We start from the raw sequence: 115,343 nt of genomic DNA, 5'->3' as shown, positions 1-115,343 counted from the left end.
GTATAGATGTGATGCCCAAAACTGAAAAATAAGACTCGGATAATTCTTGGGTTTTGGGATCGTTTCTGGCATCATCTGCGGCAATAGTACGTTCCTCTTCTAAAGCCTGGAAATAAGCAGGAAAATCTGTTTTTAAAAGCGAGTTACCAAAGGTATGCTCCTTAGTCTTGACATCATATAAATTAATGCATTCAATTTTTGAACGTTCTTTATTATATAACCATACCCCCACTCGCTCTACTAATAGCGTCTGAGCAGCAGTTTCTGTGATTTCCCTCAACACGGCATTGAGATTACCTTGCTGAAATGTCTTGCTTCTTGCCAGTTGCACCAACGCCTGGCTTTGTTTTCGCCGACTATTTTCTCTGATTCGTAAAGCCTCTTGGGCCTGGTTGTGCTCTGTAATATCTCTAGCTGACACCACCTGCATTAGTTGCCCTCAAGAAGAACTAATTTGGACTTGCAGTTCTACGGAAAAAGTAAAACTGTCTTTGTATAACTACAATTACTTGATAAGGTTTTTCATAACCGGAAAGTATAATTTTTCTAATCAAATTTTATAATTCTGGCTAATTAGTTATAAGCTAGATTTTGCTTATTACTTCTGTTACTTCATACTATTAATTTTTGCCAGGGGATAATTAACATTTGAAGTAATTTCACTATTAAGTAATTCTACTATCAAGTAGTATAAGTAGTATAGTATTTTTAATTTGAAACTGGGGATTGCTAAAGATTTTTCCCAATACCCAATCCCCAGTACAATTTCTTGCTGAGTACTGACTAGCAAAATACCCTTGATTCTCCTAGAGAAAGATACCTAATGGCTCAAATTCTGCCAAACTTAAGGTAACGGCAAGCTTTTGCGGAGGTGGAGCGATGACAAATAGCGATGTAAGAATTGTTTCCCTGATTCCCGGTGGAACAGAGATTTTAGCGACACTAGGATTGGTTGATGCTATTGTGGGGCGATCGCACGAATGTGATTACCCTCCAGAAATCCTCAATCGCCCCATTTGTACCCAAGCACGTTTAAACAGTGATGCCTCCAGCAGCCAAATTCACGACGAAGTGAACAATTTATTGCAATCTGCTCTTAGTATTTATGAAATCAAAACAGATGTTTTAGAGCAATTGCAGCCTACCCATATTCTCACTCAAGACCAGTGCGATGTTTGTGCTGTTAGCTTACACGATGTTGAAAATGCAGTTGCTACACTGATTGACAGTAAACCTCAGATTATTTCTTTACAACCCAATATTCTTTCGGATGTTTGGGCTGACATTGAGCGAGTCGGCAATATTTTTGGTGTAGACTCGGTAAAAGTCTTAGAAAATTTAGAAGCTCGCGTCAAAATTTGTCAGCAAAAAATCCAAGGACTTTCTTTAGATGAACTGCTTACTGTCGCCTGTATCGAGTGGACTGATCCTTTGATGGTCGCCGCTAATTGGATTCCTGAATTAGTTAACTTAGCAGGAGGACAGTCTCTATTTTGCGCTACAGGTCAGCCTTCTCCGATCTTGCCGTGGGAAACACTATTAACAACTAATCCCGATGTAATTGTTTTTATGCCTTGTGGCTTTGATTTAAATCGTACTCGCAAAGAAGCCAATTTATTAACTCAACGTCCAGAGTGGGAAAAACTACACGCTACCGCAGTTGGTAGAGTTTACATTACTGATGGCAATTCTTACTTTAATCGTCCAGGGCCGCGACTGGTAGATTCTCTAGAAATTTTGGCAGAAATTTTGCATCCAGAAATTTTTCAATACGGCTACAAAGGAACTGCTTGGGAACTTTTGTAAATAAGAATTCAAAACTCAGGAGCGGAGTCGGAGACGCTCCGCCTCCGGTGAGGATTCAGTATTAATTCGAGTCCGATGGTTACTGACCTGGTTAAAGGGTCGAATTACTAAGTGATACTAGTTAAAAACTTTACCGAGTTCCAATACCTGACGAAGAATAATTCTGATTCCTGGATTCTGGATTCTGAATTCTTCTCTAAGGTGTTTGTTCAGAATCTGCTGATGGTTCATTGTTAAATAACAGCAGGCGTGCAGCAAGAATGGCAAATCCTACAGCCGCGATCGCTTTTAACACACGTGTAGGTAGTAATTCGGCTACTGCACCCCCTGCTAACGATCCCAACAGACTTGTCAACAGCAATGCGCCTGCTGCACCGAAAAATACTGCACGTGGAGAATTAGAACGTCCTGAAAGTGCGATCGCCGCTAGCTGACTTTTGTCACCCAATTCTGATAAAAAAACCGTAATAAAGCTCAGTCCTAAAAGATGCCAATCCATATTATTTATGCGTGAGTGAGAGAAATTAATGATTAATGACTAATGACTAGTAAATACATCCCAAAATAGCATTAGGGAAATTACCAACAGCATCACGCCGGCTGATTTTTCTACGGTTTTTGGGCTGAGTCGGCTGGCTATCCAACTACCTAAAAGCACACCTAATAAGCTGGTGGTTATTAGCGCCGCCGCAGATCCGATAAATACTACCCACGGCGAATGAGATTGTGCGCTCATTAACAGAGTGGATAGCTGAGTCTTATCTCCAATTTCTGCTAGAAAAATGGTTACAAAAGTCGTACCAAAAACTACTAGCGCTGATTGCTGCTTTTGAGGACTATCGGCAATTACAGGCTGAACTGACAAAGCGATCGCAGGAGTTAAGTTAAAATTATTGCTGTCTTCCAGTTCTAGCTCGATCTCAGTGTGAGATATGGCAGAAATCTCCAAAGGTGCAGAATCAAGTTTCACAAGCAGTAGTTTTGGTTGCTAGGGTGTTTTCATATTTCTATCATTTTCTCATATTTTTGTCATAAATTGCAATCTCACACAAAAAAAGGAGGGTTGCATATCAAAGGCCAACAGCTTGGTCGAAGCGTAGTATTTCTAAACTGCGATCGCCATAAACTCCTTCTATTTGCTGGCGACAGCAGTCAATAGCAAAATCGTTGACTTCTTCTGGTTCAACCCCATACATATCTTGAAATACTTCTGATTCTACACGGCAGAAGCGCGGACGATTGGGGTAGATGCGACATTCTCGCGTGGTATGGTCGAAATTAACGCACCATCCCCCTTCGCCTACCATGCTGAGGTAGAGTTCTAGTTCTGGTGGTGAGAGATACTCTTCCAAGTCTGGACGCTCTGCTGGATCGAGATTACAGCAGGCTCCACATTGCTTTACACATTGCCAAGTTGACATTTTGGATTAGGGAGTGCGGAACGGGGGAGCAGGGGAGGCAGGGGAAAGAACTATTGATTCTTGAGCCATGCCCAATGCCCAATCCCCCTATTTTACGTTTTTATATCTTTTCTTATAATTTTGTTAAGTAAATTAAATCTAACAGTCCATAGCCATATATGATCGATTTCGGGTTTTCTAATTTAAGTTATTGAATTTTTTAAGACTATTGGGAGGAGAAAAGGAAAAATGTTTGACGCTGTATCTGACTTGTTTAATGCTTTTACCAGTATCAATTGGGAAGTTATTTTCCAATTGTTGTCCGTGGCGCTCATCGTGATTGCTGGCCCAGCAGTAATCTTTGTGCTGGCATTTCGCAACGGCAACCTATAAGAGTGCTGAGTGCTGACTAAGGAGTTAACAGTTAAGAGTGAGAAGTTAATTTAAGAATTCATAACTCATAACTCATAACTCAGCACTCAGTACTGATAACGCCTGAAGGGCAGCTTGGATAATACTGTCATACTGTGGCTGAGAGATATCAACTTCTTTGGCATTTTGACGATTAGTGCCCAGTAAACCGATTATATGTCCTGGCTGTATGGCTAAGACTTTGCCTTCAGAATTTCTAATTCTTAATTCTGCTTTAATACCATTTTTATAGAAACCACAAGTATATTGTCGCTGGTTACACTCAAAGGTGGTGCTTGACTGGATAGGTGGCGAAGCAAAAAATTGTTGAATCTCAATTGGCAATCTGACACCTATTAACTCTAATTCGATGCTGGTGTTACCGTTAAAGTAATTTTCTCGCAGTTTGTAAGCGACATCCACACGCGGTGGTAAGCGGAAGTAGTCGCCCCAACGCCAAGCGATCGCTTTAATTCTATACTCCTGATTATCAATAGTTTGCGCAATTGTCAGTTTAATGTGACCTTTCCCGACAATTTTTTGCTCAACTACTTGAACATTAGGTGTCCAAAAAACTGGATCGGGGTTGTCCATACCGCAAGGGTGGAGAGCATTAAGCTGTTGATAAAGCTGCTGATTAATGTGATTGAGGTTGACTTCAGCATCAATTTTGAGCAGAGGCTTGAGATGTTGTGGTTCAAGACACTGGTTAGCAAAATCAATTAAACGCGATCGCAACATCTTTAAATTCTCTGCTGGTAAAGAGAATCCCCCGGCTGCTTTGTGTCCGCCAAATTTGCCTAGTAAATCGTGACAATATTCCAAAGCTTCAAATACATGGAACTCTGGAATTGAGCGTGCAGAACCGCGTATATGTCCCTCATCCTCATAAGTACCGATGAACACCGGAACACCGTAGCGTTCTACCAAGCGGGAGGCGACAATGCCAATAACGCCATGATGCCAATTGGGTTGAACAACAATTAATACACGATCTTGCTGTAGAGATGCAACGAATTCTGTTTCTACATAAGCGATCGCTTCTTGTTCAATTTGTTGACACATCTCTTGGCGAGAGGCGTTGACTTGTTCGCATTGCATTGCTCTTTCCAGCGCCACCCCCATATCATCTGTAGTCAGCAATTCAATCACAGTCTGGGGATTACCAATCCGGCCAATAGCATTAATTCGCGGCCCCAAGCGAAACCCAATATCTTCAGGCTTTAAAGATTTTGGATTGGCAATTTTCTTCTCTGCTCCTCTGCTCCCCTGCTCCCCTGCTCCCCTTGCTCCCTCATCTCCCCTGGCTTGCACGCCGCCTACCTGAATCAACGCCTGTACCCCAGCTAAGTTGGATTTGGGTAAATGCTGTAAACCACGTTTCACCCAACGGCGATTTACACCAGTTAAGGGGGCTAAATCTGCGATCGTTCCCAACGTAAACAGTGCTAGCATCGGCTGGATCAAGCCCTTAGTCTCCCCTAGCTGTTGTGCAAGAGAAACTGCCAAAATGTAAGCAACACCAACACCAGCAACACCCCGATAAGGTGAAGATTCAGCTATTAGTTTGGGGTTGAGGATAGCGTTAGCTGGTGGTAATTTTTGGGGGATATCATGATGATCGGTGATAATAACTGAAAGACCAAGTTCTCTAGCTCTAGTGACTGGTTCAAACGCAGAGATACCATTATCTACAGTGAGAATTAATCCCACACCTTCGCTGTGGAATTCTTCAACTATACGTTTATTGATACCGTAACCTTCGTGCATCCGACTGGGAATAGCATAATCTACTTGTGCGCCTAAAGTGCGGAGACTACGCAAAAGTAGAGCAGTGCTGGTCATACCATCAGCATCATAATCACCACAAATAGCAATTTTTGTTTGAGAAGCGATCGCATTTTGCAACAACTCCAAACTAATCGCCAAATCTGGGAAATCTTCTAACGGCGAAGGCAAAACTAAAGACTCTGGATTTAAAAATGCTTGTACCTGTTCTGGTGTTTCCATGCCCCGATTAATCAACAACTGGCTGACAATGGGTGAAATAGTTGTCAAAGCTGCCAAATTTTGGGCTAATTCTGGTTTTTGCGGGTAAATTTGCCAGCGCTGATCGGGTAAGCGTCGGTGAGGTTTTGATAGTTCAGATACAGGTCGTTCTAGCACAATACAAGTTAGGAATAGAGACGTGATTAATCGCGTCTGTACAAGAGTTAGGAGTAGAGATGCGATTAATCGCGTCTGTTTTTAATTCAAAGTTGTTTTTTAACTCATAACTCATAACTCATAACATTATTTGCTATCTAAAACACGTTGATTCTACCATCATCCATAATATATAACGAGCGATCGCCCGGAGAGCGCCAAGTCGGACGGAGTTCTAGCCGCAATGTGCCAAAGTTAAGTTTAGAGACAATTGCTTGTAGTGATAAACCCTTTTCGCTCCAAAATATCAAAGATGTATTTGGTTCTGTACCCTCTATTTCTTCTAAACTTAATTTCTGCCCTGGACTTAGGGATATTGCATCAGTCCCAGAGGGTTTTTGGATTTTAATTAGGTTAGGTGTGTTATTTACAACTTCAACTCGGATGTGTTGCCCAGGTGTAAACTGAATTGGGTGCGACCCACACTTAGAGGCACAAGTTCGAGCTAAAGTAGCAGTAGGATTATTGATTGATGCCACTATAATCGTAGCTACAACTAAAGCAAATGACAGAGGCTTAAACATAATACACAGTATAAATACTAAATACAAATATTACTTTAATTTAGTACTATTAAGCCTCAGCATATTTTCCAGAATTAAAACTTTGATGTGTTTTAGGTCAGCAAAAATTTGATAGCATCTACGCGACTCCGTTTTGGCGATCGCAATAAAATTATTTGTATATTTGTAGGGGTGCAAGGTCTTGCACCCCTACGATAAGATGTTTTTTAACTGGAATTCCCTAACCGAAGCGTCCACTGATATAATCCTCAGCTTCTTTGGTTTGAGGAGAACTGAACATTTGCGCGGTAGGATTAAACTCAACTAATTTGCCGCGACGTTTGCCTTGCTCGTCAATTTCTGTATTGAAGAAAGCCGTGAAATCTGCGACTCTAGAAGCTTGCTGCATATTGTGAGTCACCATGATGATGGTGTATTGCTCCTTGAGTTCCAAGCACAGTTCTTCTACTTGGCGGCTAGAAATTGGGTCGAGAGCAGAACATGGTTCATCCATCAATAATACATCTGGCTTCATTGCGATCGCTCTTGCTATGCAAAGTCGTTGTTGTTGTCCGCCAGATAATGCAGTACCCTTTTCTTTGAGTTTGTCTTTAACTTCATCCCAGATAGCAGCGCGTCTGAGGGAATCTTCCACCAATTCATCAATGTTACCTTTGTAACCGTTAGCCCGCGGCCCAAAGGAAATATTTTCGTATATTGACTTGGGAAAAGGATTTGGTCTTTGAAAAACCATTCCCACTTGGCGGCGCAATTTTACAGAATTGATCTTAGGATCGTAAATGTTGCGATCGCGATAATTCAGTCTACCCTCTACCTTAGCTCCAGGTATTAAATCATTCATGCGATTGAAGCAACGCAATAAGGTACTTTTACCACATCCTGAAGGGCCAATAAAAGCAATAATTTGTTTTTCAGGAATCTTTAGATAGACATCTAAAAGTGCCAGAAATCCTCCATAGTAGACCTTCACACCTTCAACATTGAACACACCATTATCTTGGTCGATTGTGGCAGTATCTGATTTACTTCTACTATTGCTATAAGTCATTTTGCGTATTTCCTAATATCTGTGAAAGTATCCAATTAGATATTTAATTATCTAACGTATTGAAAAGCGTTGTCGGATATAAATTGCTACACCATTTAAAACTAAAATCAAGAGTAACAACGCAATAATTGTCGCTGCGGCTGCATCAGCAAAACCCGGTTCAGGACGAGTAATGTAACTGTAAATTTGAATGGGTAATGCCATAAATCTCTGGAACAAACCAGGGTTAAAGGTAAGAAAACCCACAGCACCGACAACAATTAGAGATGCTGCATCACCAATCGCACGGGATACAGAAATAATCACTCCAGTCAGAATACCGGGAATAGCATAAGGTAAAACGTGACTGCTGATAGTTCGCCATTTGGTGACACCTAAGCCATAGGAAGCATTTCTCAAGGAATCTGGGACGGCGCGAATTGCTTCTCTAGCTGTCACAATAATTACTGGCAAAGACAACAAAGATAAAGTCAATGCACCAGAAATCAAAGCAGGGCCAAACCTAAGCAAATAATTGAAAACTCCTAAACCCAGTAATCCGTAGACAATAGAAGGTACACCCGCCAGATTACTGATATTAATCTCAATAATCGCTGTCCACCAAGCTTTCGGTGCATACTCTTCTAGATATAAAGCTGCTCCCACACCAATAGGAACAGTAACCAAAATCACAATAGTTCCCAAAAGAACACTGCTGATAATTGCAGGACGGATACCACCTTGGTCAGGAAAACGAGAAGGAGTTTCTGTAAGAAAACCAGGTGTTAAAAATCTGCCTAATCCGTCTTTAAAAATATCAAAAAGTAGCAATGCTAGGATAAATAAACCAATCAGTAATCCTAATAAAAAAATTACTTCAAATACTTTTCCTAATGTCTCCCTACTTTCAACATTATCGGTAAATTCTGGTGTAGAATCTAGAGGATTATTTGGTTTATAACTTGTAGCCATACTTATTAATTAATCGTATTTTTCTTTAAAGCGATTTGCAATCCAGTAACTAACAATATTCAAAGCTAGGGTAATTAAAAACAAAACAGCGCCTACAGCATATAATGTCTTGAAATTGAGACTACCACGCGGACTATCTCCACCAGAAATTTGTGCCATATAAGCTGTCATTGTTTCTATTGATTCCGCAAAATTAACAGTCAGCTTTGGCTGTAATCCGGCGGCGATGAGGACAGTCATTGTTTCACCCACAGCGCGAGAAATACCCAATATAATTGAGGCGATGATTCCAGAAAGTGCGGCTGGTAAAACTACTTTAAAAATGGTTTCTAGTTTAGTAATACCTATAGCATAAGATCCTTCTCGCAAAGAGCCTGGAACTGCTCGAATAGCATCTAAACTGATGGAGCCAACAGTAGGAGTAATCATTACCCCCATCATTAATCCTGCACTCAAGGCATTGAATATTTCCAGAGGAATAATATACCGTAGTAATGGTGTGACGAATAACAGCGCAAAGTAACCATATACTACTGTAGGTATTCCCGCTAAAAGCTCCACTGCTGGACGTAAAACTGCTGCCACTTTTGGTTGAGCATACTCACTTAAATAAATAGCAGAAGATAACCCCAAAGGAATAGCAACTGCCATTGCAATAGCTGTCGTTAAAAAAGTGCCATTAATTAACGGCCAAACGCCAAAATGTCTATCTGCAAATAGAGGTGTCCATTTAGTATCAAGAAAGAATTCAGCAAAGGAAACTTCTTGGAAAAAACCGAATGTCTCCTGAAAGATAATTACGACAATACCAAAGGTAGTCAGAACTGAGACTAAAGCACAAGCAAATAAAACTACTGCAACAATCTTTTCAGATATATCTTCAGAGGGATTTTTATCCAGTGACTGTCTAGATAATAGAGAAGGATCTTTTTGAGAATTGATATTTTGCATAAACAGTTAAGTTTTAACTCTACTCAGACTACAATAACTGAGATTTTATTTAAATAAAGTTTGTGATTGGTTCACCTGGTTTTGCTTTTTTAAATTTTGTCCCAGTTTCACCAGTAGCAAACTTTTGTTTGACTTTGACGTAAGCTTCATCTGGTAATGCCACATAACCAACACTATCTACCCACTTCCAAGAATTTTCTAGATAAAAATCTACAAATTCTTTGACTGCTGGCTTAGTATCTAAGGATTTTTTACTGACATATATAAACAGAGGACGAGACAAAGGTGTGTAGATATTTTTGATGACATTATCTACAGGAACTGGTTTTTCACATTTTCCTGTAGGACTTTCTACAGCAACTAAATTGAGTTTTTCTTGGTTTTGAATGTAGTAAGATATCCCGACATAACCCAAGGCTGATACATCACCTGACACACCTTGTACTAGGAGGTTTTGATTGTGACTCGGAGTGTAATCTGTACGGCCATTCTTGGCTTTCCCAGTAACAGCTTGAGTCATATAATCAAATGTTCCAGTATCAGAAGCTGGAGCATACAACTTCAGCTTTTCGTTGGGGAATTTGGGATTAACTTGATTCCAAGTCAAGATTTTACCATCTGATTTAGCACCCCAAATCTTGCCAAGTTCCTTAATAGTTAGACATTTGGCGAAGTTATTTTGACGGTTAGCAATCACGGCGATGCCGTCTAAAGCTATAGGCAACTCGACAAATTCAATATTCTTACTTTTACATTTTTTGATTTCTTCATCTCTAATAGTACGAGAAGCACCAGCAATATCAATATCGCCATTACAAAATTTACTGAAACCACCACCTGTACCACTTGAGGCAACACTAACCTTAGCCTCAGGCTTACCTCTGCCGTATTCTTCTGCAACTGCTAATGAAACAGGAAACCCTACAGCAGCACCATCAAGACTCACCTGACTTTTCAATTCTTGTCCACTGTTACATGCAGTGATACTGCTAGCACTAAGCATTAAAGATATTAGGAAAAAGCTATTCTGAAATCGGCTACGAAAGCTCATAAATTATCCATTGATATAAAGTGACTGAGAATTCTTTCTACTTGACTATTTGTCAACTGTAGAGAATGCAACATGAAAAAAACAGATATCATGCTTTGCTCGCAGCTTGAACTTTGTCAAAAATTGCTCCATCTCCAAAAAACTTGTTTTGGATAATATCCCAACCACCTAAATCTTGAGATGTGAATAAAGTTTTAATTGGTGGATGTTGTGATGCTACTTCTTGGCTAACGGTAGGGTTAACAGGACGATATTGTAATTTTGCGAATTCCTGTTGAGCTTCTGTGGAGTAAAGAAAATCAACAAATGCTTGTGCAACTTCTCTTGTACTGTGTTTATCGACGTTTTTATCAACTACCGCTACAGGATTATCAATGGAAATATTGACTTGGGGTACAATATAAGGCAACTTTGTCCCATTTTTACCCGCCAAAATTACCTCATTTTCATAGTTGATTAAGACATCTCCCTGACCTTTTTGGAAGAATAAATTGCTAGCTTCACGAGCATCTTTCGTTAGAATTGGGGTATTTTTATAAACTTTGGTGACGTAATCTAGCGCTGTTGCTTCATCACCACCTGTTAGAGTCACCGAACCCCAGAAAGCCAAGAATTCCCAGATAGCAATACCAGAAGTTTTTGGGTTAGCCGCAATCACTTTTACGCCATCTTTTGCCAAGTCTGCCCAATTCTGAATGCCTTTCGGATTGCCTTCGCGAGTTACGATCGCAGCAACCGATCTACTAACAATACCACTTCTCGGTGCTTTGGTTTCCCAACCTGATTTAATCAAACCTGCTTGTTGAATTTTGTTGACATCTAGGGGAAGTGCCAAATGTACTATGTCTGCTTCTTGCGAACCGTTAATGACAGCAGCAGTTTGAGCGCCAGAACCACCATAACTTTGCTCAAATGTAACGTTTTGATTGTGTTCTTGCTTCCACTTTTCGACAAATTTGGGAATTATCTGGTCATGAGCGGCTTTGGTGACAGAGAAAGATACAAGTTTTAGCTTAACATCATTTTTGCTAGCTGAACTGCTTCCAGAACAGGAAGCAACTGCTATACTCAAAAAAATACTTGTTAAAAACAGACTCAGAAAGCTTTGTACACTGCGTCCATTCAACCAACTTTTAATTGCGTGTTGATACCGGAGTTGTATAGTCTGCAAAGCTTTCATGACAGAAGCCTGTATCCCTTCACTTAGAAATTTACTTAACTGTGTCGGTTGTTGCGACTTGCTCATTAGAATCACCCCTAAATCTACGGTATTTCTACATGCATACCGTGATTAGGAGAATTATAGGATATATAGAATAATATTTATCATCTGGATTAATTTTTTTTTACTTAGTGAACAAGTAACGATCAAAAGTAACAAATAAATCTGATTTACCAAGGCATTTCAAAAAACGGGTTTTTCTGTTGGAAAGCGAAACAATCCGGCTGCATACATAATATTTGCGAAAAAATATGTGATTAATAATACAAAACAGTAGTAGAAACTCGATTTTCTTTAGCCAGTAAAGCTGTTTTTAAAATAAAGTAGCCGCACCATAGCATCTTGAGTATCATATTTAGCGATCGCCTTCATTAAGACTATCAATTATCTGTATATAAATGTCTAATTCTCAAAGGCATCAATACTTACAATAATTCCCTAAATTCTTCACGAGTTATTTGGCAATCGCGTATTATTTGTGCTAGCAAACCACGACCAATTGTTTCACCTGAATGTACGGGAACTACTGTCCTACGCCCATCGCTATGTATCATAATATAATGATTGCCACGAATAGCCACTTCAAAACCGACTTTGCTAAGGGCTGCAATAACTTCATGTCCTGTGACGCTTGGGAATTGACTCATATCTCAACTGCGACTCGCTGAATACCAACAAAGTACAGTGAATCCTGCTCTTCTTCTTCAAATTCTAAACAAAGTTCAATCGCTTCTTTAATACGCTCCATTAACTTATTTAAAGTTTGGGCTTGCGTATGACAACCAGGAAGATTTGGGACGGAAGCAACAAAGTAGCCATCTGCATCTTGTTCGAGAATTACATTAAATTCTCGCTTCATCGTTCTTATTTTCTGAATTTATACTATATTAATTATTCTCTCATTATTGAAAGAGCGATCGCCCCTGTTGTGAGAATATATAATCAGGCAATAAGGTTTAAACACTCACCAACTGAGTCAGGCGTTTCAGTATACGTAGCACGTCGTACAACTCATTTCCAGGGTTACGCATCAAAAAACCCTTTGATAAAGCATAACGTGGTGGATTTGCTTGCACTAATTTGACGAAAATGAACTCGCTTCCCGTAGCAATCATACCAAAACTAGGTTTATCATTATCTCGATTTCCTAACAGATAAGCAAGAATTTGTGCGAGTCCTTGTTCGACTGAAAACGAAGCTCTTTTAGACTCAATAATCATTAGCCAAAATTGCTCTTTTAAAACTAAGGTATCTATTCTACCTTTGATAATTACATCTTCATCTGGCACAGCAATATCTATAGATTCTTCTGATTTTACATAATACGGAGCTAGATAAAAATCCCCAATAAAAAGCAATGGGTTTACAACTGCCATTCTGACTACATCTTCCAGTAAAGGTGGGTAATTAAGAAGATTAAAATAACCCGTTTTTACCTTATCTAAAAGTTGTTTATCTAAATCATTGATTTCTGGTAAATCTTCTTGCCATTCACGGAAGAATGAGCCATCCAAAACTAACTCAATACCAAAGTTGTCAATTAAATAGCGTAAGTCGATGACCTTTGCTTGGATTGTTTGCGTCATATATTTTGGAGAGTGGAAAAAGGGCTTACACAAAATACCTTTAAAACTCTGATTTCTCCGTGCCCTCGGCGCTTCTGCGGTAGCCTGCGGCAAGCCGTTCGCGTAGCGTCTCGTAGAGAAGCGTCTACGTTATTCCATAATAATTAATTGTTAATTACAAATTATTTTCACCTACTCATTAGTTGCTGCTTCCAGCCAAACTTCCACATCATCTGCTAGCAACTTTTGTGCTGCATCCATCATTGAGGTTGCAATATCTTTGAGGTCTTCGCGATTGTTCAAGTAAGTTTTCAACGCTTCCATTGGGTCGATACTGCTACTTGCACTCAATTCAGGAATGCGGGGGCGAGCTAATTGACTCACTAATTCTGCTTGAATGGTGTAGGTGTGAGCGGGACTTAAAGCAGTATGTAGAGAGGGACTGTCAATTAAATCCATCTGTTCAGAGCGGAGTTTGTAAATTAGCCGCACTACAGCATCTTGAATATCATACTTGGCGATCGCTTTCATTAACACCGCTTGCGGCTCATCTGCTTTCGAGACATCCACCTCAATGGTGCGGAAAGTCCGAACTGTTAAGGGACAAAATTCCCATTGAGCACTTCCCCGCTCCAGTTCCAGCATCACATAACCTTTGTCTTCTTTTTCTTCACTAAAATCTACCCGCTCAATACTGCCTGGATAAATTACCGGCGGGTTGTTGGATTTATTCAGATTTTGGTGGCGGTGGACGTGTCCCAATGCTACATAATCAAAACAAGGTCGCGTCAGCAAAGATAGGGGCAGAGTAAAGCCTTTACCCACCGCCAAAAAGCGTTCTGCACCCAAGCTAGCATTGTCAGACATCAAGTGAGCTAAAAGGATAGTAGGCACATCGGGGTCAAGACGGCGAACTTCCCCTTCTAAAACAACTCGCAGACGTTCCGTTAATAGTTGGTTGACTTCCGCCAAAGACAAACCTTCAGTCTCTTGGCGAGTCATCAAAGTCGAACGAGTCAGCCAAGGCAGGGTAATTACTTGCACTTTGCCATTACGGGTTTCGATGCAGTGCGTAGTTAATGTATCACCAACAACAAACCCTGGCACTCCCAAAGTGCGGTAAATATTTAAACTCGCCCCTCCCTGTCCTTGGGAATGTTGGTCGTGGTTGCCTACCAACAGCACTGTTGGAATATTGGCATCCATCAGACGGCGAAATTGGCTGGCAAAAGCTTGTTGTACATAAGGCGGTGGTGTAGCATCCGGGAAAGCATCGCCACCAAATATCACCATATCAACAGCATCTGTCAACGCTCGGTCAATACATATAGACAATGTATTGACAAAATCCTCCAACCGTGTATTCAATCCCGTTGCCGGATTAATTCGTCCGTGGGAAAAGCCGCTTCCCATGTGAATATCGGAGAGATGGAGGATTTTAATCATATTTGTCCTTTGTTCTTAGTCATTTGCCCTTTGTCTAATACTAATGACAAATACAACTCTTGGAGAGGCTGCACTTCTCTACGAGACGCTGCGCGTAGCTTGCTTCCCCGGAGGGGTACGGCTACGCTCTGTTACCACGCCAACGGCTTCTCTACGAGACGCTACGCGTTCGCAGTAGTTGAATCTCGACTTACTTCGACTACGCTCAGTACAAGTCGCTCAATTACCGCTCAGCGATGCACTGAGCGCAGTCGTTGTGTCGAAACTCAGTACAAGTGACAAATGACAAATGACCAATGACTAAATATGAATTCCGCATTCTGTTTTATCACTTCCCCGCCAGCGTCCGGCGCGTTCGTCTTCGCCTTCGCCTACTTTGGTGGTGATGGGTTGGTCGCCGATGCTGGGATAACCTTGGTCGTGGAGGGGGTTGTAGATGACTCCATGTTCAGCCACATAAACCCAACTATCTTGACGTGTCCAAGTAGCAATGGGATTTACTTTCAGCCGACCTTTAGCATCAAATTCAAATATGGGCATATTCGCACGGGTTACTGCTTGGTCACGGCGGCGTCCGGTAATCCAAGCGACGCTGTTGAGTTCGTCTAAACCCCGTAGTAGTGGTTCAATTTTTGTAATGTGGTGGAATTTGGCAATATCCGTGTCCCAAAGTTTGTCGCCGTATTTGGCTTCAAAGGCTTCGCGGGTGTCTACGTCTGGAGTTGTGAAAGTTTGCAAATCCAGATTATAGATTTGTTTGGCTTTGGCAACTAATTCTAGGCTTTCAGGGAAGTGGTGCAAAGTGTCGAGAAAGATCACAGGAACGGGATGCTTCAGTTCGCTGTAAAGAATATGGGTAATTATCATGTCATCCACGTTAAAGGCGCTTGTTTGCACCAGTCCCGTTGGGATATTCTCTATAGACCATGCCAGTATTTCTTTGGGAGTGGCAGTTTCAAATTGTTCATTTAATTTGTCTAAGTCAAAAGCGATCGCTTGGTTTCTAGATGCCGTGGAGACTGTCATGATAATCTTCTATTCAAATATTTCTACCTTGATTAAGATCGATCTTACTGCATTAAGACGCGTATTCCGCTCGGAGATAAGGTAATTATTTTGTGTGGAAATTACTACATTTTGAGAATGGAGAATGAAGAGCAAGCACAAGAAAAATAACCATATTTTATACTTAGCAACAATTAATACATAAATCAAAGTGAGAGGTTTATTAAGAAAATTTACGATAATTTAAGTTTTACAGGATTTTTATAGATATTTATACTGATTTTGATATGGTTAAGGAACTATTAATAAAAAGGATTTTACTTAAATGAACAACGCAAAATTCAGCAATCCATTAGGCCAGTCTATAATTATGGGCGCTTTAATGATGTTAACCAGCGTTGGGGTTATTACAATAATGAACTTTTTCTAAGATCAAGATTTCTCATTTTAGCAATAAGACTTCATATAGTCCCGCTCAAAGCTGAGTGGGACTTTTACTTTTTTCATCTAAATCAATCCGTGTATATTAATTTTCGGCTGTGACTTTCGGCAAAGAATAATTCTGAAGCCGTGTTATTACGCAGTTTTGCAGTCAGAGAATTTAGAATAGGGATGCGATCGCTATTTCCTTTACCCTAGTGCCCGACTGGCGCTTTCACTCCTGCACCGCCTTTACCTAGAAATAGCAACAGAGGTAATGAGCAAAGAAACCCTATCCCTACTACTCGAAAGCAATCTGCGTAAGATAAAACCGCAGCTTGAATATCTACTATTTGACTCAATAAAGCTAGTGCTTGTTGTTGCGCTGTTGTCGCATCCATGCCTTGGCTTTGGAGTGCCCCGTTGAGCGCATCAAGGCGCTGACTGGTTTCTGAGTCATAAGGACTAAGTTTTGCTAATAAGATGGCTCGATGAAAAGCTTCTCGCCGATCAAGCAAAGTGGTGAGTAGAGCAATGCCAATGCTACCACCCAATTGTCGGGTGAGGTTGTAGAAACCAGAGCCGGCAGAAATATCCTGTTTGGGTAGCGGGCCTAAAACTGCCAAACTCAAAGGGAGAAACATCAACACAGTAAAAGCCCCACGCCATACCAATGGCCAAAATAAATCATCTATGCCAGTTTGTGGGGTAATTGCTGCTAGTTGAAACATGACTCCAGACGAGCCGACAGCACCCATTGCAATTAAAAATCGGGCATCAATCTTACTAGACAGTTTGCCTAATAAAACCATAACGATCGCAGACGCTAAAGCACCAGGCGCTAACAATAGTCCTGTCTGCGTTGCCGTAAAGTGCAGCACACTCTGAGCAAATATCGGCACAGCAAAGAGCGTGCCATAAAGCCCCATACCCACCACTGCTGAGAGAACGCTTCCCGCAGCTAAAGAACGGTGGCGCAAAACTCTCAAATCTACAGCAGGGTGATCTGTTTTCACTTCTTGCCAAATAAACAACCCCAAGCCGATAATACTGGCGATCGCTAATGTGGTGATGAAACTGGAGGAAAACCAGTCCTCTTTCTCTCCTTCCTCTAACAAAGTTTGCATACACCCAATAGCGATAACTAAAAACCCAATCCCGAACCAATCGACGGCTTGGCTTTGTGTCTCACTTTTGTCTTTGTCTTTGGGCAAAAATACCACTGACATCGCCACTGCAACGATCCCGAAGGGAATATTAACAAAGAAAATCCACCGCCAGCCCAAACCATCTACCAAAAATCCCCCTAAAGTCGGGCCGATGGCTGGGCCAGCAATTACACCTACTCCAAAAACTGCCTGTGCTAAACCTTGTTCAGCAGGTGGAAATGTCTCGAATAAAATCGCTTGGGCTTTAGCTAGCAACCCTCCACCACACAAACCTTGAAGAATTCGAGAAAAAACTAGCATCGGCAGATTAAATGCCAAACCGCATAAAACCGAGGCCAGGGTAAAGCCAATCAACGAGAAGATAAAGTAGGTTTTGCGTCCAAAGTAATCTCCCAGCCATGCAGATAAGGGAATTAAGACGACATTTGCGATCGCATATCCAGTTACCACCCAGCCAACTTCACTAACAGTTGCACCCAAACTAGCCTGTATATCTGTCAGGGCAACGTTAACAATACTAGTATCAATTACTTCTAGTATTGCACCGAGGGAAGCCGTAAAAGCGATCGCCCACTTCAATGGCCCGTGGACATAACCAAATTGGTCAAAACTAGAACCTTTAATGTTGATAGCCATTATTTAGCACAAATAATATTTGGGAGATGTCAAGGAATGCCAAAGCTAAAATTAAGTATTGTATATATACGCTACGGTAGCGTATCATATTAAAACGGTCAAGAGAGTTTTTCCTGAAAAGCGGCAGAAATACCTATGCTAAAGATGGATAGTCATTGCTGCTGTTTTAGTGCATGAGAATTGGGTTATGAGGCTTATTTTCTTTCTCAGAAGCTATGTTCTATGCCCAAAAGTAGAAGCCAATGTCCAAAAAGATATTGCTTGGGGATGATATTTTATGAGTAAGCAAATCAACAGCACCTCTGGACGCCCACGCAGCATCCACGCCGACCAAGCGATTCTGCAAGCAACTTTGGATCTGCTTGCAGAGGTAGGATATGAAAGCATGAGTATAGAAGCGATCGCTTCTCGTGCTGGAGTTGGTAAAACAACCATCTATCGGCGTTATACTTCCAAAGAAGAACTAGTTGCAGACGCGATAGAAAGTCTCAGAGATGATTTAGCGATCCCCGATACCGACAGCTTTTGGGGAGATATGGATATCCTGATTAAGAATGCCGCCAAAAAAATAGATAGTCCCCTTGGTCGTCAGACACTTGCGCTGATTGTTAGTACAGCGTCTAGCAATCCTCAATTTGCCGAGGTGTATTGGACAAAATATACCAAACTCAGACGTGAAGCCTTTTCTAAAATACTTGAGCGTGCCAAGTCCAGAGGCGAAATTCACAAGGATGCAGACGTAGACTTAATTATCGACCTTGTAAGCGGTTCACTATATTATGCACTGATCTTCAAACCCACAACCGAGCCAGTAGAAGCATACATGCGCCGCACCATGAACCTTCTGCTCAAAGGCATTGAGAGTGGAACATAGGGTATGGGGAGATGAGGGAAACGGAATAACCAATGACAAATGACAAATGACAACTTGTTAGCAAAATAACTTTCCATCATAGGTCATAAATGAGATGATGGAAAAATTAGAGAAAAAGGTGAACAATTGTTATTTTTCTCCTTCCGCTTCTGGTTTCAGAATGGCATCACAGTATTCAATGAGGGTTGTCAAGCGATCGCTAATCGTTTGAAGTCTCGTTTGTACAGTAGATGCTTGCCGCGCTCCTTGGAAAAACATCACATCTATTTCCAACAGGCGCAATTGCTTGCTCATCTCCGTTTGATAAGACTGCACTCGCCAGTTTTCATCAGCCAAAGGCACAATCTGTTGCCCGAAAAATTGCTGCAACGTGGCTACACGCTGCCGCAGTTCTGGCGCAACGATTTGGGTAATTGTGGCATCGGAGCGTAATTGCTCTAATAAAGTTACGAATGCCAGATATTTCTCACGGTTTAAAGACATCCAGTGCTAGTTAAGATAGTATTAATGTCAAGTAATTTTTCTTCTACAATAAACTTTCTTAAACACTTATCAGCACTAAAAGCCTCAAATCTCGATTTGGGGCTTTGTTTGCCATCAATGGATTTTCTTTCTTTAACGATCCTTGAAACTCAAACTGGATGACTACCAAACGCTCCTGCGTAGCTAAGGCTATGCTATTGCAATTGGAGAAATCCTTACACTGCTTTTTTCACCCGTCTTTGGGCAACGGCATCTTTTCAGGGCGATGCTGCTAGTTTTATTTATCATTCACTTATCTACCGATCCTCTCTAAACCCAAATTGTATGAGCAGTATAGCGATAAATTCATCAGTTGACCTTGCCATTCCCGAATGGTTAAAAAAATGTTTGAAGGAGTCATCAACAATTAGCGGTGCAGCGGAAGATGACCGAAGGCATAATGATGCCGTCTTAATTGGTCGGGCATTTGAATTTGCTTACAAACTGCATGAAGGCCAATACCGCAAATCGGGAGAACCATACATCGCCCATCCCATTGCTGTGGCTGAATTGCTGCGTGATTTGGGAGGCAGTGCTGCTATGATAGCAGCTGGATTTCTCCATGATGTCGTTGAAGATACAGAAGTTACAAGTCAAGAAATAGAAGAACGCTTTGGCCCAGAAGTGCGGCAATTGGTTGAAGGCGTCACCAAGCTTTCTAAGATCAATTTCACCAGCAAAACCGAAAGCCAAGCCGAAAACTTCCGGCGGATGTTTTTGGCAATGGCGCAAGATATTCGGGTAATTGTGGTGAAATTGGCAGATCGTTTGCATAATATGCGAACTTTACAATACATGTCAGAAGCCAGCCGCCGCCGCAGTGCCCAGGAAACGCGAGATATATTCGCACCTTTAGCCAATCGCTTGGGAATTTGGCGAATTAAATGGGAACTGGAAGATTTGGCTTTTAAGTATTTGGAACCAGAAGCTTTTCGCCAAATGCAAGAGCATGTTTCCGAAAAACGGACGGCGCGAGAAGAGAAGTTGGCCAAAGCTACAGATATTTTGCGAGAACGTTTGCAGCAAGCCGGAATCCGCTTTCAGGATATTAGCGGTCGCCCCAAGCACCTTTATAGCATTTACCAAAAAATGCACCGCCAGCAAAAGGAATTTCATGAAATTTACGATTTGGCGGCGCTGCGAATAATTGTTCAAACCAATGAAGAATGTTATCGGGCGTTGGCGGTGGTTCATGATGCTTTTCGCCCAATTCCTGGCAGATTTAAGGACTATATTGGACTACCAAAGCCTAACCGTTACCAGTCGTTGCATACTGGGGTGATTGGATTAACTGGCCGTCCTTTAGAAGTGCAAATTCGGACAATCGAAATGCATCATATCGCCGAGTATGGGATTGCCGCCCATTGGAAGTACAAAGAAACAGGAGGTTCTAGTATTAGCCATTTGACAGCGACAGATGACAAGTTTACTTGGCTGCGGCAACTGCTGGAATGGCAAACTGATCTCAAGGATGCACAAGAATATCTTGATAGCGTCAAAGATAATCTATTTGAAGATGATGTCTATGTCTTCACCCCTAAGGGGGATGTTGTTCCTTTAAGCCCCGGTTCTACCACGGTGGATTTTGCTTATCGGATTCATACGGAAGTGGGAAACCATTGTTCAGGGGCGCGGGTGAATGGGCGAATGGTATCTCTTTCAACACGGCTACATAATGGCGATATTGTAGAAGTTCTCACCCAAAAGAACTGCCATCCGAGTCTGGATTGGTTGAACTTTGTGAGAAGTTCGGCGGCGAAATATCGCATAAAACAATGGTACAAGCGATCGCGCCGGGAAGAAAATGTCGCCCGTGGACGAGAATTGTTAGAAAAGGAACTTGGTAAAACTGGTTTTGATAGTTTGCTAAAGTCGGATGCGATGCATATTGTCGCCGAAAAGTGTAACTACCACAGTGTGGAAGATTTACTCGCTGGTTTGGGTTATGGAGAAATTACGTTGAACCTAGTGCTAAATCGCTGGCGAGAAGTAGCGAAGGGACAACAACCAGTTGCCACTGTGTCGCTATTTATCCCCAAAGAACCAGCGACATCAAAAGCTTTACGAGATGCACCTCCAACTACCTCACGTTCCACTGATTCGCCAATTTTTGGGGTGGAAGGTTTGGTATATTATTTAGCTGGCTGTTGTACCCCGATTCCTGGCGAACCAATTATTGGTGTGGTAACGCGAGGTAGGGGGATTTCAATTCATCGCCAAGGCTGCCATAATCTGGAAACTGTGGAGTATGAGCGCTTAGTACCAGTTAGGTGGAACCCAGCCGCCGAAAATAGTGGTCGTCCGCACACTTACCCTGTGGATGTTCAAATTGAAGCTCTTGACCGCGTAGGAGTACTAAAAGATATTTTGTCACGGTTGAGTGACCAAGGAATCAATGTCCGCCATGCTCAGGTGAAAACCTCTGTTGGTCAACCTGCATTGATCGACTTAGGAATAGATATACGCGATCGCTCTCAACTAGAGCAAGTCTTTGTCCAAATTAAGAAAATGACTGACATTTTGAATATCCGCCGCGTTGGTCAAATTGACGAGTAGGTAATTGGTAGGTGCGTTAACGCAGTGTAACGCACCAGTTTAAGTTGCAATTTTACTCTCAAGTTTTAAATTTTGAGTTGTAGCAAAGCGGTAATCAACCATAGGTCGAACGCTTTAATATGCAGTTAGTGCGATCGCTGATTCTATGCTAGTAGAAAGGATTAAATGACTGACCTGCATAGCAAGAAAAGCGCAATGCAGGAATGGGGTTACGTTATGAATGCAAAAGCTGGTAGTAGCCATTCGCTAGGACGAAATCTGTTTCTTTCTGCCCTGGCTGCGACAAAGCCATCTCAAGCGGATGGAGCCATTGACACCTGGGAGGGTAATGTTCTGCCTCATGGCTCGATTGAAGAACTTGCTCCTCAACTTTGGCATATCACAGGTATTCTGCCCGGAGTTGCGCCGCCACGAGAGATGGTGCTATATCGCCTACCCGATTCCACGCTGCTAATTCACAGTGCGATCGCCCTGAACGAGACAGAAATGCAGAAGCTTGAAGCGTTAGGAAATCCCCATATTTTGATTGTGCCCAATCGCATTCACCGACTTGATGCAGCAGTGTATAAGCAACGTTATCCACAACTCACGATCGTTTGCCCGGCAGCGGCAAGACCTTATGTTGAAGAGGTTGTATCAGTTGATGGCACGGCTGAAGAAGTTCTACCAGCTTATGGAATCGAGTGTCACAGACCCGCTGGTATCTACGAGCAAGAACTGGTCTATGAACTATCGTTGCTCACCGGAAAAGCGCTTGTTTTTACTGACATTCTTTTCAACCTAACTCAATCTTATCTGCAACAGAATATTCCTGAACGAAGTTCCATGTTTGGATGGCTTGGAGGCAGTGATTTCTTTGGGATCACTCGATTTGGGCGATGGTTTTTCCTATCTGATCGCCATGCCTACCAACAGTGGTTAAGATCGTTAGCAGACAACATTCCTAACCTATGCGTAATTTGTGTGGCACATGGTAGCCCAATTACCAAGAATTGTGCTGAACGATTGCGAAATGCAGCTGATCGCCTTCGATGATGAGAAATGCAAAATTGCTCAAATGATTTGCTCGTGTCCAATGCTTTCAGTGTCGTCTTTTGGGCAACGTGAAATGAGCCACTACATCACATCTAAAAGTCTTGCGACTCCTCTAACTTTTCTCCACAACACTTACAAACTTCTGGCTAGTAGCCTATAACGAAGTGTAGGCGTAACCCGTCGTAGCAATCGCTTCTAATGGCAAAATTACTGTAAATGTAGACCCTTTTCCTAGCTGTGAATCTACTTTAATTTCACCATCCATTAACTGAACCAATCGAGAGACTATTGCTAAACCTAATCCTGTACCATCAGAACTTTGCACTTGGGGAACAGTTACTTCCCGAAAATAGGGATTGAAGATTTGTGCTTGAGCATCTGGAGAAATACCAATACCACTATCAGTAACAGAAATAGCCCACTGCTGTTGAGATACCGTCCAGCACTCCAAATGAATTGAACCAGATTCTGTGTAGCGAATTGCGTTACTCAGCAGATTTGTCAGAATTTGCTGAAGCCGAAGCGGATCTGTGTTAACTTGACTTGGGGCGCGTTCGCATTCAACAACCAAGGATAATTCTTTAGCACGCGCTAATGGTTCAATCATCTCTAAAACAAAGTTGATTAAACTACGCACATCGGTTAAAGTAGGCTGCAATTTCATCTGTCCGGCATCATAGCGCGAAATTTCCAAAGTATCATTAATTAACCGGACAAGAAGTCTACCACTCTTAAGAACTCGCTCAATACTTTCAAGATTTGCATAGGTGTCTTTGAGTTCTGGTTGTTGACGCTGCTGGCGCAGAAATAAGTCTGCGTAACCGATGATTGAGGTCAGGGGCGTTTTCAGTTCATGAGCCAAATGAGAGATACTATCTTTATTAGCGCGAACCAAGCGAGTTAGCTCTTGGTTAGTCAAGCGCAACTGACTTTGGAGTTGTTTAAGCTCTTGTAATCGTCCTTGAGTATAGCTGTTAAAGCAACGTGCGATCGCTTCATCGATTACTGTATCAATCAGGCGAACAGCCCTTAGCACCTCTTGTGCAGATCCTTGTAATAAATCTTCTTCTAAAAAGGAAAAAATCACAAACCGGAGTAAACGATACTCTCGCGCAATTTCCGCTGGTTCAAATCCCTGTTCGGCCCGAAGTGTGCCGTGTTCTAAACTTGCATCTACTACTGTCTGCAAATCGCTCGTTTCAGATTCAGAAAGTACTGTTGCTAATGCTTTCAAAACACGGGGTAAGCTATCCCGTACAGCTTTGAAAGTAAGTTCATTAGTAGCTTCAATTTGTTGATCCTGATAAACCGCTTCTACCCATTGAGCGAGAATGGCATCACTTTTTGCAATTAGAGTCTGACTAAAATCCATCTTTTGCCTAACCAAACACAGCGAAGCCTGTTCCAGTAGAGGTAGATTAGTACGTTTAATGTCAAGTTCGCACCTGACAGAAGATAGAGTTTAGTGAAAAGACAGCTTCTTACGGAACTAATTACTTTAGCTTATATCACTATAAATTCAATAGCGATGTTTAACCAAGTAGATTGTGGTTACAGACATAGAATGACATCTCAACATCATTAAAATTGTGAGTGTATTTATATAAAATCTTTTGCAGAGACGTGATTAATCGCTTCTCTTAGTTTTTATGGACATCCCAAAACGATTTTCACTTTTATTGGTTAGATATTCTGAGGCTCTATAAGCGATCTAGCGGCTAAATTGGGCACATTATAAAATTATAAAAGTTTGATAAAGTATGTCAAAACTTGTGGTTAGCCAATATCACACAGAAGTAGAAAAAATTATCCAGTATGGCGGTTCACGTAAAGAAACATCGATTCGGGTTGCATTTCAAAACATATCGCTTTGCAGATTACAAAGAACAAATGATTGATTTACTACAAAGAGTCTGTACCATCAGTGTGGAAACAATGCAGATTATTCAACAGATTGAGTTGTAATCGATTCGTTCAAATAATTACCCTCACTTTGACGACTTTAGCAACCTCTCAGCAATGTTGTAGGTTGTTTTTGACAAAGTATATTTTAGTCGATATATTTTAATACTAAAAGTTCCTCCCACCCATGTACCATATAACTCGGTAATGATGGATGATTAATATTGATTAGTATGTTTATTTGTTCCGATCACCATGCAACAGGTATTTCCCGGAGAGGTATTCGCCAACACTGCGGATTTTGATACTGGTATTCGCCAACTGTTACCGCGATACGATGAGATGTTGGAGGTAATTGTCCGTTTTCTACCTTCCACAAGTCGGCGCATTTTAGAATTAGGTTGTGGTACAGGCGAACTTAGTCTCAAGATACTCAATCGCTTTCCAGATGCCCAAATAATTGCCTTAGATTACTCACCTCGAATGCTGCAATTTGCCCAAGAGAAAATCACAGCAGCTGGATATCAACAACGCTGGACTGGTATACAAGCAGATTTTGGCAATTGGGCAAATAATCCAGAGAAGTTGGATATTGGTAGCGAATTTGATGCTTGTGTCTCATCTTTGGCAATTCACCATCTCCATGATGAGATGAAGTTGAAGTTATTTGAGCGAATTGCTGCTAACCTCTCTCAAGACGGCTGTTTTTGGAATGCAGATCCTACTTTACCAGAATCACCAGCCTTAGCAGAAGTTTACAAGGCGGCACGAGACGAATGGGCAGTTGAACAAGGAATTAATTTGACAGAGATTCGTGCTAAACGTGCCACCAGCACTACTGAAGGTTACTCTAGTCAAGACCAGCTAGCTAGCTTAGATAGTCATTTACAAATGTTGAGCAAAGCTGGATTTAAGACAGTTGCAGTACCTTGGAAATATTATGGCCTGGCGGTGTTTGGTGGCTGTGTGTGAAAATTTGCGGTTTTGGATGCCTATATTTGAGATTCCCCTATCTCCAATGGGTATTTATCGCATTAACAGCTTGATAGTAACAAAACAGCAATAAATAATATCATTTCTGTTGATAAGAACTAATATATAAACTCATTAGGTCTGTAAAGGAGGTCTTGTTAACTCACACAAGGGTTTTGCCTGAAACTTGCCGTAATTAAGCTGGCTTCGTGTTTTTATACAATATTTCCATATCAGAAGTACCTATGAGGGTACCATCAATCCTGTACAGACCTATCCGAAAATACAGAGTAGAAAATTTATTTCAGAAAAAACCAGGGACAGGCGATTTGGATTCGTTTTTCTGCTCCTTTCTCCAGTGGAGTTAAAGCCACTGTTTGCCATCACTTAGTTTCAAAAGGAGAATATCTTGGATGGCTCGAAATAAAAAGAAATCAGCCGGGTTTAAGTATGAGCATCCACTTGTCTCTAGATGCCCTATTTGTTGTATTATCCCGCCCCACATGCTGGAAAATGTCGTGGTGAACGGCAATCCTGAGCAGCGGAGTTGGGCTTTTCATACATTAAATGTTTCAGCACAGCTTCGCGGACGCAGAGATGTTATAGGTACTATCTCCTTTGCACCTTCACCAGGTGAGAAGCGCCGCACCATCTACGATGCCAAAAATGGGCAGCAACTACCTGGCACATTGGTGCGTGCTGAAGGAGACCCACCAAGCAGTGATCCCGCAATAAATGAAGCCTACGATGCTGCTGGTGCTACTTATGACTTATTTCATGAAATATTTGATCGCAATTCCATTGACGACAAAGGACTACGTTTAGACTCCACCGTGCATTATGGCGTTAAATATGACAACGCCTTTTGGAACGGCGACCAAATGGTTTATGGTGATGGCGACGGAGAAATGTTTCAGCGCTTCACGAAATCAATTGATGTGATTGGGCATGAGTTAGCTCATGGGATAACTCAATATGAAGCAGGTTTGCAGTATTATGGCGAACCAGGGGCACTAAATGAATCGTTTTCTGATGTCTTTGGTTCCTTGGTGAAACAAAAGACCAAAAATCAGACTGCACAAGAAGCAGACTGGCTGATTGGTGAAGGTCTTTTAGTCCCGACTGTCAAAGGTGTTGCCCTCCGCTCAATGAAAGCACCAGGAACAGCTTATGACGATCCTGTACTGGGTAAAGATCCCCAACCGGGTCATGTAAAAGATAAATATACAGGTGTTGAAGATAATGCTGGGGTACATATCAACTCAGGAATCCCTAACCATGCCTTTTACCTAGCGGCTGTTGAGATTGGTGGCTATGCCTGGGAAAAAGCTGGCAAAATATGGTATGTAGGTTTACGCGATCGCTTGCGTGCCAAAGCAGATTTTAAAAAAGCTGCCAACGTCACCATTCAAGTTGCTGGCGAACTCTACGGTAATGATAGTAATGAGCAAAAAGCTGTGCGAAATGCTTGGCAAAAGGTAGGAGTTATCTAGGAGTTAGGAGTGATAAGTGAGGAGTTAGGAATAAATAAATGTTTAACATCTTCCACTGCCTCATTCAGTACTCAGGGCTGATTAATCTGTTGTTGTTGTTAAACTGGGAGGTGAGAACTATTATCTCCCAGTCTTAGTATGTATTCCAACTAAATAACACAACGGAGAGCAAAAAAATGCGGGTATCATTTGAACGCACGGGCGGCTTTGCTGGGATTACCAAGAAAACAACCGTTGATACAGATACTCTCCCGCCACATGAAGCTGCCACACTTCCCCAGCTAGTGGAAGTTGCTGATTTATTTAGGCTACCGGAACGAATTACTTCGCCAAATCCTCAGAGCGATCGCTTTCAGTATAAGTTAACAGTAGAAGATAACGGCAAGCAGCATACAGTGACTGTCAGTGAGTCAGCATTGCCAGGAACCTTAAGACCCCTGATTGAATGGCTACAGAATATAGCACAGAAAAGGTGAAAAGTAAAAAGAATTACTTATAAGTCTCTGACGCTATAGAATATCTCCTCAATAGTCGAAATTGTGGCAAAGTGATAGTAACTTAAATCGTAATTATGAATTAAATAATTCATTTTTATTAGTTACTCTCAGAGTTGAGTTCGTTGATTTCTCTGCACTTAGCCTCTGCGGCTTGATATGCTGCCAGATAATCTTGACCACCCAACATTACATCACCGTAATATTCATAAGGTGGATCGCCATAAATTGGTAATGGATCGTCTTCTGGATAATCTTCTTTTGATTCTTCAATGATGGCTTTCAGCTTTTTAACAGTCAGACTATGTGCTGCAAAATACCAGATTTCTTGGGGATTTTTGTTCAGGTGAGGTAATGTGGGATCGATAATGCGAACATCAGAGGTGTCGTCTAGCTCAATCCAACTGTGTTCAATCGGTCTATACGGCTTCCCAGCAAAAGCTAAAAATCCCTGAATATACTTTGCTCCCTCAGTGGATAATGCTGCTTTATAAGCATTATCAAACGGAGTGCTAGCTCTGCTGTTTATCTGCTCAGCAATTTTGATTGACAGCGTTTCATCCAATAGTTTGTTCATCAATAGCAAGGATTAGAGCAGCCATAAAAACATATTACCACTGCTAGTTACCATTTTGCTTGGGCATTGGGAATTGGTTATTCACTAATGGCAAATGACAAATGACAAACTCTACTTTGTGCTAATCACCATCTGTAAATTTCTTAACAAGTCGCTTGAGGTGTAGGGCTTAGACAAAAGGGTTTTAACACTATTACCAAGGTTTTTCATCATTGCATGATTGGAGGCTAATCCACTAACACCAATAATTTTTATATCTGGATTAATTTTTTTCAACACATTGATAGTTGTTGGCCCATCCATAGATGGCATCATCATATCAACCAACACCACACTAATTTCTTGTTGATGTTTTGTATAGAGTGCGATCGCATCAATACCATCACTAGCTACTAAAACTTTATAGGCATTTTGTTCTAACCAGGTTTGAGTAACCTCTCGAATTGAATCTTCATCATCAACAACGAGAATTAATTCTCCATGCCCTGCTGGTAATTCCTGATATCTAGCTAATTTATTATCTGCTTCGATTATCTGCATTACGGGTAAGCAAACTTGAAACTCTGTACCTTTGCCCACTTCACTAACTACATTTACAAAACCGTTGTGGCTTTTGATAATGCCAAGAACTGTTGAAAGACCAAGCCCTGTGCCTTTACCCACTTCTTTTGTTGTGAAAAATGGCTCAAAAATTCTATCTACTATTTCTCTTTTAATTCCCGTACCTGTATCACTCACAGTAATCATCACATAAGAACCTGCCTTAGCATCAATATTCATCCGGGCATAGTGGCTATCAACCCAGAAATTCTTCGCAGAAATCTTTAGGATACCGCCATGAGGCATAGCATCACGAGCATTAATGCAGAGGTTCATTAGCACTTGGTGTAGCTGAGTAGCATCACCAAAGACATTCCACAGATTTTGCCCAGGAACATCAATGTGGACTTCAATAGCTCTGGAAAATGTTTGCTTAACAATATTTTCAATTTCTAAAATTGAATTCTGTACCTGTAAGGTTTTAAAGTTACCTACAGAGCCGCGTGAAAACCATAGCACTTGTTTAACTAAATCTGCTGCACGTTTAATATTTGTTTCCATAATTGTTAGCCATTTCTGACTTGTTTCATCTGGCAGCTTTGCCTCTAAAAGTTGTACTGTCATCATCATGGGTGTCAGTGCATTGTTGAGGTCATGGGCGATTCCACTTGCTAAAGTGCCAAGACTCTCCATCCGCTGGGCCCGGAGAAACTGCGCTTCGAGTTGCTTTTTCTCTGTAATGTCGGAGTTGACAATCAGGACGGATTTGGCTTCCCCCTCATCATCATTTACCAGTGTCCAGCGACTAGCAACGATGATTTCTTTGCGTTGTTTTGTGACTTGATGTAATTCACCTTGCCACGAACCACTCTCAGCTAAAGTTTCCTGGATGTTTTTCAATTGGCAAAAACTTTGCTTTTGATAAAAAAGCTGATTGGCATTCTTGCCCATTACTTCTTCTGCCATCCAACCATAAAGATGTTCAGCCCCTTTATTCCAAAATTGAATTTGGTTAATTAAATTTTGAACGATAATCGCGTCTGTGGTGATGTTAAGCAAAGCAGCTTGCTCACGGATTTTCTGTTCTGCATCTTTGTGCTGGCGTAGCGCAGCTTGCTGTTCGGTAATATCAATTACAAAGCCCGCCATCCGAGCAACTTTACCTGTAGAATCTAAAAAGATATAGCCGTTGTTCTCAACTGTGATATATATGCCATCTTTACGACATACGCGAAATTCAAGATGGAATCGCTCTTTTGTGGATAAAACGCGGTTAATCTCTTTGTGAAAGAAGTTGCGATCGTCAGGATGAACCAATTCTAGCCAGCGGTTCAAACCTCCCAACATCTCAGGCATAGAGTAACCTAATATTCGCTCTACATTGCCACCATATTTAATCTCATTGGTATGTAAGTGCCAGTCATAGAGAATCTGACCACTTGCTTGAATTAGTGCTTGATAGCGATTGTTCCACTCATCTAATGCATGTGAATGACATCGTAGTTTTTCCTCTACCCGCAGGCGCTCCAAGATTTCAGTCTCTAAACGTTTATTTTGCTCTGTGAGTTGTTTTGTGAGATTTCGTAAACGTAAATGGGTGTTTACCCTAGCTAAAACCTCTTGATAATCTAAAGGTTTGGTAATGTAATCTACTGCGCCAAGATTCAAACCTTTGACTTTATCTACCTTGTCACTCATGGCAGTTATAAATATTACGGGAATATCTTGAGTGGCTGGATTTGTTTTCAAAAGTCTACAAGTCTCAAAACCGTCGATTCCTGGCATTAATATATCCAGCAAAATCAGGTCAGGTGAAGCATAAGGTGCCATATTAATGGCACTTTGTCCATCTTCAGCTACTAAAACTTGAAAACTGTAATACTCTAAAAAATCAAATAATACTTGTAGATTAACAGGAGTATCATCGACTATTAAAATAACAGGCTTTTCATTTTTATTAAAATTCATGCTTGCCTCTTATTAAATTTTAAAAAATTATCAAATTTATTTGCTTTTAAAATAAAACCTTTGACAAGTTGATGAACATGTGTGACAGATAGCACCTTATCATCTACTTGTTGGAATGACAACAAAAATTTTGCTATTTAGACTAGACTATCTCTTGGCTGATTTGGTATATCATATTTTCTGCCAGTTTTTTTAGATATGCACAAATTTTGGACTTGAAATTAAAAAGATTTAATTAAAAATTAACTATTTCCACAGAATGGGTATATATCAATACGGTTGGATTAAGAAAAGCGCAACCCAACAAAGCCCCGGAAATATTGGGTTTTGTTCCTCAAACGCCACTTGCTTTTCCTAGAAGGAATCAAATAGGATTGCTATACATACCTCATTTTTATTAGAAAAAGCTATATAGCGATCGCACTTTTATTCTTTTCCCAAAAACAAATAAATATATATATGGAAAAGTTAAGGGCGCACAGCTAGCTGCGCGCCCTTACTATGTTTATTTATAAAAAATCTATGGGGTTGTGGAGGGATCGAGTTTTATCCGAGCCGTTTTGGGGCGACAGGGACTTCCCCAACAAACCTGCCCAGAAGGCATATTAGTAAAAACACTACTCCGAGCGCCAATTACAGCATTAGCGCCGATTTGCACTCCTGGCCCAACAAAACAATCTGCCGCTACCCATGCACCATTTTCAATGGTGATACTTGCTGTTTTCAACCCAAAGGCAGGATCTTGGAGATCGTGAGTACCAGTACACAGGTAACTTTTTTGAGAAACTACGCAATGTTCGCCGACTTCGATCCGATCGAGGCTATATAAAACTACGTTATCTCCAATCCAACTGTAGTTACCAATGGTAACTTTCCAGGGGTAGGTAAATCGGGCTGTAGGTCGAATTAATACACCTTTGCCGATACGAGCGCCAAATAATCGTAACAAAGCACAACGTAGAATATTTAACGGTTGAGGAGTTAGAGGAAAGGCGATCGCTTGTACAAACCACCATAATAAAACATACCAACTTGGACGCCCCCGGTCAAACCAAGATTGGTCATATTTGCGTAAATCTACGAAAGGTTGGTCATTAGTCATTATCAGGAATCAATGGTCAATAGCTTTGCTTCTGCTTCTCTGCTTCCCTGCTCCCCTGCTCCCTCCTTCGGCGTAGTAGCAGTATTTAAGTGACCACCACAGTTGCGTAATTCGTAAAGCTTAACGCCAATCTGATATTCATATTGACTCAGTAAACGAGCATAGATATATCCTGCTCTGCCATCTAAAAAACCGCGTTGAATTATATAAAATAAAACAAATCGCAAAATCGGTTTAAATGGTAGGTGTACCCACACTTTTTTCAAAAATCTTTTGCGTTGTACGGCATCACCAAATAGATTAGCGCCGATAGTACCGCTATCATCTTTACCTGTAAGAATATTAAAATAAACCCTGGCTTCCCAGTTGGAATATCTGTTGTGCCGTTCTAACCAGTGGTAAAGGTCGCGGAAGTCTTCGTGGAGCATATCATTTTTGAGATACCCAACTTTCCCTTGCAAAATCACGTGTTCGTGAACTTCGTTATCACCAGTATTAGGAATATCTTCTGTATTTAGATTTTCGTAGCGACCTTTTTTATGTTGAAATAAACGTAGATTCCAATCAGGATATTTCCCGCCATAACGAATCCATTTTCCTAAGAAAAATACGCGACGGTTGAGATAATAACCTGTATATTCATCATTTTTAATTACTTGCTCAATTTCTGACCAAAGTTCGGGGGTGATCCGCTCATCACAATCTACAATTAGCACCCATTCATTACGAAAAGGCAAATTATCTAAAGACCAATTTTTCTTTTTAGGCCAGCGTCCATTGAAGTTGAATTGTACGACATTTACACCGTAACTTTTAGCAATCTCAATGCTGTTGTCGGTACTTTGAGAATCTACTACAAATATTTCATCTGCTCTGCTGAGGCTAGTAAGGCAAGCAGGCAAGTTAGCTTGTTCGTTTTTTGCCGGAATTAGTACTGAAACTGGTATTTTAGATGACATATTGAGTAAAAATTATGTTACTGGTTATTTCTTATTTGATGTAAATAAAAGACCCTGAATAGCAGCATTTAAGTAACCAATCTGACCGTAAGCATACACCAGTTTGTCAAATCGTTCTGCTGGATCGGAGAAATACTGTAAAGCTTTATACAAGCCTCGCACAAACCGTTCGCTACCTCGCTGTAATTGAGCGATCCCAGCTTTACCAGCGAGTTGTTCTCGATAACATTCACTGATACCCTGCCACCAGCCCCGGTTTAAAAACCAGGAGCGTTGGAGGCGTTCTGGGGCTACATTGTGAGCGACGAGTGCTTCGGGAAGATAAGCAACTTGCCAACCACGCTGTAGAGCAAATTCGGTCATTTGCAGTTCTTCGTTAGATAATAAATTTTTACCCACTCGACCGAGATGGGGATCAAAACCGCCAATTTCTTCGAGGAAACTGCGGCGGATAGAATAATTTAAGCCTCTGGGTGTTAAGCCAGGTTGCTCAATGTAGATGTTACCGTCACCTAAATCGTATGCACCCAGATTTGCAGCTAGTCCCGGAGATAGCCACCGTGGTTGTTGAATTCCTGGGGGCCAGAGGAGAGTGACTTTGCCACCTGCGATCGCTAGCTTAGAATTATTGTAATAGGCAGAATATAAAACTTGTAGCCAGCCCTTACTGGCAACGGCATCGTCATCTAGATAAGCAAGAATATCACCACTGGCTACCTTTGCACCCGTGTTGCGGGCGACAGATAAACCAATGGTGGGTTCAAAAACATACTTCAGGCGAGGATTGTGGCTTCTTTGTTCTACAACCTCACGAGTGCGATCGCTAGATCCATTATCAACTACCACAATTTCAAAGTCCGCAGCAAAATCTTGCTCTAAAAGACTATCAATTGCAGCCCCTAAATAGGTATCTCGATTGTGGGTACAGATAATGGCAGAGATTTGGATGTCTGGCATAGATTGAATTTTGGATTTGAGATTTGGGACTTCGGCTCCTTCCGACTTCGCTACTTCGGCTTCTCTACGAGACGCTACGCGAACGCTCGGCACAAGTCAATGCTAGTCGCTCAGTCGAACGATTTTAGATTAAAATCTAAATCCAACGTTATAACTGCTGAGAGTTAATCTAAACCAAAAGTTACCGACCTACCAACCGAGTTTCTTCGGAAATAATCTTTAAAACTTTACGTTTGTTGAATATGACTGTGTAAAACTACAAGAGTTTGCGCCAGTTGACTAAGGCGAGTTTCCAAAGATTGCTTGCGCCCTAGCAGTTGACGTAACTTTTGGTAACGAGCGATCGCCATACTAACATTGGGAACCTGATCCGGTGGACATGGACGCGACCAAACTTTACCAGTATCGTCCACACCACAGAGGCGATAGCCAGTAATAGATGATTGATAAGATACTTTTCCACCAGTGGCACAAATTTCTTCTACGTAGTTCATCAGGCGGTCAACTTCTGCATGGCGCAGTGTCGCAGTTCCTCCTGGTTCTGGTTCGGGGGGATTGGATTCTAACCAGCCATTGACAATTGGCCCTTCTAAGTAAATATCCTGAATCTGTTTCAAAATATTTTGCAATTCTGTTTGCCAACCAGCAACAGTTTCCTGAATTTCTTGCAATAGATTCATCGCCAATGCTGGATTCGCTCCGTGGCGATGGCTACTAAAGGTCGGAGTTTTCAACTTGGGTAGGCTGGGTGTTTTGTTACCATTCTCTTCTGCTTGAAAGGTCTGCACAGATTCATGGTGAGGAAAGAAATTTTGGTCAGAAGGAGAATAATTTTCAGTATTTACATCTAAGTCAACTGTTTGTCCTTGTGACTTTACTTCCTCATCCTGAGAGGATGGAATTTGTGTACTTTCTGTAGGTTCGTTAGCTCCGACGCTGATTCTAAAGGAGAAAGGCCGTTTTGTTGTCGAATCAGTTGTTTCGGCAGTAGAGGCAGTGCCGCGATTGCCTAAATCGTGTAGAGTTGCTTCAATGCGTTTTAAGCCTGCGTTCATAAAAACATCCTAAAGTTTGCTGTCCCCAGTAGTATTGAATAATGAAGAATGGGGTAGTTGGGATTTTTGGCTTTTGCCAGTTGTAACATCTTAATGATGCTGGTGCTAATTTTATCCCTTAAAAGTTATTTGAAACCAAAAATCTCACCCATGAAGTAAAAAAATGTGGTGAAATTTATTCATCGGGGCTGCCTCCTGTCTCTCTTGTTAAAATACTCAATGAAGAGTTCTGAGTGCTGAGTGCTGAGTTGAAAGACCGCCCACAAGGGGCGGGGCTTTTACCGTAGTGCGGAAGTACTGAGTACTTCTGAAATTTACTCAGCACTCAGCACTCAGCACTCAGCACTGAGTGGGTAAAAAACTTTGGGTAAAATCATCTTAGTAACAGGGCCAGCACGATCTGGTAAAAGTGAATGGGCAGAAACTTTAGCTATGCAGTCAGGAAAAGCAGTTGTTTATATAGCAACAGCCACCGATAACCCAGATGACCAAGAGTGGCACCAACGCATTTTAGAACACCAACAACGTCGTCCCCAAGATTGGGTAACTTTATCTGTACCTGTGGAACTGTCTGCTACCCTTGCTGATGCCAAACCCTATACTTGTCTCTTAGTTGATTCTTTAGGGACTTGGGTTGCTAATCTCCTAGAACAGGATAAATCTAGCTGGGAAAATACCCTTGCAGAGTTTTTAGAGACGGTGGAACTGGTTGCTGCTGATATGCTGTTTGTAGCAGAAGAAGTGGGTTGGGGTGTGATACCAGCTTATCCCCTTGGAAGGATGTTCCGCGATCGCCTCGGTTCTTTAGTACGCCAGCTAGCAACACTTAGCGAAACTGTTTATTTAGTGACTGGGGGCCATGTTCTCAATCTCAGCATCCTTGGTTCGCCATTGCCAAATAGAGTTGATGCTGGAACATTCAGGAGTCAAGATTCTTAACTGTTGATTCAAATTAATCCAAAATCTAAAATCTAAAATCTAGAATTGTAATATGGCAACCAAACAAGAAGTAAGAAAATACCTTGCCTACTGGTTTCAGTTGGGTAAGAGAGTGATTACGGGCAACGGTGAGGCAAGCTTTTTGCCCCAATCGGTGCTAAATGGCGATCGCTATAGTCAAGAATTTGAAGAATGCTGGCAAAAAATTATTTCACCGCAATCGGGTGATTGTTACCTTGAGGGTACACATGAAACTATTGCTGAATTGTTGACGCCAACATGGAATATGCTACCTTGCAGCCGATGCAGTATGCCAGTAGCCGCGCGAAACGTTGGGATGCCGGCGTTGTTATGTCCCTGCAATGATTTACCTAACTGGCCAAATACTGAATTGCCAGCACCGCGAGAGCCAATTAAAACTCAAGACCAACTCCAAATAATTCGCGCTCGGCTTGTAAAGAATATTACATAAAAAATTGCTATGGGACTTCCAAATAAAAACATATCCCACAATTAACAGTCAGCAACTTCAAGCGGGATAATTTATTTTTTGGAGTTCCCTATAAAACCAATCGCAACTTCAACAACTGTCGAAAAACCAATCTGCTCAATAGACCTACCTCAAAAATAGCAACTGGGGTGGGAATTGGAGAAGAGATATTTTTATTGTTCCTTGTGAGTTCCACTCATGGAGTCTCTTGCAAAAGTGACTTTTGCTTTCCGGTTGGGGAAAGGGACTCATGTTAAAGGGTAAGAGAAAATTCCATCCCTTTCCCCTTTACCCCTTACCCTTTCCCCTACAAATGCCAAGAAGTCTAATTTCTCAAAAACGCAGGTCTAAAACTCTTCCCACCAGGATAGAGTTAAGACCTATGTATTTTTTAGTTGCAGTAGGTTCGTTGTGGCAGGGTAGAATCTAATACAAAGGGATTATCATTACCTTGGGGTGTTTTAGCGATCGCATGACTGCGTGCTACCTCACCAGCATCAATTGGATCGTCTGCTTGCCACTTACAGAGAGTATCCTTTTGTGCTTCAAAGAAGCTTGCATTCGCCAGTTCTGGATAGACTGTGCGGAAATAGAAAATTACCCGAGCAATATCTCCTTTCTTCGCCTCTCGTGGTTCAAAAAATCCCCGTCTGAATTCACTGTATTTGTCAATATCCTGCGGACTCGGTTGGAAACTTAGCTCATCATCATCGAGATACCAAGACATAGTTTGATTATCAGGAATATCTCCAAATGGAAAGTTAGCGCGATCGCTGTTAATTTCGATCCGTGAAGCAAAGAGGTTATGCAAATCGCTTTTTGCTGGGCCCTCAGCTCCCATACTCTGCGGCCAGACGTGTTCAGCATTGATTCTGTGTCGTGCTGCTTCCTCTCTGGGTTTATCTGAATTTGGGTCGAGCGGAACACTGTAACCAGCGTAGATGTCCGTTACTGTACCGCCTTGGTTATCTATTTTGGTGTAGAGCAAATCACGGGCACTACCATATCCGAGGCTAGCACGAGGCGAGTAAAGGCTATCTAGTTTTTCCAGTAAATCGTCTCCTGTAACATCAGAAAGAATTGTGCCTGGTGTAACTGGTGGTTCAGGACTGCTAACTGGGACTGATGGAATGGGAGTAGTCTCACCAATCGCTGGTAGAGTAAATCGAGCAATCACAGGGTCATGATCGCTGACTACTCCAGAAATCCCTGCGTTAACGTGAACAGCATTGATCTCAGGATTTCCATTGTTAAACAAATTTGGGGTAATCAGGATTTGGTCAATTTGTTCCTTATTCCCTTGAAAGACATAAGAGAAGCGGTCATCTTCAGGAATTTTGTTTACCAAATTGTTCAGCTGATTTCCTTCAAGGGTTTTGATCGGCTGGGAGTCTGGAGTATCGTTTAGATCGCCAAGGACGATAATATTTGCATTTGGGTCAGTAGTTAAGCGATTTTCAACAAATTTGTTAACAATTGTTGCCTGCTCTATCCGTTTCGAGTTGGAAGCGACTCCTCCACTTTTAGAAGCAAAGTGATTGTTGATCAAAGTGATGGGAATATCATTGAAAGTAAATTCACCCACTAAAGGTTTGCGACTTTTTAAAAAAGCTGGATCGTCCGCAAAGCGTTCAAGCTTTTGTAGCTTAACTCGTTGAGGATTGAACAAAAAGCCTACCCGAATATTGCCACCCGGTTGGCCTCCATCAAGTCCGTTCTGAGGAGGAATTTCCCGATATTCATAGGCTGGGCCTCCTACAGATTGGATAGAACTGATTAGAGTCTCAGCAGTCAGAGTAGCATCAACTACAGAACTTAACTCAGCTCCATCATTGTCTTGTACTTCTTGCAAAGCAATAATGTCTGGTGCTTCAAGATTAGTAACAATCTGGTTTGCCAAAGCTGCAAACTTACCGTTTTTCACATCATCATCGACGTTTCTCGCCGACCTATCATCAACCTTAGAGACGTTTTCCTTTTTAGGATCGAGGTTTTCGACGTTAAAGGTGGTAATCGTTAATTGCGTAGGACTCCCTACCAAAGATGTAACTTGTACAGCATGAGCGATTCCTGAAGGAAGCCAGAATGCAAGAAAAACGATAAAGCACAGTGTATGCAAGACTTTTCGGAAAGAACTCATGAACATTCTCCTTAATTGCAAATAGAGACTTAACTCAGTTGGAGCGCCATTCCGAAGATATGAGAAGCAAAGAAATTGAAGTTTTTCTAAAGCCATTTGACTAAGAAAAACAATCTATCTGTTTCAGTCCAAAATCAAGTATTGAGTGCAAGCTTATGTTTGTATTAAGAGATGTACTTCGATTCCCAAGAAGAAGTCATAACACAACCAATAATACAGCAGTCATTTGGTATTTATCAACTTATTATCTAGTCACTTGCAGATACTAAATTGCGATCGTAACTAGTAACAAATGCCTTATGCTTCTCAAGAGTGCTGAATGGAGAATCTTACTTTTTTACTCAGGACTGAGAACGGGCTAAATGCCCCGCTAATAAAACTTTGAACTGTTTTGCCCCATACCCAATGCTCAAATTCCTAAATATTTTGCTCAATAACCGTGCCACTATAGAAAATAGAGCTGCAAATTGAGCAATAGGAAGACTAAAGAACACTGTGCAGATAACATTCTTAGGGACGAGTTCCGGTGTACCCACGCGATCGCGCAATGTTTCCAGTGTCGCTCTGAGATTACCCCAAAGGGCAGAACTGTGGTTATTTGACTGTGGCGAAGGTACTCAGCATCAAATTATGCGGAGTGAACTGAAAATCAGTCAACTCTCCCGAATTTTTATCACCCACATGCACGGCGACCACATCTTTGGCTTGATGGGACTTCTTGCTACTTGCGGCTTGGCTGGCAATGTGGAACGAATTGATATCTATGGGCCACCTGGATTAAATGATTACATTCAATCCGCCTCACGTTATTCCTACACGCATTTTTCTTACCCGATCAAAGTTCACGCCATCCGTCCAGGGATAATTTATGAAGACAATGACTTCACCGTTAGCTGCGGTAATTTGCATCATCGGATTACAGCTTTCGGCTACCGCGTAGCTGAAAAAGACCGAGCCGGACGCTTTGATGTGGAAAAAGCTAAGGCGTTGCAAATTCCTCCTGGTCGGGTTTACGGTCAACTCAAGCGGGGTGAAACAGTTACCCTTACAGACGGACGGGTGATTGATGGCACTCAATTGTGCGGCCCTACAGAAATTGGTCGAAAGATTGCCTATTGTACAGATACAATTTATTGTGATGGTGCAGTGGAATTAGCTCATGATGTCGATGTATTAATTCACGAAGCAACCTTTGCCCATCAAGATGCAGATATGGCTTTCCAGCGGTTACATTCCACAACCACAATGGCAGCGCAAACAGCTTTAGCTGCTGGCGCGCATCGACTGATTATGAGTCATTTCAGTCCCCGCTATGCTCCCGGAAATACTTTAGAGTTGAAGGATCTCCTCAAAGAAGCTCGTGCTATTTTTCCCCGTACTGATATGGCTTACGATTTTATGATTCATGAAGTACCCAGACGACGGGAAATAGAGTTAACCAAGGTAAGCGTTTAAATTTTGGACTTTCCTGCGTAACGCTACGCGTAGCTTCCTTGGAAGGGTACGGCTACGCTCAGTCTAACGATTTTAGATTTTAGATTTCCTATTGAACGCTTCTAATCTAAAATCTAAAATTAACCAAGTTCTATTTTAAATTTTAATAGTCTCAATCATAAGATCAAGCAAATAAACAGTAGCTTTATTTTCTGAGTAAGTAAACTATTTAACCAACAATTTACGGTTAACTAGATGTATCAAGAATATACAAATAGTATGGTTTAAATATTTTTATCAATGTGTTTTTTCTATTACAAGTTATTAAAATAACTATAATATATCTAGTAATATTATGAGTTGGATAATTTTATACTCAAATACTTAGGAAAAATAATTAATTTTTCGTCAAGATTTTTATTCCTTAAATAAAATATTTATTAAAAATTTATCCTTCTAACACTGATTCAGAATTTATATGCATGAATTGATGAACATGAAAGCGCCAATTGGCATAATGTTGTGCCAAATTAGCTTGTCATTGTTGGAAGAATTAAGTATGCGATCGCAGCTATTAGGTGTAAAAAATCATTTCATATTTCTCATAAATCTTCCAAATAAATATAGTGTTTCGATATTAGAGGAGTTTAATAGTGGCTAAGACTAGTCTGAATCAAGAGCAACAGGTTACTACTTCAACACAAAGCGCAGTTGACATCAGACAACTATCTACTATTTTGCTTCGCCGACGCTTTCTGATCTTTGGGGTTTCCTGTGTAGTTATGTCAGTTGCTAGCCTCTTGGCTATCAATGCCAAACCTACTTACCAGAGCAATATGCAGATATTGGTGAATTCCAATTTATCTGAAGGGTCACAGTCAAATACTCAGGTTACTAATTCAAATTCTCAAGTTGTTGATTCCACTACTCAGATGAAACTCATGCTGAGTTCTAAGTTGCTTCAGAAAGCTGTAAATTTACTCCATTCTGATTATCCTGAGCTTACTTTACAAGATATCAATGGTCAAAAACAACATAACAAAAAAGCGCCTTTAGAAGTAACTCCAGAAGCGGGAGGCATAGGAGCAAATAAAGTTTTTAATCAAGTATTTAAAGTTTCTTTTAATGATAAAGATCCAGTAAAAGCACAAAGAGTGCTTCAAGCTCTACAGAAAGTCTATCAAAATTACAATAAACAGCAACAAAAAGAACGTTTGAATCAGGGTTTAGCTTTTGTAAATACTCGTCTACCTGAGATCAAAAAAGAGGTAAGTAAAGCTGAGAAAAACTTAGAACAGTTTCGTAAAAAACATAAATTACTCGATCCCGAAGTCCAAAGCAAAATTCTGCTAGAATCTCTAGCGGATATTCAACAACAGCTACAAACCACTCGTGCCAACCTTCAGGATGTAAACGCTCGTTACGATAATCTAGAGCAACTAATAGCCTCTTCGTCTCAGCAGAACACACTACTTTCTTCTCGTTTAAATCAGTCAAGCCGCTATCAAGCATTACTAAGTGAAATTCAAAAAACTGAACTGGCATTGGCTAAAGAGCGGCTACGCTATACAGATGATTACCCATCGGTACAAAAATTAAAGCAGCAACGTCAAAGTCAACTTTCGCTCTTACGAGAAGAGGTAAAAAATATTACTAATACTAGTAAAGAAAAACCCTTATTCAAAGGACAAATGCTAGGGGTTGACCCAACGTTAGTAGATGAGTTTGTTTTGGTAAAGACAAGTGTTTTAGGGCTAACTGCCAATGAAAAAAATCTAGTCGAGTCAGAACAGCAAATACGCTCTGAGCTAAACAAATATCCAAGTTTAATAGCAGAGTATAATCGTCTGCTGCCAAAGGTAGAAACTAGTCGCAAAAATCTTGAACAACTACTCCAAGTGCAACAGTCATTAGGACTGAAAATTTCTCAGGAAGGATATAACTGGCAAGTTTTAGCAGAACCTTCTGTCGGTACTTATATGGGTAACAACAGATTATTACTTCTGGCTGGAGGAACAGTAATTGGACCGATTTTAGGTATTTTAGCAGCCCTGATTTTGGAAAAGTTTAATGACGCTATTTATTATGCCGGAGATTTAAAGAAACTGACGAACCTACGTGTATTGGGATCGGTACCAAAACTACCGTCACGTAGTGTCAAAAAGCGGCAGATGGGGCTGCCTTGGAATGTCAAAAAAAGCTCAGATTCTTCTGTAATAGAAGTCAGTAATAAATTGCCCGTCCATGAAACTTTGGATATGATATACCAAAATATTCAAATATTAAAATATCCCTTACCATTCAAGTCGTTGATGTTTACTTCAGCGCTACCAGGGGAAGGAAAGACAACTTTAGTATTAGGGCTTGTAGCTAGCGCTGCCCGGATGCATAGACGGGTATTAGTAATTGATGCTAACCTACATAATCCTAGCCTGCACAAAATCTTGGAATTATCCAATGATTGGGGGCTATCTCTGTTATTAGTTGATGAGACAACTACTCATTTTCAAGATTATATCCAGCCGATTCATCCCTCCATTGATATTTTGACTGCTGGTCCAGAACCAGAAGACACAGTAAAGTTGCTGAGTTCTCAACGGATGAAAGAACTAATAGAGGTGTTTGAGCAAAATTATGACCTAGTACTAATAGATGCTCCATCTATTTTAGGCACAGTTGATGCCAGAATTGTGGCATCTTTTTGCAGTGGTATTGTAATGGTAGAGCGCATGGGAAAAGTGACTCGAACTGAACTGACTCAAGCAACAGAAATTTTGAGTAAGTTGAATTTAATTGGAATTATCGCTAATGAAGTGAGCAATTCTCAAAAGGTATTGGCATCGTAAATCGAAGAACAAAAGTTTCTTTTCCACAGCAGTAAGATTTGGACAATTTACTTTCCCCAATTACTGCAACAAATTTTTAATTATATTCTCAACCGAATTGGAATATATTTGAGCAATGCGATCGCTTTCGGTGCGTGCTTACGCTATCGCTAAGTGATTGCATCTGCTCATATTTAAGATAACGAGGTCAGTCGAACCTTGTATGACTGGCAGTTAGCAATATTCAGGCTACTATTCTGGATAGAAAGTAAGTAAATAAATATACTGATGTGCTATGGACGACTGAGATAGTAAACTGTTTAACACATTTAAACAAAGCTAGTGAAAAAACTATTTGTAACTTTTAATATTTTGGTACTTTTATTGCCCCTAACTGCTGTAGCTAGCAGCACAAATGACGACTTGTCATTCTTCGAGAGCAATAACAATTTGATCATCGTACTGGATAATAAGACTAATACTGCATGTTCTTTCAACACTAAGACTAATTCAGTCGTTAAAATGTCTAATGTTAAGTTTACTGATACGCGAATGGTTGGGGCCTCTTACTGGTGGGGAAAACTAAGCGGAAACCTGAACCATTTTCTTAATCCTAAAACATTTAAAATCAGCCAAATTAAAGGCAAATGGAGTGATAATAACGTCATGTTAATCAAGAGACAACATTACAATGACTATGCTGCTTACACAGAAAATCTCGGTGCAACCTGTGTTAAAGAAGGTGGCTTAAATGAAGTAGCGAAGAAGATGATAAGGTAATTTAGCTTACACTTAATCTCAATTATGAGAATTTTTTATTGTGCATTGATCTGCTTTCACCCAATTAATTTAGCAGGTGTTAATGCAATGCCTAACAAGAGAAAAAACTAGTGGCATTGGGCATTGGAAACAGGTAGAGGAGAGAAATTCTCCCCCTGTCTCCTGTCTCCTTCACCTGATTTCTACCTGATAGCTAAAGTAAAATGCATAATTAGTAGGAGGTGGCAACCTCCCGCGTTGGAGAACTGTCTCATCTTAAAGTAGTAGACGCCATAGTTAAGAGCGTCAATTAGATACTAGTGTGATTAGATGATCGGTATGAAATTCCAACTTTACTTAGGCTCTTTATTTTCCCAGATTAAAGTACGTCATTGGTGGGTAAGTATATTTTTGTGGATAGCTTTGGTTGCCCCAGCCCAAGCGTCTGTAATCCTGCGCGTGGCAATTGAGAGGGGCGTTAATCAGGTAAAAGTGGGCAGTTCTACCACTGGAATTGTTAAGGATAGTACTGGCCGGACTCTCGGACAGTTGCCAGCGATGAGTGCATATTATGCCCAAGCCGTTCCTGGTGGAGTTGCTTTAGATAAGTGGCAGTCTGGTTTATTTTGGATTGAGCCAACTGGTAAAGGATTTGTTTATATTGGCGATCGCTGGTATCGAGGCAGAACTCTGGTTGTCCCCACAGAAAAAGGCTTAACGGCTGTTAACTGGGTTGACGATCAAGAATATCTTTACAGCGTTCTTGGTGGCGAAATGAATGCTAGCTGGCCCCAAGAAGCACTAAAAGCCCAAGCGATCGCAGCCCGCACTTACGCCCTCTACGAACGAGAAAAACAACGAAATAATCCTGTTTACGATTTAGGCAATACCCCCGATCGCTGGCAAATTTACAAAGGTGTCATCAGTGAATCTCCTGCGACTTACGCCGCAGTGGATTCTACTTTAGGGCAGGTACTAACTTACAAAAACCGGATTATTCTTTCAGTCTTCCATGCTTGTTCTGGAGGACACACTGAAAACGTAGAAGATGTTTGGGGAAATACTCTCCCCTACCTACGTGCTGTTCAAGACTACGATCAAAATATCCGCGAGTGTAATTGGGTGAAAACCTTTTCGCCCAGTGAAATTAGCGCTAAATTTCCTGAGGTGGGCAGTGTGACGGCGATGATACCAGAGACATACTCACCTTTCCGCAGTGTTAAAGTTTTAAAAATTGTCGGCAACAAGGGCACGAAGTTGCTAGAAGGCGAGAAAGTGCGAACAGCCCTCAAGTTAAAAAGTACAAAATTTAGCGTCACCAAGGGGGCTGATGGTAGTTTTGTACTGCAAGGGCTTGGCTATGGTCATGGTTTAGGCATGAGTCAGTGGGGGGCGTACAATTTGGCTCGGCAAGGAGTGAACCACCTGCAAATTTTGGGACACTATTATAAAGGTGTAGCTCTAACACCAATTCAGGCGAAGTAGAGAGAAAGTTAGGAGTTAGGAGTTAGGAGTTAGGAGTTAGGAGTTAGGAGTTTTAAATAAATCTTAATTATTCACTCCTCACTTTTAACTCTTCACTATTATTCCTATTCCCCACTCCCACGTTCTAAGCGCCGTTGCCATTCAGCATCAATTTTTGCAGAACGTTCAACTTCTTGGTCGAGTAAGTCAGTTTCGCTAGAATACACTAAATCTTCGTTGCCAATGACTTTTTCTGTTGCAAATTGTTGAGCATAGTTGATTTTTTGTTGCAAAAGTGAATCAGGACTTGCCAATAGCCTTGCTCTGGAAAGGCGATCGCGATTGCGATCGCCTATTTTGCGATTACGCCACTGAATCCAGAAATAACGCAATAACGGTATACCTAAAAAACCTACTCCGTAAGCCAATAGCAGCCAATAAATTCCTTGTACAAAAGCTACCAGTCCACCTAACTGGACGGCAACAGTTCCATCTCTCAATAAACTTCCCAGTACTAAAGCACCAACAAAATTTAGTATCCCTAACCCAGCACTCAGCATAATTTGCCCGGAACTTGCGGCACTAAAACGCCAGGGAAATTCCTCCAAGTGATCTGATATTGCATGACGGCGCTTTTTAACTGCACTCACCTGCAACTCTGGGAAATAATAAACAATTTGCCCTTCTGGACTTACCCCTGGTTGCCCATTAAATCGCGTCAGAACGGGCAGCATATAATCTTCGTACTCTCTGGTGTATCCCTGGCCAATGTCATCCAAATATGGGGCAATTTGCTCTGCTACCACTGCACCACGATTACTCCGAATCACCGTAGCAATTTCTTGCCAGCGACGTTCTTCTAAGTTGGCGTTTGGATTACCATCGCCAAATAAAAACGAAAACACAGCTTCAAAGAAATTCAGATTGCTTTCTTCCCGGCTTTCACGTCGCCGTTCCTGGTAGTGGGTGTCATAATTTGGGCTAAGATACCAAAATAAATTTGGAAAATAAAAGAAGCCCCCACCGCCGGAATTACTGCCTCGATTGTCACCGTCACGGTCTGAATTGATAGAGGTAATGATTATGAAGATGGTAACAGTTATCAGGGCGATGGAAACAGTTAAGAAAATTCCAAAAGAAATGCGAATCAGGTAAAACAGAACACTCCAGACTTTTTTCCACCATTCCTGCAATCGTAGCCGGAAGTATTTATTACGCAAAATTGCTCGAAAATTTTGTGGAAAGAGGAAAACTATATCACCTGAATCCGCTACCTGTAAATGTCCGCCAGCATCAGATGCTAGGGCCAACAAGCTTTGATTAGCTTCAGCGACGTTCAATCCTGCCTGAGTTGCCACATCACCAACGGTGACACGGTAGCCCAGTTGTTCCACAGCCTGCATGATGGTGGGACTGGGAGCCATTGCTCTCCCCTCCTATTGAAAATTATTCCTTTTCTTAAGTATAAAGTTTTATTTTGAGCGACTTAGCAGGGGTAGAGGCAATACGGTTCGGTTAAAGGCGAAAGGGGAAAGGGAAAGGGGGAGAAAAACCAAATGATCTGACACGCAAAATGATATAATTACTTGCCTCAGCTTGGTTAAATCAGCAAATTTTCTGCTCAAATATGGTTCAATACACTCTCGCTCAAAGTCCAGAAATTATCCTTACTGTTTCTGGAAAAGATTCAGCTAAAGCCCGTGATAAAGCAATGGATCAGCTCATGGAACTGATGGATGCAGGTAAGCTACCCACGGAACTGGAAGAAGGATTTGGCCCTCAACAATTAATTGAGGTAAAAGAGTCAACTATTGATACTGCTAGTGGTGAGGATAGTATTACACAAGCTGTCCAGATTCTGAGTAACCTGGCGACACTCAAGCTGAAAGTTCAGGAGTCACGAGCTGAAGCGTTGGAAATTCGGAAAGCTGTTGATATTCTGTTTACCGATGAGTCGGTGACAGAAGAGGAAATTACTCGACTCAAGGAAGGTTTTAAAGTTCTCAAAAATTTTGCCCAAGCTAATGTGCGTTACCAGGAAGCACGAGCTAAAGCAGAACTGGCTCGGAAGACTTTAGATCAAGCTCTCAAATCTCCTGATAAGTAACATTTACACAATCAATTATATGCATTGAGACACATCTTAGAAATGCAATTAATTACTCAAAAAGACAGGTATAAGAGCCTGTCTTTAGATTAACTGGGGCGCTAGGATTCGAACCCAGGGATGGCGAGACCAAAACCCGCTGCCTTACCACTTGGCGACGCCCCAACAATTTCACTATGGTTAATATAACACTTAGTCCTGGGTTAATGTCAAGTACTTTAATAGTTGATTTCAGATAATCGGTTTTTACAGCAAGACATTGATTGGTGGGAATCCCTGCACTTTCCTTGTTTCATAACTTTTAGGTGAACCCTTGAATTTTTGTGCTTCAGGCATAAATTCTTTCCTAGCATCTAAAATCTGGTTCTCTTGATGATGAAACGCTTAGAGTCAGTCTTACCCTATTTCTTTTTCTTTAATCCCCAGCCTCGTGAAGGAAGACCCCTGCAATCCGACTTGATGATAATAGTTGTTTAGTAGCCAGCCATATAAAGAGTGGAATAGTCTTTGCATAGCGGCCACAAAGTCGGCGCGGTTCTTGAATCCATCGATACAGCCATTCAAGTCCTAAGTCTCGAACTATGCGGGGTGCGCGCTTATAAATTCCGGCATAAACTGGGAAAACTCCACCCAGTCCAATCATTACAGCTTGTATTTTGCCCTTATGTTGAGCTATCCAATTTTCTTGTTTGGGACATCCCAGTGACACTAAGACAGCGCTAGCACCACTAGAGTTAATCTTTTTAACCAAGGCTTCGTCTTCAATTTCAGTTAGGGGACGAAAGGGTAGAGGTTCCATTGCCGCAATCTTTATCTGTGGAAATTCCTTCTCTAACCTGTTTTGCATCCTAGACAGAATTTCTGTTTGGGAACCTACAAAGAAAATGCTCAGATTTTGTGTTTGAGTTAGCTGACACAATGCGAGAAAAATATCCATCCCTGCCACACGGTCTTGGTAAAGCGCCCCCATTTTTCGCATCATCCATACCAGAGGCATACCATCAGGAGTAACTATATCTGCATTTCGCAATATGGTGGCAAACTCTGGATTCCAATGGGCTTCAATGAGCATGTGTACATTGGCTACATATACAGTTTTACTCTCACGCCTACTCGCCCACTTCACTATTGTTTGTATCTGGTCGTCAAACCGTAAAGCAGTAATAGGAAAATCAAGCACTTTTTTAGTAGGTAGAAGCACTCTCGCCACCATCAATAACTCCTGTATCCAAGAAAACAATTCATAGATTACCTGAACCAATCCCAATTATTTAATATTCGGATTGGATGACTCCTGACTTTTTGTAGGCTTGTGTCATTGTTGGAAGTTAACACATGGAGGTGCAATTGCCTTTTTAGTATACTTTTGGCTTAATCGGTAATACTAGAATTATTTACTGCTGTGTCTTAGCTTACTGTTTTATGTTAAGGATTTTAGACACTGCTTGACAAAATTCATACTTCCTTCATAATTAATTTTTGGTTAGTTCATCCAAGCATTATAATTGCGATAAATTCCTAGAGAGAAACTGTATAGTAAGTAGTATATACTACTTACTAAATTAGGTAGAAAAGTAAAATACTAGCCAGTTAGGCTGCCGATTTTATACGTCAGTATGCGCTTAAGAGGTTGAATTAAAATTAGATATTTTAATGGCTAATAATTTTTTATTATGATTTCCAAATTTATTACAGACAGATTTAATTTAGTCTCTGTATCGAAAAATGTCTAAATTTTATCAAAACAGAATTCAGGAGTCAGGAGCCAGAATTCAGAATTGAATTCTGTGCAACTGGCGGATGAATAAACGGCGTTTTTGCACCCCCTCCAAATTGTAGATTTAGCGGTCAACAAGAAAGTCGCGGGTCTTAATCCCCGACTGATAGCGCAGCGTTAGCGAGTCCGCGAGCGTCTTGATTTTAATATCATGTTCGCTTGATTACTTATTAAACCCGAAGAACCCCACCCCGCCAAAGCTACGCTTCGTCTCCCCTCCCGAAGAGCGCTACAGTGTACACACAAGTCGAAAAAAGCTTGATTTTCCATTGTTTTCTCGTTGATCTCGTTCCCATGAAGAGCATGGGAATGCCTGATTTAGAGGCTCTGCCTCCAGTCAGATATTGAGTCTCTGACTCAATGAATGCATTCCCAGTCTCCGACTGGGAACGAGGAAAAACAGGAAAGTCTTATCAAGCTAGGTTTTTAGGACTTGTGTGTACACCGTAGCTTGTGAAGGGGAGGGGATTAAGGGGAGCCAGTGCGGTCTTGGGGTCTCCCCAAGTGGAGCATCTGGCGTGTGGGGTGCAATGACTGTGGAAATCATAACTAATTATGCGGACATGATATAACTCCTGAATTCTGACTCCTGAATTCTTCTTCAATTTTTTCTAAAATAAAAGCCCAAAAAATAAGGGAAAGATAAATTTATCTTTCCCTGGTCTATCGTTTTTGTTATTGTCTGTTTTGTTACTTTCTTTAAGTCTTTGGCGTAACATTTGCCTTTGTTTTTTCAGTTGACGCTTCCTAGCAGAACCGCCTCTACCTTTATCATTTCTGCCTTCTTTACGGGGAGATTCCCATCTTTTCAGGCGCATAAGTTTTTAACCTCTTTAGCACTTGTTTGGTAGTGGGCAGGAGGAGAATCGAACTCCTATGACCGTAAGGCCGCCACATTTTGAGTGTGGTGCGTCTACCAATTCCGCCACCCGCCCTTGTATCTAACCTTAACTAGTATACTCTAATTAAGAGATTTTGTAACAAGTCTGAAAATTATTTCTCAAAGTTTTGCTGGAATTACATTTTTAACAGTTCTCCGACTTAAAGCGTGGCAGGGCTAATAAACTAGGGTCAATATTCTGTATTTTGGCACAGCCGGTAAGGGCCATTGCCACATTTAACTCATCTTGTAGGAGTGAGATAACATGAGATACGCCGATTTGTCCTGCTACCGCTAGTCCCCACAAAATAGGCCGTCCGATTAGTACTGCTTTTGCTCCTAATGCCAGAGCTTTGAGAATGTCTGTGCCTCTACGAATGCCTCCATCCAAGACCACTTCTACTTTACCGTCCACTGCGGCTACTATTTCAGCTAGGGCATCTAAAGAAGCGATCGCACCATCGAGTTGTCTGCCACCATGATTAGAAACAACAATTGCTTTGGCTCCATATTCTACAGCCCGCACAGCATCATCTGGGCGTAAAACTCCTTTGATGACTAAAGGTAATGGAGATAAAGACTGCAACCATTCCAAATCGTCCCAAGTAACTGCTGGGTTTAGTTGTTGGGCAAAGTAAGTAAATAACCCAGATTCACCTTTTTCATGGGAAATATCTAGCCCTGAGATGCTAGCAAGATTAGCCAGATGTAAGTCTTGGGGTAAGGCAAACTCATTACGTCTATCTCTCTCACGCTGTCCGAGAACGGGTGCATCTACAGTTAGACAAAGTGCTTTATAGCCTGATTTATAGGCTTTTTCTACCAAAGCACGAGTTAATCCCCGGTCTTTATGGATGTAAAGTTGGAACCACCGCAGAGAATCTGGAAACTGATTACATACAGTCGCTACTTCTTCAATGCTCTTTGTGGCCATTGTACTTAACACCATACCCACACCAGCTGATGCAGCAGCTAGGGCCGTGGCAACTTCTCCGTCTGGATGGGCTAGACATTGAAAAGCCATCGGTGCAATTAACAAAGGTAGTTGCAGGGGTTCTCCTAAAATGGAGGTACTTAGATTGCGATCGCTCACATCGACTAATATTCGAGGTCGCAGCCTGACTCGCTCAAAGGCAGCACGATTATCTTGCAATGTGATTTCGTCCCAAGCACCACTGCTGTAGTAATCAAGTGTCGTTTGAGATAGATATTCTTTTGCTAGCTTTTCGTACTCAAAAAGATTGATGGGTTGAAAGCGATCGTCAGTGGATAAGTAGGTAGACATAATTAAATCTAAAATAAAACTTTTGTTCGTAGTGAGCGATTTATCGCTCTGCATAAGATTTTAAATGGCTAGAGCCGCTGACTACGATTATTTATTGTCAAGGCTTTTAAATGTATTTATTTTTACTTACTTAAGTCGTGATCGCTCAACTGAGTTATGTGTCCAGGTGTTGCTCCAACAGCATAAAGATTGCTCCCAAAAAAGACCTCTGCTTTGCGCCAGAGGTCTTTCCGTTTCAGAACGTTGTAAAATCCATAAGCAACGTAAAACGCTGATATGGTTAATTTAATGGCTTCTGTGCCATGAACACAAAAACAGCAACCCAATTGCCAATCCCATACTGACCATTATTATTACTCCTATACCGAAAATGCGTAGGCGCAGCCCGCCGCAGGCATCGCCAACATTTAGGTACAGACTTAGAAATCTAATGCTGCGACCAAAACTTCATCTTATGCAAGATTTTAGGAGAACTTTTCCCAGGATTGGGCGACTAATTGGCTTAACCAGCGGCGTTGTTGCTGATCCAGCAGTGGATCATCTGCTAGCAACTGAGCGGTCAATTCTTCCAAAGATTGACCCTGAGCGCGGACAATTTTAATGACTCCAGCGATCGCACTGGCAACTAGTTCTTCATCAATCGGCTGTTGTCGTAGGGCAATAATTTCTTGGGGACTGTCTGGAATGGGATAATTCATGGCGTGGGTTTACAGAAATACAAAATGAACAATAAATTTGACAAACTCTTAAAATTTCTTCACTGAATCTTTATGAAACTAATAGGGCGGAGCTTACCATACTTTGTGCCTTAAGAAAATCTGTCTTAGTGAGTAGATTGATGGGAGATGTCAGGAAAACATGAAAGAAATCCTTTATTTAGAAGTTCCAACTCCAGAAACAGAAACTGTGCGTAGTTGGTTACAAACAGATTTTGAACCTGGAAATGGAGAAAAAGTGCTTACATCGGAAGGTTTTCGCCTTCAAATACCCAGTGCTATTACACCTACTGGAGTGAGTCTTTCGGAAAACTTGCCTACAGAACTTTCGGTATTTGTCTGGTCGGTGCAACGAACTACTTATCTGAAAGTGTTTCGCTGGGCAGAACAACCTTTTCCCAGTGAAGGACAAATTCTGCAACGCTTGACCAAGGAAATCAGAAGCCGTTTTCCGCATCATTACCCAGAACCGCCAGCAATTGATTTATCCCAGCAATCAATATTTGCCGCACTAGGTTCTACTTACCCCCTTACCGTCAAGTATTTTCAGAAAATGCCCAACGGTGAATATGACCTAACTCGTGCCTATTGGTGGGAAAAACGATGGCGCGAAGGGGTGCGGAATCCGCAGCAGCCGCGTCAAGTAGTGTTTTCCCAAAGGAGCAGGGGACAAGGAGATAAACTCAGCACTCAGCACTCAATACTCAGCACTCCTTTGCCCCATGCCCAGTACGACATTATCTACATCGGTGGCGCACTCGGTGCAATCCATGCAGCATTGATGGCAAAACTCGGATATAAAGTCTTGCTAGTGGAACGAATGCCCTTTGGGCGGATGAACCGAGAATGGAATATTTCGCGCGACGAGATTCAAAGCTTGGTTAACTTGGGTTTAGTCACCCCCGCTGAGTTAGAAACCATCATTGCCAGGGAATACAAAGACGGATTCAATAAGTTTTTTGATGCTAATAATCCAGCCAAACTGCGATCGCCCGTCCTCCACACACCCACAGTCCTAAATTTAGGCTTGGATTCCGACAAATGGCTCCAAATGTGTGGGCAAAAACTGCAAGCGGCAGGCGGTGAAATTTGGGATGAAACAGAATTTATCCGTGCAGATATTGATATATCACAGGTAGTTTTGCAAGTCAAGCACTTGCCTAGTCAAATTGAGAAGCAAGTAAGTGGACGACTGCTAATAGATGCAATGGGAACCGCGTCCCCCATCGCTTGGCAATTAAATGGTGGTCGTGCCTTTGATAGTGTCTGTCCGACAGTGGGAGCGGCAATTGAGAGCGGATTTGATCCGGGAGTATGGGATTCCCAATATGGCGACGTTCTTTACAGTCATGGGGATATTTCGCGGGGAAGGCAGTTGATTTGGGAATTGTTTCCCGCAGCAGATGAGGAACTGACGATTTATTTATTTCATTACCACGAAGTCAATGCTGAAAATCCCGGTTCCTTGCTGGAGATGTACGAGGACTTTTTCACAATTTTGCCAGAGTATCGCAGGTGCGATATGGACAAATTGGTGTGGAAGAAGCCGACATTTGGCTATATACCGGGACATTTTAGTGTAGGAAGTAGCGATCGCACAGTTGCCTTCGATCGATTGATTGCGATCGGTGATGCCGCATCACTCCAATCTCCCCTGGTATTCACCGGTTTTGGTTCCCTAGTTCGCAACTTAGAGCGCTTAACAACCCTATTGGATATTGCTCTCAAACATGACTTGTTGAGCTTCCGCCACTTGAATAAGATTCGCGCTTATCAAAGCAACGTTTCTGTGACTTGGCTATTTTCTAAAGGAATGATGGTTCCCACCGGAAAATTTTTACCACCCCAGCGCATTAACTCTATGCTCAACACCTTCTTTGGACTATTAGCAGATGAACCCCAAGAAGTAGCAGATAACTTCATCAAAGATCGGTGTGATTGGTTAACCTTTAACCGCCTAGCATTGAAAGCCGCTAGGAAAAATCCTGCTTTACTTTTATGGATTTGGGAACTTGCTGGGCCTAGAGATTTAATGCGATGGCTTGGTAGTTATTTCAACTTTGGTCGTCATGCCCTCGTTAGCGCTTTGCTAAGTCCGTGGTTCGGGGGCTTCTTAAATAGGGCAGGTCATTGGCTAGAACCCCGGAATCCAGGCTTGTGGCTGTGGCTGCTGGCGATTAATTATGCGATCGCCACAGGCAAACCGCGATCGCGCTCTCAAGTAGTAAAGACAAACCCAGAAGCCGTAATTCCGAAATCAGAAGTAGGAATTAGTCATTAGTCATTAGTCATTGGTCATTAGTATTAGACAAATGACTAATGACAACTAACTATTGACCTTTGGGGCGAAAATTAGGTAGTTCCACAGATGCTAATGACTTACGCCCCTTGGGTGGGCGCTGGGGATAAACTACTGGTGAAGGTGAATTGTCATCATTGGTGTTATCACCTAATGACTCTGAGGATAAATCACTTGCTGACAATTGTGATTCTGACCAGTAGTCTTCAGTTTCTCCAACAGGCGTTTCGGTATGAGATGGATTAGAAGAAAGCATTAAGTTATTGGCTGGTGAAAGCACAGAATCCGTCGTCCAAGGAGTAGAGGTAGTTGCAGGAGGATTAATTTCTGCCTCTAAATCTTCCTCCTGTGGATTTTCTAATTCCTCTTCGTCTTCTAAGATTGTTGCTAAAGTCTCCCAAATAGGAACATCACTAACATCCGTTTTCGCAGCAGGTGGTGGTGATGTAGATGCAGGCTGGGAGGTGAAAAACATTTGGATTAAACTATCTAATTGCCGATCTAAATTTGATGAATCCGCAGGTGAAACCGCTTCAGTTGTATCTGGAGAATCATCAGCTTTTGGAGATGGCGCTGGTTGTGTTGGTGTTGGCGTGTCTTTCTTAACTGTCCAGTTCCAAGGAGATGATGGGGGTGTTGCAGAGGCTTCATTTCTTTGGAATGGGATTGGTGCTGAGGGTTCACCCCAAGAATTATCTAGATCGTTACTTAATGATTCTTCTTCTAATGACCAAGGTTGAATTGGCTGGGCGTTAGGAAACAAAGACCGAGCTTTTCTAGAAAATCTTCCTTGGCTACTAGTTATGTCTTTAGGATGTTTTGCAGCATCCTCTAAGGAGTCATAGCTAGGAACCGATGTATCTAGACATTTTTCCAAAGCTGCTTTGAATTGCAGCGTCTGGCGTTGTTGTCGCATCAATCTAGTACGTAACTCCCGACAAACATTTTCGGACTGCAATAGCTGCTGAGATTGTTCGTTGTTATTAGTGTGTAGCAACGTACATTCTCGCTCTAACTGGGCCAAGCGTTGTTGGCTAATTTGTAGCTGTGCTTTATAAGTATCAGTGAAAATTTCCTGACGTTGAACAGTTTGTACAGCAGTTTCTAATTGTTGAAATAGAGATTTTATCTGTTCTTGAGCCGCAGCTAGTTCCTGAGTATGTTGGTTGAGCATCGACTCACTAACACTAGAACGCGTTTTCTGCCACTGCAAAACCTTTTCAGACTCAGCTAGGTTGTCTTTTAGCTGCTCCACTTGTGCATACAAACTATTATTAGCCGCACGTAATTCTTCGTTCAATGCCAGCAAGTTCTGAAATTCCGAGTCAATAAGTGCTTGTTTGCCGCTTTCAGGCTCTGCAACCCAGTCCTGCTGGGTGGTATCTTGTAAAAATTGTGTATCTTCAGCTGGCATGAGGAGTGGCAGTTTTTTAACTGTCATATTGTCATTAGGCACAACTGAGTAAAAGGGACAACTCGCCTGTTCTGATTGTGGCGAATTAGCAGAATTTAGGGATTCCATCACAGCCCCCTTGTTTGAGGTGTCAGCTTCATTCATCACTCTTGACTCACCTGCTTAAAAATATTCAGCAGTGCTGGCATTAGCATTGCTTATAAACTGTGTCTAATCAGGGTTTGCTTTAGAAGCTAAGTTTAACTCTCTTCAAGCACCAGCAATTAATCATCAATTGGTGTTCCCATTTTGTATCTAGACTGATGCCGTTATAACACTATGATGCTCTGCCCCGTCAAGAAGAGGTACAAGGGGAACTCTGTCCGCCTTTGAAGATAGGTGAGAGAGAGGAGAAACCCGATACATTAAAAATTAAACTGTATTGGCTGGCTGATGAAGTTTTTTACATGAAAAAACTGCCTCAAATTATACTTTATTTTTTATAACCGCATCTGCATTAACACATAAATTATGATTTTTTCCTGAAATACATTTTGTAACGCATTGTTTGGTAATTAAATATACATTTACATACAAGTATCTACTCTTCAATGATAATTCTTCAATCCTAAGCGATCATAAATGCATACGACTCAAGCAAACCATGAAGCTACCAAAGCGGTAATTCTTCTTCTTTGAGAATGCTTTTCTTTTGAAAAGAATGAATTTGTTGATGGCAATAAAAATGGGAACAATTCGTAGTTTATGGCTTGCTTGAACTAGATGTGTTGTCAGGGCATATCTGCGATTTGGTATTAGTTCTCAAGCCGATAACGTATTAACTGCTTTATTGCTGTTACTGGTAATTTTAAAGTCTGAGCGATCGCTGCATCAACTTGAGTAAATTCAGTCACAGGAAACTCAAATTCCATCTGCTTTAAAACCGAATCAGCAGTGTAAACTTTAATTTCAGTCAACTTTTCTTTGCGGTGAATTACAGCTTCAATAGACATGACAGCCAGTGAAACAGAAAACTGAATTTGATTTTTTGAGTTAGCGTGGATTTGGGCGGTTGTGCCATAGGTATAGCTCAATACTTGATGCGTTAGCAAACCCGTACTCAACCAAAAAAACAGTCCGATTAAGGGTATTGGCAGCCAAAACTCTAGTCCTAAGTTAATTAGAAATTGTAACCAGCGAGGTCGAGCCATAATACAGAAAAAGTTTGACTATTAATTCATCATAGGAAAATAAAAAGGAAGTACAGCAAAATGGTGAATGAAAATCTTAGTTGTAGAGGATGATGTAACTCAATTACAACCACTACATGGTGCGCTTTCTAAAGTCGGCCATATTGTAGATGGTGCTGAAGATGGTGAAATAGCCCAGTGGTTGATGACTCAGAGAGACTACGACTTGTTAATTTTAGATTGGATGCTGCCTAAGATTAGTGGTCTTAGTCTGTGTCAACAGTATCGTCAAGCGGGAAAAACGTCTCCAGTACTGATTCTCACAGCTAAAGATGCAATTTTGGATAAAGTATCTGCTTTAGATGTTGGTGCAGATGACTATTTAGTTAAACCCTTTAGTTTGCTCGAACTGTTGGCACGAGTACGAGCATTGGGACGCAGAGCGCCACTCTGGCAAGGTGACACGTTAGAGTTAGCCGACTTACAACTTCATCTCAACACTCTAACGTTACAACGCCAGGAAGTTACAGTACAGTTATCGGGTCGAGAGTTTCAAATGCTGGAATATTTTCTGCGGCATCCCCGACAAGTACTCACTCACGATCAAATCGAACAGGCACTCTGGGAGTGGAATATACAACCAGATAGTAAAGCAATAACGATGTTAGTGCATCGACTGCGGCAACGGCTACAAATGGTAGAAGCAGAAGATTGGCTACAAACTGTTTATGGTATAGGATATCGATTAGCTGCCCCTGAATCATGCGATCGCTAATTCCTCAGATGTTCAGCCGCAGTCGGCGTAACCTAGCTCGCTGGTTTACGCTCTCGATGGGAAGTATTCTGGTTATCTTTGCAACAATACTTTACTTTTTAGAAGCCAAAGAGCAATTGCGGGCATTTGACCAAGAACTTTACAACACAACTCAGTTGATGGCGGCTGGCGTTGAAGATGGACTTTACCAAGAAGAGCAACGTATTAGTCTTGAAGATGTCCCCATCTTGGGTGGTGAAGCTTTGCCCTTTGAGAATAAAATTATTTATGCCCGTTGGTACACTCCCAAAAAGCAACTACTAGAGTTTTTTGGTGTTACTCCATCAGAGCAGTTAAATAATAAACTAGGATTTCAAACAATTGAGTTAAGCGATCGCAATAAACAGCTGCGTCAATTAACAGTTCCTGTTTTTCAGGATCAACAATTAATTGGCTATCTGGAGATAGCCGCTTCTTTAGCGCCTGTTGAAGAAACTTTATGGTCGTTGAGACTGTTTTTAATAGTAGGTGTACCCATTGCCTTAAGTCTAATTGGTTTGACTGGTTGGTTTCTTGGTGGAATGGCCATGCAGCCAATTCGCCAAGCCTACGAGCAATTACAGCGTTTTACAGCTGATGCCTCTCACGAGCTACGGACACCCCTCCAAGCAATTCGGAATAATGCTCAGTTTGCTTTGCTTGAACCAATTGACCCTAGTCAACAGCAAAGTTCTCTAGAAAATATTGACCAGATTGCTGAATCAATGGGAATGCTGATTAGTGATTTATTATTCTTAGCTCGAAATGAAGGACAGTTAAAGTTAGAAACACTTAACCTCGTCAATTTGGTTAGCTGGCTGAAAGCATTAGTAGAGGAATACACTCACTCAGCAAAGGCAAAAAACTTAGAATTCACCAGCCAATTTCCTGAACAATTGGTAATGTTGAGAATAAATCCAGATTTAATGCGGCAAGCACTAACAAATCTTCTCAGTAATGCCTGCCGCTACACGCTGTCTGGAGGTATTTGCTTACGAGTTTTCTTTGAGTCTCGTTGGGTGGTAATAGAAGTACAGGATAGTGGTATTGGAATTCCAGAGGCGGATTTACCTCATATCTTTGAGCGATTTTATCGAGTAGATAGTGTACGTTCACGCCATACAGGTGGCTTCGGGTTAGGATTAGCGATCTCACAACAGATTGTTCAGGTACATGGGGGGCAAATCATAGCCAACAGTCGTTTGGGAGAAGGCTCCACTTTTCAAATTAAGCTACCATTCACGCCTACATCCTCACCATAATAAGCAATTAATACTGGGTTAGCCAGCCAGGATTTTCATTTGTAGTCAAAAAATTCCTCAGTTCGAGATCGAGCTGTTACTTTCTCGTTACTTTTATCCAGCAATCTGGAAATAAGCGTCAATTACACATCAAATTGAAGGACTTCACAAATGAATTTCAATCCTACACCCACCATTGTCCTAACTGCTTTGTTTGCGTTGCTCATTCCTTTTAAGGTAGAAGCGCAAAAAGCATCAAACCAAATTGGAAATTTTCCTAATGCTCGTGTTACGACTATCTCCGGTCAAGTTACTCAGCTTTTAGATGACGAGTTCATTCTCAACGATGGTAAGGGACAAATCATCGTTGAGGCAGAACCTCAGTTAGGACAACCCATTAACCTGTCTGTAGGAGAACAAGTTAGCGTAGTTGGCAACTATGACGACCATGAGTTCAATGCCCATAGTATTACTCGTGCCAATGGTGAAACTATTCAAATTCATGATAATTAATTCTTTTACGCTCTAGCATTGCTCCTAGAGAAGAGAGCGAAAATAAAGTTCGACCCTGGCACTCTTTTGTCGCTAATACTACCAAGGACGGTTAGTGCAGTCACGCAGCTGTCGAACTCACGTTATTTTAGTACTGGACATCCATGTAGTGCCAAACGGAAAGCGATCGCACAAATAGACAAATCCCTCAGTGAATAATTAATCGTCTGAATTCGTCTTGGTTGGTATCATAAAAGAGGTATTAGATGAAACACGATATTCTTATTCTGACAGCCTTTTTTGCAATCACAGGCTTGCGATTTATCGGTTTATCTGTGTTTCCTAATGCTAAAAAATTTAATGCTACTATCACCAGCACTACCCAGCCGATAAAGGTGGAAACCACTTTGACTAAGAAAGCATTAAGTCTGGGTAGGATCTCCCTGAATGGTACTTTGGAAGCGGAAGAAACAGCCACTGTCTCCAGTCCTATTATGGGACAGATTAAAAGTTTGCCAGTGCAAGAAGGCCAAACATTTAAAGCAGGCCAAATTATTGCCATTATTGATGTTCAAGATATTCCAGCACAACGTCATCAACTATTGACTGGGGTTTCGCAAGCCCAGATAGGTGTAACAGTTGCGACTGCTTTTCAAACTCAAGCCCTAGCCAACAAAACTCAGGCACAAGCTCAACTCAAACAAGCAAAGGCTCGTCAACAGGAAGCCAAAACCAAGTTGCAGGAAGCACAAGCTCAACTAGATGAAGCCCAGTTAAATCAGCAAAGCATGGCTATGCTGCGAAGAGATGGTGCAGTCAGCCAGTCACAGCTAGATACAGCCAATGCCCAGGTAACATTACTTAAATCTCGCATTCAACAAACACAAGCTGAGATTGAACAAGCCAAGCGGGAAATTGAACAAGCCAATGCTGGCTTAAAACAAGCCCTTTTCCAAGTCCAGCAAGCACAAGCAAGAGCAGAAAAAGCACGTCTCCAAGTCCAGCAAGTGCAAGCAGGATTAAAGCCAGCGACTACTAACCTAGACCACCGCATCGTTAAAGCACCCTTTGCTGGTGTCGTCACAAAGAAACATGCCCAAGTCAGTGCAATAGTGGGTTTTGGCCAACCTTTATTGACATTGGAAAGTAGCGATCGCCTCCATTTTAACGTTGCAGTGCCAGAGTCAATGATTTCCTTGGTGAAACCAGGAGATGAAGTGGAAGTGCAGTTACATGCTCTCAACCGTTCTGTGCGCGGACGCGTAAGTCAAATTATTCCTTCTGCAAACCTCAACAGCCGTAGTTTTACTGCCAAAATAGCCTTGAAAAATCCCACAAATTTAATGCCGGGAATGTTTGGGCGGATAGAACTACCTCACAAAAAAACACTCAGCCATCATAATTCCCCAGAGTCCCTTATTTAGAAGAGGCCAGTTAGAAGGAGTTTCTTCTTATTCCCTTGTTTGTCTAATTTGTCAATGCCTAAGTTCTAATACAACACAGTTCAGTTAAGCTTTTTTCTCTCCCCCTGCCTCCCCTGCCTCCCCTGCCTCCCCTGCCTCCCCTGCCTGCCTTAACAGATAAATTTGCTTAACCTAACCGTATTGAGTTCTATCTAATAGTGTCTACTCTACAGTTATTGCTACTCACAATTACGAATTATTCGCTCAAGGTAGCCATCGGGGACGAAACCCGTCCAAGGGGAGTTGTTCTGGTCTAATTTCAACAGTCGCAGCATCAGCAATGGGCAATAAAGGCATTAACCACAGGCTACTAGTAGCGATCGCATCTCCATCATCAGTTTTCAAAGTGTTTGGTGGTAATGATGCTGGGGGGTTTGTCTGCGGTACTACTTGGTCAAATAATAAGCCCAAACCGTCAGCCGATAAACTCATTTGCACATTCCGTTGAGCGGGAGGCAATACTAACAATGGTTTCTGCTGCCCTGTTTTCAGATCAATAGCCACTACATAAGGCTGTTCTATATATTGTTCTTTGGATACTAGCTGTGTCAGCAAACAGTAGAGGGTGGGTGAGGCAATATCAAATTGGCAGCTGAGAATTGAGCCTGTGGTTTTTAATAGTTGTTTCTGCACACCTTGGTTTGTCACTAAAAACAAATCTCGTGTGTAATCTGTATTAAACTTTACCATCGCTGCTTGAGAGCCATCTTTAGAGAAAGCCTGTACCAAACCGAACTGCGGCAGAAAATCTAAGGGTTTACTAGCATCACCTTGCAGTGGTAATATTGCTGCTCCCTGTCCTTGGGCAACTGCTACGGCTTTACTATCTGGGGTAATCATGAAATCTCCTCCCGGTTGACTTTTCAGACGTTTAGGGGCAGGTTTTTCTGCTGAACCGTCACTGATTGCTGGCATAAACCATAATCCAAAGTCGCCAGGATTATTTTTGTTTCCGCGCTGGATGACAATAGTTTGCCCATCAGGTGATAAGTCAAATTTCAGGTTTTGATAATCTTTACTATCTAAAACTAGGTCAACTTTGCCTCCTGGTTCTGCTTCTTGTCCAGATTTACTAGAAACGCCTGTTGTCACTGTGTACAACTGGGCTGAAAGTAAGTCTTCGTTATTACTAGCGCGAGCCGAAAATAAAATTTTCTCCCCATCTGGAAATGACTCGAAGTCCATTGTTATCAAGTCTTTGGGAGTAAGTACCCTTTTTTGCTCTTGGGTTAAGTTGTATAAAACTAATCGCCCCTGTTCTTCTTTATCGGTTCCTATGTAGAGAATGACGCGATCGCGTGTGCGGAAGCTACCTGTAAAAGGCTGGATCACTCGATTATTGCCTTCTTGCTCCGCAAACTTATCTTTGGCTCCCTGTAACTGCACTTTATAATTCGTGCCATAGGGCGCAGGTGTTAGGAGTGTATAAACCATCCGCCGCCCAGCCCAACTAAATTTACCTGCTAGAGGTGGCTCGATTTTCAAATTCTCCTCTACACTTCTTGTTTCCATTGGGCGGCTAAAGGTGAGGGTGAAAGAGTTATCTTCCGCCCCTATCTGTTGATTTTGCCAGGAAAAGTCCCGCACACGGGCGGCTACTACATCACCTTGCAATATGATTAACCCAATCAACACACTTAGCAGTAGCATTAGTGCGATCGCTATCCGATCCAGTGGTTGGAATGCTTTAGATTTAGTCATTGGTTATTTGTCATTTGTCATTTGTCATTTGTCATTTGTCATCAACAAATAACTAATAACTATAAGGATTTTGGGGTTGAGGAATTTTTTTGAGAGAAGTAGCGGCAATGGTAAGTTGGCGTTTATCTGCTAAGTTTTCTGTCACCATTTGTCCTTCTACTTCCAGCCATGTATCAGCAGAGTAAGGTTCTTGATTATTTTGTAGTTTGACGGGCAATCCCACAGGGTAAGCATCTGCTGCACAGCAACTTAAGACAAATCGTGCTAAAAACAAATATTCTTTTCCTATATCGGGCGGGTGAATGACAAATCCCTGCACTTTGACTTTTTGTCCTGTATATGTATCTGGTTCTGGATAAACATTGACAGTGCGTACCCAGTCTACAAGCGATCGCTCCTCTGGACGAACAGTAACGCGAAAGGCTTGGGGTTTGACACGTGTGCTTCCCAATAAATCAGTCGTCACACCCCTTTGGAGTGCTTTGTCACTAGCAAAAACTTGCGGTGTAACGATAAAACCTAGAATTGCTGTAGTCAACAATAAAGCACTGCCCCAACCAGGGGGAAATAAACTAATATGCTGGGTATTTGGCGTAACATCACGGCGACGCCGTTGCCAAAGTTCCTGCATCTTGAACAAACCAATAATGATGAAACTGATACCAGTCACAATCACTAACCAAAAGTAATTTGGATGAATTAACAGGTTCAGCTTATTAGTTAGCCAATATCTCAGCATCAAAATGCCCCAAGCCGTAATTGCTAGAGCATCCAGCCAAGGGAGTAACAGATTTGGGATTTTAGATTTGGGATTTTTGTTAGCCATTAGTCATTAGTCATTGGTCATTTGTCACTTGTACTGAGCGTAGTCGAAGTATTGGTCATTAGTCATTGGTCATTAGTAAAGGACAAATGACAAGGGACAAAGGACAACTGACAAATGACAAATATTTTCTTAAAAGACGTGCAAGTTCAGGAAAAGAGTAAACACAAATGTTAATTGTGCTGCTAAAGCAAATAAGTAAAAGATAGTTTTGGGTTTAAAAATAGATAACATCAAACCAACGCTTTTGATGTCAACCATTGGGCCAAACACCAGAAATGCCAACAATGAACCGCTGCTAAAGGTTGAGGCAAAAGATAGGGCGAAGAAAGAATCGACTGTAGAACAAATTGATACTATTACAGCTAATATCAGCATGACCACAATTGAGGTAATGGGCCCAGCACCCAAACTGAGAATTAATTCACGGGGAGCTAGGACTTGAATAGCAGCAGCGATCGCACTTCCTAAAATCATCACTCCGCCCAATTCCCGCAATTCTTGGATGCTATTATCCACAACTAGGCGCAGTTTAGCTGCTAGCGGTTTATCAGCAGTAGAGACTGAGGTAGGCAGTACTAAATTAGGATCTATCCGTAGAGGTATACCTGCTTTTCCTCCTAAGATATAAGTCCCGGATTGCAACAGATTCGGTACTGTTTCTTCCTGTTGTCCTTGGTAAGGCTTACCACGGCGTTTGGTTTGGGGCTGTGCGGGTGGATTAAACTTCATATAACGAGCGATCGCAGGTTGGACTATGGGATTTAAGTCCTTTTGAAAACTGAAAACAAACCCGATAATTGTGGCAATTGTTAAGGAAAATACGACTCGTAAGACTACTATTTCTGGCTGATCTCGAAATGCTGTCCAAGTGGCCCAAATTACAACTGGGTTAATTGTTGGTGCTGCTAGCAAAAAACCAATTGCGACTGGTGTGGGTACTCCTTGAATCAGGAATCGCCGCGCTACCGGTACATTCCCGCACTCACACACCGGAAACAAAAAGCCGATCATACTGCCAACTAAAGCACCCAACAGCGGATTTTTGGGCATTTTTTCTACTAGTTTGCGCTCATCAACAAAAAACAGCAGCAAACTGGAGAATAAAACCCCAAGAAGCAAAAAAGGCATCGCCTCGACTAGCAGACTTAAAAATAGCGTAAAACCATTGTTCAGTTGATTCATGTGCGTCGCAGTCAAAAGCGGTTTTTAGTTTTAGGGTTCTGCCTAGTCATTCTATCGAAATGGGGATCAAAAGCAGTTCGGGAAAATTAAACATCATTTAAGTAGCAAGTTATCCTACTTCAAAATAACAGTTAAACGCTACAAACCTTGGCTTCACACGAGTTCACGATTTTTAACCGAGTGCATTTACTGACATGACCATTTCTAAGATTGTCTAAGTTCAGAAATTGTTCCGATTTAGAGGGCAAGTAGCTGCACAGATGATTTTAAATTACCTATGTTTATACTTACAGTAATTTGCTGGATAAGATATTAGTTTGGCTGTATTTTCATCAAGTATTCACAGTTCTTCAATATTTGAGGTAAGCGTAGTCCGCACTTTGACATGGTTCAACTCCGGCTCCATCGAGCGACTTGTATTGAGCGTAGTCGAAGTAAGCCGAGATGCTCACCAGTCGCTCAGTGACCATTGTAGACATCGCTGGTGGTTGCTACCATCATTGATTTTGACTAGTTATAGCAAAATTTGATCTAGGCTTTGGTTGATTTTTTACTACAAAAACTCTAAAAAGGCAAGACCAAAGTTTAGCAGATACGGGAAATGATTAGGGAAATCTTTCGGCGTTAGCGATAGCCTGACTTTCTAAATGACGTGAAAAGTTCAGCTATGGCGAGTCATATCATGTTCGCTTGATTACTTATTAAACCCGAAGAACCCCACCCCGCCAAAGCTACGCTTCGTCTCCCCTCCCCGCTTGCGGGGAGGGGATTAAGGGGTGGGGTGCAATGACTGTGGAAATCATAACTAATTATGCGAACATGATATCACTCAGGTTTGAAAGGAGCGTCAAAATGATATCCCCGACTTCTTAAAAGAAATCGAGGATACAGTCTACTCTTTCACGATTATTTTGTTTGATCGCTGTTACTTTCGTTTTGTTGGAATCCCCCAAATCTTGATTTGTCGATCGAATCCACCACTGGCAAGAATTTTACCATTGGGACTAAAAGCGATCGCACTTACCCAGTCTGTATGCCCACTCAGTGTATTTATTAACTCGCCTGTAGTTAAATCCCACAATTTAATTCCATCTCTACCGGCACTAGCAAGGGTTTGTCCATCGGGATTAAGGGCGATCGCATTTACCCAGTTATTATGTCCTGTAAGGGTGCGGACTAATTCTCCAGTATTAATATTCCACTGTTTTACGGTGCGATCGTGGCTAGCACTAACTAATGTTTGTCCATCTGGTGTAAAGATGACATCGCTAACAGCACTAGAATGAGCTACCAATTCACTGATTAATTTACCAGTACTCAAATTCCACAGCTTGATTACGCCCTTATTATCACCACTAGCCAAGGTCTGTCCATCAGGACTAATAGCGAGAGTATAAATCAAATTATCAAAGCGCACTATAGTCCCTAGAGGACGCTGCTGTAGCAAATCCCAGAGACGAATGCCATCCAAAGCTCCACTGACGAGAACTTTACTATCAGGAGACACCGCTAAAGATAATACGTTACTGGTATGTCCGACAAAAGAGCGGGTAAATTTTAAATTTTTCAGACTCCAGAGGTTAATAGTATCGTCATCGCTACAGCTAACCAGAGTTTGACCATCTGGTGAAATCACTAAAGATTCTACGGCTGCTTTGTGTGCTTTGTTGATAGTCCCTAATTTTTTGCCCTTTGCTAAATTCCACAAGCGAATGACACCCTCGTTTTCTGCACCTCCACTCACAAGCATTCTGCTATCTGGACTGAAAGCGAGGGATTTAACAGTTCCGTTATGTCCTCTGAGTGTGTAAATTAGTTGAGCATTAGCAAAGTTAGTGTTAGCTGGGGGGGAGTTTGGCGTTACTTCGATAGCAGCATGAGCTTGAGGAATATAAAACCCTTCCCAGGTAATCACTGGAAGGGCAACAGCTGCCATAAATGCCAAGATAATATACGGCCGTAGAAAATTACCGCCACCTCTTCCCTCACTATTCACTCTTTTTCCTCACTTTTATAGATACAGTTAAACCCAATAAATTTTGCAGAGTTATTTTAAGTCATAACTCTGCACATCCTAAAGAGGTGGTTTTTTCTTAGAAACGCTTAAGATTGGTAAAGGCGCACTAGAAGAACGAGAGGGCAAATAATGTTGCACTACAGGCTCCTCTGGTAAAGGACGACGCTGCTGAAAACGCCACAACTTAAAGCCTAGCGCTATCCCTGCCGTTCCCAAACCAAAAGCAAACAACGACCAGCTATCATTCAATCCGCCAATCAGGGCATCCATAACACCCATCGTTATCAATACACTGATTAGTGGCTCTTTTCGGTAGGTTGACTTCAAAAAACGAGGTAATACAGCATTCATCACAGCTTGGTTGGTTCCAGTTCACCTTTTGTGTATATTTACCAAGAATACCTCACCCATAATTTGCCTTTCTCATTCAAGGCAGATACTAAGTTATGATTTTTTTAGTAGGGGGAGGAAATTTACTCATTAATCGCCTTGCACATATTAGTTGCAAGTCTATGATATTTCAATCGCTAATAGGTATTTCGATTCCTCTCTTGCTTACATTCTAGGGCAGTTATTTATGAAGAAGTATAATTAATCTATCTAGGGCGAAGTACTCCGCTATTAATTATTGAAGTCAAAACCAACTGGTTGTTCCAGCTGGTTGAAACTCTTTTAATTACTAGCTTACAACTTCCAGATTGTGCTTGTTGATGGCACTACTTTAGACCCAGCCATGATAGCACCCCTTGATTGGTGACATATTCAATCACCAGCATCAAACCAAAGCCAATCATTGCAGCTCGACCATTCAAGCGTTCGGCATATTCGTTAAAGCCAAACTTAGGCTCTTCTAGTTTAGGTGTAATTGTTGGTTGTGTTTGTGTCATCTTTTAAGAAACCTTATTTTTGGCAAACGGGACTTGATATGAGACTTCTGGTAGAAGTCCTGAAAAGTGAGGATAAGCGGTAAAAGTTTAAGGAATAAACTCGTTCTTTTACCTTACACTTAGTAGCTTACGAGCTTGATTGCAGTGCTGGAATGCCAAGATGACTTGAGAAATTCAGCAAGAGCTTCCTAGTAGGGAGCTATACAATCGCTCTTTTAATAAATTGTTACTATTCTTTATATATTGTATAAATACTGGGGCAATAGTCAAGGGTAAGAGTTTGGGCTACTCAGATTGAATTAAGAAAGTTAGAACAGAGATTAGGTATCTCTAATCCAGCTATCTCTAATACGGAACTAGTAAGACGGAAGTAGCAAGCTTGAGATTGGAAGGCTACAGTTAAACAAAAAAATTATCAGAGGCGATATATGGAAATCGGTGTTCCCAAGGAAAATAAGGATCAAGAATTTCGGGTAGGGTTAAGTCCTTCTAGTGTGCGGGTGCTGCGAGAAAATGGTCATAGCATCTTCGTCGAGACACAAGCAGGTAATGGTGCTGGATTCTCCGATGACGACTACAAAACTGCTGGAGCCGAGATTGTCCCTACATCAGAAAAGGCTTGGAATCGGGAATTGGTTATTAAAGTTAAAGAGCCGCTGACATCTGAGTATAAATTTTTGCAAAAAGAGCAGATATTATTTACTTATTTACACTTAGCAGCCGATCGCAAATTGACAGAGAATTTAATTGATTGTGGCACAACTGCGATCGCTTACGAAACTGTAGAACAACCTGGTGCTAACAGATTACCCTTGCTCACCCCCATGAGCGTAATTGCCGGTCGGCTAGCAGTACAATTTGGGGCCAGATTCTTAGAACGTCAGCAAGGTGGTAGAGGTGTACTTTTGGGTGGTGTCCCTGGAGTCAAAGCGGGCAAAGTAGTAATTTTAGGTGGCGGCGTTGTCGGTACAGAAGCAGCTAAAATTGCTGTGGGCATGGGTGCGATCGTGCAGATTTTAGATGTGAGTGTCGAGCGTTTATCTTACTTAGAAACACTCTTTGGCTCTAGAGTCGAATTGCTTTACAGCAACTCTGCTCATATTGAAGCCGCAGTCATTGAAGCCGATTTGCTCATCGGTGCGGTTTTAGTGTTAGGACGTAGAGCGCCAATATTAGTATCCCGCGAATTGGTCAAACAAATGCGTCCTGGTTCGGTGATAGTTGATGTAGCCGTTGACCAAGGCGGTTGTATAGAAACCTTGCACCCTACATCCCATACAAATCCGGTATACCTTGAAGAAGGTGTGGTGCATTATGGCGTTCCTAATATGCCAGGAGCAGTACCTTGGACAGCAACTCAGGCACTTAATAATAGTACATTACCTTATGTTGTCCAGTTAGCGAATTTAGGAATTTTGGCACTGGAAGTTAACCCAGCATTAGCTAAGGGTGTGAATGTGCAGAATCATCGCTTAGTGCATCCTGCGGTGCAAGAGGTATTCCCTGATTTGGTCAATTAAGGTATGCAAGGATTAGGCGATCGCTTATTTTAATGGTAGTAGCGATCGCCAATCAGACTAATTTTCTTGCCTTATGCGCGGATGGGTAGGTGTACAAAATGAGAAGGAGCGAAAAAGGCTGTACGCTCCTTCTATACAAGACTTTGAGGGCAATGGTACTTTCAAAGCATCCGCGCACCTTATGGTGACTGGTTTTCAGCGATTTGCATCTTGTGATATGACGATTCTCTGTGTTATGATTCACTCATTTGCGCAACTGAACCTTGAAAACCAAATACAGTAACGCTTTCAGAAGCCAGCGATTGCAATTCAATAAAATCCCTATTAGGGATTGAAACAATCAATGGGAAATTGGAGCTGCAAGCCCATCACATTGCAATTCAATAAAATCCCTATTAGGGATTGAAACCTTGACCCCGACTCAAACGCAAGTGAGTGGAAAGGATTGCAATTCAATAAAATCCCTATTAGGGATTGAAACTTCTTTCCATCAAGGGGTATTACGCGATCGCGAAATTGCAATTCAATAAAATCCCTATTAGGGATTGAAACCTGGTGGATTTGCCGGAGGCAATACAAATGCAGCATTGCAATTCAATAAAATCCCTATTAGGGATTGAAACTCATATCTTGGCACTTACTCTCGCGCTCAGGTCTATATTGCAATTCAATAAAATCCCTATTAGGGATTGAAACAGCACTACATTACTGGAACCTCTTACCCAATAGGAATTGCAATTCAATAAAATCCCTATTAGGGATTGAAACCTAAAGAAGTAGTACAAGCGCCGCGCTACTTCTCATTGCAATTCAATAAAATCCCTATTAGGTATTGAAACAGTTAGTGGTGCATCAATTCCTTATCCTGGGAGGATTGCAATTCAATAAAATCCCTATTAGGGATTGAAACTACAATATAATTCTTCTTGCGGGTAGATTAAGAAATTGCAATTCAATAAAATCCCTATTAGGGATTGAAACAACTCATCGCAATCCATCTGCCAGCGTTAAAGCAATTGCAATTCAATAAAATCCCTATTAGGGATTGAAACGTTACCTGCGGTTGCTGAAATTGCGCAAAACTGTGATTGCAATTCAATAAAATCCCTATTAGGGATTGAAACAAATAACGAGAGTTACATGAAGAGATTTAAACCCTAACTGAAATATTGGTATCCAAGCGATCGCATCACTTTTTGCAACCAGGAATATCACCCCAAGCTAGGTTAAAATCAACTTTTTAAAGCATCACCAAACTATCTTGTGCTTCTTCCTCTAGTTCATAACCATTAGCCAATTTTTCAATTGCTTGGTCAATCATTGCCAAACCCTGATCTACCTTTTCCACTAAACTTAGCTGTCCTCGGAGTTCGGCAGCACCAACGAAACCCTTTGCATACCAAGTCATGTGCTTACGCGCTTGACGCACACCGCGATCGCCTTTATATTCCCACAAGGCTTGTAAATGATCTCTTGCACATTCCAAGCGCTGAATCGGAGTTGGTGACGGTAATATCTCTCCAGTTTTCAAAAAGTGATCAATTTCTCCCACCAAAAACGGATAACCTAAAGTTCCACGGGAACACATCACACCATCAGCGCCAGTTTGCTCTAAACATCTCACAGCCGCTTCAACGGAAAAAATATCTCCATTCCCAATCACTGGGATAGAAAGGACTTTTTTTACACGCGCAATCCATTCCCAACGGGCATTGCCATTGTACCCTTGGGCGCGAGTGCGTCCATGTACCGTAATCATTTTCGCCCCGGCATCTTCCATCCGTTTGGCAAAGTCGAGAATCGTAATTTCGTTGTCATTCCAGCCAATACGGGTTTTTACTGTCACAGGTACATCAACAGCTTTCACCACTTCCCGCACAATTGCCTCTGCTACTTCTGGCTGCCGCAACAACGAAGAACCACCACCATTTTTAGTGATTTTATTTACCGGACAACCCATATTAATATCAACAGTATCAGCACCTTCGGCAACTGCCTTGATTGCTGCTTCTGCTAAGAAATCGGGACGGCAATCAAATAGTTGAATGCTAATTGGGCGTTCGTTGGGATCTACCTCCATGATTTTGGGTAACTGCTTGACATAATGCAATCCCGTAGCATTCACCATTTCGGTATACATCATCGAATCTGGCGCATAGCGACGCACGAGACGGCGAAACACCATATCTGTGACTCCAGATAGAGGCGACTGGAGAACCCGACTTTTTACCTCAAAGGAGCCAATTTTGAGGGGTTGGGAGAGTCTCGCTTGAAGAATAGGGGAGAGCGAAATCATAGAAAAAATTAAAAATTAATGGGAATGGGAAATAGTAAGAATATGTAGATAAATCCATGAAAAAAGATACAGCTAATTTTAGGTTAGTGAGTTACACAAGCTAAGTCTCAAAACCAAGTATAAAGACTGTTTGACTTCTGTTAGTGTAGCGGTGCGTAGCCCATTCTGACCTCTGAATTCTGAATTCTGCTATGATTGTAGGTTACATATCCTGACTTGGAGGCTGTTTTTGCATTTCTTGCTGAATCTCTTCTAGACTCAAATCTAGCTCTTTCGCTATTTCTTCAAAACTCAGTCCCAATCTCAACAACAAAGGGATCATTCTAAACTTTTCTTCACGCGCCCCTTCTTGTTTGCCTTCTTGCTTACCTTCTTGATAAACTCGTGTTTGTTTCAAATCACTTAACCCAAACATACCTTCAATCTCCTCTCGACTCATCGTCGGAAACTTATAAACTAATATTGTCTCTATCAATTCTAGTAACTGCCGCCGTTGTGGTTCGATGTTGATTTCTTGCTGGGTTCTGTCTATTAACTGTCTAGCAGATGTAATTGCTGTCTCCTCTTCATCGATCACTAATTTCATCGTAGCAATTCCAACTGGCAATAATGCAGTTTCACCTAATTCATTAAGATAAATGCGATTGATGCGCTGACTGGTGAAAAATTCACTGTAATTCTTGATATCTGCTGTATCTAAACTGCGATTGGGATAGATAACTACTCCTCGCCAAGAATTTTTAGGCTTATTTTGGTGTAAGTATAAAAAAATTTCTGAAAATAGGCGTGAATAAATTTCTGTGTCAGCTTGGAACTGGACTTCAACGAAGTAAATCGGATTTTCTTCTCCTTGTGTTGGGAGAAAAACACCATCTATACGAAATGCCGTTTGCTTGATTTCAATTGAGGAGAATTGATAAGTCTCTGCTGTTTGGGGTGGATTGCCAATTAATTCAAAAAAGATGCTAGGAAGTTCTTGAAAAAGGCGATAAAAAATGCTGTCAGTTTTCACGCTTGATATATTGCGGTGATTTAAACCGTTAGATTTTACCGTGAAATAGCTAGTAACACATTTTGTTTAATTAGACTTAAAGAAAATGGAGAGTGATTTCAGTTATGTATGTTATGTCAATTTGTAGCTAGTGTACTACGCCACTCTTTCAATACAAAACTATACCACAGCAAAAAACCTATCAGTAACAGTCCCATAACTCCATCCAGCCAAATTAGACTATGCATTTTCAAAGACATAGGAGCAACCATCGGGAAGAGATAATGGACTGGACTGGAGATACTAGTAATTGAGTATAAGGCTAATAAAAAGTACGCCGACCAAAACATGCCTTTGGTGTAAAACCAATATCCCAACAGTCCGATTGGAGTCATTACAATCACAGTACTAATTACTCCAACAGGAGTGAACCACGCGGGGCCAGGATATCTACCCAAAAATAATGCATTATCTATGTAGTGTAGCCAAGTAGAAATCAGGTTAAATGTGATGACAACTAGCAGAATCGTCTGGCGAAACCTAGATGTATTGATCATGATGTAAATATGCAATTAAAATGCGTAGTAGCTTATTAAGCCGACTGCGAGAAGCAATCGGCTTAACAAACAAATTCATGATAATTTAGTTGCAATTTAGCCGTGAGTTGCACCTTGAGGGGGACGCGAGACAACTTTTTTAGCTAAACCCAAAGTCTGCAACACTAAGATGCTCCACCAAGTAACGTCAATCTCCCACCAAGACAAGCCAGATTTCGCCATGTGGGGATAAGTATGATGGTTGTTGTGCCATCCTTCTCCATAGGTGACGATGGATACCCACCAAAGATTACGAGCGCCATCATCAGCATCAAAGGTGCGATAACCCCACAAATGTGATGCTGAGTTCACAAACCAGGTTGAGTGCCAAAGCAAGACACATCTGAGAAACACTCCGTAGAATACAAACGACCATCCTCCTAGAGCATAAAGCAGCAAACCGAAGGGTATTTGCAACAGTAAGAAGTAACGATCTAGCCAACAATAAAAGGGTTGTCTTGCTAGGTCAGGGGCATATTTTTTATAGGTATCATAGTCAAAAAATTCTGGACGTGGGTAGAAAATCCATAGTATATGGCTCCACCAAAATCCTTTTTGGGCAGAGTAGGGGTCTAGGTCAATATCTTCCGTGTGAGCGTGATGCTGGCGGTGTCCACCTACCCAAAAAATCGGGCCGCCTTGTAAAGCCAACGCTCCAATGAGGGCGATCGCATACTCTAACCACTTGGGAACTTGGAAACTCTTATGGCTCAGTAGTCGGTGATATCCCAAGCAAATACCAATGCTCCCGAATAACCAGTGCAGAAACACTAGCAAACCTAATGCTGGCCAGGAGAAAAACCAAGGAGCCAGAAGTGCTAAGGCATGAAATACACCAAAAAATACCACATTTATCCACCTGAGTTGAGGTGAATTGCCTCTCTCAGGAGCGATGGCTTCGCCAACGCCTTTGGCGATCGCCCCAAAATTTGCGGTCATAAAAATTCCTGTTGATGGATGATGAAGTGATTTACTTTTTATTGGGCATAATCCCACTAAAGATTTATCCACACTCTCACTAGTTAGTTACAGTAGAGTAAAGCAAGTATCACTTACATTTGTTATGCTAGCAGAACTCTGATACCCCGTGCAAGTGCCACTTGCATTTTTTTATGTCATCTCAACTGATTTCCACTCGTCAACGCCTGATTCAAGCTGCACTTGAGTTGTTTTCTGCTCAGGGAGTTAGCGCTACCACAACCCGCCAAATTGCTGAAAAAGCCGAAGTCAACGAAGTGACTCTATTTCGGAATTTTGGTAATAAGCATGGGCTACTTTTGGCTGTGCTGGAAGAGTCCGCAGCCTTCAAGGATTTAGGTGAGTCGCTGGTGCGGCGAGCAACGCCTCCCGGCAATGTCTACCAAGCTCTTAAAGATTATGCAAGTGACACTTTACATACATTAGAACGAGTGCCAGAGTTTGTCCGGTCTGTGGTAGGTGAAGCCGACCAATTCCCGGCAGAAAATCGCCGCGCACTAGGCAGGGGAGTAACAGAGGCAAACCGCTATGTAGCTCAGTATTTAGCTACTGTAATCCAGCAAGGTCACTTAAATACCTACTTACCGGCAGAGAAATTAGCCAGTTTGCTGAATGGGATGATCTTGGGATATGCGGTAATTGAGTTCACCAGCGAATTTCACGAACTTTGGGAGGATAGGGATGATTTTCTGGAAAATTTGGTGGAGTTGTTTTTACATGGAGCCATGTCATCCTCAGCAGAACTAGCAACAAACTCCTTACAAGGAGGGTTCACCACTACAGATGTAGCTGATTTACCAGCTAGTTTGGTTCACGAAATTCTCCAACAAGCCAGGAAATTCGGAGTACGAGATTATGCTTTAGCTTACGTATTATTTGGGGCTGGGTTATCCGCTACAGAAATAACTAGCTTGGAGCGATCGCATCAAATCTACGATTCTCAAGGGCACTTCTTGCAAATCACGATTCCCGGATTTGTGCGTCAAGTGCCTGTAAATCAGTGGATTTTGGGCAAACGCTACGGTTCTTTTACTAATAATCCCTTAATCAAATGGCTGAAAAGTCGTAAAGATGCTCAAACAGCCATGTTTCTGAATGAAACAGGTACACCCATCTCAGAATCAGAACTTGAGACACGTTGGCAAGTATGGAGTGAAGGACTATTAACTCCCCAAGGACAAGCGCCAGTGATCGCCCAAGCACAACAAACCTGGCGTGTAGAAATGTTGATGCGAGGGATTAGCTTGGAAAACCTGAGTATCTTTACAGCTTGCGATCGCGCCCAATTACAACCCTATGTCCGCCGAGCCAAAGAAAAAGCTGCCCTAGAGCAAGCTACCCGTTTGGATCATAAACCAGCATAGGAAGGCTATTTCCTTCTAAGTCAATTAGAGATTTTGTCAATATTATGAGTAAGAAATTTTTATCACCTGATTTTTAACCTTAAATACTGGCGCACAATTGCTTATTTACAAATGTCACAGGATTTTTGCTGAACCCAATGGAATTAACTCTACATAAATTTAATTTAGTAAATACTTCTAAAGAGGTATTGCAAAAAATACAATTAAATTTATCGGATATTTAAAAAATTAAATAAAAATCCTAAATAGCAGCCCTAAATGATTTGTGGAAATCTCTATTGCTTTAATTGGAAGAATTTCAGTTTTATAGAAAAACTTGGCAAATAATCCGAAAAGCAATAACTTCAGTTTGTAGTTCAGTATGTACTGATAAAAGTGAGATACATTTTTTTAGCATCTTGGCATTAGCCTACACCAAGCCCTGACGCTCATAGCCTTGCAAAGAAGCAAGCACTGTCTCACCACTACGCGATAATTTCCACAACTCAAATAGGATTGCATTATTATGCCTCGAGTTAATATTAAAACTTCTCAGGTTGTATCTGCTACTAAATCTGTCTTTCAACTTTATTATCAATGGGGATTATCTAATGTTAAAAAAGGTGATTGGAGAAGTTTAGCTATTCAGCTTATAGTGTTGTTACTTTTGACAAGTGTCTTGTTTAATGGAATAAACAAATCTGTAACTGATATTCAAATAAAAATAAGTGAACTTCAAAAATTAATAGAAAATGGTAAGGCTAAGGCTGATACACCAAAAATTAATCCAGAACCCTCACCTAAAGTAACATTAGGGTCAGATATTTCAACTCAAAAACCTTTAGAAACAAATGCCTCCCCTCAAGTAATTTCAAAGCAAGAAGCTCAAGACCAAGTAATTCCGAAGCTAGAAAAGCTAGAAACAAAGTATAAGTTTCCTAAAGAAGTTAACTTCAGTATTATTAATGCTTCTAATTTTGCTTCACCGAAAGCAGATGACAATTTTCAAAAAGCATTATTGAAAAGATTTCCTGAGATTTGTGTTGTTCCTAACACTTCTTCGATCGGATGGAAAATGTCTAAAACCAGAATCTATGTCTTAAAAAAACAAAGTATTAATGCTGCTTTATCTATTGCAAGCTGGATGCCAGGATCTCAGGATGTTATTGATTATGAGCATCAATTGAAAAATTCTGTTAAATATCCAGATTTTCCTAATGGTGATGGGCGTATACAAATCAATAAATCTACAGCAGATATAGTTATTGTTTTAGGTAATGATTATCCTAAAATAAATTAGACATCTCCAGAAATTAAGTTTTCAACTAGATAGGATAAGGGATTAAAATTCTTTTTCGGAGATGTCTACTAGAGGTTGTTTGAAAAGTGTTTTGCTGTAACTTTAGGTACTTTGAGATCCCCCCTAACCCACGCCAGTCGCTCCAGTTGGGGAGACCCCTTGGCACTAGCCTCTCCCCTTGAAAAGTGGGAAACCGGAATCAAAGTCCCCCAATTTATCGGTAGATTTAGGAGGATCTAGAACTTTTGATACCGACAAGAGGACTTTTCAAACAGGACTTTTCAAACATCCTCTTAGCTCGACTTTATCCATTTTTTTCGCAACGCGATACTCCTGTGGAGTCGTTACACGAACGCTTAAGCTGAAACCTTTGTAGGGCAGTAGTTTTACTTTTTTAACTTCATCTATAATCTGTGATGTGGAAAAAGTATTTGCCAAAAAGCTAGGGTTTTTATCGGATAAATAAAGCGAGTTCTTAATTTTGGATACAGTCGAGCTTAACAACAGATTTGAATTAAAACGATATATGCAGTTTTCATCAACCACATATTAAGTAGAGGGTAAGCCAACATTATTCTTAATCAATTCAATGGCTCCATAATGACTCTTAAACCTTTACTAGAGAGTGTTTTGAGCATTTCTTTAGCGTTATATTCACTACTAAAAACTCCTGCTTGCATAACTCTTTGACCTTGCCAAACTGTGGGGAACGCACCAGGAGCAAGGAATCGTACTAAATCTTGATCTTTATCAGTTACAAGTGGCACTACTAGGCGATAACGCACACCAAATTGTGTTGTAGAGTTACCACTATAGGGAATACTTGCAGAACTTGTTTGCAGATTGCGAGTATTAACAATGGGGATATTGCGATCGGGTAGTGGTAAAAGTTCTGAAGCACCTGGAGCAGCATTTTTTAGTATTGGCAATGGCTGCTGCGTTTGATCCCTCATACTTCTTGGAACTGGTGGCTGTACAACTGAATTGGATGGAGGCTCAGTGGCAGTAAACTCAATGGTATTAGGATCGATCCGCACGTAATTTAACTGTGGTGTATCAGGTGGCTGTGCGTTTGTTGGTATTTGTCTACTTGACAAGCTGCTAGGAGTAGGAAATCCGGCGACTTTAGAAGTAGGTGGTTGTTTGGATATAGGCGGGGAAAGCGGTACATTATTGGCAGGCATTAATGGCAGCACTTGACTGTTTAATTGCCCAGAAACAGGATTATTTGCTGAAATGCTGTTGCTGGTTTGCCCGTTAGTAGTTTCAGAGACTTCGGGAGATGAGAAGGTAATTTCCCCTGTTGATGGTATTTCTCGTAACGCATTGTTAGGGACAGGAGCGGGTTGAGAATTTTGGGTTGCTAGTGCTGTTGTACCGTTAACATCTACCTTGCCAGTGATGCGATCGCTCACAAGGTTGTTACCAGCAGCAGAAATCACCTGTTTAGCAGCACTAGCGTTAATATCGTGACGAGCATTATTTTGAAATGTATTACCCCCAGGTTCGGATGCATTACCCAAATCCGGCATTGCTTGAGCGATCGCAACTAAACCATCTTCTTTATTATCTTGAATAAGATTGTTACGTAAAATCGGGCGGGCATTTGCTTGTACGACAATTCCCGATCTATTATTCTGAATTTGATTACCTATGAGTATAGGAGCGGCATTTTGGGCAATATTAATCCCAAAACCGGTTTGGTGAAAGACATTTTCCTTCACTTGGGGACTGGAGTTACCAGCAATTGTGATGCCATTGGCTCCATTGCGATCAAAGTAATTCTTACTAATGGTAGGTGCGGCATTACCACAAACAGAAATGCCATCTTGAGTACTGCCAGTAAAAGTATTTTCCGCAACTACCGGATTACTAGATTCAATCCATAAACCGTAACCACGGCGATTAGGGTTCGTCACCGTTACCCCAGTGAGCAAGACTTGGTTGGCTCCAACAATTGTGACATTTTGACCGGCAAAGCTCCGACTCAAGTAATCACCGCCTCCCTGAATGATGATGTCTTTACCTTGATTGCTGGGGTTGCCTTGAATTGAAATACCCGGTTTCAGTATTAAGGGAAATTCCTCCCCTGTCTCGGCGCTATAAGTGCCGGTGGAAAGCATAATTACAGTATTGGCGTTAGCTAATCGCAACGCTTGGCTAATCGTCTTTACAGGAGTGGATTCGCTGCCATTGCCTGCCTTGTCATCTCCAACACTAGGGTTGACAAATAGCACATTCAGAGGCGCTGAATCTGGTGTTGATGGCATCTGAGCGATCGCACTATCCAGGCTTGTAACCAGGAACGCTATATTTGCCGCCCCCATACTTACAGTAAAAGATAATACTGAAAAACTAAAAAATAAAAGCCTTGCTGATTTCAGAAACTTCAACTTTGCAAACAAAACATCTGCTCTACGGTACTCAGGAAACACACGAGGGAGAATCATATTTAACAAGGCTCCTTATAAGTAATCATAAATTCTTATACTCTCTAGAGAGTATTATGTCGATAATATTACCCATATATTGAGCAATTGGCGATATTTAATACATAGTAATAAATGATATTGGACATCTCCAGAAATTAATTGTGCGTTGCCCAAAATGATTGGTAGGCACAATTCATGAATTATGCCTACGTCATTTTCACTTTTATATCTATCTATTTAGATATAAGAGTGAAATTAAATATGCTTTATCCAAAACCCTTGTAGAGACGTAACGCTGCTAGTATTTACATTGTTTTCACTAATATATTTATTGTGGATTCTCTGGTGTATTCCCTTTTGCCAGTCCTTTGTAAGCTTGTTGTCTACCGTAAAATACTTGACTAAGCTTAGTGCGAAACTGTAGCCTCAAACTACCCTTATCACTGTCTATAGGAACATGGGATAATTTACCGTAACCCTCACGACTACGTTGTTTTGCGTAGATTCCGCAAAAAAATAGTAAAAAAAAGCAAATTAATTAACTTATGGTTACTAGGACTTATGATAATTCACACTTCGATGAAAGCACTAACGGGGTTGTTGTAATGGTCGAGCCATACAGCCAAAAAGAGCAAATACAGCAAGTTGTTTACCGCATTTTAGATGCTAATTTAGACCGCGCTCGTGAGGGCTTGCGAATTATCGAGGAATGGTGTCGGTTTGGATTGAATAATGCCCAGTTGGCTCTTGAATGCAAGCGGCTGCGACAAGAGGTAGCCAAGTGGCATACCCCAGAATTGCGGGCGGCGCGAGATACACCAGGCGATCCTGGGACTGAATTAACCCATCCTCAAGAAGAAGAACGAGCCAGTATAAAATCGGTCTTGCAAGCTAACTTTTGCCGGATAGAAGAAGCATTAAGGGTGTTGGAAGAATACAGTAAGCTTTACCAACCAAATATGGCTAAAGCTTGTAAACAGATGCGCTATCAGGTTTATACCCTAGAAAGTAGTTTAATGGGTTATCAGCGCCATCAATTGTTGTGGCGATCGCATTTGTATCTTGTTACTTCCCCTAGTGAAAATTTATTGAATAACGTCGAGGCTGCACTCAAAGGTGGATTAACGCTTCTACAGTACCGCGACAAAACCGCCGATGATTCTTTACGTCTAGAACAAGCGAGAAAATTACGCCAGTTATGCCACATTTACGGCGCTTTGTTCATTGTTAACGATCGCGTGGATGTAGCTTTAGCTGTCGATGCCGATGGGGTGCATCTGGGACAACAAGATATGCCTATTACTGTTGCTCGGCAATTACTAGGTTCGCAACGTCTGATAGGTCTTTCTACCACAAATAAAGAAGAAATGCAAGCAGCAATTGCTGAGGGTGTAGATTATATTGGCGTGGGGCCTGTTTATGAAACTCCCACAAAAGTAGGGAAGGCAGCAACAGGACTAGAATATGTCAGCTATGCAGCTAAAAATTGCTCAATTCCCTGGTTTGCGATTGGGGGAATAGATGCCAATAATATCAATGATGTGATCGATGCAGGAGCCAAACGTGTAGCAGTGGTGCGATCGCTCATGCAAGCCGAACAGCCTACCCTAGTAACGCAATATTTGCTCTCCCAACTCAATCGCATTAAACCAGAACTCTAAAAGAGTCATTTGTTATTTGTCATTTGTCATTAGCCCAAAGTGAGTAACCAATACCCAATTTCCAATGCCCAATGCCCCACACACATATTATGTCTAATGAGATTACGATTCAGGTAAATGGGGAAAGCCATAGCTGCTCATTTCAAACTTCTTTACCCGACTTACTCCAACAGTTGGGTTTTAACCTCCGGTTGGTGGCTGTGGAGTATAACGGTGAAATTTTACACCGCCAGTTTTGGCCGCAAACAAAAGTGCAGCCAGGCGATCGCTTAGAAGTAGTAACTATTGTCGGGGGTGGTTAGTTGATTTGAGCTAGCAAGCCCAAATCCTTGAGGCTACGTCGTGTAATCTCAATGCGGGCGGGTGCATCTTCCGATTTTTGCATATCAAGGGTTGTCGCGAAAAAGTAGACGTTTTTGTTTTGCTCTAAATAACCCACAAACCAACCAACATTTGGTTTAGTACTCGTTAACCATCCTGTCTTTCCTCGCAGCGTGTAGTCTGGAGTTTGTTCGCGTACCATAATGTCTTTAACAAGATTTATTGTCCGTTGCGAGAAAGGCAAATCGCCTTGATATAACCGTTGCAAAAACTTAATTTGCTCTTTGGGTGTAATTTGCAATAACTGCGGTTGTAGCCAAAAACGATCGATGTCTGCGACAGTGCCAATCTGACGGTTTCCGTAGCCTACTTTATTAATAAATTGCTGCATCCTTTCATATCCAGCCCTACGTGCTAGTACTTGATAGAACCAAACAGTTGAATCTTTAAAGGCTTGACGCAAATTTGTATCATGATTCCAGGCATCAATCTCTCGGTGAATTCCATCCCAAGTGAGAACCGCTACATCATCAGGAACTACGCCTGTTTCTAGTGCTACTAGCGCGTTAAAAATTTTGAATGTTGAAGCTGGGGCAATTGCGGTTGCATTACGTTGAGGATTGTGTTCATAGATGCGGTTGTTTTTTGAGTCGTAAATCAAGATAGAGCCTTCACGCCCAAATTCTTGAAAGTGTCGCCCGAAATTTGGCGCTTTAGCGGGACGTTCAGATGAAGTTGAAGCAGGTTGAGCCACAACATACATTGCCCCAAAGGTAATCACACTCACAACAGCAAGACATCCAATGACTGTAAACACAAAAGATTGCATTCGGCGCTTTGTGTAATGCCAAAGAAATTGCTCTATGCGAAACCAGATATTTTTCATTGCACATTTAATCACATCACAAACGAGATTTTACACTGTAATCTTGCTCATTTGTAAAGAAATTTGTTAAAGGTTATCCAGAAATATGGCTTCTAGTAAATTGCCCTTTTTGATATTTTTTTAATTTGATGATTCAATCCGGTTTAGTTAATAAAATAATTTCACAAAATTGCGTTTTTTTCCTCTGATTTATAAAGCGATCTATGAAGAGTTCTACGCTTGGCTAATTCTTTACCTTTACGACCTAGTTGCTCACGTAGTTGTTGGTCTTTGCACAAGCGATTGAAAGCTTGAAAAACTTCATAACCAGAATTGGGATTAACCAGTATCCCATTTTCTTCATGCTGAACTGTGTCTATAACACCGCCTAAACGAGGGGCAATTATAGGCTTACCGAAGTAACTTGCTTCTAAATAAGCGATACCAAAACCTTCCATATTATTAGGTTTAGTATCCGATAAAGTCAGCATGGCAAATATGTCGCAAGCTGCATAATAACCTGCCAATTCTCGCTCTGGCACATATCCGGCAAAGTGGACGCGCTTATCAACCCGCAAACGATGTGCCAGAGATTTCAGTTCTGACTCACTTGGCCCTTGACCGCAGAGTATATAGTGGACATCAACCCCAAAAGTTAGCAGTATTGGAATATTATCAATTACTCGGTCGAAACCTTTATGTTTTACTAGGCTGCCGATGGAGAGAATCACTATTGCTGTTTCGGGAATGTTGTACGTCTGACGCACGCGAACCCGTAAATCATCAAGGCTACTGGGACTGGCTACATTATTACCAAATTTTTCTGGTCTGATTACGGGGTTAATGACGTGGGTAGGAGTATCTAATCGGAAAGCAGTTCTCAGGTAGTCTCTTGTATAAGAACTATTACAAACAATGCCTTCGGCTCTATGAAGTGTTAATTTAAATAGCGATCGCAGCACGGGATTATGTAAAGTGCAAAGAAGATCGTTGCCGTGCAGATGGATAAAAAAGCGAATAGGTAACAAATAGCTCAATAGCAACAATGAAGGAAAATCATAGCCATGGCCCCACTCTATGTAACGATAGTGATAGCGAAAATAGAGTTTAATTGCTAGGACAAATGAGCAGACGATATTGACCAAAGGCTTGAGGATATTTCCCATATAGCCACTACGCCAATATTTAGGATAATACCAACGATACACAGGAAACTGTTGACTCTTATCAAATACTTCATCTCCTGAGCAACTAGCTGCCAGCACAATTATTCGTTCTGGATCTTGCAGACAACGATTGTAGATATATTCCCCAATTACAGCTTCTTTCGGCAGAAAGATCCGGGATATGACTAGGATATCTGGGTATGCAGCTTTATCTCTGATTTCGGCTGTTAGTTGAGAAATATGTTCCATAATAAAGTTGATGACTATATTTCAAATAGTTTTTAATATTTACAATTAGAATTACTTTCAAAGCCATCATTATTATTTTATTTCTTTTAAAACGAATTTGGTAGACAAATTTGAAACCTATTTTAGAAGATTAGTCAGAAAGATTGTTTTTTTATTGTGTTGATTTTATTTTTGTTGCAAATTTATCATTATTTGAGAGTTTCTGTGCATAATGAACAAAAAATAACAACCAACACTTGTAGCGGAAATGCTCAGTGAACAACTGCTGCGAAAATTCCGAAATTTAGCTATGTTCAAGAGAATATCTTAAACACTTAAACTACTGTGCCAAAATGCCACGAATTATGTCTATTGTGAATAATTTATAAGGATTGCACGCACTGACTAGCTTCCTCTGTAAACGTAAATTCTCAGATGCCAGATGTATTAATGAGTGCTGTTGGTAGTAGCAAGGCGTTTTGCCCGTGCTGAATATTAAGTAATAAGTTCAGAAATAGTATTACTTCTTCAGTGAAAGATTAAAAAAATTAGTCAAAATAATCACTAAAAATTAAAATCATCTGTATAATTCAAACCTGTAGTCTGAAACTAGTCTAAGGCATAGCAAACCATTGCCCGTAGGCGTAGCCCGTCATAGACATCGCAATTTCTGTGAGGATAAACATGTCTTTAGGTACGGTTCCCCAGTCGAGAAATCCCCCCTGCGATCGCTACTTACCCAAGATAAGACGCGGTAAATTGAATATGTAGTCTCTAAAAAGCAATGCTACGTGAATGCTACAAACTTGCTTGTTACAGGCTAGCCTTAGCAACATCCTGCAACACTGCTCCCACCATCGGGAGAAATCATAAATAATAATTTCGTTTTTCAAGCGATTGTCTTATGCGTAAAAAACTACAACAAACCATCAAACCGCTGTTAAAAACCTTCTTAGCCCTAAGCTTGGTGTTAGCTTTGGCTCTTGGTCACGCTGACGGCGCGTTAGCAGCCCGCAGTGGGGGTCGCATCGGTGGTGGCTCCTTTAGAGCGCCTTCCAGCCGCACCTATACACCGCGTACCTATGCACCTCCTGGCGGAGGCGGCTACTATCCTGGGGGTGGTTATGGTGGTGGCTTTGGTGGTGGCTTTGGCTTTCCCTTCCTACTTCCCTTCTGGGGTATTGGAGGAGGATTTGGTGGTCTGTTTGGCATCTTAATTTTCTTTGCGATCGCTAATTTCTTATTGCAAACTTTCCGCCGCGTCTCTAGCGGTGAAACACCAGAAGCAGATTACAGCAGTAACTCTCCTGTTTCTGTAACTCGTTTGCAAGTAGGTTTGTTAGCTCAAGCCCGTGAATTGCAAAATGAACTCAACCACATTGCTGAAACTGCTGATACTAACACCCCAGAAGGCAGAGCAGAAATTCTCCAAGAAGCCAGTCTAGCTTTACTCCGCCATCCAGAATACTTTGTATATGCAGGTGGTGGCACTCAACAAGCCAGTTTAAATTCAGCTGAAAGTCAGTTTAATCGACTGTCACTGGCAGAACGCAGCAAGTTTAGCGAAGAAACTCTTTCTAACGTCAACAACCAGCTAAGAGCAGCCCTTGCCAAAGATGCTTTACCTCCAGCTGGCGAACTCGACAACCCCACGCGTCTATTTACCGAAGGTCCCGGCGAATACATTGTTGTTACCTTGCTGGCGGCGACACTAGGTAAGTTTGACATCCCCACAGCTATTAATGGTGCTGATGATTTGCGTCAAGCTTTGCGGCAAATTGGTAGTATCCCTAGCGAGAGACTTCTAGCAATTGAAGTTCTTTGGACTCCTCAAGCTGAAAATGATACCCTCACATCTGATGATGTGTTAGCAAATTATCCAGATTTGAGACTTGTTTAATCTCTGAGAAATTTTGCGCTTGAGCGCTAAGAAAAACTTTGCATCTTGGTGCAACGAATAAGTTCCCCTTAAGAACAATAACTAGAAAACCGCTTGTCATTGACAAGTGGTTTTTTGTAGAGTTTATATCATTTCCAAATAAGTAGTTATGATTTCCACAGTCATTTCACCCCACCTTGCCGTAAGAGTTTACAAAGAGGGGATTAAGGGGCGGGGTTCTCAGAGGTGAATAAGTAATTAAGCGGACATAATTGATATATTTAAGTATGATTTTAGAAACATTTTGGTAGTATTATCAAAATGAATTATACGCAAAGTGTTATCTTATGCCTAGTGTTGAAGCCGACGAAAACCGAGAGCATCGCATTAAAACGGAGATCATTGTAGATGCTGAAGACAAAGAAGACCGGGCTATGGGTTGGTACTACTACCTCGAAGAGGTTCTGAATTTTCCCTTTTTGGCTACATGGACTAAGAAGGGACGCAAATCAGGTGCTGTCGAGGAGAAACAAGTGGAAGTATTGGGAATGGCTCCAGATGATGAGTGCTTAAAAGATATGTATGTAGAAGTGGCTTATATTAATGGTAAAGATGAAGATGTATATTCTGCAAAATTATCTGAAATAGCAGCCATTGATGCTGACAGTGAAACTCAAGAAGCGATCGCAGACTGGTTCTATTGGATTGCTAGAGGTTATAAATTTTGAAGAAGAATTCAGAATTCAGAATCAAAGTGGCAAACTTAAACTTATTTTCAGCGATCGCCTGAGCGCTTGTCTAAGTCCGTAAGTCATAAAGAATTCAATTCTGGCTCCTGGCTCCTGAATTCTGTTTTGTTAAATTTTAGGATAAATACCGAATGACACGGCAGGGATTGCCAGCAGCGACAACATTCTTAGGTATATCTTTGACAACTACACTACCAGCACCAATGGTTGTGTTATCACCAATAGTTACGCCTGGACAAATAATTGCATTGCCACCAATCCAGACATTATTACCAATGTTAACTGGGGCAGCTAACTCTCTACCAGAAAGACGAATTTCTGGCTCTGTGGGATGATAGGCAGTATAAATTTGCACATAAGGAGCGCACAAAACATTTTCACCAATATGAACTGTATTACAGTCTAAAATTACACAGCCATAGTTCATATACAATTTGTCGCCAGCAAAAATATTACTGCCATAGTCACAGTGAAAGGGTGGGACTATTAATGCTTTGTCACCGATTTTTCCAAATAATTCTTGCAAAATTTGCTGTCGTTGCTCTTGCTGTTCTTCGGTTGTAGAATTGTAACTTCGCAATAGACGACTAGCTCGCTTCATGTCGGCAGCCAATTCTGGATCTTCGGCCAGATATAATTCGCCTGCAAGCATTTTCTGTTTTTCGGTTTTTTCCATGACAGAATTATAGGGCTTCTTGGTTGTATACCATAACCTTAGTAGCCCCTAGAGTAGCATATTCCATTCTTAACTAAATATGGCATAAGTAGCTTTTCCCTGGCGTTTAGCTTGGTACATCGCAATATCAGCATCCCGCAGCAAAGTTGCAGGTTCCTCATAATTACTAAAATTCCAAGTAATACCAATGCTAGCTGTAGTAGATAATTGATATCCATTCAGGCTAACTGGCAATCTTAAGGAGTCTTGAATACGTTTGGCAACATTAGTAGCGTCGGTAATGTCTTTAATATCCTCCAAAAGAACAGTAAACTCATCACCACCAAATCGTGCTACAGTATCGCCACTACGTAAGCATGACTCTAAACGTCTAGCGATCGCTACTAAAAAATCATCTCCTATTCCATGCCCAAAGCGATCGTTAATCTCTTTAAAGCCATCTAAATCCAAAAATAAAACTGCAAAATAATAATCGCTTCTGCGTTTGCTACGTTCAATGGTTTGTCTGAGCCGATCTAAAAATAAAACACGATTCGGTAATTCTGTTAGCCCATCATAAAATGCATTGCGGATCAGTTGCGCCTCTGTCAGCTTACGTTTAGTAATGTCTTGAAAAACTAAAACCGCGCCAGTAATATTGCCATCTTGATCGCGGATAGGCGCAACATTATCCCCAATTGCAATTTCTTTGCCATCTTTGGTAATCAATGCACAGTTTTTTGGCAAATTGAAAACTTCCCCTGCTTCGATTACATAAGTGACCAAATTTTCGATTTTTTCTCCTACATCTTTATTAACTAAGTTCACAACTTCTATTAAATCTTTCCCGAATGCTTCAGTTTGCTTCCAACCAGTGATGAGTTCTGCTATGGGATTCATCATTTCAATACAACCGTTTGCATAGGTCACAATCACTGCACAGCCCATACTATTAATAATTGCCATCAACCTCTGTTTTTCTTCGTATAATATTTTTTTGCTCTGATGTTTGTACAGCGTCATTTCAATCACAAAATGTAAATTACTTTCAATAAATGGTTTGGCTATGTAAGTAAAAGGCTGACTTAGCTGATTTTTATGTAATGTTTTATATTCCGAATACTCCGTTATATATACTACAGGCACATGAAAGTGATTCTGAATAATATCAGCTACGTGGAGACCGTCTATTTCTCCAGCTAGGCAGATATCAATTAATACTAAATGTGGATGAGTTTCTGCTACTTTTTTTATTGCCTCTTCACCAAATTTAGTTATTTCTGATACTAAATAACCTAATTTTTGTAACCTTTTTCTAATATTTGAGGCTATATTTTTTTCGTCCTCAACAACTAAGATTTTGCGGGCGAACATGTTACGATAACCTGTTTGCTTAAGGTTCAGATTTTTGTTGTCAGTGTCAACTCAAGTCAAAAGTGCTTATCTTATCATAAACAATCTTTAACTACCCTGTATTCTTGCTTGATATTAATACTGACTAATGAGTAAATAGCGTCATGTTATTAACCTCCGACAATTTCTATGTTTATCAAAGCTAATTTCGATTAATTCATATAGTTAATATGATGCTACTAACATCAAATTAAAATTAGAATGTAATTATCAAGCACTCAAAAAATGATTTTAAAATGTATACAATAATTTTTTATTGGAAAAGTATAAACACTAAGTATAATATCTATATAAAAATTAATCAAGAAAAAATTTCATGGGATAGAATCACAGTATCTTACTTTAAGATAAGTTAAAAGAAATCTAAAGTGTGTTGGATGTAATATAATAATATACATTCACAAGAATATTATTACTAATAATTAATTCTTACCTGTAATTAAAGAGTTTAATTATGCTTGACCTCCAAATAGTTTTTAGATCAGATGAGATTTAGGTTACAGTATAAAACAGTCTGAAATCTTTAATGATGAGTGAACTCGTATTACTTATAAATATTAGTCATATAACTAATCGTAATTTTTTGAAGAAAATCCCAGTATGCTTGTAATAGCAGGGCAAGCCTAAATATTTGCAATAGAGAAATTAGTTATATTTCTCAAATCTCAATATTGGAGACATTTTTAATGCACTATTTTATCCTTGCCACGCCACTACGCTTATTTTAAAAATCAAATACTAGCTCTATAGCTTCTGGTTAATACTTAATCACAATTGCTGTCCTCTGAAAATATGCAAGTTAAATGTTCATCAACAGATCGCGATATTTTTTAGTTTTTTGGTATTCAGCAGGTGCTGGGGGCAATGGCAGGAAAGATTCTCATTGTGAGACACTTCCAAGCCCCACGTAAACCCCCTGTTTTTTGCTAGCTGATAGATATTGAAAAAAAACGCATTTTGTGAATTAAAGGTTGGGCTTACTTTTAGTCAGTTCAATGCTAATTTTGCCACCAAAGTCTGGAATAGGTGCAGCAGGTTTGCTGAGAGTGACTTGGACTTTTGTTACACGATCGCACTCTTGGAGGATAGAATCTGCGATCGTTGCTACCAATTTCTCCACCAAAGCAAATTTAGACGTTTTTATCAGATGTTGTATCAAGCTAATGACGCTGCGATAATCTAAAGTGTCTTCGATCGCGTCAGTCTTGGCCGCTGTGGAGATATCCAACCATAACCTCACATCCACCTCAAACCATTGCCCTAGCACCTGTTCTTCTGCTAGATACCCAGTGTAGCCATAGCCGCGAATTCCCGTTAAATGAATGCAGTCCATAAATGTTTGAGAGCAAATTGTGCATTTTGTAGAAAGTGGAGCAAGTTTGCTTGGAGATTTTCTTTCCTCCAAACTCGCGCTGCGGTGATGGAAACCAACACCGTATTGATGGATTTTAAATTGAATTTCCCTAGACAAAATCTAAAATTTAAGATTGTTTTATAGCTATGTTTGATTTAATACCGATTGCTTATAGGAATGTTAATCAACTTTGGGCTTATATTTTAACAGAGACCTTAAAGCGGTTGGGATTGACTTGTGCCATCATTTGCCCCGGATCGCGCTCTACACCGTTAGCGATCGCCTTTGCTCAACAAGCACCTGAGATTGAAACGATTTCCATTCTTGATGAACGTTCCGCCGCCTTTTTTGCTTTGGGACAAGCTAAAACAACCGGACGTCCTGTGGTACTAGTTTGCACCTCTGGTACAGCAGGAGCAAATTTTTATTCAGCAGTAATAGAGGCATCATATAGTCGCGTACCACTATTGATATTAACCACCGATAGACCCCCAGAATTGCGAGATTGTCACTCTGGGCAAACTGTAGATCAATTGAGATTATATGGAAACTACCCAAATTGGCAAACCGAGTTAGCCTTACCCTGTGCCGATCTGGGAATGCTAGCTTACCTGCGACAAACGGTAATTCATAGCTGGGAGAGGGCGCAAACTCCTACAAAGGGGCCAGTACATTTGAATATTCCCTTTCGCGATCCTTTAGCGCCTCTGCCTGATGGAAATGATTTGAGCTATTTGCGATCGCAGTTGGAAGCAGAAGACTTCTTCGCAGGAATAGCAAACCCATGCCCCATGCCCCATACTTCGACTGCGCTCAGTACAAGTTCCCCATACCCCATACCCAAAGAATGGAAAGAGTGCGATCGCGGCATTATTATCGCAGGTGTTGCCCAACCGTCGCAACCAGAAGAGTATTGTAAGGCGATCGCGCAACTTTCCCAAATTCTCCAATGGCCTGTGCTAGCTGAGGGACTCTCCCCAGTGAGAAATTATGCCGAACTCAACCCTTATTTGATTTCCACTTATGACCTGATTTTGCGAAATCAGCAACTAGCAAAGCAGTTAGCGCCCGAAATGGTGATTCAGGTGGGTGAAATGCCTACAAGTAAAGAATTGCGTACCTGGATAGCTGCAACCCAACCGCGACGCTGGGTAATTGACCCCAGTGACCAAAACCTCGACCCTTTGCATGGGAGAACGACGCATTTACGGATATCTGTAGAAGAAATAAAAGTAGAGGAGGCAAATTTATCTTTATCCTCAGACTATGGAAAGCAATGGCGTGATGCGGAAACTAAGGTCAAGTTAGTGGTTGATCAGACGATGGGGAAAATAGATGAAATAATTGAAAGTAAGGCAGCTTGGTTAATTTCTCAGATTTTACCGCCAGGAACACCTCTGTTTATTGCCAATAGTATGCCTGTGCGGGATGTGGAATATTTCTGGAAACCAAATAATTTAGGAGTGCGATCGCACTTTAACCGTGGTGCAAATGGCATCGATGGCACATTATCCACCGCTTTAGGAATTGCCCATCGCCAGCAAAGTAGTGTGATGTTAACGGGAGATTTAGCCCTGTTGCATGACACAAATGGTTTTTTAATCCGCAATAAGTTTGTTGGACATCTCACCATTGTATTAATCAATAACAATGGCGGTGGGATTTTTGAAATGTTACCCATCGCCAAATTTGACCCACCATTTGAAGAATTTTTTGGCACTCCCCAGGATATTAATTTTGTTCAGTTGTGTGCTACTTATAATGTGCAGCATGAATTGATTATTTCTTGGCAGCAGTTGCAGCAAAAATTAAACCCGCTCCCAACTCAGGGAATTCGGGTTTTAGAGGTGCAGACAAACCGCAAAAAAGATGCCAAGTGGCGACAGTATAATTTGAGGAGGTTTGCCGCAGATATTGTAATTTAACTATTTCATTAGCGGGACTTAGACACAAGTTTTACAAGTGCTGACGAAGTAGTGAAAAACTCTTGATGTTTAGTGAATTTAAATATTGTCTCGATATAGAGAAAAATTCTGTACTTCTCTCAAAATTAATAATTCCTTTTCTTCAATTAAGTGACCATCGCATATTATTGGTATCTGCTCTAAGTTAGCTTGAAATGCGATTAGATATTCGTCACGATTAACTTCAATAATAACCTCTTTCTCTTCATTTTCTATATTTATACTTATAACAGTAACTTTTGCTTTTTCATTTCCACCAAACCATTCAAGCTTAATTACTAAACCTTTAATTTCAGAGTGCAATAGTTTTGGATTAGGAGATAAAGGAAATGCTAGAGTATGTACTAATTCTTCAGTATCTATTTGGATAATACTTTTTTGGTTTCTACCCAAAGTATTTTTACGAGATTTTAGTTTATTCTTAACTTCTGTAATAACAGGTAGAACTTGTTTGTTTATTTTTATCTCTAAAGGAATATTAGATGGATGATCTAGTCTTTTTGAACAAGTTAAATTGAAACTCAAGTTTGGATCATTATCATTATTTATCATGTGTGATAATGCATCACATAGATTAGCACTTACTCCTTCTTCTATGGCTTCATTTAAAACACTTTCTCTTTCAGAAAGTTTTTGCTCGTGAGCTAAACTAATAATATTTAAAGCTTGAAATAGAGTTCTAGTAACCTTTCTTTCAAAGCAATCTGAAGATTGATAGTTGTCAACTTTTAATGGAGAAATAATGGTTAAAACATAGCTACCTTCTTTGGTATGTCCTAAACGTAATTTTTGCATATAGTCAGTTACTTCACTAAATGAACCTCCTTTAAAGTAAGGTTTAGGTTGTACAGCAGATGAAGCAGCAGACCACATTAGCTTTTTAGCTGATTCAAATAATTGAACTCCTTGAGATATAGGAATGCTCCCATTTATAATTTCTGAATGATTCACTGAAATTTGTACAATTTCTGCTAGTGGAGTCTTAAGATTAGTTATTATTTCTAACTGAGAACGATTTTCTACAATTTCAAGATTTTGTAAAACTTCCTTCATCCGAGCAGAAAAATCTCGAAATTCAGGATTCAGAGGTAATAATATTTCAACATTGCCTCCTTGAGCTATTTCTAATGTCCAAATAGATGCAATATTGTTTATTTGCCTTTGTTCCTTCCAACCTTGAATTTCCAAATAGCTAGCGACTTCTAGTGGATTTATGGATTTAAGAACATCAATATCTCGTATAGTTGCTTTCATGGATTACCTCCATTTGAGATTATATCCATCATTTTTTGTAGAGTTTCTACATTAAATATTTTCTCTTTTGATAAACGCACTGACTTAGTTTCTTGACCAATAGGTAATTCTTTTTCACCTCGCAGTGATGTCCAGTAAGCACAATGTTTAATAACTAATTGTTCTTCGCACTGATACAACCAACTATTTAGATCGTCAGCCAAGACAACAACAACTAAAATGCGTGGAACATAGACATTAGTATATCTTAAATCGTCATAGTTTTTTTTCTTTAAGGGATAACTCATACTCGTAGCACCAACTACATTCCTCTTAAAAGGGGCTTTTAGCTGTAATTCTAAACGGGGAGAGCGACTAGTTCCAATAGCTCCTTTGGCTGCAATACCCAAGTCAATGCTGTCATCATCTACCTCTAGTCGATAAAGGGTATAACCTGCTACTGCTGCAACAGCACGAATATAAGCGTTACTAAATTGCTCTTGACGCTGAGTAATATGCATGGACATTCAACTAAATAATCAAGATTTCGAGCTGTTCAAAAGATAATGACTAAGTTCTTTTTTCAAGAAAATTAGCCTTAACGTAACTTTCTTTCTGCACGGTTGCTTATTTTATACTTAATGGTGATTGTGGTCGAGTGTCAACAGCCAAAATCTAGTTAATGAATGCCAACCAGCCTTTCAAATAGCATCACTTCCAATTCAAGATCATTTTGGTTAACCTTGTAACCACCCTTCCAAGACAGCGATCGCAATCTCAATTCCAACAATGCCAAAGTTAACGCTTCCAGCGTTCCTCAATAATTTCACCAAATAGTCGTTTTAACAGTCGGAGGACGAGCGATCGCACTCTTTCTCCCACCGCTTCCTGATATACCCGCGTGTCTTCCAGCCTCAGATTCATCAAAGCTGCAAATGTCTCTTCACTTCCGATTTGTAGATATGAGAATTTTACTGGGTGCGATTGCCTTCTCCTCTGCTTCTCTGGGTGAAATTTACCCTGTTGGTTGACCTTGTAACCACCTTTCCAAATCAGCAAGAGTAGAGAAATCCAACAAAGCATCACCTAAAGCTTCCAACTGTTCCACCGATAACCCTTGAATCTGGGACAGAAGCCCATCAGGAATATTACCCACACGCCGATTTAATAGTCGTAAAACGATCGTTCTTTCTCCTTCAACCTTTCCTTCAACCTTTCCTTCGATCTTTCCTTCCTCTCGTCCTTCTTCCTTCGCTTCCAGAATCGCTCGTGGTTCTTCCAAATTCAGTCCCAACATCGCTTGAATCTCCTCTCGACTAAGGTTAGAAAATTTGTAGACAATAATCGTCGTCACTAAATCAATTATCGCTTGCTCGGATTGTTGCCGTGCTTGTTGTAGCAAAAACCGCGCCCCTTCCATTGCTTCTGTTTCAGAAGTAACATTTGTCAGCAACATCAAACCCAATCCCAAAGGTTGTTGTCGCAAATCCCCCAATTCATCCAGATAAACCCGCCTGACTTGACCACTTTCCAACAAAGCGCGGTGAATCGAAGAGGAAGAAGGTTCAAGACTACCAGAAGCAAAAATTATTACTCCAAACCAGTCATCGTAACGAATCGAGTTGCGGTAGAGAAACAAAAACAATTCGCTAAAGAAGCGGTGATATAAGTCTTCGTCCTTCTGAAACTGGACTTCCGCAAAAAATACGGTTTTGGAAACTGCATCAGCGGGAGGTAAAAATACTCCATCAATCCGAAACGCCGTTTCTTTCACTTCAACCGATTCAAACTGGTAATTTTCTGCTTCTGGAGGTGGTTCATCTACTAATTCAAACAGTAAACCGGGAAATTGTTTAAATAATTTGTAGAAAATGGTGTCACGTCGCATTTTTATTCTTCAACACCCAGACAATTACCAGATTGTAAAGGCTTGAGACACCAATTCCAGCGTAGGCGTAGCCTACCGCAGGTATCGCATGTCCCTAAGACCGCGATAAAATTCTCAAGCACAACACCGCACTCCATACCAATGCAAATTAACTGGCAAACTGCCAAAACCTACGAAGATATTCTGTATCAAAAAACTGATGGCATTGCGAAAATCACTATCAACCGTCCCCATAAACGCAATGCTTTCCGTCCTGAAACAGTCTTTGAACTGTACGACGCTTTCTCTAATGCTCGTGAAGATACTACTATTGGTGTTGTTCTATTTACTGGCTATGGGCCACATACTGATGGCAAATATGCCTTCTGTTCTGGTGGCGATCAAAGTGTGAGGGGACATGCGGGTTATGTGGATGATACTGGCATCCCTCGCTTGAATGTGCTGGATTTACAACGCCTGATTCGTTCGATGCCGAAAGTGGTGATTGCTTTAGTGGCTGGATATGCGATCGGTGGTGGACACGTCCTACACTTAATTTGCGACCTTACCATCGCTGCCGATAACGCCATTTTCGGACAGACTGGGCCGAAAGTCGGCAGTTTCGACGGTGGTTTTGGAGCCAGCTATCTTGCCCGCATCGTGGGGCAAAAAAAGGCTAGAGAAATTTGGTTTCTCTGTCGCCAATATGATGCACAGCAAGCGCTAGAAATGGGTTTAATTAATTGTGTCGTTCCAGTTGAACAACTAGAAGCTGAAGGTATTCAATGGGCGCAGGAGATTTTAGAAAAAAGTCCGATCGCAATTCGGTGTCTCAAAGCCGCCTTTAACGCTGATTGTGATGGCCAAGCTGGTTTACAAGAACTCGCTGGCAATGCCACCTTACTTTATTACATGACAGAAGAAGGATCTGAGGGCAAACAAGCCTTTCTCGAAAAGCGTCCACCAGATTTTCGCTCTTTTCCTTGGCTACCTTAGAATTGCAAAAATCGCATCTCATTAAAGGGTGCGATTTTTGTAGATATCAACTTTTACAGCACTAAAAATCTTAAAAACAAATCTTATTTTAAGCAGACTGCAAACTCAGTCCAGTAATAATGGATGACTAAATAACCACTGCTTTAGTTTTTACCTGTTCAGATATAGAGGCCGTTATTTCCTCTAGAGAGACAAGAGCAGTATTGTCTAAATCTGAGGCTAAAGATTGACAAGACGTTAGAACTGGAGCTGCATCTGGTAAACCCCAAGCATCTTCTAAGGTTTCCCAAGAAGGTGCAAAAGGTGGGAGCGCCAAAGAGCAAGCCTTCCAAGTCGCTTGAACTGGTGCGCCCAACTGCTGACACGTTCCACCACGGCGGCCCTCTGGCTGGTAATGACGACAATATCTACAGGCAGATGCTAAAACTTTAATGGGTTTCATTCGGATTCATCTTTAGTGTTATTTCTGGCTGAATTTCATCTTTATATTCTGCTTCTATATATAAAGACGGAGAAAAGCCAAAAAGCCATTATTTTCTATAGGTTTCAGCGATCCCAAGTAAAAAATAAACTTCAGGATATTTTTATAATCTTGTTATATATTTAAATAATTTCTACAGCAGTTACATATAGCTATAGTCTAAAACTTATTAGGGATCAAGATTAAAACCAAAGCTTTTGATTTATTCAGCCTTTTAAATTCCTCCTTAACTATGGCTTAAGGCATAAATTTTCACATAAATAGTCTGTTTTACATACCACATTCGGCATATTTCAGCGGCAAACTATACTTTTTCTCAAGAATTAGAAAGATTTGATGTAATGGCAGCAAATTATTTCAGTATAAACTTTGCTCAACGAATAATCGCTCAACTATTTTGCTTTGAAAACTGTTTAGCAGCACAAACAGAACAGACTTCCCAGCGCTGGAGTTCACCGGGTGGGGTGGGAGATTGGCACTGGGGACAAAGGGGTAAGCCATGCGATCGCGATCGCACAATCTTCGTCCAATGTCCAAAAGCCGCATTCACATCTTTAGTGGGTATAGCATCAGGGCGGCTAATATCACCAAGGTAACTGGGATGTTCATGGGGCGAAACCATTTGTTGCTGTTTTCTTTCCACCGACGGATTCTGCCAGCCAGCAGTAGAGAAGCGAATATCAACCAAAGGCGTTGGCAGCTTTTTATTCAACTTTAAAAGTAGAGATGTGCGACCAAAAGTCAGGTTTTGTGCCCAAGCAGCACTAGAAGTTGCTACCGACAAAACATCACGCTGAATCGATAATGGTCGAGTATTTGCGGCAACCACCGGGCCAACAACTTCTGCCCAACACTTGAGCAGACGTTGAAATGGTTGCTCCTGCCATTTCGCCTGCTTTTCCAGAATCCTTAAAACATCATTAATTGATTTCAACGACATTATTCAAAGTGGGGAGTGGAAAGTGGAGAAGGGCAGAGAAGCAGGGAGCAAGGGAGAGGAGTTTTCCCCTCTGCCCCCTGCTTCCTGCCCCTCTGCTTCTTTTCAATGACTCTATCTATTTAAATAATTTCCGCTACTATTATCACAAAATATATCTAAAAGTTAATTCCAGTAATCTACGTTTGAGGCACAAAGGCAATGGCTCAAAACCCCCTGAACGACTCCGGTTCTCATCAATCGTCTAAAACACCTGGATTGAAACCAGTACTAGCAGCAGCACTAGCGAGTTTAGAAGTGCCGCTAGATCAAGAGTTAGCTCGATACAGACGCACACGAACTGGTTTGGTGTCATCGAAGCAGTCCCGTGTTGCAAGTTACATGAGCGCTCAACCCCAACCTTTAACTGCCATTCCGACAACATCGAACGCAACTCAGTCATCAGTAACGGAAATTAAAACCAACGTACCACTTGCATCTGTACCTGTGTATCAGGAAACTACAGCGCCAGTTGATGTCCCACACGCATCTATACCTGTGAATCCTGAGATAAATCCAGCGCCAGCTACAGCAGCAAAAACTGAGGAACTGAATAATCTTAATGTGCCCTCCACCTCCAATTCAGCTAAAACACAAACTCAACTTCCACCACCCCCACCCAACTTTAGTAGCAGCATTGTGCCAGCAGTCGTTAAAAATACTAAAAGCGAAAATCACTTGCAGACAGATAATAGCCCCAAGCACCCAAATGACTATTTAGAATCTAGTGAAGCACTACTGCGAAGTCTGACAGAAGAACAACCAGAAACCAAGAAACCAAGCAATTCTAGCGACAGTCTGCTATCACCTTTGGGTATTGGCTCCATGTTGCTGCTGTTGGTGGCAAGTCTTACCTTGGGTTATATAGTCTTTAATCCCAAAAGCTTGCCACAATGGAATTTAGGCAATTTGTTTAACGGCAACTCGTCTCCCACACCAGAAAATACTGAGGAAGTTGGGAGTAATGTCCAACCTCAAATCCAGCCACCAAGCACATCCATACCCAAATATCCCAATTTAGCTACTGAAGAGTTTCCTGAGGTAAGAGATCCCAATGATGTAGTTGGCTTAAAACCCAAATTCCAATCAACCCCCGCAGTAGTGCCTAATCCAGTTGTTCCCCAAAATCCCGCAAATCCTCAAGGGGCATTTTCTACTAACCCCAATACAGCCCAACCGACTAACCCGATCGCCTTAGCACCAGTGCCGACGCTAAAATCCTTGCCTCCCCTGAATTTACCTCCCACTTCAACCTCGCCCAAGCCAATCGCAAGCTCACCAAAGCCAGATGCAGAAATCAAACCAGGAACAGATGGGTTCTATCATGTAGTGATCGATAATCAAGGGGCAGCTTTTGCCTCGGCACGGCAAGTAATTCCTGATGCTTATTTATCGCCCAACAAAGAATTGATTTATCTGGGTGCTTTTAAAACTAAAGAGCAAGTAAAACAACAGATGAAACTGTTACAAGCAAGGGGAATCAAGGCACGAGTTCAGCAGCCATGAATTGCAAAAATCTACGATACCATGAGATCACAGTCTTACAGTTTTGTTAGCGGTAGTGGGGCATCAAGCCAGTGCTGAGTTTTGTTAGCGGTAGTGGAGCATTGAGCCAGTGCTGAGTTGTGAGTAGTAAGGACAAAATCTTGCTTGTTTACGCCCCTACGATAAAGATTCTTATACTCAGAACTTTAACTGGGCATTCAATACTCCATAACTACCCGACAACAAAAATTTTTATACTTAGGACTTTTACTAGGCACTCAGCACTTAGAACTGGGTTTCGTGAATGGAGAGCCGACATGGAATTAATCAAGCGTATCCTGCGGGTGATTCGCGCTAATCTCAATAGTTTAATCGGTGGTGCAGAAGATCCAGAAAAGATTTTGGAGCAAGCTGTTCTGGAGATGCAGGAAAATCTGGTGCATTTGCGCCAAGGTGTAGCACAAGCGATCGCTACCCAGAAACGCACTGAACGACAGGCTGCGGCTGCCCAGTCTCAAACAGAAGAATGGTACCGCCGCGCTCAATTGGCCCTGCAACAAGGTAACGAACCTTTAGCACGCGAAGCATTGACTAAGCGCCAAGCTTATAAAGAAACTACTACAGCCCTCTTTTCGCAGATAGAGCAGCAAAACGAGATAGTCGCTAGGCTAAAAAAGGATATGCGATCGCTAGAGTTAAAAATTTCCGAGGCGAAAACAAAAAAAGATATGTATATTGCCCGCGCCCGTTCAGCTGAAGCTTCTTATCGCCTCCAGGAAATGCTCGGTGGAGTTTCTACCACCAGCAGTCTGAGTGCTTTTGAGCGTATGGAAGAAAAAGTTTTGCAGATAGAAGCTCAATCAGAAGCCATAGCTCAACTTAGTAGCGACGACTTGGAAACACAATTTACTTCTTTGGAATCTAATGATATAGATACCGAATTGGCAGCGATGAAGGTACAGGTTTTCAACCAGTCAGAAAACACACAGCACAAAATCCTAACTGAGGAGAGCCAGAAGACTACGCAGCCACCCCAACAGCAGTTACCCAATCAGGATTCTTGAAGTTCGACTAATTATCCCAGTTTGGCGATATCTTAACAATTAAGAGTTGTTAGGAGGTACTGATTCAAACTGGAAAGATTACATTGAAATAGGTAGCTATAAAAAGTAAAAAAGCTAACTGTCCAACAAAAAGCGTAAATCACACAAGGAAAAACAAAGTTATGGGATTATTCGATCGCATTAAGCGAGTAGTTAGTTCTAACCTCAACGACCTGGTTAACAAAGCCGAAGACCCCGAAAAAATGCTAGAGCAAGCCATCCTGGAAATGCAGGAAGACTTGGTACAGCTGCGTCAGGGAGTAGCCCAAGCGATCGCCGCCCAAAAACGCAGTGAGAAACAGTATAATGATGCCCAAAATGAAATCAATAAGTGGCAACGCAATGCCCAACTGGCACTGCAAAAAGGTGATGAAAACTTAGCACGACAAGCTTTGGAGCGAAAAAAAACCTATACTGACACTAGCACAGCCCTCAAAGCTAGTTTAGATACCCAAAGCACCCAAGTTGAAACCCTCAAGCGCAATTTAATCCAGCTGGAAAGCAAAATTTCTGAGGCTAAGACCAAGAAAGAAATGCTCAGAGCGAGAATCACCACTGCCAAAGCCCAGGAGCAACTCCAAAACATGGTCAGTGGGATGAATACCAGCAGTGCAATGTCTGCCTTCGAGCGGATGGAAGAAAAGGTTTTGATGCAAGAAGCCCGGGCACAGTCAGCTGGAGAGTTAGCAGGTGCTGATTTAGAAAGCCAATTTGCCCGGTTGGAAGGTAGTAGCGATGTTGATGATGAATTGGCAGCTTTGAAAGCCCAAATGTTACCACCCGCCGCTCCGCAAAATCAAGCCCAACTGCCACCGCAACAAGAAAGCACTGCTCCTAAATCTAATGAGGTGGTTGATGCTGAGTTAGATTCACTACGCAAGCAATTGGATCAACTGTAAAATTGGTAGAAAACTTATTTGAAATAGTCCCACAGCCAACGGGTGTGGGATTTTACGTCAATAGCCCATAGTCAACAATCCTAATAACTATGAATTATTAACTATGGACTATTGACGACTTTGGGATAAAGTATTGTGTGTGCCAACTTCGATCGCCACCTGATGGAGACTGCAATGAGTAAGGCTGTAATCACCATAACCGATGCTGAGTTTGAAACCGAAGTGTTAAAAGCCAAGCAGCCTGTATTAGTTTATTTTTGGGCTTCCTGGTGTGGGCCTTGTCAATTGATGTCGCCCGCGATTAACTTTGCTGCCAGCGAATATAGCGATCGCCTCAAAGTCGTTAAAATGGAAATCGACCCCAACCCACTTACTGTTAAGCAGTACCAAGTGGAAGGTGTACCCGCTCTCAGACTATTTCAAGACCAAGAAGTTTTGATATCCACTGAGGGAGTCATCGGCAAAGAGAAATTACTGGCTCTCCTAGATACGCACTTAAATAGTAATTAGTCATTGGTCATTAGTCATTGGTCATGGGTCACTTGTACTGAGCGTTCCCCTTGGTACAGCCTCTGGTAGAGAAGTATTGGTCATTTGACAAAGGACAAATGACAAAGGACAAATGACGAAGAACAAATGACAAAGGACAAATGACTAACATACAGTTTGCAAAACGTTTACAACCCTTAAAATCAAATGTATTTGCTGATATGGACAGAACCAAGGCAGTCGCTTTGGCCGCTGGACGAGAGGTAATTGATTTGTCGTTGGGGTCTTCTGATTTACCAGCCGAGGCACACGTTATTGAGGCGATCGCCCAATCTCTGCACGATCGCAGTACCCACGGCTATCTGTTGTTTAACGGTACCCAAGGATTCCGCGAAGCCGCGGCCAACTGGTACGAACAAAAATTTGGTATCAAAGTCGATCCTCAAACTGAGGTACTACCTCTAATTGGTTCTCAGGAAGGCACAGCCCATTTACCCCTAGCAATACTCAATCCAGGAGATTTTGCGCTGTTGCTCGATCCAGGTTATCCCTCCCATGCGGGGGGAGTCTACCTAGCCAGTGGTCAAATCTACCCGATGCCACTACTGGCAGAAAACGGTTTTTTACCAGTGTTTGCTGATATTCCTGCTCCAGTCTTGGCTCAGTCGCGGATGATGGTATTAAGTTATCCTCACAATCCCACTGCTGCGATCGCACCTTTATCTTTCTTCCAAGAAGCTGTCGCTTTCTGTCAACAACACAACCTCGTGCTGGTTCACGATTTTCCCTACGTAGATTTGGTATTTCAGGAAACTGGGGAGTGGGCAGATTCTTCTCCCAATTCAAAATCCTTAGTCCCTTCAATTCTGCAAGCCGATCCAGAAAAAAGCGTCTCGATTGAATTTTTCACTCTTTCCAAGTCCTACAATATGGGCGGTTTCCGCATTGGTTATGCCATAGGTAATGCCCAGTTAATTAAGGCTCTACGCCAGGTAAAAGCTGCCGTTGATTTTAATCAGTATCGAGGAATTTTGAATGGTGCGATCGCTGCCCTAACTGGGCCTCAAGCTGGCGTAAAATCTGCTGTCACTACCTTCCAGGGACGGCGTGATGCTTTCATCAGTGCTTTACACCGCATTGGCTGGAATGTTCCCACCCCCCAAGCCACAATGTACATCTGGGCAAAGTTACCCTCACCTTGGAGTGAAAACTCCGTAGAATTTTGTACCCAGCTAGTCAAACAAACTGGTGTAGCAGTTTCTCCAGGTGCTGGCTTTGGCAAATCTGGAGAAGGGTATGTCCGTTTTGCCTTGGTGCATGAGCCACCTTTGTTAGAAATTGCTGTAGAAAGAATGGCTGAGTTTCTTCATTAAATTTCTTCTCAAGCTGAACGCCAAAGATTTTTAGTGGCAAAGTTTACCAATGGAATATACGGTAGGGGCGCACATTTGTGTGTGCCTACCGTATTGTACTGAAATTGAAAATTTTATATAGTTACTTTTATAACTATACTAAATGTTTAAAATATGTAATTAAACGTATAAAACTATCAAAACATTCTTCATCTTTTCATTGATAATCAGGAGTAACTTTACCCAATTAGGTCTCCCCGTTTCTTAAACTGGGTTTGTACGCTCAGATACCAAAGACGGCAAACAATACAGGCCATGCTTTTAAGCAACCGTATTGCCAAAAAGCCTGTGGTCAAGACAGCCCAAGCCTAAAAACGGCAGTAGTTTAAAACTTAACTTCCAAACTGACAGAGACTTGAAAACAATGAAAATGACTTTTCAGAAACTTGTAATTGGTGCATCAATGGCTATTGGTGTGAGCGCTCTTGCCACTGCCCCAGCACACGCTACATCTTTTAACTTCAACAATACAGGAGAAATTAACACTTACACTGGTGGCTCAAATGGTACCTTCATCAAAGGGAATGCACAAGGTGGTAGTAACGCTGCCATCAAGGCTTTGACAGATAACGACCCCACTTCTAACGTCGAGCTTTGGTATAGTAGCGAAACCCCAGGTTCTAATGTTGGTTTCACCGCCACACAAGGAAAATACAGTGCTACCGTTAGCAGCGTCACTGCTAATGACTGGAATAGTTTTGGTTCGCAATGGCTAGGTGATTTGTTGAATACCTATACTCCATTTAAGTCAGTGTGGAGCGGGTTTTCAGACAGCACCAAATTATTAGTAACAAATTCTTTTCCTTCATTGGGGATAGGAGATCCTAACATTGGTAGCTTCCAATTCGGTCAAAATGGAGGTGTGGAACTCAAGTTGGTTGGTCATTTGGATGTCAAGACTAAACTCTCAGATACAGTTAGTAATAATCTTACCCAAGGCTGGAATGGAGTGGGGTCAATTCCAGGAGTGAAATCACTATTTCCAGGCAAAACACTAGAAAGTGTCACCGCTTCAGATGTTGACAAGGTTCTATTACTTCCATCACTGTCCCTATCAAACAAGCAAAAACTGAGTTCATTTAAAGATCTCCTCACATTCAGAGCGACATTAAAAGTCTTCCAAGGTGGAATCGGAGCTAGTGAAATTGCCAAGGTAGTTACTGGTGGTAAAACCTACTACGCTTACAGCTTTAACCCCACTGTGTCAGGAATTACAGCCTCCGATGACCGTTCATCCTATAACGCGTACTACACTTGGAATACACCTGGGTATACCCCTACTCCAGTCCCAGAATCATCAGTAATGCTTGGTTTACTGGGTGTTGCTGGCGTCTTTGTAACGCAACGCAAATTGAAAAAAGCATCTATTTAAAATTGCAGGTTCAAAACTACAAATAAGTAAGGGAGCTGTTAGCTCCCTTTTTTGATGAATAATTCCTTGCACCTATAAGATAATTTAATCTTTTAGGTTAGACTTTTTCTAACAACACTTGCAAAAAATAAATCGGTTGCAAGATTTTACATCTGTATGCCTCTACCAACTTGATTTGTTTTTAATATGGATTTTGTACAATAGTATTACTTAGCCTCACATTTTTAGGAAAGGCAATTACGATAATGTTAGTCCCAGTATTACTTAAGCAGTTTTACTCAGAAAATTTAGGCAATTAAAATTGTGAAATAAATGTTAAGTTAATAGTCTAAATTATAAAAAATTTGTAAAAAAAAGATTAATTTTTGATTTAGTTACATTTGTTTATACTATCATTCTAGTATTGTAGTGCAGCTAAATTCGATTTCTTCAGATATTTAATTAGACTACATAAATAAAATTTCTATTTGTTTCACTGCTTAAATGCATGACTGTTTTAGTTTATGGTAATAATTTTTAGCTTTTAATTAAGATCATCAAATAATAGGTAGCAATGACAGTAAAATTACTCAATATAAATCAGCCATTGCAGTCACACAAAGTTAGACGAATTTTACTAGTTGAAGACCATTACCTCAATCGGATGTTACTTAGTGACTATCTAAGTTACTGTGGGTATGAAGTTCAAAGTTTGTCAGAAGGCTCTGCTTTTTTCTCAACCATTGATAAATTCCAGCCAGATTTAATGTTATTGGACTTGAAATTGCCAGATATTGACGGTTATTCACTCTTAAAACAAGTCCAGCAAAAACCTCATTTGTCAAAAATACCTATTATTGTGGTTTCAGCCTTTGCTTTTAAAGCAGATCAAGAACTAGCTCTGAGTTTGGGCGCATGTTGCTATTTTGTCAAACCTTTAAAACTTAAGGATCTCATCCTTGCAATTGAAGAACAGTTTACTTGTCGCCACAGATAAACTTTTTTGGTAGGCGTATATTTATTCTACTTTTTGGTCAGCAATAAACTCTTCAACACACTCGCTAAGAGTTTGTACAGAACTACCAATTGTTGAAATTTTCTGTTGCACTTGTGCTAATAACAAAACTGCTGTTTGCAGTTCATTGAGAGTTTCAGCCATAGCCTCACGATACCGGATTTCAAAATCTTGTAAATTCATAGTTTAGCTCTTGTCTGAAATCATCATAATTAATATATTCTCAATCATAATCGGAAATTTAACTGACTAAATACGTTAACGCGCTTAATATTATAAATTCAATAAATAAACATAAACAATGCCAATAAATTAAGATTTGATTTAATGTTTATGCAAGCGATATATAAATCTATTCCTTATTAATAAATAATCTAGGTCAATGCAAAAATATTATCATCTAATCTAAAATATAAAGTTTTAGATAATAAAGTATTACCAATTTAAAAATGTTAACTATAGATTCAAAAAGCAAAATTTTTATTCTGACAGTAGTAGTCAATGACTAAGGTGACAGCGAAACAACCTCTCGTCTGCTCGAAGGTTGTGATGCTTGGAGTTAGTTTTTGCCAAGCCTCTAGCTTAGAAACTGACTCACTGTAGGAGAAGCCGAAGAAATATCCAGCCGACTTCTTTTTATACAGACTAAAAAGCCTCTTGGCTTGAGAGTGCTATTAGCGGTAGCAGGGCGTTGAGTCAGTGCTGAGTTAAAAGTTATTCTTCTCTCTCAATCCTCTTTCATCTGTATGTAGTATGTACCGCTCATGATGGCTACTTTATATTTACTTGATAAATAATTTGTTAAATCGGCACGAAAAAACAATTTTTCTTAAAATAGATAAAGATTACCTAATTTTGGTTGTGACAATATCTACTCAAGTATTACCGCTGGTTAAAGAGCCAGAACGACTAGAAAACCGTCTAGCCGAAATTCCACCGGAACCGGGGGTTTATTTCATGCGGGACAGGAGCGATCGCATTATATATATAGGTAAATCACGTAAGTTGCGATCGCGTGTCCGTTCCTATTTCCGGGATGGCTACAACAAGACTGAACGTATCGCCACGATGGTCAAGTTGGTGACAGAAATTGAATTCATTGTCACTGATACTGAAGCCGAAGCTTTAGCGCTAGAAGCCAATTTGATCAAGCAGCACCAACCGTACTTTAACGTGCTGCTCAAAGATGATAAAAAATATCCTTATCTCTGCATTACTTGGTCAGAAGATTATCCGCGAATTTTTATTACCCGTAAGCGCCAATTCGGTAAAGAAAAGGATAAATTCTACGGGCCTTATACTGATGCTGGTTTATTACGAGAAATTGTCCGCATCTGCAAGCGCATCTTCCCACAGCGACAACGACCCCAACCACTGTTTAAAGACCGCCCTTGCTTGAATTTTGATTTAGGGCGTTGTCCTGGTGTGTGTCAACAAATGATTTCACCAGAAGAATATCGCAAAATTGTCCAAAAAATCGCGATGGTTTTTCAAGGTCGAACCCAGGAACTGATTGATATTTTGACCCAACAGATGAACGCAGCCGCTGAGAACTTAAATTTTGAGTCAGCAGCGCGGATTCGAGATCAAATTTCTGGCTTAAAGTCGCTGACAGCCGATCAAAAAGTTTCCTTACCAGATGATACTGTTTCGCGGGATGCGATCGCACTGGCAGCCGATGAACAACACGCTTGTATTCAACTATTCCAGATTCGCGCTGGGCAATTGGTTGGACGTTTAGCCTTTGTGGCAGATGCTCACGCGGAACCAGGAGCTATTTTACAACGAGCTTTAGAGGAACATTACCAAACTGCTGATTCCGTAGAAATACCTTTAGAGATTTTAGTACAGCATGATTTACCAGATGCGGAGATATTGGCGGATGTCTTAACTCAACGTAAAGGCAAAAAAGTCACAATATTGACTCCTTTGCGCCAAACTAAAGCAGAATTAATTGAGATGGTAGAGCGAAATGCTCAGTATGAATTGCAAAGAATGCAGAAATTTGGCGATCGCAATCACCAAGCAATGCAAGACTTAGCCACCATTCTCGATTTACCAGATGTACCCCACCGCATTGAAGGTTATGACATTTCCCATATTCAAGGGTCAAATGCTGTAGCTTCGCAAGTCGTGTTTATCGACGGATTACCCGCAAAGCAGCACTATCGCCACTACAAAATTAAAAATCCTACGGTGACAGCAGGACATTCAGATGATTTTGCTAGTCTTGCTGAAGTCATCCAGCGGCGGTTCCGTAAATATGCGGAAGATCAGCAATTAACACGTTTGGGTAATCCTGACTGGCCTGATTTAATCATGATCGATGGTGGTAAAGGTCAGTTATCATCAGTTGTCGCCGTCTTACAAGAGATGAATTTATTAGAAGACTTGCGAGTTGTAAGTTTAGCAAAGCAGCGAGAAGAGATTTTTTTACCGGGAGAGTCTAAACCCTTAACAACTGATGCAGAACAACCTGGGGTACAGTTGTTGCGGCGGCTACGGGATGAAGCGCATCGGTTTGCAGTGAGTTTCCATCGTCAACAGCGCAGTGATAAATTGAAGCGATCGCGTTTAGATGAAATTCCTGGCTTAGGACATCATCGACAAAAGCAGCTACTAGGGCATTTTCGCTCAGTGGATTATATTCGGCAAGCGACAACCACGCAACTCGCTGAAGTCGCAGGAATTGGGCCACGTTTGGCTCAAGAAATTTACGATTATTTTCATCCTGCTTGAAGTGAGAACTCCCATTGTCACCTTGAACTGAAGATTGGGGACTAGTAGGCAAGACGGAATGAAAAATTAAAATGGATGCAGCGTAAGCGTTTCATTGATTTGGAATGGGTGGTTTATTTACGCTGTCTTGTATTATGGCCGTAGTCACATGGTTAGGACAGTGTTGATTGCTCAAAGGCTTGAAACAACTGGGTTTTTACTCAGCACTCAGCACTCAGCACTCAGCACTCAAAACTCAGCACTCAGCACTCAGCACTCAACACTCAGCACTTTGCTATAGGCACTGAGTAATGGGAAAGTAGTGAGCCTTTATAGCGGTTCTCGTTTACGTGAGGTACACCCGTAAACGAGGATTACTAGAAGCGAAAACTTTAGTGCTTAGTTAACGGATATATTCCCATAAGTTCTCTCCAAGATGTCAAAAACAGACCAGTTATCAAAAGGATGCTAGAGTTTGCTGCACTAAGATTCGGGTTTAATTACTGGCATTGGAGAGAATTTTAAGCGGCTCCCGGAGTTTCGACCAAAGAAAGCCGTTTCTGATAAAGTTTGGTAGTTTTATTTAAATTATCTCATTAGAATTTGACCTCATAAATATTGTTAGCAAATATTAACTAAATCTTAAGATAGATATTTTGTTACTAAATATACAGTAATTTATGTGGTTTAATTTTTGAATACAAGAATGGCTTTTTTTGTATTCGTCTGAAACGATTATAAACAACCCTCTCTCAAGGCATTAGTCATAGGGATCAGTAAATATCTAAGCGGCATTTAATTTAAAAATAATTTATGTATCTAAAGTAGGAGGGTAAAATCACTGAAATTCTAGAATAATAGATAAAGATATGGGAAAGTTATCAAACCTGAAGTTTTGTTTAAAATAATCAGCCAATATTACAGCAGTTTGTTAAGTTGGGTCAAACCAGATTTTTTCCTGGTTTAACTAGTAGCTTTACCAAATATAAAATAATTACAACCAGGGGTTTTAAAATGCAGACAGTACAAAAGATTTACTGCCCAAATTGTGGTAGTCATGCAGAGCGTTATTATATTTCTGATAGTCAATTAACTCGCACACAATGCCCAAGTTGCGACTATTTGATGATTAGTTGCACTCGCACTGGCAAAGTAATTGAAGCGTATGCCCCTGGCATTCATGCACACCGTTAGCTAATAAGAAAAAATTAAAATTGGAGAAGATTTTCTCTAATTTTAAAAAAAAGTTTTTATCAAAACTGAATTCAGGAGTTAGAATTCTGTGTAAATTGGAGTTTGACTGGCGCGAAGCGGTAGTGAGTCAGCGTACCACTACCACGACGGGTAAGGAAGCTACGCGCATCGTCTTGTAAAGAGCTTCTGAAGAAGCGTATTTATTAAACACGCTAAGTCGTCCTTTCCACATCTCTGAAAAAGAAGATTTAGCGGTTTAAATTAGTGGCGAGTCAGTAGCAAGATGCCGCAGGGTATTCCCCACTTTCTTATTCAGAATCCAGAATTCTGAATTTTTCTTGAACAGAAATTTTGAACACTTCACAGGTTTTGTTTCTGTTGTTTGAGTTCTTGCTGTCGTCTCTGTTCTTGTAATCTAAATTGTTGCTGTTGTCTAATTTGTTGATCTTGTCTGAGTTGTTGCTGTTGTATTCTCAGCTGTTGCTGTTGTGTAAATTGTTGTTGTTGTAGTCTTGTTTGTTCCTGTTGTAGTCTAAATTGCTGCTGGCGTATTAGTTCTTGCCGTTGTCGTGTAAATTCTTGCTGTTGTTGTTGTAGTCGTGGTTCTAGAAGTGGTTGTTGAAGGTTTTGGCGTAGCCATGTTTCCTTCAATTGCTCTTGTGTTTGCTGAATTCGTTCCTCTTGTTGTTGTCTCATTCTTTCTTGAAAGGACTCAGGTTGCTGAGGAATCGGTTGAATTATTTGTCCATAAACAGGAGAATCTATCGGCAAAGCTTTTGCAAGAACAATCGCTAGTAGCCATAGTTTAAGCGTCAATGATCGATTCAACATAAGTGATTTGTTACAGATTGGGTTGAGCGATCGCTTAACCTTAATATAACAATTCCTACCGCAGCCTTCTTGCAACAATTACAACTAACGTGCAGAAATACGTAATTAAAAGTAATTAAATTGACTGAGTAAAACAGATTTAATTCTTACTTGCTCTTAGTTGTCCGCAAGCAGCATCAGCTTCTAAACCACGGGAATAACGGACGCTAACAGCAGTATTTTGCTGCTTGAGAACGTTGACAAATGCTTGAATGCGATCGCGGTTGGGGCGTTTGTAGTCTACTTCTTGGATAGGATTGTAAGGAATCAAATTTACATGACTTTGGAATCCTCGCAGGCATTTTGAAAGTTCTAATGCGTGTTCTGGTAAATCGTTAACACCAGCGAGGAGAATGTATTCAAAAGTAACTCGACGCCCAGTGATTTCTACATATTCTCGACACTCAGCCAGTAAATCTTCGAGAGGATAGGCACGGGCGCTAGGAATGAGTTTTTCTCGTAGTGCTTGGTTGGGTGCGTGGAGACTCACAGCCAGAGTAATTTGCAAATTATTTTGCGCGAACTGACGGATGCGATCGCGAATCCCCACTGTAGAAACTGTAAGCGATCGCTGCCCAATACCGACATCTTGATTGAGAGATTTCAGTGCTGCTAAAACATTCTCAGTATTCAACAACGGTTCACCTAATCCCATAAACACCACATTGCTAACCCGTTGCTGAAAATCTTCTTGCACAGTCAACACCTGATCGACAATTTCGTGCCGTGCTAGGTTACGTTTGTAGCCTCCCTTACCAGTAGCGCAGAAATCACACGCCATTGGGCAACCCACCTGAGTAGAGACGCAAACTGTCAAACGGGCTTTTGGGCCTTCTCCCCTTTCTGCGAAGGTGGGGATACCAACAGTTTCAATAATTTGCCCGTCTGTTAATCGTAAAAGATATTTTACCGTACCATCGGGAGCCTCAGAGCGGTAATGTAAAATTGAGCGCCCAATGGGAACTTCTACTACTTCTTTGCGCCATTGCTTGGAGAAGACAGAAATATCAGCTAGCGATCGCACTCCCTTATCGTAGATCCATTCATGCAGTTGCTTTCCTCTGTAAGCAGGTTGTCCTTGTTGCTGCACCCAAGTGCTTAACTCCGCCAGAGAAGCACCAAGAAGGGGAGGAATTAATTCTGATTTTTCTGGGTTGTGTGAGTCAACCTGAGATACAAGAGGCGTAGCGGACATAAAAAAATCACGAGTTGATGTAGGATCTCTATCCTACACCTGCTAGATCGAGTTAGTCTTGACCAAAGAAGATGGTTAATTAACCAAAGGTTGTGCCATTCCAGCCCCACATTGCACCCTTGGCGTCTGCAAACTCTATGTAAATGCGATTTTTCGGCACACCTAAAGTTTGGTTAATCTGCTGGCAAAAGTCTTGACTCATTGCTGCGGTTTGATCTGGCTTCATCGTACCAACGCTCTTAATTTCAATGTAACAAACCGGGTCTGTATTCCCTGCAAAAGTCATGGGGATTTCTGGCTCAAAAGCAGTCATTACATAGGATTCTGGTTTTCCCAAATGTTTCGCTAACTTTGCTGATAAGTTTAAAAGCATTGACTCAATTTCAGCTTTTTGAGGAGCAGACGCAGAAGTTTGCACTTTAATTAAAGGCATAGTACCGAATTGGAATTTTGGATTTTATTACACTGTTAAGTTTACCGAAACGCAGAGGACATGAGGGAATGGGGCGACAAGGGAGATGAGGAGAATAACCCATGCCCAATGCCCCACTATTTAGTTATGAGATGAGCGAAATAGATGACTATGTTCGGGATGATATAAACGCGATCGCCCCGTTGTTGTTGAGAGTGCTGGACTGATTATATAAAGTGTAGTGCGAATTAGTTTTTCTTGATGAGTGCAGTCTGCCATTTGATTTAGAGGGACAACCCTGATTTTTTCATCGGGCCAGCCGATGCGAAAGCAAATAGCAATGAGAGTTTCTGCTGGGTAATGTTCGAGTAGTTTGGCTTGGGCATTTTCGACGTGACGCGCACTCAAATACAAGCAGAGGCTAGCCTGATGTGCCGCAAGAGAGGCTAATTCTTCAGTGGCGGGGACTTCTGTACGTCCACTGATGCGTGTCAAAATAATGGTTTGAACTAAACCAGGGACAGTCAGTTCTATTTTAAGTTTGGCAGCAGCAGCTTGAAAGGCGCTGATACCAGGTATGACTTCAAAAGGAATATTTGCCTCTCTTAGGAGGTGCATTTGCTCGTGGATGGCGCTGTAGAGACTAGGATCGCCAGAGTGAAGACGGACTAGAGATTTGTGCTGCGATCGCACTCTATCGATCATAATCGTCAAAATTTCTTCTAAAGTCTGATTCGCAGTCCTAATTATCTCGGCATCTTTTCGGCAAAGTTCTAAAATTTGTTCGGGTACTAAAGAATCAGCAAATAAAATTACATCAGCAACAGCTAGTAGTTTCTGTGCCTTCACCGTTAATAAATCAGGATCTCCAGGGCCTGCTCCGACAATATACACAGATGGTTCTACAGCATATAGTACTTTTTTATAACTTAGGTTTTCAGTATATTCACTTTTAAAAGAACACACGGCAATCCCTCAAAAAAATTTTTTGGCAAATTCTTCAGTATCTTTCCGGATTCACCCTCTTTCCTTAGTAGAGAGTAATGGTAGATGCACCCTGGTTAAGCCCTAGAGAATACTCTGGGGCATTTTTTATTTTTTAGTCATTGGGAATTGAGCACTTGTACTGAGCGTAGTCGAAGTATTGGGCATAATTATTCTCCTTGTCCCCCTCATCCCCCACTCTCCCCATTTCCCTTAAGAGTAGGAACTACATCGGGTAAAGGGCGTTTGAGTAAGTAAAGCCAAGCTAATCCCACTAATCCCAATAGAATTCCTAGACTACTGACTACTTGTGCCATCCGTAATGGCCCCAGCATCAAGCTATCAGTGCGAAAGCCTTCAATCCACAAGCGTCCTAAGCTGTAGGCTGGCCAGTAAATTAGAAACAGTGTGCCTACCTTCAAGCGTGGTTTACCGGATAAAGACCGGAAAAACAAACTTATTAGTAGCGTAAATACCATTAAATCCCATAGAGATTCGTAGAGGAAGGTGGGATGAAAGTAATCGAAACTAGCATAGTCTAAAGGACGATGGTCTGCTGGAATATAGAGTTTCCAGGGTAAATTAGTAGGATCGCCAAAAGCTTCAGAATTAAAGAAATTGCCCCAACGTCCGATCGCTTGCCCTAAAATCAGCGAAGGTGCTACTAAATCTGCCAGTTGCCAAAAAGAAACCTGCTTGATTTTGGCAAAGATTAACGCAGCCACAACGCCACCAAGAATTGCTCCATGAATGGCAATACCTCCTTCCCAAATCGCAAAAATTTTTCCTGGAGTTGGGGCATATTTTGACCACTCAAAAAAAACGTAATATAGTCGTGCGCCAGGAATTGCCCCAATCAACAACCAAAAGAACAAATCGCCTAGCAACTCAGGATTAACATTACGGCGCTTTGCCAAATTCTGGGAAAGGATGACGCCAATTAACACTGCTGTAGCAATTAACAAGCCGTACCAACGAATAGTTAGTGGCCCTATTTTCACCAGAATCGGTCCTGGAGAAGTAAATTGAAACGCCAAGGGCAAGGTGGAAAAATCCAGTGCCATGAAAAATTACCTAGAAAAGTTCGTTAACTACCCGCGCACTGAGCTAAGTACGGAGTTTCTCGTGTCTCGAATACTGTAACTACACTTGAATCTTCCACAATATTGTGGGGACGTAGGTAAAAATCCAGTATTCATATTTAGGAGTCTAGTTCCTAACGCCTAGTTGAGCATAACTTGTGCCACTAAAACAATTGAGTTTACCATCCTTACCGAGAGCGCAAGATGGTAGATTTGAGTAAGTTACACAAAATAGTTTCAATATAATCACCTAAACAACTTTGATATATTTAAAATTGTGATAGCTATTTATCCTGGTAGCTTCGACCCCATCACCTTGGGACACCTCGATCTCATCCAGCGCGGTAGTCGGCTGTTTGAGCGGGTGATTGTCGCTGTACTGCGGAATCCTAACAAAATGCCACTTTTTAGTGTAGAGCAACGGCTAGATCAGATCCGTCTTTCTACACAACATCTACTTAATGTAGAAGTAGACAGCTTTGATGGTCTTACCGTCAACTATGCCCAAATGCGACAAGCACAAGTTTTGATCAGGGGTTTACGGGCTGTGTCAGATTTTGAAGTGGAACTGCAAATGGCTCACACCAATAAAACTCTTTCTACCCAAATAGAAACAGTTTTTCTCGCAACCTCAAATGAGTATAGTTTTTTAAGTAGTAGTGTGGTAAAAGAGATTGCAAGGTTTGGTGGCTCTATCGATCATCTCGTTCCCCCACACATTGCCCTAGATATATACCAATGCTACAATCAGAAATCTCCAATGTTGAACCCAATCTTAACGGAAGCAATCCCCCCTCTCAAGAATATCTCGGTGGAGAGGGAAGCATAGATATTCAGCAGGAACTCAACCGTCTAGAGGAAATGGTTCTCTCTAGTCTCAGGATTCCGCTGACGGGACGCACACTCATAGATGAAGAAAAGCTCCTAGATCAGCTTGATTACATCCGACTGGCTTTACCATCACTTTTTCAAGAAGCAGCAGCAGTTCTCAACCAAAAGGACGAAATTCTGCTGGAGGCGGAAGAGTATGGACAGCAGGTTGTAGAAGCTGCACAAGCAAAAAGAGCGCAAATTTTAGCTGAAAGCGATATTATTCACCAGGCGGAACAGGAAGCTGAACGACTGCGGCGACAAGTGCAACAAGAGTGTGAGGGAATAATGCAAGAAACCCTCGCCGAGATTGACCGCAAGCGGTATGCTTGTCAGCAAGAGTTAGAGCTGATGCGACAAACTGCGATCGCTCAAGCTCAAGAAATTGAAGATGGTGCTGATGCTTATGCCGATGGCATCCTGGGAAATATCGAGCAGGATCTCAAAGATATGTTGCGAATTGTCACCAACGGACGGCAACAATTGCAAATTGATAACCTCACTCAGCGCAATTCACCTCCTAGCAAAAAACGATAGAGGCTCTAATAAGAGATGATGGAAAATCATAAGTTGGGTTTCACTATTGCTTAACCCAACTATTTTTATTAAAAATGATTTTTTGGGAAATCTACTGAGTAATAGATTTAAATTTGTGGATTGTAATTAAACAGGATCTCTAATAAATGATTACTTTCGCTCAAGTTAATTTTGGATTAAATCTAGCTGGTTTAATTGGAATTATTTATTTTCTTTTGGCAGTTATTTACTTTATTTTAACAGTAGTTTGGCTAACCCAACGTGGAACTAGGCTTACAGGTTGGGCTTTAGCCCTTTACATTATTCAAGTGATATTTACACCAATTATAATGTTAATGTGCGGAGTAATCCTGTTTTTTCAAGGTTGGCGTTTAGATCCAATTCTTCAGTTTGAGCAATTTTTATCGTTGCTATTAATTATTTATTTCGCTATTAAAGATATTGTAATTAATGCAGTTTACAGAAATAGGTGATTTTAGAATTAAGATAATTTAATTAATAATATTTGTGTTTAAAAGTAAGAAAAATCAGGACTGAGAAAAAATACTTAATTTTTATTCTCTAGTCTACTTTACTGCGATCGCGATTGGTTAATTCGCTTTTGCAATTCGGCTTCAATTTCTTCATCTGTGGTACAAATAATTTTTGGACGGTACTCTAATCTATCCATAAGAATGTGGAAAGCTTCTAGATTTTTGGGAGGCTAGCAAACTCAGTCCGTAACTCTTCATCAGTCATCGCTTGGTAGTTAGAAGCTGCCATAAAAATATTACGGTGTAAAGGTTTGTAAATGATTAGCGTAGTTTCTGGAACTAAAACTGAATCTTAAATAGGTACGTAGTTTTACTACGCGCAATATTATTGCTTAAAGGAGCATTATAATGAGCACTTTCGGTTCGTTGTTTGTAGCTCAAGACAATAATTTTACTGTCGTTGATGGCGGATGGGCTAGCTTTGACCAATATCCGCGTCAGCTTGGTGATATCAACGGCGATGGTCGTGATGATATTGTCGGTTTTGGAAATAGTGATGTCTACGCCGCTCTAGGTCAAAGCAATGGCACTTTTGGTCCAATATTTGTCGCTCAATTCGATAATTTTACTGTGGTTGATGGCGGATGGACTAGCTTTGACCTATATCCACGTCAGCTTGGTGATGTCAACGGCGATGGTCGCGATGATATTGTCGGTTTTGGAAATAGTGATGTCTACGTCTCTCTAGGTAGAAGCAATGGTACTTTCGGTCCAATATTTGTCGCTCAAAGTGATAATTTTTCTGTAGTTGATGGCGGATGGACTAGCTTTAACCAATATCCGCGTCAGCTTGGTGATGTCAACGGCGATGGTC

Annotated in this window: 107 protein-coding genes, 2 tRNA genes, 1 pseudogene and 1 CRISPR repeat array (1 of these 111 running past the window's edge); of the genes and pseudogenes, 45 read left to right on the top strand and 65 right to left on the bottom strand. The window is 41.2% G+C overall.

Translation table 11 applies throughout. The features are described 5' to 3' along the window. Window positions 1-430, bottom strand: the beginning of a protein-coding gene (locus RMY16_RS03505; RefSeq protein ID WP_322735190.1) for an ATP-binding protein. It extends 1,811 nt beyond the left edge of the window; 430 of the gene's 2,241 nt are visible here — the first part of the coding sequence; its start codon is at window positions 428-430; its stop codon lies off the left edge, out of view. A 449-nt stretch (window positions 431-879) separates the two neighbouring features. On the opposite strand from RMY16_RS03505, the gene RMY16_RS03500 reads away from it, so the two are divergent. Next, complete coding sequence (locus tag RMY16_RS03500) at window positions 880-1,806, top strand: cobalamin-binding protein (RefSeq protein WP_322659644.1); 927 nt, start codon at window positions 880-882, stop codon at window positions 1,804-1,806. 196 nt (window positions 1,807-2,002) lie between these two features. Here the strand turns inward: RMY16_RS03500 and RMY16_RS03495 are convergent, their stop codons facing one another. From RMY16_RS03495 to RMY16_RS03485, 3 genes are all read right to left on the bottom strand, one after another. Next, window positions 2,003-2,305, bottom strand: coding sequence for a TMEM165/GDT1 family protein (locus RMY16_RS03495; protein ID WP_099100177.1), 303 nt, complete (start codon window positions 2,303-2,305; stop codon window positions 2,003-2,005). A gap of 39 nt (window positions 2,306-2,344) precedes the next feature. After that, on the bottom strand, window positions 2,345-2,776 hold the full coding sequence (locus tag RMY16_RS03490; protein ID WP_322659647.1) for a TMEM165/GDT1 family protein: 432 nt from the start codon (window positions 2,774-2,776) through the stop codon (window positions 2,345-2,347). 100 nt (window positions 2,777-2,876) lie between these two features. Continuing rightward, window positions 2,877-3,227 carry a YkgJ family cysteine cluster protein gene (locus RMY16_RS03485; RefSeq protein ID WP_322673585.1) on the bottom strand — a complete coding sequence of 117 codons (351 nt, stop codon included), beginning with the start codon at window positions 3,225-3,227 and terminating at the stop codon, window positions 2,877-2,879. 228 nt (window positions 3,228-3,455) lie between these two features. On the opposite strand from RMY16_RS03485, the gene psb30 reads away from it, so the two are divergent. Continuing rightward, window positions 3,456-3,599, top strand: coding sequence for a photosystem II reaction center protein Ycf12/Psb30 (gene psb30 / locus RMY16_RS03480; protein WP_069068686.1), 144 nt, complete (start codon window positions 3,456-3,458; stop codon window positions 3,597-3,599). 72 nt (window positions 3,600-3,671) lie between these two features. Here the strand turns inward: psb30 and RMY16_RS03475 are convergent, their stop codons facing one another. The 11 genes from RMY16_RS03475 to RMY16_RS03425 all read right to left on the bottom strand — a co-directional run bounded on the left by RMY16_RS03475 (window position 3,672) and on the right by RMY16_RS03425 (window position 14,580). Beyond that, window positions 3,672-5,783: a single-stranded-DNA-specific exonuclease RecJ gene (locus RMY16_RS03475; protein ID WP_322735189.1), complete on the bottom strand. Its 2,112-nt coding sequence runs from the start codon at window positions 5,781-5,783 to the stop codon at window positions 3,672-3,674. Between the two features lie 137 nt (window positions 5,784-5,920). Beyond that, entirely contained in the window at window positions 5,921-6,346 is a 426-nt protein-coding gene (locus RMY16_RS03470; protein ID WP_322659655.1) for a hypothetical protein, read from the bottom strand. Window positions 6,347-6,566: 220 nt separating this feature from the next. After that, window positions 6,567-7,394, bottom strand: a complete 828-nt coding sequence (pstB, locus tag RMY16_RS03465; RefSeq protein WP_322735188.1) for a phosphate ABC transporter ATP-binding protein PstB — start codon at window positions 7,392-7,394, stop codon at window positions 6,567-6,569. Between the two features lie 51 nt (window positions 7,395-7,445). Next, window positions 7,446-8,345: a phosphate ABC transporter permease PstA gene (gene pstA, locus RMY16_RS03460; RefSeq protein WP_322735187.1), complete on the bottom strand. Its 900-nt coding sequence runs from the start codon at window positions 8,343-8,345 to the stop codon at window positions 7,446-7,448. A gap of 9 nt (window positions 8,346-8,354) precedes the next feature. Continuing rightward, window positions 8,355-9,296: a phosphate ABC transporter permease subunit PstC gene (gene pstC, locus RMY16_RS03455; protein ID WP_322735186.1), complete on the bottom strand. Its 942-nt coding sequence runs from the start codon at window positions 9,294-9,296 to the stop codon at window positions 8,355-8,357. Window positions 9,297-9,345: 49 nt separating this feature from the next. Further along, window positions 9,346-10,347 (bottom strand): PstS family phosphate ABC transporter substrate-binding protein, encoded by a 1,002-nt coding sequence (locus RMY16_RS03450; RefSeq protein WP_322659664.1) that lies wholly within the window; start codon window positions 10,345-10,347, stop codon window positions 9,346-9,348. 88 nt (window positions 10,348-10,435) lie between these two features. After that, a complete protein-coding gene (locus RMY16_RS03445) occupies window positions 10,436-11,593 on the bottom strand; it encodes a sulfate ABC transporter substrate-binding protein (protein ID WP_322735185.1) in 1,158 nt (385 codons plus the stop codon). Between the two features lie 401 nt (window positions 11,594-11,994). Further along, window positions 11,995-12,216 carry a type II toxin-antitoxin system HicA family toxin gene (locus RMY16_RS03440; protein ID WP_322735184.1) on the bottom strand — a complete coding sequence of 74 codons (222 nt, stop codon included), beginning with the start codon at window positions 12,214-12,216 and terminating at the stop codon, window positions 11,995-11,997. Continuing rightward, the gene (locus tag RMY16_RS03435) at window positions 12,213-12,428 is read right to left on the bottom strand and encodes a type II toxin-antitoxin system HicB family antitoxin (RefSeq protein WP_322735183.1); all 216 of its coding nucleotides are present in this window, start codon (window positions 12,426-12,428) and stop codon (window positions 12,213-12,215) included. Before RMY16_RS03435 ends, RMY16_RS03440 begins: the two co-directional genes overlap by 4 nt. A 97-nt stretch (window positions 12,429-12,525) precedes the next feature. Continuing rightward, window positions 12,526-13,155 carry a restriction endonuclease subunit R gene (locus tag RMY16_RS03430; protein WP_322735182.1) on the bottom strand — a complete coding sequence of 210 codons (630 nt, stop codon included), beginning with the start codon at window positions 13,153-13,155 and terminating at the stop codon, window positions 12,526-12,528. A gap of 171 nt (window positions 13,156-13,326) precedes the next feature. Next, window positions 13,327-14,580 (bottom strand): exonuclease SbcCD subunit D, encoded by a 1,254-nt coding sequence (locus tag RMY16_RS03425; protein WP_322735181.1) that lies wholly within the window; start codon window positions 14,578-14,580, stop codon window positions 13,327-13,329. A gap of 43 nt (window positions 14,581-14,623) precedes the next feature. Between RMY16_RS03425 and RMY16_RS03420 the strand changes: the two genes are divergently transcribed. Continuing rightward, window positions 14,624-14,758, top strand: a complete 135-nt coding sequence (locus RMY16_RS03420) for a hypothetical protein (protein WP_322735180.1) — start codon at window positions 14,624-14,626, stop codon at window positions 14,756-14,758. A gap of 122 nt (window positions 14,759-14,880) precedes the next feature. Here the strand turns inward: RMY16_RS03420 and cysH are convergent, their stop codons facing one another. After that, window positions 14,881-15,606, bottom strand: a complete 726-nt coding sequence (cysH, locus tag RMY16_RS03415; protein WP_322735179.1) for a phosphoadenosine phosphosulfate reductase — start codon at window positions 15,604-15,606, stop codon at window positions 14,881-14,883. Between the two features lie 614 nt (window positions 15,607-16,220). After that, on the bottom strand, window positions 16,221-17,810 hold the full coding sequence (locus tag RMY16_RS03410; protein ID WP_322735178.1) for a DHA2 family efflux MFS transporter permease subunit: 1,590 nt from the start codon (window positions 17,808-17,810) through the stop codon (window positions 16,221-16,223). Window positions 17,811-18,087: 277 nt separating this feature from the next. Between RMY16_RS03410 and RMY16_RS03405 the strand changes: the two genes are divergently transcribed. Beyond that, on the top strand, window positions 18,088-18,684 hold the full coding sequence (locus RMY16_RS03405; RefSeq protein ID WP_322735177.1) for a TetR/AcrR family transcriptional regulator: 597 nt from the start codon (window positions 18,088-18,090) through the stop codon (window positions 18,682-18,684). A 129-nt stretch (window positions 18,685-18,813) separates the two neighbouring features. Here RMY16_RS03405 and patD read toward each other — a convergent pair whose 3' ends face one another. Further along, a complete protein-coding gene (gene patD / locus RMY16_RS03400; RefSeq protein ID WP_322735176.1) occupies window positions 18,814-19,167 on the bottom strand; it encodes a heterocyst frequency control protein PatD in 354 nt (117 codons plus the stop codon). Between the two features lie 324 nt (window positions 19,168-19,491). Here patD and RMY16_RS03395 point away from each other — a divergent pair, with 324 nt between their 5' ends. Continuing rightward, window positions 19,492-21,762 (top strand): bifunctional (p)ppGpp synthetase/guanosine-3',5'-bis(diphosphate) 3'-pyrophosphohydrolase, encoded by a 2,271-nt coding sequence (locus RMY16_RS03395; RefSeq protein WP_322659681.1) that lies wholly within the window; start codon window positions 19,492-19,494, stop codon window positions 21,760-21,762. 165 nt (window positions 21,763-21,927) lie between these two features. Continuing rightward, window positions 21,928-22,797 (top strand): hypothetical protein, encoded by an 870-nt coding sequence (locus RMY16_RS03390; protein ID WP_322735175.1) that lies wholly within the window; start codon window positions 21,928-21,930, stop codon window positions 22,795-22,797. A gap of 154 nt (window positions 22,798-22,951) precedes the next feature. Here the strand turns inward: RMY16_RS03390 and RMY16_RS03385 are convergent, their stop codons facing one another. Next, window positions 22,952-24,169, bottom strand: coding sequence for a HAMP domain-containing sensor histidine kinase (locus RMY16_RS03385; RefSeq protein WP_322735174.1), 1,218 nt, complete (start codon window positions 24,167-24,169; stop codon window positions 22,952-22,954). Window positions 24,170-24,612: 443 nt separating this feature from the next. Here RMY16_RS03385 and RMY16_RS03380 point away from each other — a divergent pair, with 443 nt between their 5' ends. From RMY16_RS03380 to RMY16_RS03365, 4 genes are all read left to right on the top strand, one after another. Then, the gene (locus tag RMY16_RS03380; protein ID WP_322659684.1) at window positions 24,613-24,762 is read left to right on the top strand and encodes a hypothetical protein; all 150 of its coding nucleotides are present in this window, start codon (window positions 24,613-24,615) and stop codon (window positions 24,760-24,762) included. Between the two features lie 192 nt (window positions 24,763-24,954). Continuing rightward, entirely contained in the window at window positions 24,955-25,671 is a 717-nt protein-coding gene (locus RMY16_RS03375) for a class I SAM-dependent methyltransferase (RefSeq protein ID WP_322735173.1), read from the top strand. Window positions 25,672-26,084: 413 nt separating this feature from the next. Then, the gene (locus RMY16_RS03370; RefSeq protein ID WP_322659688.1) at window positions 26,085-27,164 is read left to right on the top strand and encodes a M4 family metallopeptidase; all 1,080 of its coding nucleotides are present in this window, start codon (window positions 26,085-26,087) and stop codon (window positions 27,162-27,164) included. A 176-nt stretch (window positions 27,165-27,340) separates the two neighbouring features. After that, complete coding sequence (locus tag RMY16_RS03365; RefSeq protein WP_322659690.1) at window positions 27,341-27,640, top strand: protealysin inhibitor emfourin; 300 nt, start codon at window positions 27,341-27,343, stop codon at window positions 27,638-27,640. Between the two features lie 118 nt (window positions 27,641-27,758). Here the strand turns inward: RMY16_RS03365 and RMY16_RS03360 are convergent, their stop codons facing one another. From RMY16_RS03360 to RMY16_RS03335, 6 genes are all read right to left on the bottom strand, one after another. After that, window positions 27,759-28,235: a hypothetical protein gene (locus RMY16_RS03360; RefSeq protein ID WP_322659692.1), complete on the bottom strand. Its 477-nt coding sequence runs from the start codon at window positions 28,233-28,235 to the stop codon at window positions 27,759-27,761. A gap of 111 nt (window positions 28,236-28,346) precedes the next feature. Next, window positions 28,347-30,743, bottom strand: coding sequence for a response regulator (locus RMY16_RS03355; RefSeq protein WP_322735172.1), 2,397 nt, complete (start codon window positions 30,741-30,743; stop codon window positions 28,347-28,349). A 520-nt stretch (window positions 30,744-31,263) separates the two neighbouring features. Beyond that, the gene (gene hpsU / locus RMY16_RS03350) at window positions 31,264-31,845 is read right to left on the bottom strand and encodes a hormogonium polysaccharide biosynthesis acetyltransferase HpsU (RefSeq protein ID WP_322735171.1); all 582 of its coding nucleotides are present in this window, start codon (window positions 31,843-31,845) and stop codon (window positions 31,264-31,266) included. Window positions 31,846-31,847: 2 nt separating this feature from the next. Continuing rightward, window positions 31,848-32,804 (bottom strand): glycosyltransferase family 2 protein, encoded by a 957-nt coding sequence (locus RMY16_RS03345; protein ID WP_322735170.1) that lies wholly within the window; start codon window positions 32,802-32,804, stop codon window positions 31,848-31,850. Between the two features lie 24 nt (window positions 32,805-32,828). Next, a complete protein-coding gene (locus RMY16_RS03340) occupies window positions 32,829-33,761 on the bottom strand; it encodes a glycosyltransferase family A protein (RefSeq protein WP_322735250.1) in 933 nt (310 codons plus the stop codon). 227 nt (window positions 33,762-33,988) lie between these two features. Next, window positions 33,989-34,816, bottom strand: coding sequence for a hypothetical protein (locus RMY16_RS03335; protein WP_322735169.1), 828 nt, complete (start codon window positions 34,814-34,816; stop codon window positions 33,989-33,991). A 363-nt stretch (window positions 34,817-35,179) separates the two neighbouring features. Here RMY16_RS03335 and cobU point away from each other — a divergent pair, with 363 nt between their 5' ends. After that, on the top strand, window positions 35,180-35,755 hold the full coding sequence (gene cobU / locus RMY16_RS03330) for a bifunctional adenosylcobinamide kinase/adenosylcobinamide-phosphate guanylyltransferase (RefSeq protein WP_322735168.1): 576 nt from the start codon (window positions 35,180-35,182) through the stop codon (window positions 35,753-35,755). A gap of 52 nt (window positions 35,756-35,807) precedes the next feature. Further along, a complete protein-coding gene (locus tag RMY16_RS03325; RefSeq protein ID WP_322735167.1) occupies window positions 35,808-36,227 on the top strand; it encodes a hypothetical protein in 420 nt (139 codons plus the stop codon). Between the two features lie 409 nt (window positions 36,228-36,636). Here RMY16_RS03325 and RMY16_RS03320 read toward each other — a convergent pair whose 3' ends face one another. Beyond that, window positions 36,637-38,385 carry an endonuclease gene (locus RMY16_RS03320; protein WP_322735166.1) on the bottom strand — a complete coding sequence of 583 codons (1,749 nt, stop codon included), beginning with the start codon at window positions 38,383-38,385 and terminating at the stop codon, window positions 36,637-36,639. A 495-nt stretch (window positions 38,386-38,880) separates the two neighbouring features. On the opposite strand from RMY16_RS03320, the gene RMY16_RS03315 reads away from it, so the two are divergent. The 4 genes from RMY16_RS03315 (at window position 38,881) to RMY16_RS03300 (ending at window position 44,888) form a co-directional block, all read left to right on the top strand. Continuing rightward, complete coding sequence (locus RMY16_RS03315) at window positions 38,881-39,840, top strand: ribonuclease Z (protein WP_322688814.1); 960 nt, start codon at window positions 38,881-38,883, stop codon at window positions 39,838-39,840. Window positions 39,841-40,472: 632 nt separating this feature from the next. Then, a complete protein-coding gene (locus RMY16_RS03310) occupies window positions 40,473-42,665 on the top strand; it encodes a polysaccharide biosynthesis tyrosine autokinase (RefSeq protein ID WP_322735165.1) in 2,193 nt (730 codons plus the stop codon). 321 nt (window positions 42,666-42,986) lie between these two features. Further along, window positions 42,987-43,424 (top strand): hypothetical protein, encoded by a 438-nt coding sequence (locus RMY16_RS03305; protein WP_322706089.1) that lies wholly within the window; start codon window positions 42,987-42,989, stop codon window positions 43,422-43,424. 318 nt (window positions 43,425-43,742) lie between these two features. Beyond that, window positions 43,743-44,888, top strand: coding sequence for a SpoIID/LytB domain-containing protein (locus RMY16_RS03300; RefSeq protein ID WP_322659715.1), 1,146 nt, complete (start codon window positions 43,743-43,745; stop codon window positions 44,886-44,888). 104 nt (window positions 44,889-44,992) lie between these two features. Here the strand turns inward: RMY16_RS03300 and RMY16_RS03295 are convergent, their stop codons facing one another. Continuing rightward, complete coding sequence (locus tag RMY16_RS03295) at window positions 44,993-46,291, bottom strand: hypothetical protein (protein ID WP_322735164.1); 1,299 nt, start codon at window positions 46,289-46,291, stop codon at window positions 44,993-44,995. A gap of 203 nt (window positions 46,292-46,494) precedes the next feature. On the opposite strand from RMY16_RS03295, the gene RMY16_RS03290 reads away from it, so the two are divergent. Beyond that, window positions 46,495-46,974: a hypothetical protein gene (locus RMY16_RS03290; protein WP_322735163.1), complete on the top strand. Its 480-nt coding sequence runs from the start codon at window positions 46,495-46,497 to the stop codon at window positions 46,972-46,974. Between the two features lie 93 nt (window positions 46,975-47,067). Here RMY16_RS03290 and RMY16_RS03285 read toward each other — a convergent pair. The 6 genes from RMY16_RS03285 to RMY16_RS03260 all read right to left on the bottom strand — a co-directional run bounded on the left by RMY16_RS03285 (window position 47,068) and on the right by RMY16_RS03260 (window position 51,614). Beyond that, a tRNA-Gln gene (locus RMY16_RS03285) sits at window positions 47,068-47,139 on the bottom strand. Between the two features lie 250 nt (window positions 47,140-47,389). Further along, window positions 47,390-48,187 carry a WecB/TagA/CpsF family glycosyltransferase gene (locus RMY16_RS03280; RefSeq protein WP_322659721.1) on the bottom strand — a complete coding sequence of 266 codons (798 nt, stop codon included), beginning with the start codon at window positions 48,185-48,187 and terminating at the stop codon, window positions 47,390-47,392. Between the two features lie 1,175 nt (window positions 48,188-49,362). After that, complete coding sequence (locus RMY16_RS03275) at window positions 49,363-49,569, bottom strand: hypothetical protein (protein WP_322659722.1); 207 nt, start codon at window positions 49,567-49,569, stop codon at window positions 49,363-49,365. 33 nt (window positions 49,570-49,602) lie between these two features. Beyond that, window positions 49,603-49,686 (bottom strand) — tRNA-Leu (locus RMY16_RS03270). A gap of 90 nt (window positions 49,687-49,776) precedes the next feature. Next, on the bottom strand, window positions 49,777-50,916 hold the full coding sequence (locus RMY16_RS03265) for an alpha-hydroxy acid oxidase (protein ID WP_322735162.1): 1,140 nt from the start codon (window positions 50,914-50,916) through the stop codon (window positions 49,777-49,779). A 464-nt stretch (window positions 50,917-51,380) separates the two neighbouring features. After that, entirely contained in the window at window positions 51,381-51,614 is a 234-nt protein-coding gene (locus RMY16_RS03260) for a hypothetical protein (protein WP_094349603.1), read from the bottom strand. Between the two features lie 160 nt (window positions 51,615-51,774). Here RMY16_RS03260 and RMY16_RS03255 point away from each other — a divergent pair, with 160 nt between their 5' ends. Continuing rightward, entirely contained in the window at window positions 51,775-53,913 is a 2,139-nt protein-coding gene (locus RMY16_RS03255) for a flavin-dependent dehydrogenase (protein WP_322735161.1), read from the top strand. Between the two features lie 49 nt (window positions 53,914-53,962). On the opposite strand, the gene RMY16_RS03250 is transcribed toward RMY16_RS03255, so the two are convergent. Next, a complete protein-coding gene (locus RMY16_RS03250; protein ID WP_322735160.1) occupies window positions 53,963-55,489 on the bottom strand; it encodes a hypothetical protein in 1,527 nt (508 codons plus the stop codon). Between the two features lie 650 nt (window positions 55,490-56,139). Next, complete coding sequence (locus tag RMY16_RS03245; RefSeq protein WP_322659732.1) at window positions 56,140-56,535, bottom strand: hypothetical protein; 396 nt, start codon at window positions 56,533-56,535, stop codon at window positions 56,140-56,142. A 67-nt stretch (window positions 56,536-56,602) separates the two neighbouring features. Between RMY16_RS03245 and RMY16_RS03240 the strand changes: the two genes are divergently transcribed. From RMY16_RS03240 to RMY16_RS03225, 4 genes are all read left to right on the top strand, one after another. Then, a complete protein-coding gene (locus tag RMY16_RS03240; RefSeq protein ID WP_322659734.1) occupies window positions 56,603-57,289 on the top strand; it encodes a response regulator transcription factor in 687 nt (228 codons plus the stop codon). Beyond that, entirely contained in the window at window positions 57,277-58,569 is a 1,293-nt protein-coding gene (locus tag RMY16_RS03235) for a HAMP domain-containing sensor histidine kinase (RefSeq protein ID WP_322735159.1), read from the top strand. Before RMY16_RS03240 ends, RMY16_RS03235 begins: the two co-directional genes overlap by 13 nt. A 150-nt stretch (window positions 58,570-58,719) precedes the next feature. Beyond that, window positions 58,720-59,061 (top strand): DNA-binding protein, encoded by a 342-nt coding sequence (locus tag RMY16_RS03230; protein ID WP_322735158.1) that lies wholly within the window; start codon window positions 58,720-58,722, stop codon window positions 59,059-59,061. A gap of 245 nt (window positions 59,062-59,306) precedes the next feature. Continuing rightward, complete coding sequence (locus RMY16_RS03225) at window positions 59,307-60,464, top strand: efflux RND transporter periplasmic adaptor subunit (protein WP_322735157.1); 1,158 nt, start codon at window positions 59,307-59,309, stop codon at window positions 60,462-60,464. 243 nt (window positions 60,465-60,707) lie between these two features. Here the strand turns inward: RMY16_RS03225 and RMY16_RS03220 are convergent, their stop codons facing one another. From RMY16_RS03220 to RMY16_RS03190, 7 genes are all read right to left on the bottom strand, one after another. Next, the gene (locus RMY16_RS03220) at window positions 60,708-62,204 is read right to left on the bottom strand and encodes an Ig-like domain-containing protein (RefSeq protein WP_322735156.1); all 1,497 of its coding nucleotides are present in this window, start codon (window positions 62,202-62,204) and stop codon (window positions 60,708-60,710) included. Between the two features lie 52 nt (window positions 62,205-62,256). Continuing rightward, window positions 62,257-63,030 carry a TIGR03943 family putative permease subunit gene (locus RMY16_RS03215; protein WP_322735155.1) on the bottom strand — a complete coding sequence of 258 codons (774 nt, stop codon included), beginning with the start codon at window positions 63,028-63,030 and terminating at the stop codon, window positions 62,257-62,259. Between the two features lie 129 nt (window positions 63,031-63,159). Continuing rightward, window positions 63,160-64,212, bottom strand: coding sequence for a permease (locus RMY16_RS03210; RefSeq protein ID WP_322659748.1), 1,053 nt, complete (start codon window positions 64,210-64,212; stop codon window positions 63,160-63,162). Window positions 64,213-64,562: 350 nt separating this feature from the next. Continuing rightward, complete coding sequence (locus RMY16_RS03205; protein ID WP_322659749.1) at window positions 64,563-64,691, bottom strand: hypothetical protein; 129 nt, start codon at window positions 64,689-64,691, stop codon at window positions 64,563-64,565. Window positions 64,692-65,137: 446 nt separating this feature from the next. Continuing rightward, window positions 65,138-66,208 (bottom strand): WD40 repeat domain-containing protein, encoded by a 1,071-nt coding sequence (locus RMY16_RS03200; protein ID WP_322735154.1) that lies wholly within the window; start codon window positions 66,206-66,208, stop codon window positions 65,138-65,140. Between the two features lie 78 nt (window positions 66,209-66,286). Then, window positions 66,287-66,580, bottom strand: coding sequence for a hypothetical protein (locus RMY16_RS03195; protein ID WP_322735153.1), 294 nt, complete (start codon window positions 66,578-66,580; stop codon window positions 66,287-66,289). A gap of 365 nt (window positions 66,581-66,945) precedes the next feature. After that, on the bottom strand, window positions 66,946-67,116 hold the full coding sequence (locus RMY16_RS03190; protein ID WP_099099534.1) for a hypothetical protein: 171 nt from the start codon (window positions 67,114-67,116) through the stop codon (window positions 66,946-66,948). A 428-nt stretch (window positions 67,117-67,544) separates the two neighbouring features. On the opposite strand from RMY16_RS03190, the gene ald reads away from it, so the two are divergent. Further along, window positions 67,545-68,636, top strand: coding sequence for an alanine dehydrogenase (gene ald, locus RMY16_RS03185; RefSeq protein ID WP_322659753.1), 1,092 nt, complete (start codon window positions 67,545-67,547; stop codon window positions 68,634-68,636). 301 nt (window positions 68,637-68,937) lie between these two features. Then, window positions 68,938-69,760: a CRISPR direct-repeat array (repeat unit 37 nt; unit sequence ATTGCAATTCAATAAAATCCCTATTAGGGATTGAAAC). Between the two features lie 116 nt (window positions 69,761-69,876). Here the strand turns inward: ald and dusB are convergent. The 4 genes from dusB to RMY16_RS03165 form a co-directional block, all read right to left on the bottom strand. Continuing rightward, entirely contained in the window at window positions 69,877-70,932 is a 1,056-nt protein-coding gene (gene dusB / locus RMY16_RS03180) for a tRNA dihydrouridine synthase DusB (protein WP_322735152.1), read from the bottom strand. Between the two features lie 202 nt (window positions 70,933-71,134). Beyond that, window positions 71,135-71,944 (bottom strand): Rpn family recombination-promoting nuclease/putative transposase, encoded by an 810-nt coding sequence (locus tag RMY16_RS03175; protein WP_322735151.1) that lies wholly within the window; start codon window positions 71,942-71,944, stop codon window positions 71,135-71,137. Between the two features lie 116 nt (window positions 71,945-72,060). Beyond that, window positions 72,061-72,480 carry a hypothetical protein gene (locus RMY16_RS03170; protein WP_322735150.1) on the bottom strand — a complete coding sequence of 140 codons (420 nt, stop codon included), beginning with the start codon at window positions 72,478-72,480 and terminating at the stop codon, window positions 72,061-72,063. Window positions 72,481-72,576: 96 nt separating this feature from the next. Next, window positions 72,577-73,458, bottom strand: a complete 882-nt coding sequence (locus RMY16_RS03165; RefSeq protein ID WP_322735149.1) for an acyl-CoA desaturase — start codon at window positions 73,456-73,458, stop codon at window positions 72,577-72,579. A 173-nt stretch (window positions 73,459-73,631) separates the two neighbouring features. Here RMY16_RS03165 and RMY16_RS03160 point away from each other — a divergent pair, with 173 nt between their 5' ends. Together RMY16_RS03160 and RMY16_RS03155 are read left to right on the top strand one after the other, a co-directional pair. Then, on the top strand, window positions 73,632-74,861 hold the full coding sequence (locus RMY16_RS03160) for a TetR family transcriptional regulator (RefSeq protein ID WP_322735148.1): 1,230 nt from the start codon (window positions 73,632-73,634) through the stop codon (window positions 74,859-74,861). Between the two features lie 505 nt (window positions 74,862-75,366). Next, on the top strand, window positions 75,367-76,140 hold the full coding sequence (locus RMY16_RS03155) for a hypothetical protein (RefSeq protein WP_322735147.1): 774 nt from the start codon (window positions 75,367-75,369) through the stop codon (window positions 76,138-76,140). Between the two features lie 581 nt (window positions 76,141-76,721). Here RMY16_RS03155 and RMY16_RS03150 read toward each other — a convergent pair. Continuing rightward, entirely contained in the window at window positions 76,722-78,590 is a 1,869-nt protein-coding gene (locus RMY16_RS03150) for a DUF1565 domain-containing protein (protein WP_322735146.1), read from the bottom strand. Between the two features lie 527 nt (window positions 78,591-79,117). Here RMY16_RS03150 and RMY16_RS03145 point away from each other — a divergent pair. Further along, on the top strand, window positions 79,118-80,233 hold the full coding sequence (locus tag RMY16_RS03145) for a thiamine phosphate synthase (protein ID WP_322659767.1): 1,116 nt from the start codon (window positions 79,118-79,120) through the stop codon (window positions 80,231-80,233). 89 nt (window positions 80,234-80,322) lie between these two features. After that, the gene (thiS, locus tag RMY16_RS03140) at window positions 80,323-80,535 is read left to right on the top strand and encodes a sulfur carrier protein ThiS (RefSeq protein WP_322659769.1); all 213 of its coding nucleotides are present in this window, start codon (window positions 80,323-80,325) and stop codon (window positions 80,533-80,535) included. On the opposite strand, the gene blaOXA is transcribed toward thiS, so the two are convergent. Continuing rightward, window positions 80,532-81,383, bottom strand: coding sequence for a class D beta-lactamase (gene blaOXA, locus RMY16_RS03135; protein WP_322735249.1), 852 nt, complete (start codon window positions 81,381-81,383; stop codon window positions 80,532-80,534). The two genes, thiS and blaOXA, sit on opposite strands and share 4 nt — an antisense overlap. A 218-nt stretch (window positions 81,384-81,601) precedes the next feature. Beyond that, entirely contained in the window at window positions 81,602-82,834 is a 1,233-nt protein-coding gene (locus tag RMY16_RS03130; protein WP_322735145.1) for a glycosyltransferase family 4 protein, read from the bottom strand. Window positions 82,835-83,717: 883 nt separating this feature from the next. Between RMY16_RS03130 and RMY16_RS03125 the strand changes: the two genes are divergently transcribed. Beyond that, a complete protein-coding gene (locus RMY16_RS03125; RefSeq protein WP_322735144.1) occupies window positions 83,718-84,713 on the top strand; it encodes a DUF1517 domain-containing protein in 996 nt (331 codons plus the stop codon). 326 nt (window positions 84,714-85,039) lie between these two features. After that, window positions 85,040-85,420 (top strand): calcium-binding protein, encoded by a 381-nt coding sequence (locus RMY16_RS03120; RefSeq protein ID WP_322735143.1) that lies wholly within the window; start codon window positions 85,040-85,042, stop codon window positions 85,418-85,420. Window positions 85,421-85,556: 136 nt separating this feature from the next. Here the strand turns inward: RMY16_RS03120 and RMY16_RS03115 are convergent, their stop codons facing one another. The 3 genes from RMY16_RS03115 to folB form a co-directional block, all read right to left on the bottom strand. After that, the gene (locus RMY16_RS03115) at window positions 85,557-86,117 is read right to left on the bottom strand and encodes a sugar O-acetyltransferase (protein WP_322735142.1); all 561 of its coding nucleotides are present in this window, start codon (window positions 86,115-86,117) and stop codon (window positions 85,557-85,559) included. 69 nt (window positions 86,118-86,186) lie between these two features. Beyond that, entirely contained in the window at window positions 86,187-87,470 is a 1,284-nt protein-coding gene (locus RMY16_RS03110; RefSeq protein WP_322735141.1) for a diguanylate cyclase domain-containing protein, read from the bottom strand. A 1,003-nt stretch (window positions 87,471-88,473) separates the two neighbouring features. Continuing rightward, window positions 88,474-88,842 carry a dihydroneopterin aldolase gene (gene folB / locus RMY16_RS03105; RefSeq protein ID WP_322663411.1) on the bottom strand — a complete coding sequence of 123 codons (369 nt, stop codon included), beginning with the start codon at window positions 88,840-88,842 and terminating at the stop codon, window positions 88,474-88,476. 167 nt (window positions 88,843-89,009) lie between these two features. Between folB and menD the strand changes: the two genes are divergently transcribed. Then, window positions 89,010-90,788, top strand: coding sequence for a 2-succinyl-5-enolpyruvyl-6-hydroxy-3-cyclohexene-1-carboxylic-acid synthase (gene menD / locus RMY16_RS03100; RefSeq protein WP_322735140.1), 1,779 nt, complete (start codon window positions 89,010-89,012; stop codon window positions 90,786-90,788). A 78-nt stretch (window positions 90,789-90,866) separates the two neighbouring features. Here the strand turns inward: menD and RMY16_RS03095 are convergent, their stop codons facing one another. From RMY16_RS03095 to RMY16_RS03080, 4 genes are all read right to left on the bottom strand, one after another. Next, the gene (locus RMY16_RS03095) at window positions 90,867-92,081 is read right to left on the bottom strand and encodes a hypothetical protein (RefSeq protein WP_322735139.1); all 1,215 of its coding nucleotides are present in this window, start codon (window positions 92,079-92,081) and stop codon (window positions 90,867-90,869) included. Beyond that, window positions 92,078-92,581, bottom strand: coding sequence for a DUF4365 domain-containing protein (locus RMY16_RS03090; RefSeq protein WP_322735138.1), 504 nt, complete (start codon window positions 92,579-92,581; stop codon window positions 92,078-92,080). The genes RMY16_RS03095 and RMY16_RS03090 overlap by 4 nt, the downstream gene beginning before the upstream one ends. Window positions 92,582-92,858: 277 nt before the next feature. Further along, on the bottom strand, window positions 92,859-92,984 hold the full coding sequence (locus tag RMY16_RS03085; protein WP_322735137.1) for a hypothetical protein: 126 nt from the start codon (window positions 92,982-92,984) through the stop codon (window positions 92,859-92,861). A gap of 91 nt (window positions 92,985-93,075) precedes the next feature. Beyond that, a complete protein-coding gene (locus tag RMY16_RS03080; RefSeq protein ID WP_322735136.1) occupies window positions 93,076-93,948 on the bottom strand; it encodes an Rpn family recombination-promoting nuclease/putative transposase in 873 nt (290 codons plus the stop codon). A 141-nt stretch (window positions 93,949-94,089) separates the two neighbouring features. On the opposite strand from RMY16_RS03080, the gene menB reads away from it, so the two are divergent. Continuing rightward, the gene (gene menB / locus RMY16_RS03075) at window positions 94,090-94,923 is read left to right on the top strand and encodes a 1,4-dihydroxy-2-naphthoyl-CoA synthase (RefSeq protein WP_190939327.1); all 834 of its coding nucleotides are present in this window, start codon (window positions 94,090-94,092) and stop codon (window positions 94,921-94,923) included. A 127-nt stretch (window positions 94,924-95,050) separates the two neighbouring features. Here the strand turns inward: menB and RMY16_RS03070 are convergent, their stop codons facing one another. After that, window positions 95,051-95,365 (bottom strand): hypothetical protein, encoded by a 315-nt coding sequence (locus RMY16_RS03070; RefSeq protein ID WP_322735135.1) that lies wholly within the window; start codon window positions 95,363-95,365, stop codon window positions 95,051-95,053. Window positions 95,366-95,792: 427 nt separating this feature from the next. Next, window positions 95,793-96,344, bottom strand: a complete 552-nt coding sequence (locus tag RMY16_RS03065; protein WP_322735134.1) for a DUF721 domain-containing protein — start codon at window positions 96,342-96,344, stop codon at window positions 95,793-95,795. A gap of 198 nt (window positions 96,345-96,542) precedes the next feature. On the opposite strand from RMY16_RS03065, the gene RMY16_RS03060 reads away from it, so the two are divergent. From RMY16_RS03060 to RMY16_RS03030, 7 genes are all read left to right on the top strand, one after another. Further along, complete coding sequence (locus RMY16_RS03060; protein WP_322735133.1) at window positions 96,543-97,886, top strand: hypothetical protein; 1,344 nt, start codon at window positions 96,543-96,545, stop codon at window positions 97,884-97,886. 296 nt (window positions 97,887-98,182) lie between these two features. Continuing rightward, the gene (locus RMY16_RS03055) at window positions 98,183-98,929 is read left to right on the top strand and encodes a PspA/IM30 family protein (RefSeq protein ID WP_322735132.1); all 747 of its coding nucleotides are present in this window, start codon (window positions 98,183-98,185) and stop codon (window positions 98,927-98,929) included. A 161-nt stretch (window positions 98,930-99,090) separates the two neighbouring features. Then, a complete protein-coding gene (locus tag RMY16_RS03050) occupies window positions 99,091-99,867 on the top strand; it encodes a PspA/IM30 family protein (protein ID WP_322663426.1) in 777 nt (258 codons plus the stop codon). 174 nt (window positions 99,868-100,041) lie between these two features. Next, window positions 100,042-100,377 carry a thioredoxin family protein gene (locus RMY16_RS03045; RefSeq protein WP_194044710.1) on the top strand — a complete coding sequence of 112 codons (336 nt, stop codon included), beginning with the start codon at window positions 100,042-100,044 and terminating at the stop codon, window positions 100,375-100,377. Between the two features lie 140 nt (window positions 100,378-100,517). After that, the gene (locus RMY16_RS03040) at window positions 100,518-101,729 is read left to right on the top strand and encodes an LL-diaminopimelate aminotransferase (RefSeq protein ID WP_322735131.1); all 1,212 of its coding nucleotides are present in this window, start codon (window positions 100,518-100,520) and stop codon (window positions 101,727-101,729) included. Between the two features lie 403 nt (window positions 101,730-102,132). Then, the gene (locus RMY16_RS03035) at window positions 102,133-103,140 is read left to right on the top strand and encodes an NF038130 family PEP-CTERM protein (RefSeq protein ID WP_322735130.1); all 1,008 of its coding nucleotides are present in this window, start codon (window positions 102,133-102,135) and stop codon (window positions 103,138-103,140) included. A gap of 553 nt (window positions 103,141-103,693) precedes the next feature. Further along, window positions 103,694-104,116: a response regulator gene (locus tag RMY16_RS03030; RefSeq protein WP_322735129.1), complete on the top strand. Its 423-nt coding sequence runs from the start codon at window positions 103,694-103,696 to the stop codon at window positions 104,114-104,116. 21 nt (window positions 104,117-104,137) lie between these two features. Here RMY16_RS03030 and RMY16_RS03025 read toward each other — a convergent pair whose 3' ends face one another. Then, the gene (locus tag RMY16_RS03025; RefSeq protein WP_322663433.1) at window positions 104,138-104,317 is read right to left on the bottom strand and encodes a hypothetical protein; all 180 of its coding nucleotides are present in this window, start codon (window positions 104,315-104,317) and stop codon (window positions 104,138-104,140) included. 678 nt (window positions 104,318-104,995) lie between these two features. On the opposite strand from RMY16_RS03025, the gene uvrC reads away from it, so the two are divergent. The 3 genes from uvrC to RMY16_RS03010 all read left to right on the top strand — a co-directional run bounded on the left by uvrC (window position 104,996) and on the right by RMY16_RS03010 (window position 108,046). Further along, on the top strand, window positions 104,996-106,873 hold the full coding sequence (gene uvrC, locus RMY16_RS03020) for an excinuclease ABC subunit UvrC (RefSeq protein ID WP_322663435.1): 1,878 nt from the start codon (window positions 104,996-104,998) through the stop codon (window positions 106,871-106,873). Window positions 106,874-107,021: 148 nt separating this feature from the next. Continuing rightward, complete coding sequence (locus RMY16_RS03015; protein ID WP_322735128.1) at window positions 107,022-107,153, top strand: hypothetical protein; 132 nt, start codon at window positions 107,022-107,024, stop codon at window positions 107,151-107,153. Between the two features lie 713 nt (window positions 107,154-107,866). Continuing rightward, window positions 107,867-108,046, top strand: a complete 180-nt coding sequence (locus tag RMY16_RS03010; protein WP_179067652.1) for a replication restart DNA helicase PriA — start codon at window positions 107,867-107,869, stop codon at window positions 108,044-108,046. Window positions 108,047-108,406: 360 nt separating this feature from the next. On the opposite strand, the gene RMY16_RS03005 is transcribed toward RMY16_RS03010, so the two are convergent. The 5 genes from RMY16_RS03005 to lgt form a co-directional block, all read right to left on the bottom strand. Then, window positions 108,407-108,877 carry a hypothetical protein gene (locus RMY16_RS03005; protein ID WP_322735127.1) on the bottom strand — a complete coding sequence of 157 codons (471 nt, stop codon included), beginning with the start codon at window positions 108,875-108,877 and terminating at the stop codon, window positions 108,407-108,409. A gap of 139 nt (window positions 108,878-109,016) precedes the next feature. Further along, window positions 109,017-110,111: a 23S rRNA (adenine(2503)-C(2))-methyltransferase RlmN gene (rlmN, locus tag RMY16_RS03000; RefSeq protein ID WP_322735126.1), complete on the bottom strand. Its 1,095-nt coding sequence runs from the start codon at window positions 110,109-110,111 to the stop codon at window positions 109,017-109,019. Window positions 110,112-110,190: 79 nt separating this feature from the next. Next, window positions 110,191-110,544: a phenylpyruvate tautomerase MIF-related protein gene (locus RMY16_RS02995; protein ID WP_229484222.1), complete on the bottom strand. Its 354-nt coding sequence runs from the start codon at window positions 110,542-110,544 to the stop codon at window positions 110,191-110,193. Window positions 110,545-110,664: 120 nt separating this feature from the next. Next, on the bottom strand, window positions 110,665-111,489 hold the full coding sequence (gene cobM / locus RMY16_RS02990) for a precorrin-4 C(11)-methyltransferase (protein ID WP_322735125.1): 825 nt from the start codon (window positions 111,487-111,489) through the stop codon (window positions 110,665-110,667). 206 nt (window positions 111,490-111,695) lie between these two features. Then, window positions 111,696-112,571: a prolipoprotein diacylglyceryl transferase gene (gene lgt / locus RMY16_RS02985; RefSeq protein ID WP_322735124.1), complete on the bottom strand. Its 876-nt coding sequence runs from the start codon at window positions 112,569-112,571 to the stop codon at window positions 111,696-111,698. 295 nt (window positions 112,572-112,866) lie between these two features. Here lgt and coaD point away from each other — a divergent pair, with 295 nt between their 5' ends. The 3 genes from coaD (at window position 112,867) to RMY16_RS02970 (ending at window position 114,469) form a co-directional block, all read left to right on the top strand. Continuing rightward, window positions 112,867-113,418: a pantetheine-phosphate adenylyltransferase gene (coaD, locus tag RMY16_RS02980; RefSeq protein WP_322663447.1), complete on the top strand. Its 552-nt coding sequence runs from the start codon at window positions 112,867-112,869 to the stop codon at window positions 113,416-113,418. Then, window positions 113,328-113,996 (top strand): DivIVA domain-containing protein, encoded by a 669-nt coding sequence (locus RMY16_RS02975; protein ID WP_322663449.1) that lies wholly within the window; start codon window positions 113,328-113,330, stop codon window positions 113,994-113,996. Before coaD ends, RMY16_RS02975 begins: the two co-directional genes overlap by 91 nt. Window positions 113,997-114,142: 146 nt before the next feature. Next, window positions 114,143-114,469, top strand: coding sequence for a Ycf66 family protein (locus RMY16_RS02970; protein ID WP_322663451.1), 327 nt, complete (start codon window positions 114,143-114,145; stop codon window positions 114,467-114,469). 98 nt (window positions 114,470-114,567) lie between these two features. Here the strand turns inward: RMY16_RS02970 and RMY16_RS32975 are convergent. Next, window positions 114,568-114,681 (bottom strand): annotated as a pseudogene (locus RMY16_RS32975) (hypothetical protein); the annotation flags it as partial. 196 nt (window positions 114,682-114,877) lie between these two features. On the opposite strand from RMY16_RS32975, the gene RMY16_RS02965 reads away from it, so the two are divergent. Then, the coding region (locus RMY16_RS02965; protein WP_322735123.1) for a VCBS repeat-containing protein at window positions 114,878-115,343 on the top strand (466 nt) is incomplete at its 3' end.

Source organism: Nostoc sp. DedQUE12b, assembly GCF_034530835.1.
GTDB lineage: Bacteria > Cyanobacteriota > Cyanobacteriia > Cyanobacteriales > Nostocaceae > Nostoc.
Note: the sequence above shows the minus strand (reverse complement) of the source record. Positions and strands in the feature narration are given on the sequence as shown.

What these genes read in the sequence shown, in the direction of transcription:
- RMY16_RS03500 (WP_322659644.1), top strand. Translation starts at nt 880, where the DNA reads ATGACAAATAGCGATGTAAGAATTGTTTCCCTGATTCCCGGTGGAACA.
- RMY16_RS03495 (WP_099100177.1), bottom strand. Translation starts at nt 2,305, where the DNA reads ATGGATTGGCATCTTTTAGGACTGAGCTTTATTACGGTTTTTTTATCA.
- RMY16_RS03485 (WP_322673585.1), bottom strand. Translation starts at nt 3,227, where the DNA reads ATGTCAACTTGGCAATGTGTAAAGCAATGTGGAGCCTGCTGTAATCTC.
- psb30 (WP_069068686.1), top strand. Translation starts at nt 3,456, where the DNA reads ATGTTTGACGCTGTATCTGACTTGTTTAATGCTTTTACCAGTATCAAT.
- RMY16_RS03470 (WP_322659655.1), bottom strand. Translation starts at nt 6,346, where the DNA reads ATGTTTAAGCCTCTGTCATTTGCTTTAGTTGTAGCTACGATTATAGTG.
- pstB (WP_322735188.1), bottom strand. Translation starts at nt 7,394, where the DNA reads ATGACTTATAGCAATAGTAGAAGTAAATCAGATACTGCCACAATCGAC.
- pstA (WP_322735187.1), bottom strand. Translation starts at nt 8,345, where the DNA reads ATGGCTACAAGTTATAAACCAAATAATCCTCTAGATTCTACACCAGAA.
- pstC (WP_322735186.1), bottom strand. Translation starts at nt 9,296, where the DNA reads ATGCAAAATATCAATTCTCAAAAAGATCCTTCTCTATTATCTAGACAG.
- RMY16_RS03450 (WP_322659664.1), bottom strand. Translation starts at nt 10,347, where the DNA reads ATGAGCTTTCGTAGCCGATTTCAGAATAGCTTTTTCCTAATATCTTTA.
- RMY16_RS03445 (WP_322735185.1), bottom strand. Translation starts at nt 11,593, where the DNA reads ATGAGCAAGTCGCAACAACCGACACAGTTAAGTAAATTTCTAAGTGAA.
- RMY16_RS03440 (WP_322735184.1), bottom strand. Translation starts at nt 12,216, where the DNA reads ATGAGTCAATTCCCAAGCGTCACAGGACATGAAGTTATTGCAGCCCTT.
- RMY16_RS03435 (WP_322735183.1), bottom strand. Translation starts at nt 12,428, where the DNA reads ATGAAGCGAGAATTTAATGTAATTCTCGAACAAGATGCAGATGGCTAC.
- RMY16_RS03430 (WP_322735182.1), bottom strand. Translation starts at nt 13,155, where the DNA reads ATGACGCAAACAATCCAAGCAAAGGTCATCGACTTACGCTATTTAATT.
- RMY16_RS03425 (WP_322735181.1), bottom strand. Translation starts at nt 14,580, where the DNA reads ATGATTAAAATCCTCCATCTCTCCGATATTCACATGGGAAGCGGCTTT.
- RMY16_RS03420 (WP_322735180.1), top strand. Translation starts at nt 14,624, where the DNA reads ATGACAAATACAACTCTTGGAGAGGCTGCACTTCTCTACGAGACGCTG.
- cysH (WP_322735179.1), bottom strand. Translation starts at nt 15,606, where the DNA reads ATGACAGTCTCCACGGCATCTAGAAACCAAGCGATCGCTTTTGACTTA.
- RMY16_RS03410 (WP_322735178.1), bottom strand. Translation starts at nt 17,810, where the DNA reads ATGGCTATCAACATTAAAGGTTCTAGTTTTGACCAATTTGGTTATGTC.
- RMY16_RS03405 (WP_322735177.1), top strand. Translation starts at nt 18,088, where the DNA reads ATGAGTAAGCAAATCAACAGCACCTCTGGACGCCCACGCAGCATCCAC.
- patD (WP_322735176.1), bottom strand. Translation starts at nt 19,167, where the DNA reads ATGTCTTTAAACCGTGAGAAATATCTGGCATTCGTAACTTTATTAGAG.
- RMY16_RS03395 (WP_322659681.1), top strand. Translation starts at nt 19,492, where the DNA reads ATGAGCAGTATAGCGATAAATTCATCAGTTGACCTTGCCATTCCCGAA.
- RMY16_RS03390 (WP_322735175.1), top strand. Translation starts at nt 21,928, where the DNA reads ATGACTGACCTGCATAGCAAGAAAAGCGCAATGCAGGAATGGGGTTAC.
- RMY16_RS03385 (WP_322735174.1), bottom strand. Translation starts at nt 24,169, where the DNA reads ATGGATTTTAGTCAGACTCTAATTGCAAAAAGTGATGCCATTCTCGCT.
- RMY16_RS03380 (WP_322659684.1), top strand. Translation starts at nt 24,613, where the DNA reads ATGGCGGTTCACGTAAAGAAACATCGATTCGGGTTGCATTTCAAAACA.
- RMY16_RS03375 (WP_322735173.1), top strand. Translation starts at nt 24,955, where the DNA reads ATGCAACAGGTATTTCCCGGAGAGGTATTCGCCAACACTGCGGATTTT.
- RMY16_RS03370 (WP_322659688.1), top strand. Translation starts at nt 26,085, where the DNA reads ATGGCTCGAAATAAAAAGAAATCAGCCGGGTTTAAGTATGAGCATCCA.
- RMY16_RS03365 (WP_322659690.1), top strand. Translation starts at nt 27,341, where the DNA reads ATGCGGGTATCATTTGAACGCACGGGCGGCTTTGCTGGGATTACCAAG.
- RMY16_RS03360 (WP_322659692.1), bottom strand. Translation starts at nt 28,235, where the DNA reads ATGAACAAACTATTGGATGAAACGCTGTCAATCAAAATTGCTGAGCAG.
- RMY16_RS03355 (WP_322735172.1), bottom strand. Translation starts at nt 30,743, where the DNA reads ATGAATTTTAATAAAAATGAAAAGCCTGTTATTTTAATAGTCGATGAT.
- hpsU (WP_322735171.1), bottom strand. Translation starts at nt 31,845, where the DNA reads ATGACTAATGACCAACCTTTCGTAGATTTACGCAAATATGACCAATCT.
- RMY16_RS03345 (WP_322735170.1), bottom strand. Translation starts at nt 32,804, where the DNA reads ATGTCATCTAAAATACCAGTTTCAGTACTAATTCCGGCAAAAAACGAA.
- RMY16_RS03340 (WP_322735250.1), bottom strand. Translation starts at nt 33,761, where the DNA reads ATGCCAGACATCCAAATCTCTGCCATTATCTGTACCCACAATCGAGAT.
- RMY16_RS03335 (WP_322735169.1), bottom strand. Translation starts at nt 34,816, where the DNA reads ATGAACGCAGGCTTAAAACGCATTGAAGCAACTCTACACGATTTAGGC.
- RMY16_RS03325 (WP_322735167.1), top strand. Translation starts at nt 35,808, where the DNA reads ATGGCAACCAAACAAGAAGTAAGAAAATACCTTGCCTACTGGTTTCAG.
- RMY16_RS03320 (WP_322735166.1), bottom strand. Translation starts at nt 38,385, where the DNA reads ATGAGTTCTTTCCGAAAAGTCTTGCATACACTGTGCTTTATCGTTTTT.
- RMY16_RS03300 (WP_322659715.1), top strand. Translation starts at nt 43,743, where the DNA reads ATGAAATTCCAACTTTACTTAGGCTCTTTATTTTCCCAGATTAAAGTA.
- RMY16_RS03295 (WP_322735164.1), bottom strand. Translation starts at nt 46,291, where the DNA reads ATGGCTCCCAGTCCCACCATCATGCAGGCTGTGGAACAACTGGGCTAC.
- RMY16_RS03290 (WP_322735163.1), top strand. Translation starts at nt 46,495, where the DNA reads ATGGTTCAATACACTCTCGCTCAAAGTCCAGAAATTATCCTTACTGTT.
- RMY16_RS03280 (WP_322659721.1), bottom strand. Translation starts at nt 48,187, where the DNA reads ATGGTGGCGAGAGTGCTTCTACCTACTAAAAAAGTGCTTGATTTTCCT.
- RMY16_RS03275 (WP_322659722.1), bottom strand. Translation starts at nt 49,569, where the DNA reads ATGCGCCTGAAAAGATGGGAATCTCCCCGTAAAGAAGGCAGAAATGAT.
- RMY16_RS03265 (WP_322735162.1), bottom strand. Translation starts at nt 50,916, where the DNA reads ATGTCTACCTACTTATCCACTGACGATCGCTTTCAACCCATCAATCTT.
- RMY16_RS03260 (WP_094349603.1), bottom strand. Translation starts at nt 51,614, where the DNA reads ATGAATTATCCCATTCCAGACAGTCCCCAAGAAATTATTGCCCTACGA.
- RMY16_RS03255 (WP_322735161.1), top strand. Translation starts at nt 51,775, where the DNA reads ATGAAAGAAATCCTTTATTTAGAAGTTCCAACTCCAGAAACAGAAACT.
- RMY16_RS03250 (WP_322735160.1), bottom strand. Translation starts at nt 55,489, where the DNA reads ATGAATGAAGCTGACACCTCAAACAAGGGGGCTGTGATGGAATCCCTA.
- RMY16_RS03245 (WP_322659732.1), bottom strand. Translation starts at nt 56,535, where the DNA reads ATGGCTCGACCTCGCTGGTTACAATTTCTAATTAACTTAGGACTAGAG.
- RMY16_RS03240 (WP_322659734.1), top strand. Translation starts at nt 56,603, where the DNA reads ATGAAAATCTTAGTTGTAGAGGATGATGTAACTCAATTACAACCACTA.
- RMY16_RS03235 (WP_322735159.1), top strand. Translation starts at nt 57,277, where the DNA reads ATGCGATCGCTAATTCCTCAGATGTTCAGCCGCAGTCGGCGTAACCTA.
- RMY16_RS03230 (WP_322735158.1), top strand. Translation starts at nt 58,720, where the DNA reads ATGAATTTCAATCCTACACCCACCATTGTCCTAACTGCTTTGTTTGCG.
- RMY16_RS03225 (WP_322735157.1), top strand. Translation starts at nt 59,307, where the DNA reads ATGAAACACGATATTCTTATTCTGACAGCCTTTTTTGCAATCACAGGC.
- RMY16_RS03220 (WP_322735156.1), bottom strand. Translation starts at nt 62,204, where the DNA reads ATGACTAAATCTAAAGCATTCCAACCACTGGATCGGATAGCGATCGCA.
- RMY16_RS03215 (WP_322735155.1), bottom strand. Translation starts at nt 63,030, where the DNA reads ATGGCTAACAAAAATCCCAAATCTAAAATCCCAAATCTGTTACTCCCT.
- RMY16_RS03210 (WP_322659748.1), bottom strand. Translation starts at nt 64,212, where the DNA reads ATGAATCAACTGAACAATGGTTTTACGCTATTTTTAAGTCTGCTAGTC.
- RMY16_RS03205 (WP_322659749.1), bottom strand. Translation starts at nt 64,691, where the DNA reads ATGTCTACAATGGTCACTGAGCGACTGGTGAGCATCTCGGCTTACTTC.
- RMY16_RS03195 (WP_322735153.1), bottom strand. Translation starts at nt 66,580, where the DNA reads ATGAATGCTGTATTACCTCGTTTTTTGAAGTCAACCTACCGAAAAGAG.
- RMY16_RS03190 (WP_099099534.1), bottom strand. Translation starts at nt 67,116, where the DNA reads ATGACACAAACACAACCAACAATTACACCTAAACTAGAAGAGCCTAAG.
- ald (WP_322659753.1), top strand. Translation starts at nt 67,545, where the DNA reads ATGGAAATCGGTGTTCCCAAGGAAAATAAGGATCAAGAATTTCGGGTA.
- dusB (WP_322735152.1), bottom strand. Translation starts at nt 70,932, where the DNA reads ATGATTTCGCTCTCCCCTATTCTTCAAGCGAGACTCTCCCAACCCCTC.
- RMY16_RS03170 (WP_322735150.1), bottom strand. Translation starts at nt 72,480, where the DNA reads ATGATCAATACATCTAGGTTTCGCCAGACGATTCTGCTAGTTGTCATC.
- RMY16_RS03165 (WP_322735149.1), bottom strand. Translation starts at nt 73,458, where the DNA reads ATGACCGCAAATTTTGGGGCGATCGCCAAAGGCGTTGGCGAAGCCATC.
- RMY16_RS03160 (WP_322735148.1), top strand. Translation starts at nt 73,632, where the DNA reads ATGTCATCTCAACTGATTTCCACTCGTCAACGCCTGATTCAAGCTGCA.
- RMY16_RS03155 (WP_322735147.1), top strand. Translation starts at nt 75,367, where the DNA reads ATGCCTCGAGTTAATATTAAAACTTCTCAGGTTGTATCTGCTACTAAA.
- RMY16_RS03150 (WP_322735146.1), bottom strand. Translation starts at nt 78,590, where the DNA reads ATGATTCTCCCTCGTGTGTTTCCTGAGTACCGTAGAGCAGATGTTTTG.
- RMY16_RS03145 (WP_322659767.1), top strand. Translation starts at nt 79,118, where the DNA reads ATGGTTACTAGGACTTATGATAATTCACACTTCGATGAAAGCACTAAC.
- thiS (WP_322659769.1), top strand. Translation starts at nt 80,323, where the DNA reads ATGTCTAATGAGATTACGATTCAGGTAAATGGGGAAAGCCATAGCTGC.
- blaOXA (WP_322735249.1), bottom strand. Translation starts at nt 81,383, where the DNA reads ATGCAATCTTTTGTGTTTACAGTCATTGGATGTCTTGCTGTTGTGAGT.
- RMY16_RS03130 (WP_322735145.1), bottom strand. Translation starts at nt 82,834, where the DNA reads ATGGAACATATTTCTCAACTAACAGCCGAAATCAGAGATAAAGCTGCA.
- RMY16_RS03125 (WP_322735144.1), top strand. Translation starts at nt 83,718, where the DNA reads ATGCGTAAAAAACTACAACAAACCATCAAACCGCTGTTAAAAACCTTC.
- RMY16_RS03120 (WP_322735143.1), top strand. Translation starts at nt 85,040, where the DNA reads ATGCCTAGTGTTGAAGCCGACGAAAACCGAGAGCATCGCATTAAAACG.
- RMY16_RS03115 (WP_322735142.1), bottom strand. Translation starts at nt 86,117, where the DNA reads ATGGAAAAAACCGAAAAACAGAAAATGCTTGCAGGCGAATTATATCTG.
- RMY16_RS03110 (WP_322735141.1), bottom strand. Translation starts at nt 87,470, where the DNA reads ATGTTCGCCCGCAAAATCTTAGTTGTTGAGGACGAAAAAAATATAGCC.
- folB (WP_322663411.1), bottom strand. Translation starts at nt 88,842, where the DNA reads ATGGACTGCATTCATTTAACGGGAATTCGCGGCTATGGCTACACTGGG.
- menD (WP_322735140.1), top strand. Translation starts at nt 89,010, where the DNA reads ATGTTTGATTTAATACCGATTGCTTATAGGAATGTTAATCAACTTTGG.
- RMY16_RS03095 (WP_322735139.1), bottom strand. Translation starts at nt 92,081, where the DNA reads ATGAAAGCAACTATACGAGATATTGATGTTCTTAAATCCATAAATCCA.
- RMY16_RS03090 (WP_322735138.1), bottom strand. Translation starts at nt 92,581, where the DNA reads ATGCATATTACTCAGCGTCAAGAGCAATTTAGTAACGCTTATATTCGT.
- RMY16_RS03085 (WP_322735137.1), bottom strand. Translation starts at nt 92,984, where the DNA reads ATGAATCTGAGGCTGGAAGACACGCGGGTATATCAGGAAGCGGTGGGA.
- RMY16_RS03080 (WP_322735136.1), bottom strand. Translation starts at nt 93,948, where the DNA reads ATGCGACGTGACACCATTTTCTACAAATTATTTAAACAATTTCCCGGT.
- menB (WP_190939327.1), top strand. Translation starts at nt 94,090, where the DNA reads ATGCAAATTAACTGGCAAACTGCCAAAACCTACGAAGATATTCTGTAT.
- RMY16_RS03070 (WP_322735135.1), bottom strand. Translation starts at nt 95,365, where the DNA reads ATGAAACCCATTAAAGTTTTAGCATCTGCCTGTAGATATTGTCGTCAT.
- RMY16_RS03065 (WP_322735134.1), bottom strand. Translation starts at nt 96,344, where the DNA reads ATGTCGTTGAAATCAATTAATGATGTTTTAAGGATTCTGGAAAAGCAG.
- RMY16_RS03060 (WP_322735133.1), top strand. Translation starts at nt 96,543, where the DNA reads ATGGCTCAAAACCCCCTGAACGACTCCGGTTCTCATCAATCGTCTAAA.
- RMY16_RS03055 (WP_322735132.1), top strand. Translation starts at nt 98,183, where the DNA reads ATGGAATTAATCAAGCGTATCCTGCGGGTGATTCGCGCTAATCTCAAT.
- RMY16_RS03050 (WP_322663426.1), top strand. Translation starts at nt 99,091, where the DNA reads ATGGGATTATTCGATCGCATTAAGCGAGTAGTTAGTTCTAACCTCAAC.
- RMY16_RS03045 (WP_194044710.1), top strand. Translation starts at nt 100,042, where the DNA reads ATGAGTAAGGCTGTAATCACCATAACCGATGCTGAGTTTGAAACCGAA.
- RMY16_RS03040 (WP_322735131.1), top strand. Translation starts at nt 100,518, where the DNA reads ATGACTAACATACAGTTTGCAAAACGTTTACAACCCTTAAAATCAAAT.
- RMY16_RS03035 (WP_322735130.1), top strand. Translation starts at nt 102,133, where the DNA reads ATGAAAATGACTTTTCAGAAACTTGTAATTGGTGCATCAATGGCTATT.
- RMY16_RS03030 (WP_322735129.1), top strand. Translation starts at nt 103,694, where the DNA reads ATGACAGTAAAATTACTCAATATAAATCAGCCATTGCAGTCACACAAA.
- RMY16_RS03025 (WP_322663433.1), bottom strand. Translation starts at nt 104,317, where the DNA reads ATGAATTTACAAGATTTTGAAATCCGGTATCGTGAGGCTATGGCTGAA.
- RMY16_RS03015 (WP_322735128.1), top strand. Translation starts at nt 107,022, where the DNA reads ATGGTTAGGACAGTGTTGATTGCTCAAAGGCTTGAAACAACTGGGTTT.
- RMY16_RS03010 (WP_179067652.1), top strand. Translation starts at nt 107,867, where the DNA reads ATGCAGACAGTACAAAAGATTTACTGCCCAAATTGTGGTAGTCATGCA.
- RMY16_RS03005 (WP_322735127.1), bottom strand. Translation starts at nt 108,877, where the DNA reads ATGTTGAATCGATCATTGACGCTTAAACTATGGCTACTAGCGATTGTT.
- rlmN (WP_322735126.1), bottom strand. Translation starts at nt 110,111, where the DNA reads ATGTCCGCTACGCCTCTTGTATCTCAGGTTGACTCACACAACCCAGAA.
- RMY16_RS02995 (WP_229484222.1), bottom strand. Translation starts at nt 110,544, where the DNA reads ATGCCTTTAATTAAAGTGCAAACTTCTGCGTCTGCTCCTCAAAAAGCT.
- lgt (WP_322735124.1), bottom strand. Translation starts at nt 112,571, where the DNA reads ATGGCACTGGATTTTTCCACCTTGCCCTTGGCGTTTCAATTTACTTCT.
- RMY16_RS02975 (WP_322663449.1), top strand. Translation starts at nt 113,328, where the DNA reads ATGCTACAATCAGAAATCTCCAATGTTGAACCCAATCTTAACGGAAGC.
- RMY16_RS02970 (WP_322663451.1), top strand. Translation starts at nt 114,143, where the DNA reads ATGATTACTTTCGCTCAAGTTAATTTTGGATTAAATCTAGCTGGTTTA.